This window comes from Allobosea sp. RIT-PG3_2, from assembly GCF_057321085.1.
In genome coordinates, this window is sequence record NZ_JBXWCA010000007.1 from 113,830 (window position 1) to 229,172 (window position 115,343).

Annotated in this window: 94 protein-coding genes and 4 pseudogenes (1 of these 98 running past the window's edge); 39 read left to right on the plus strand and 59 right to left on the minus strand. The window is 62.3% G+C overall.

The features are described 5' to 3' along the window. Positions 1–159: 159 nt before the first annotated feature. The 3 genes and pseudogenes from AC2FAN_RS19870 to AC2FAN_RS19880 all read right to left on the minus strand — a co-directional run bounded on the left by AC2FAN_RS19870 (position 160) and on the right by AC2FAN_RS19880 (position 2,898). A pseudogene (locus tag AC2FAN_RS19870) lies at positions 160–1,124 on the minus strand (IS481 family transposase). A gap of 145 nt (positions 1,125–1,269) precedes the next feature. Beyond that, positions 1,270–1,947 carry an SMC-Scp complex subunit ScpB gene (gene scpB / locus AC2FAN_RS19875; RefSeq protein WP_485176001.1) on the minus strand — a complete coding sequence of 226 codons (678 nt, stop codon included), beginning with the start codon at positions 1,945–1,947 and terminating at the stop codon, positions 1,270–1,272. A 3-nt stretch (positions 1,948–1,950) separates the two neighbouring features. Next, complete coding sequence (locus AC2FAN_RS19880; protein WP_485176002.1) at positions 1,951–2,898, minus strand: DUF1403 family protein; 948 nt, start codon at positions 2,896–2,898, stop codon at positions 1,951–1,953. A gap of 304 nt (positions 2,899–3,202) precedes the next feature. On the opposite strand from AC2FAN_RS19880, the gene AC2FAN_RS19885 reads away from it, so the two are divergent. The 3 genes from AC2FAN_RS19885 to AC2FAN_RS19895 are packed head-to-tail and all read left to right on the plus strand — an operon-like array spanning position 3,203 to position 4,928. Next, positions 3,203–3,445, plus strand: coding sequence for a type II toxin-antitoxin system VapB family antitoxin (locus tag AC2FAN_RS19885; RefSeq protein ID WP_485176003.1), 243 nt, complete (start codon positions 3,203–3,205; stop codon positions 3,443–3,445). After that, positions 3,445–3,843 (plus strand): type II toxin-antitoxin system VapC family toxin, encoded by a 399-nt coding sequence (locus AC2FAN_RS19890; protein WP_485176004.1) that lies wholly within the window; start codon positions 3,445–3,447, stop codon positions 3,841–3,843. Before AC2FAN_RS19885 ends, AC2FAN_RS19890 begins: the two co-directional genes overlap by 1 nt. 2 nt (positions 3,844–3,845) lie before the next feature. Beyond that, positions 3,846–4,928 carry a tyrosine-type recombinase/integrase gene (locus AC2FAN_RS19895; RefSeq protein ID WP_485176005.1) on the plus strand — a complete coding sequence of 361 codons (1,083 nt, stop codon included), beginning with the start codon at positions 3,846–3,848 and terminating at the stop codon, positions 4,926–4,928. A gap of 774 nt (positions 4,929–5,702) precedes the next feature. On the opposite strand, the gene AC2FAN_RS19900 is transcribed toward AC2FAN_RS19895, so the two are convergent. The 8 genes from AC2FAN_RS19900 to AC2FAN_RS19935 form a co-directional block, all read right to left on the minus strand. Continuing rightward, positions 5,703–6,176, minus strand: coding sequence for a Ros/MucR family transcriptional regulator (locus tag AC2FAN_RS19900; protein WP_485176006.1), 474 nt, complete (start codon positions 6,174–6,176; stop codon positions 5,703–5,705). Positions 6,177–6,290: 114 nt separating this feature from the next. Continuing rightward, positions 6,291–6,563: an HU family DNA-binding protein gene (locus tag AC2FAN_RS19905; RefSeq protein ID WP_485176007.1), complete on the minus strand. Its 273-nt coding sequence runs from the start codon at positions 6,561–6,563 to the stop codon at positions 6,291–6,293. Between the two features lie 116 nt (positions 6,564–6,679). Beyond that, the gene (locus AC2FAN_RS19910) at positions 6,680–6,943 is read right to left on the minus strand and encodes a WGR domain-containing protein (protein WP_485176008.1); all 264 of its coding nucleotides are present in this window, start codon (positions 6,941–6,943) and stop codon (positions 6,680–6,682) included. A 129-nt stretch (positions 6,944–7,072) separates the two neighbouring features. Next, a complete protein-coding gene (locus AC2FAN_RS19915) occupies positions 7,073–7,279 on the minus strand; it encodes a hypothetical protein (RefSeq protein WP_485176009.1) in 207 nt (68 codons plus the stop codon). 113 nt (positions 7,280–7,392) lie between these two features. Continuing rightward, positions 7,393–8,622, minus strand: a complete 1,230-nt coding sequence (gene repC, locus AC2FAN_RS19920; protein ID WP_485176010.1) for a plasmid replication protein RepC — start codon at positions 8,620–8,622, stop codon at positions 7,393–7,395. 269 nt (positions 8,623–8,891) lie between these two features. Beyond that, a complete protein-coding gene (gene repB, locus AC2FAN_RS19925) occupies positions 8,892–9,929 on the minus strand; it encodes a plasmid partitioning protein RepB (protein ID WP_485176011.1) in 1,038 nt (345 codons plus the stop codon). Continuing rightward, a complete protein-coding gene (gene repA / locus AC2FAN_RS19930) occupies positions 9,929–11,143 on the minus strand; it encodes a plasmid partitioning protein RepA (protein ID WP_485176012.1) in 1,215 nt (404 codons plus the stop codon). The genes repB and repA overlap by 1 nt, the downstream gene beginning before the upstream one ends. 409 nt (positions 11,144–11,552) lie before the next feature. Then, positions 11,553–11,765 (minus strand): helix-turn-helix domain-containing protein, encoded by a 213-nt coding sequence (locus AC2FAN_RS19935; protein WP_485176013.1) that lies wholly within the window; start codon positions 11,763–11,765, stop codon positions 11,553–11,555. Between the two features lie 570 nt (positions 11,766–12,335). Between AC2FAN_RS19935 and AC2FAN_RS19940 the strand changes: the two genes are divergently transcribed. From AC2FAN_RS19940 to AC2FAN_RS19960, 5 genes are all read left to right on the plus strand, one after another. Further along, the gene (locus AC2FAN_RS19940) at positions 12,336–12,983 is read left to right on the plus strand and encodes an HAD family hydrolase (RefSeq protein ID WP_485176014.1); all 648 of its coding nucleotides are present in this window, start codon (positions 12,336–12,338) and stop codon (positions 12,981–12,983) included. Positions 12,984–13,091: 108 nt separating this feature from the next. Continuing rightward, entirely contained in the window at positions 13,092–14,609 is a 1,518-nt protein-coding gene (locus tag AC2FAN_RS19945) for an HAD-IA family hydrolase (RefSeq protein ID WP_485176015.1), read from the plus strand. After that, on the plus strand, positions 14,594–15,385 hold the full coding sequence (locus AC2FAN_RS19950) for a metallophosphoesterase (protein ID WP_485176016.1): 792 nt from the start codon (positions 14,594–14,596) through the stop codon (positions 15,383–15,385). The genes AC2FAN_RS19945 and AC2FAN_RS19950 overlap by 16 nt, the downstream gene beginning before the upstream one ends. A gap of 7 nt (positions 15,386–15,392) precedes the next feature. Further along, a complete protein-coding gene (locus tag AC2FAN_RS19955) occupies positions 15,393–15,788 on the plus strand; it encodes a hypothetical protein (protein ID WP_485176017.1) in 396 nt (131 codons plus the stop codon). 68 nt (positions 15,789–15,856) lie between these two features. Then, positions 15,857–16,150 carry a hypothetical protein gene (locus AC2FAN_RS19960; protein WP_485176018.1) on the plus strand — a complete coding sequence of 98 codons (294 nt, stop codon included), beginning with the start codon at positions 15,857–15,859 and terminating at the stop codon, positions 16,148–16,150. Between the two features lie 201 nt (positions 16,151–16,351). Here AC2FAN_RS19960 and AC2FAN_RS19965 read toward each other — a convergent pair whose 3' ends face one another. From AC2FAN_RS19965 to AC2FAN_RS19975, 3 genes are all read right to left on the minus strand, one after another. Further along, positions 16,352–16,645 carry a helix-turn-helix domain-containing protein gene (locus tag AC2FAN_RS19965; protein WP_485176019.1) on the minus strand — a complete coding sequence of 98 codons (294 nt, stop codon included), beginning with the start codon at positions 16,643–16,645 and terminating at the stop codon, positions 16,352–16,354. Between the two features lie 9 nt (positions 16,646–16,654). Further along, the gene (locus AC2FAN_RS19970) at positions 16,655–16,930 is read right to left on the minus strand and encodes a type II toxin-antitoxin system RelE/ParE family toxin (protein WP_485176020.1); all 276 of its coding nucleotides are present in this window, start codon (positions 16,928–16,930) and stop codon (positions 16,655–16,657) included. A gap of 67 nt (positions 16,931–16,997) precedes the next feature. Further along, entirely contained in the window at positions 16,998–17,222 is a 225-nt protein-coding gene (locus tag AC2FAN_RS19975; RefSeq protein WP_485176021.1) for a hypothetical protein, read from the minus strand. A gap of 1,463 nt (positions 17,223–18,685) precedes the next feature. Here AC2FAN_RS19975 and AC2FAN_RS19980 point away from each other — a divergent pair. The 4 genes from AC2FAN_RS19980 to poxB all read left to right on the plus strand — a co-directional run bounded on the left by AC2FAN_RS19980 (position 18,686) and on the right by poxB (position 25,827). Beyond that, positions 18,686–20,242, plus strand: a complete 1,557-nt coding sequence (locus AC2FAN_RS19980) for a hypothetical protein (RefSeq protein WP_485176022.1) — start codon at positions 18,686–18,688, stop codon at positions 20,240–20,242. Between the two features lie 71 nt (positions 20,243–20,313). Then, complete coding sequence (locus tag AC2FAN_RS19985) at positions 20,314–22,500, plus strand: DEAD/DEAH box helicase (protein ID WP_485176023.1); 2,187 nt, start codon at positions 20,314–20,316, stop codon at positions 22,498–22,500. Between the two features lie 118 nt (positions 22,501–22,618). Continuing rightward, positions 22,619–23,608, plus strand: coding sequence for a 3'-5' exonuclease (locus tag AC2FAN_RS19990; protein WP_485176024.1), 990 nt, complete (start codon positions 22,619–22,621; stop codon positions 23,606–23,608). 482 nt (positions 23,609–24,090) lie between these two features. Next, positions 24,091–25,827 carry a ubiquinone-dependent pyruvate dehydrogenase gene (gene poxB / locus AC2FAN_RS19995; RefSeq protein WP_485176025.1) on the plus strand — a complete coding sequence of 579 codons (1,737 nt, stop codon included), beginning with the start codon at positions 24,091–24,093 and terminating at the stop codon, positions 25,825–25,827. Positions 25,828–25,956: 129 nt separating this feature from the next. On the opposite strand, the pseudogene AC2FAN_RS20000 reads toward poxB, so the two are convergent. The 5 genes and pseudogenes from AC2FAN_RS20000 to AC2FAN_RS20020 all read right to left on the minus strand — a co-directional run bounded on the left by AC2FAN_RS20000 (position 25,957) and on the right by AC2FAN_RS20020 (position 30,985). Further along, positions 25,957–26,798: pseudogene (locus tag AC2FAN_RS20000) on the minus strand (alpha/beta fold hydrolase). A 180-nt stretch (positions 26,799–26,978) separates the two neighbouring features. Continuing rightward, positions 26,979–27,353 carry a response regulator transcription factor gene (locus tag AC2FAN_RS20005; protein WP_485176026.1) on the minus strand — a complete coding sequence of 125 codons (375 nt, stop codon included), beginning with the start codon at positions 27,351–27,353 and terminating at the stop codon, positions 26,979–26,981. 117 nt (positions 27,354–27,470) lie between these two features. After that, on the minus strand, positions 27,471–28,106 hold the full coding sequence (locus AC2FAN_RS20010) for a response regulator transcription factor (protein WP_485176027.1): 636 nt from the start codon (positions 28,104–28,106) through the stop codon (positions 27,471–27,473). Between the two features lie 14 nt (positions 28,107–28,120). Further along, positions 28,121–30,004, minus strand: a complete 1,884-nt coding sequence (locus AC2FAN_RS20015; RefSeq protein ID WP_485176028.1) for a PAS domain-containing sensor histidine kinase — start codon at positions 30,002–30,004, stop codon at positions 28,121–28,123. A 189-nt stretch (positions 30,005–30,193) separates the two neighbouring features. Further along, positions 30,194–30,985 carry a sensor histidine kinase gene (locus tag AC2FAN_RS20020; RefSeq protein ID WP_485176029.1) on the minus strand — a complete coding sequence of 264 codons (792 nt, stop codon included), beginning with the start codon at positions 30,983–30,985 and terminating at the stop codon, positions 30,194–30,196. 276 nt (positions 30,986–31,261) lie between these two features. Between AC2FAN_RS20020 and AC2FAN_RS20025 the strand changes: the two genes are divergently transcribed. Genes AC2FAN_RS20025 through AC2FAN_RS20040 form a run of 4 tightly spaced genes read left to right on the plus strand, consistent with a single transcriptional unit; the run spans position 31,262 to position 33,976 of the window. After that, on the plus strand, positions 31,262–31,780 hold the full coding sequence (locus AC2FAN_RS20025) for a Dps family protein (RefSeq protein ID WP_485176030.1): 519 nt from the start codon (positions 31,262–31,264) through the stop codon (positions 31,778–31,780). 32 nt (positions 31,781–31,812) lie between these two features. Continuing rightward, the gene (locus AC2FAN_RS20030; protein ID WP_485176031.1) at positions 31,813–32,322 is read left to right on the plus strand and encodes a redoxin domain-containing protein; all 510 of its coding nucleotides are present in this window, start codon (positions 31,813–31,815) and stop codon (positions 32,320–32,322) included. Then, positions 32,319–32,861, plus strand: coding sequence for a DsbA family protein (locus AC2FAN_RS20035; protein ID WP_485176032.1), 543 nt, complete (start codon positions 32,319–32,321; stop codon positions 32,859–32,861). The genes AC2FAN_RS20030 and AC2FAN_RS20035 overlap by 4 nt, the downstream gene beginning before the upstream one ends. A 53-nt stretch (positions 32,862–32,914) precedes the next feature. Next, complete coding sequence (locus tag AC2FAN_RS20040; protein ID WP_485176033.1) at positions 32,915–33,976, plus strand: cupin domain-containing protein; 1,062 nt, start codon at positions 32,915–32,917, stop codon at positions 33,974–33,976. A gap of 143 nt (positions 33,977–34,119) precedes the next feature. Here AC2FAN_RS20040 and AC2FAN_RS20045 read toward each other — a convergent pair whose 3' ends face one another. From AC2FAN_RS20045 to AC2FAN_RS20055, 3 genes are all read right to left on the minus strand, one after another. Next, the gene (locus tag AC2FAN_RS20045) at positions 34,120–35,082 is read right to left on the minus strand and encodes a quinone oxidoreductase family protein (protein WP_485176034.1); all 963 of its coding nucleotides are present in this window, start codon (positions 35,080–35,082) and stop codon (positions 34,120–34,122) included. Between the two features lie 54 nt (positions 35,083–35,136). Continuing rightward, positions 35,137–35,667: a TetR/AcrR family transcriptional regulator gene (locus AC2FAN_RS20050; protein WP_485176035.1), complete on the minus strand. Its 531-nt coding sequence runs from the start codon at positions 35,665–35,667 to the stop codon at positions 35,137–35,139. A 72-nt stretch (positions 35,668–35,739) separates the two neighbouring features. Continuing rightward, entirely contained in the window at positions 35,740–36,336 is a 597-nt protein-coding gene (locus AC2FAN_RS20055; protein ID WP_485176036.1) for a TetR/AcrR family transcriptional regulator, read from the minus strand. 136 nt (positions 36,337–36,472) lie between these two features. Between AC2FAN_RS20055 and AC2FAN_RS20060 the strand changes: the two genes are divergently transcribed. Next, positions 36,473–38,101: an ABC-F family ATP-binding cassette domain-containing protein gene (locus tag AC2FAN_RS20060; protein ID WP_485176037.1), complete on the plus strand. Its 1,629-nt coding sequence runs from the start codon at positions 36,473–36,475 to the stop codon at positions 38,099–38,101. Continuing rightward, positions 38,098–39,384 carry an MFS transporter gene (locus AC2FAN_RS20065; protein WP_485176038.1) on the plus strand — a complete coding sequence of 429 codons (1,287 nt, stop codon included), beginning with the start codon at positions 38,098–38,100 and terminating at the stop codon, positions 39,382–39,384. Before AC2FAN_RS20060 ends, AC2FAN_RS20065 begins: the two co-directional genes overlap by 4 nt. On the opposite strand, the gene AC2FAN_RS20070 is transcribed toward AC2FAN_RS20065, so the two are convergent. After that, the gene (locus AC2FAN_RS20070) at positions 39,373–39,831 is read right to left on the minus strand and encodes a DUF1348 family protein (protein ID WP_485176039.1); all 459 of its coding nucleotides are present in this window, start codon (positions 39,829–39,831) and stop codon (positions 39,373–39,375) included. The genes AC2FAN_RS20065 and AC2FAN_RS20070 overlap by 12 nt on opposite strands. Before the next feature lie 257 nt (positions 39,832–40,088). On the opposite strand from AC2FAN_RS20070, the gene AC2FAN_RS20075 reads away from it, so the two are divergent. Both AC2FAN_RS20075 and AC2FAN_RS20080 read left to right on the plus strand, forming a co-directional pair. Beyond that, positions 40,089–41,132 carry an alpha/beta fold hydrolase gene (locus tag AC2FAN_RS20075; RefSeq protein WP_485176040.1) on the plus strand — a complete coding sequence of 348 codons (1,044 nt, stop codon included), beginning with the start codon at positions 40,089–40,091 and terminating at the stop codon, positions 41,130–41,132. Between the two features lie 57 nt (positions 41,133–41,189). Further along, the gene (locus AC2FAN_RS20080) at positions 41,190–41,723 is read left to right on the plus strand and encodes a cytochrome P460 family protein (RefSeq protein ID WP_485176041.1); all 534 of its coding nucleotides are present in this window, start codon (positions 41,190–41,192) and stop codon (positions 41,721–41,723) included. Between the two features lie 235 nt (positions 41,724–41,958). Here the strand turns inward: AC2FAN_RS20080 and AC2FAN_RS20085 are convergent, their stop codons facing one another. The 3 genes from AC2FAN_RS20085 to AC2FAN_RS20095 are packed head-to-tail and all read right to left on the minus strand — an operon-like array spanning position 41,959 to position 44,473. Then, positions 41,959–42,735, minus strand: a complete 777-nt coding sequence (locus AC2FAN_RS20085; RefSeq protein ID WP_485176042.1) for an alpha/beta fold hydrolase — start codon at positions 42,733–42,735, stop codon at positions 41,959–41,961. A 23-nt stretch (positions 42,736–42,758) separates the two neighbouring features. Continuing rightward, positions 42,759–43,172, minus strand: coding sequence for an organic hydroperoxide resistance protein (locus AC2FAN_RS20090; protein ID WP_485176043.1), 414 nt, complete (start codon positions 43,170–43,172; stop codon positions 42,759–42,761). A 26-nt stretch (positions 43,173–43,198) separates the two neighbouring features. Next, positions 43,199–44,473 (minus strand): epoxide hydrolase family protein, encoded by a 1,275-nt coding sequence (locus tag AC2FAN_RS20095; RefSeq protein ID WP_485176044.1) that lies wholly within the window; start codon positions 44,471–44,473, stop codon positions 43,199–43,201. A gap of 262 nt (positions 44,474–44,735) precedes the next feature. Between AC2FAN_RS20095 and AC2FAN_RS20100 the strand changes: the two genes are divergently transcribed. The 3 genes from AC2FAN_RS20100 (at position 44,736) to AC2FAN_RS20110 (ending at position 50,575) form a co-directional block, all read left to right on the plus strand. Then, a complete protein-coding gene (locus AC2FAN_RS20100; RefSeq protein ID WP_485176045.1) occupies positions 44,736–45,854 on the plus strand; it encodes a redoxin domain-containing protein in 1,119 nt (372 codons plus the stop codon). Between the two features lie 294 nt (positions 45,855–46,148). Then, entirely contained in the window at positions 46,149–48,947 is a 2,799-nt protein-coding gene (locus AC2FAN_RS20105; RefSeq protein WP_485176046.1) for an ATP-binding protein, read from the plus strand. Between the two features lie 209 nt (positions 48,948–49,156). Continuing rightward, positions 49,157–50,575 (plus strand): aldehyde dehydrogenase family protein, encoded by a 1,419-nt coding sequence (locus AC2FAN_RS20110; RefSeq protein ID WP_485176047.1) that lies wholly within the window; start codon positions 49,157–49,159, stop codon positions 50,573–50,575. A 394-nt stretch (positions 50,576–50,969) separates the two neighbouring features. On the opposite strand, the gene AC2FAN_RS20115 is transcribed toward AC2FAN_RS20110, so the two are convergent. The 10 genes from AC2FAN_RS20115 to AC2FAN_RS20160 all read right to left on the minus strand — a co-directional run bounded on the left by AC2FAN_RS20115 (position 50,970) and on the right by AC2FAN_RS20160 (position 60,555). Continuing rightward, positions 50,970–52,133, minus strand: a complete 1,164-nt coding sequence (locus tag AC2FAN_RS20115; RefSeq protein ID WP_485176048.1) for an MFS transporter — start codon at positions 52,131–52,133, stop codon at positions 50,970–50,972. Between the two features lie 49 nt (positions 52,134–52,182). Continuing rightward, a complete protein-coding gene (locus AC2FAN_RS20120; RefSeq protein WP_485176049.1) occupies positions 52,183–52,596 on the minus strand; it encodes a Zn-ribbon domain-containing OB-fold protein in 414 nt (137 codons plus the stop codon). Continuing rightward, positions 52,593–53,741, minus strand: a complete 1,149-nt coding sequence (locus tag AC2FAN_RS20125) for a thiolase family protein (protein WP_485176050.1) — start codon at positions 53,739–53,741, stop codon at positions 52,593–52,595. The genes AC2FAN_RS20120 and AC2FAN_RS20125 overlap by 4 nt, the downstream gene beginning before the upstream one ends. A 7-nt stretch (positions 53,742–53,748) precedes the next feature. After that, positions 53,749–54,963, minus strand: coding sequence for a CaiB/BaiF CoA transferase family protein (locus tag AC2FAN_RS20130; RefSeq protein ID WP_485176051.1), 1,215 nt, complete (start codon positions 54,961–54,963; stop codon positions 53,749–53,751). Positions 54,964–55,006: 43 nt separating this feature from the next. Then, complete coding sequence (locus tag AC2FAN_RS20135; RefSeq protein WP_485176052.1) at positions 55,007–55,816, minus strand: ABC transporter permease; 810 nt, start codon at positions 55,814–55,816, stop codon at positions 55,007–55,009. Beyond that, positions 55,816–56,667 (minus strand): ABC transporter permease, encoded by an 852-nt coding sequence (locus AC2FAN_RS20140; protein WP_485176053.1) that lies wholly within the window; start codon positions 56,665–56,667, stop codon positions 55,816–55,818. Before AC2FAN_RS20140 ends, AC2FAN_RS20135 begins: the two co-directional genes overlap by 1 nt. Before the next feature lie 37 nt (positions 56,668–56,704). Further along, a complete protein-coding gene (locus AC2FAN_RS20145; protein ID WP_485176054.1) occupies positions 56,705–57,769 on the minus strand; it encodes an ABC transporter ATP-binding protein in 1,065 nt (354 codons plus the stop codon). Between the two features lie 28 nt (positions 57,770–57,797). Then, positions 57,798–58,121 carry a DUF4387 domain-containing protein gene (locus tag AC2FAN_RS20150; RefSeq protein ID WP_485176055.1) on the minus strand — a complete coding sequence of 108 codons (324 nt, stop codon included), beginning with the start codon at positions 58,119–58,121 and terminating at the stop codon, positions 57,798–57,800. 1 nt (position 58,122) lies between these two features. Further along, positions 58,123–59,466, minus strand: coding sequence for an acyclic terpene utilization AtuA family protein (locus AC2FAN_RS20155; protein ID WP_485176056.1), 1,344 nt, complete (start codon positions 59,464–59,466; stop codon positions 58,123–58,125). 156 nt (positions 59,467–59,622) lie between these two features. After that, complete coding sequence (locus AC2FAN_RS20160) at positions 59,623–60,555, minus strand: LysR family transcriptional regulator (protein ID WP_485176057.1); 933 nt, start codon at positions 60,553–60,555, stop codon at positions 59,623–59,625. Between the two features lie 104 nt (positions 60,556–60,659). Between AC2FAN_RS20160 and AC2FAN_RS20165 the strand changes: the two genes are divergently transcribed. Further along, positions 60,660–61,715: an ABC transporter substrate-binding protein gene (locus AC2FAN_RS20165; protein WP_485176058.1), complete on the plus strand. Its 1,056-nt coding sequence runs from the start codon at positions 60,660–60,662 to the stop codon at positions 61,713–61,715. Positions 61,716–62,178: 463 nt separating this feature from the next. Here AC2FAN_RS20165 and AC2FAN_RS20170 read toward each other — a convergent pair whose 3' ends face one another. From AC2FAN_RS20170 to AC2FAN_RS20185, 4 genes are all read right to left on the minus strand, one after another. Then, the gene (locus AC2FAN_RS20170; protein WP_485176059.1) at positions 62,179–62,691 is read right to left on the minus strand and encodes a hypothetical protein; all 513 of its coding nucleotides are present in this window, start codon (positions 62,689–62,691) and stop codon (positions 62,179–62,181) included. Between the two features lie 14 nt (positions 62,692–62,705). Next, positions 62,706–64,514, minus strand: a complete 1,809-nt coding sequence (locus AC2FAN_RS20175; protein WP_485176060.1) for a hypothetical protein — start codon at positions 64,512–64,514, stop codon at positions 62,706–62,708. Further along, on the minus strand, positions 64,511–66,013 hold the full coding sequence (locus AC2FAN_RS20180; protein ID WP_485176061.1) for a hypothetical protein: 1,503 nt from the start codon (positions 66,011–66,013) through the stop codon (positions 64,511–64,513). The genes AC2FAN_RS20175 and AC2FAN_RS20180 overlap by 4 nt, the downstream gene beginning before the upstream one ends. A gap of 141 nt (positions 66,014–66,154) precedes the next feature. Continuing rightward, complete coding sequence (locus AC2FAN_RS20185) at positions 66,155–66,409, minus strand: hypothetical protein (protein ID WP_485176062.1); 255 nt, start codon at positions 66,407–66,409, stop codon at positions 66,155–66,157. Positions 66,410–66,563: 154 nt separating this feature from the next. Between AC2FAN_RS20185 and AC2FAN_RS20190 the strand changes: the two genes are divergently transcribed. The 9 genes and pseudogenes from AC2FAN_RS20190 (at position 66,564) to AC2FAN_RS20230 (ending at position 85,279) form a co-directional block, all read left to right on the plus strand. After that, complete coding sequence (locus AC2FAN_RS20190) at positions 66,564–72,794, plus strand: DUF3320 domain-containing protein (protein WP_485176063.1); 6,231 nt, start codon at positions 66,564–66,566, stop codon at positions 72,792–72,794. A 177-nt stretch (positions 72,795–72,971) separates the two neighbouring features. Beyond that, complete coding sequence (locus AC2FAN_RS20195) at positions 72,972–75,629, plus strand: PD-(D/E)XK nuclease family protein (RefSeq protein WP_485176064.1); 2,658 nt, start codon at positions 72,972–72,974, stop codon at positions 75,627–75,629. Next, positions 75,629–78,985, plus strand: a complete 3,357-nt coding sequence (locus AC2FAN_RS20200; RefSeq protein WP_485176065.1) for a UvrD-helicase domain-containing protein — start codon at positions 75,629–75,631, stop codon at positions 78,983–78,985. Before AC2FAN_RS20195 ends, AC2FAN_RS20200 begins: the two co-directional genes overlap by 1 nt. 452 nt (positions 78,986–79,437) lie before the next feature. After that, positions 79,438–79,852 (plus strand): annotated as a pseudogene (locus AC2FAN_RS20205) (transposase); the annotation flags it as partial. 204 nt (positions 79,853–80,056) lie between these two features. Further along, a complete protein-coding gene (locus AC2FAN_RS20210; protein ID WP_485176066.1) occupies positions 80,057–81,349 on the plus strand; it encodes an ISNCY family transposase in 1,293 nt (430 codons plus the stop codon). 487 nt (positions 81,350–81,836) lie between these two features. Then, on the plus strand, positions 81,837–82,322 hold the full coding sequence (parS, locus tag AC2FAN_RS20215) for a type II RES/Xre toxin-antitoxin system antitoxin (protein ID WP_485176067.1): 486 nt from the start codon (positions 81,837–81,839) through the stop codon (positions 82,320–82,322). After that, positions 82,319–82,816 carry an RES family NAD+ phosphorylase gene (locus AC2FAN_RS20220; protein WP_485176068.1) on the plus strand — a complete coding sequence of 166 codons (498 nt, stop codon included), beginning with the start codon at positions 82,319–82,321 and terminating at the stop codon, positions 82,814–82,816. Before parS ends, AC2FAN_RS20220 begins: the two co-directional genes overlap by 4 nt. A 384-nt stretch (positions 82,817–83,200) precedes the next feature. Then, positions 83,201–83,905: a PAQR family membrane homeostasis protein TrhA gene (gene trhA / locus AC2FAN_RS20225; protein ID WP_485176069.1), complete on the plus strand. Its 705-nt coding sequence runs from the start codon at positions 83,201–83,203 to the stop codon at positions 83,903–83,905. A gap of 1,125 nt (positions 83,906–85,030) precedes the next feature. Continuing rightward, the gene (locus tag AC2FAN_RS20230; protein WP_265055239.1) at positions 85,031–85,279 is read left to right on the plus strand and encodes a hypothetical protein; all 249 of its coding nucleotides are present in this window, start codon (positions 85,031–85,033) and stop codon (positions 85,277–85,279) included. 34 nt (positions 85,280–85,313) lie between these two features. Here the strand turns inward: AC2FAN_RS20230 and htpG are convergent, their stop codons facing one another. After that, on the minus strand, positions 85,314–87,194 hold the full coding sequence (gene htpG, locus AC2FAN_RS20235; protein WP_485176070.1) for a molecular chaperone HtpG: 1,881 nt from the start codon (positions 87,192–87,194) through the stop codon (positions 85,314–85,316). 210 nt (positions 87,195–87,404) lie between these two features. Here htpG and AC2FAN_RS20240 point away from each other — a divergent pair, with 210 nt between their 5' ends. Further along, positions 87,405–87,671, plus strand: a complete 267-nt coding sequence (locus AC2FAN_RS20240) for a hypothetical protein (protein WP_485176071.1) — start codon at positions 87,405–87,407, stop codon at positions 87,669–87,671. A gap of 16 nt (positions 87,672–87,687) precedes the next feature. Here the strand turns inward: AC2FAN_RS20240 and AC2FAN_RS20245 are convergent, their stop codons facing one another. Beyond that, positions 87,688–88,443: a DUF72 domain-containing protein gene (locus AC2FAN_RS20245; RefSeq protein ID WP_476807956.1), complete on the minus strand. Its 756-nt coding sequence runs from the start codon at positions 88,441–88,443 to the stop codon at positions 87,688–87,690. Between the two features lie 410 nt (positions 88,444–88,853). Here AC2FAN_RS20245 and AC2FAN_RS20250 point away from each other — a divergent pair, with 410 nt between their 5' ends. Both AC2FAN_RS20250 and AC2FAN_RS20255 read left to right on the plus strand, forming a co-directional pair. Further along, positions 88,854–89,087, plus strand: a complete 234-nt coding sequence (locus AC2FAN_RS20250) for a hypothetical protein (RefSeq protein WP_485176072.1) — start codon at positions 88,854–88,856, stop codon at positions 89,085–89,087. 29 nt (positions 89,088–89,116) lie between these two features. Next, entirely contained in the window at positions 89,117–89,326 is a 210-nt protein-coding gene (locus AC2FAN_RS20255; protein WP_265055243.1) for a hypothetical protein, read from the plus strand. Between the two features lie 121 nt (positions 89,327–89,447). Here the strand turns inward: AC2FAN_RS20255 and AC2FAN_RS20260 are convergent. The 7 genes and pseudogenes from AC2FAN_RS20260 to AC2FAN_RS20290 form a co-directional block, all read right to left on the minus strand. Beyond that, a pseudogene (locus AC2FAN_RS20260) lies at positions 89,448–90,262 on the minus strand (transposase). 162 nt (positions 90,263–90,424) lie between these two features. Beyond that, positions 90,425–90,826: an MOSC domain-containing protein gene (locus AC2FAN_RS20265; RefSeq protein WP_442865080.1), complete on the minus strand. Its 402-nt coding sequence runs from the start codon at positions 90,824–90,826 to the stop codon at positions 90,425–90,427. A gap of 575 nt (positions 90,827–91,401) precedes the next feature. Continuing rightward, a complete protein-coding gene (locus AC2FAN_RS20270; protein ID WP_265055244.1) occupies positions 91,402–91,722 on the minus strand; it encodes a hypothetical protein in 321 nt (106 codons plus the stop codon). A 1,244-nt stretch (positions 91,723–92,966) separates the two neighbouring features. Then, on the minus strand, positions 92,967–93,407 hold the full coding sequence (locus AC2FAN_RS20275) for a Ros/MucR family transcriptional regulator (protein ID WP_265055245.1): 441 nt from the start codon (positions 93,405–93,407) through the stop codon (positions 92,967–92,969). Between the two features lie 794 nt (positions 93,408–94,201). Next, the gene (locus AC2FAN_RS20280; RefSeq protein WP_485176073.1) at positions 94,202–94,498 is read right to left on the minus strand and encodes a SemiSWEET family sugar transporter; all 297 of its coding nucleotides are present in this window, start codon (positions 94,496–94,498) and stop codon (positions 94,202–94,204) included. Positions 94,499–95,996: 1,498 nt separating this feature from the next. Further along, on the minus strand, positions 95,997–96,509 hold the full coding sequence (locus AC2FAN_RS20285; protein WP_485176074.1) for an autotransporter domain-containing protein: 513 nt from the start codon (positions 96,507–96,509) through the stop codon (positions 95,997–95,999). Between the two features lie 224 nt (positions 96,510–96,733). Beyond that, positions 96,734–96,940 carry a DUF982 domain-containing protein gene (locus tag AC2FAN_RS20290; RefSeq protein ID WP_265055247.1) on the minus strand — a complete coding sequence of 69 codons (207 nt, stop codon included), beginning with the start codon at positions 96,938–96,940 and terminating at the stop codon, positions 96,734–96,736. A 25-nt stretch (positions 96,941–96,965) separates the two neighbouring features. Between AC2FAN_RS20290 and AC2FAN_RS20295 the strand changes: the two genes are divergently transcribed. After that, the gene (locus tag AC2FAN_RS20295; RefSeq protein ID WP_485176075.1) at positions 96,966–97,223 is read left to right on the plus strand and encodes a hypothetical protein; all 258 of its coding nucleotides are present in this window, start codon (positions 96,966–96,968) and stop codon (positions 97,221–97,223) included. Between the two features lie 90 nt (positions 97,224–97,313). Here the strand turns inward: AC2FAN_RS20295 and AC2FAN_RS20300 are convergent, their stop codons facing one another. From AC2FAN_RS20300 to AC2FAN_RS20330, 7 genes are all read right to left on the minus strand, one after another. Further along, positions 97,314–97,856 carry a hypothetical protein gene (locus AC2FAN_RS20300; protein ID WP_485176076.1) on the minus strand — a complete coding sequence of 181 codons (543 nt, stop codon included), beginning with the start codon at positions 97,854–97,856 and terminating at the stop codon, positions 97,314–97,316. A gap of 37 nt (positions 97,857–97,893) precedes the next feature. Continuing rightward, the gene (locus tag AC2FAN_RS20305) at positions 97,894–98,190 is read right to left on the minus strand and encodes a PepSY domain-containing protein (protein WP_265055250.1); all 297 of its coding nucleotides are present in this window, start codon (positions 98,188–98,190) and stop codon (positions 97,894–97,896) included. 646 nt (positions 98,191–98,836) lie between these two features. Beyond that, a complete protein-coding gene (locus tag AC2FAN_RS20310; protein WP_485176077.1) occupies positions 98,837–99,208 on the minus strand; it encodes a hypothetical protein in 372 nt (123 codons plus the stop codon). A gap of 462 nt (positions 99,209–99,670) precedes the next feature. Then, the gene (locus tag AC2FAN_RS20315; RefSeq protein ID WP_265055252.1) at positions 99,671–100,219 is read right to left on the minus strand and encodes a CinA family protein; all 549 of its coding nucleotides are present in this window, start codon (positions 100,217–100,219) and stop codon (positions 99,671–99,673) included. A 387-nt stretch (positions 100,220–100,606) separates the two neighbouring features. Then, positions 100,607–101,101 carry a YciE/YciF ferroxidase family protein gene (locus AC2FAN_RS20320; RefSeq protein WP_265055253.1) on the minus strand — a complete coding sequence of 165 codons (495 nt, stop codon included), beginning with the start codon at positions 101,099–101,101 and terminating at the stop codon, positions 100,607–100,609. Between the two features lie 787 nt (positions 101,102–101,888). After that, positions 101,889–102,680, minus strand: a complete 792-nt coding sequence (locus tag AC2FAN_RS20325; protein WP_265055254.1) for a metallophosphoesterase — start codon at positions 102,678–102,680, stop codon at positions 101,889–101,891. A gap of 293 nt (positions 102,681–102,973) precedes the next feature. Next, entirely contained in the window at positions 102,974–104,068 is a 1,095-nt protein-coding gene (locus tag AC2FAN_RS20330; RefSeq protein ID WP_485176078.1) for an HAD-IA family hydrolase, read from the minus strand. A 379-nt stretch (positions 104,069–104,447) separates the two neighbouring features. Between AC2FAN_RS20330 and AC2FAN_RS20335 the strand changes: the two genes are divergently transcribed. Both AC2FAN_RS20335 and AC2FAN_RS20340 read left to right on the plus strand, forming a co-directional pair. Further along, positions 104,448–105,236, plus strand: coding sequence for a L,D-transpeptidase (locus AC2FAN_RS20335; protein WP_485176079.1), 789 nt, complete (start codon positions 104,448–104,450; stop codon positions 105,234–105,236). A 69-nt stretch (positions 105,237–105,305) separates the two neighbouring features. Continuing rightward, complete coding sequence (locus tag AC2FAN_RS20340; RefSeq protein WP_485176080.1) at positions 105,306–106,211, plus strand: hypothetical protein; 906 nt, start codon at positions 105,306–105,308, stop codon at positions 106,209–106,211. 698 nt (positions 106,212–106,909) lie between these two features. On the opposite strand, the gene AC2FAN_RS20345 is transcribed toward AC2FAN_RS20340, so the two are convergent. From AC2FAN_RS20345 to AC2FAN_RS20355, 3 genes are all read right to left on the minus strand, one after another. Then, positions 106,910–108,586, minus strand: a complete 1,677-nt coding sequence (locus AC2FAN_RS20345; protein ID WP_265055261.1) for a response regulator — start codon at positions 108,584–108,586, stop codon at positions 106,910–106,912. A 10-nt stretch (positions 108,587–108,596) separates the two neighbouring features. Further along, positions 108,597–114,011 (minus strand): HAMP domain-containing protein, encoded by a 5,415-nt coding sequence (locus AC2FAN_RS20350; protein WP_485176081.1) that lies wholly within the window; start codon positions 114,009–114,011, stop codon positions 108,597–108,599. A 1,135-nt stretch (positions 114,012–115,146) separates the two neighbouring features. Next, on the minus strand, positions 115,147–115,343 hold the end of the coding sequence (locus AC2FAN_RS20355; RefSeq protein ID WP_485176082.1) for a M20/M25/M40 family metallo-hydrolase. Its footprint extends 1,456 nt past the window's final position; only the last 197 of its 1,653 coding nucleotides appear in the window; its start codon lies beyond the right edge, outside the window; it ends in the stop codon at positions 115,147–115,149.

Here is a 115,343-nt window from a genome sequence, read left to right on the forward strand (position 1 = left end):
GACTTGGGCTTTCACGCGGTCCGGGTTCAGTCTTGTCAGAGGTGCGGTGGGCTAACTCCGGCTGCTCTGCATCGACAAACTGAACAGCCCGGAAGCGGACCTCCCCGGAATCGGTTATGGGCCACTTTCGCCCTTCGGCTTGTCCCTAAAGAACGCTTCCTAGGTGTTTAGTCCCGCATTTGGTGGATTGGATCGAGGGTGAATCGTTCCGGCTCTGAAGTCCAGCGCTTGCAGATGAACTCGTAGGGCGTGAGGCCTTTGAGGGTCTTCAGGCGCCGGCCGAAATTGTAAGCTGAGACGAAGTCCTGGAGGTGACGATCGAGCTGGTCGTGGCTGTCGTAGTGATAGCGTTTGACGGTCGCGTCTTTGATCGTCCGGTTCATTCGCTCGACCTGCCCATTGGTCCAGGGATGGTTGATCTTGGTGAAGCGGTGCTCGATGCCATTCTCGCGGCAGCGCATCGCGAACATGTGGGTGATGTAACGGGCCGTGGGACCGTTGGCGTAGCGCGGCGGGAAGCGGAATTGGATGCCGTTGTCGGTCAGGATCGTATGGACCCTGTAGGGAACGGCTGCGATCAGGGCGACGAGGAAAGCTGAGGCCGTCACCCGGTTGGCGCTCTCCACCAGTTGCACGAAGGCGAATTTGCTCGTCCGATCGATCGCGACAAACAGATAGAGCTTTCCTTCGGCGGTCTGGACCTCGGCGATGTCGATGTGGAAGAAGCCGATCGGATAGGACTTGAACCGCTTCTTCGGCTCCTTGTCGCCCTCGATCTCCGGTAGCCGGCTGATGCCGTGCCGTTGCAGGCAGCGATGCAACGACGAACGGGTCAGATGCGGGATCGTGGCCTGAAGCGCGTAGAGGCAGTCATCCAAAGGCAGCAGGGTATGTCGTCGAAAGGCGACGATGATCGCCTCTTCCTCGGCTGACAGAACCGTCGAAGCCGGCTGCTGCGGGCCCGTCGGCAGATCAGCCACCGAGGCCCGCTTCTTCCACTTCGCGACGGTCTTCTGGTTGATGCCGTAGCGCTTTGCCAGAGCCCTCAGGCTCGCTTGACTATGCTGTATCGCTCGACGGATCGCCTCCGTCGTTGTGGCGCTCCCGTGCAGAACCTGGCCCATAGTGCCTCCTTCCATCCGATGGAAAAGATCGCACCATCAAAACCTGGGATCAAACAGCCTATTTTAAGTGCTCCTGCGCATCAATGGCGTACGTCTCCGCAGATCAGCTTCAAACCCTCTGATCGCCCAGCCAACGAAGCCCGCTTCACGAGTCTTCGCTGAGGGGATCGGCGGGTGGCAGAGCGGAGTCTATCGAGATGGGGATGTCGCCGGTTAGCAAGCGCTCCTTGCTGAGCAGGCCGGCATCCTCGAGCTTCTCGAAATCCGGTAGATCGCGCAGCGTCTCAAACCCGAATTCCGAGAGGAAGGCCGGCGTCGTCACGTAGGTGTAGGGTGCGCCCGGCTGCGGGCTGCGCGGGCCAGCGGTGAGAAAGCCGAGCTTGCGCAGATGGCCGATCGTGTCGCGGCTGACCTCCTTGCCAAAGACGGCGCCGAGCTCCGCGCGAGTGATCGGCTGGAAGTAGCCAATGCAGAGCAGCACCAGGCTCTCGGACTGCGACAGGGCTTTGCTGTCGGCCCCGCCAAGCCCGGTCGCGGTCCGGATCGCGGCGGCATAGCTCTTCTTTGTGCGATGCTGCCAGCCGCCAGCGACAGAGACGAGTTCGTAAGGGCGCCCACTCAATTCGTCACGGATGTCGGCGATCAACAGATCGATGCTGCAGTCCCGGCCCACAACACGCACCAGGGTTTCGCGGCCAACGGGCTTGGGGGAAGCGAAGATCACAGCCTCAACCCGCCCCATCCATTCGCGCCAGCGCATCTCGGGCGGAATATCCGCGAGCTCCGCGTCGAACAGCTCCTCCGCCTGGGTGGGTTTTGCCATCCCTCACAACCCGTAGAGACGGAAAGTGGCGCGGCCGGATAGCTCGCGCACGGCGTCGAGATTGGTCAGCCGCTCGAACAAGCGGCGTGAACCCCAGCGCGTTAGGCTTTTCGTCTGCAGCGTGCCAGCCACGGCGTCCTCATCGAACAGCAACTGGATGACCTCCCCTGCTCCCTTGGCCCGCAGCTTTGGCGCAACGGCGGTGAGACGTGCGGCCCTAGGCGCAATCTCATCGGCGAGCCGGCAGGCCTCGGCGGCCGCGAGCGCCAACGCGACACAGACGGCGCGCTCGAAGCCGTCTTCCCCTGGCCTGATACGACTGCGATCGCCTGTGCTCCGAAAGGCGGGACCCCGGGCGTGTTTGACGAAGAGCGGGACAGCAACGGCCCAGCGCATCCGTCGCGCCAAGACCTGATCGGCCAGCCACCAGCCGAGCAGATGCGCGTCCGGCCGAATACGCTGGACCTCCGCAGCCGCAGCGGCCGCAAGGAGAGGCGCTGGGCGCATGGATCGCGTCAGATTGTCGAGGCGCTCGGGCAAGGCGGCGAGATCGTTGCTCCAGGCCAGTCCGAGCAATCTAACGGCAGAACGCAGCCCATCAGTGTTTATCTGTGGATCGCGCTCGGCCAGGCGCCTCCAAGCGGCGAGCAGGTTTCCGGCTGGTCCGGGATCGCCGTCGGCGCGCAGAAGCCAGGCGTCGCGAAGCGCGCCCTCGCCTTCCGTCCGCCCGACCAAGGACGCGGCCGCAGCGGCGCATTGGAGTGCGAGCCTCTGGCGCCAGGCTCCTGCCCAGGGCGGAGCGGCTCGCACCAGTTGATCCAGCGAATTCAAGGCGGCGCCCGCGATAAAGGCCGCCTCAGCCGGGTCGGCAATCGCCCCGCGCGGCACGGCCCAAGCCGGCACGCTGGCGCCTGCAGCAGACGGAGTTGCGCTTAATGCGGGTGACGACATGACCCCGAGCATAATTGCGCGTGCGGATATTGCCACTAAATTCGGTCACAAGCGCACAGCTCGTCGCCATCAAGGTAGGTCCGATAATGTTGCATTATCGGTCTTATTATGGGACACAACCGTATGGGCTGATTTGGCGCTCCAAAATACGATCGACGGCCATTGGCCGGGCTCCCGGCCGCCAAATCGGCCCCTAGGAAATGCCGATTTCCCGTCTGGGAACGCTTCAACGGCATATTTGTCATGATGACAGCATCATGACGTATGGATACAGTTATCCATACGCAGTCGAAGGGAGACGCCGGTGACTCTGCAAATTCGCGATGACCGCGCGCGCGAGCTCGCTCAGAAACTCGCACAGAAGCGCAAAGTGACAATGACGGAAGCTGTCATTCAAGCCCTCGAAGGCGAGCTTCAACGTGAAAGTCAAAAAGAGCCCCTCGCAACACGGCTGGCCCGGATTGCTGCCGACTTGGCAGACCAGGCTGGACCCAATCGGCGCACGCCAACGAAAGACGAGATCGATGCCCTCTGGGGCCATTCTTGATGTTCATCGATACGTCGGTGATCGTCGCATTGCTCGCTAGTGAGCCGGATGCTGGCCAGTTTGCGAGCCGCATTGCGGACGCCAAGACCCGGTTCACCTCAGGGCTGGTCATCCTGGAAGCCTCGATGCGTCTCTCGACGATGCTCGATCTCGATCCCGTTCTTGTCGAGACAAAGATCCAGGCTTTGCTCGATGAAGCCGCCATATCGGTTGTCCCGATCAACGCCGGTATCGCCAAAAGGTCTGTGGCCGCCTTTGCGCGTTTCGGTAAGGGGCGTGGCCACCCGGCCCAGCTGAATCTGGCGGATTGCATGTCCTATGCCTGCGCCCAGGCCTACCGTGTGCCCTTGCTGTTCAAGGGCAATGACTTCTCGCAGACCGATATTCAGGTGGCCTGACCGTGACACAGCCAGACGGTCCGTCTCGCGGCGACCAGAAACTGCCCTCCCCTCCCCTGCCGGTCCCTGGCGACGCGCGTCCAGAACCTTCCCTCGTCCCCGCCCATCTCGAAGGCCTCGCTGATCGCGCGCGCGGCTATGTCGATGCCGCCACCTCGGCCAATACGCGCCGGGCCTACGCGTCGGACTGGAGCCAGTTTCAGGCCTGGTGCCGGCGCCAGAATGTTTCCGCCCTTCCGCCTGATCCGCAGATCGTGGGCCTCTACATCGCAGCTCTGGCGTCTGGAGCAACAACGCCAAACCGCAAGCCCTCTTCCGTCAGCACGATTGAGCGTCGGCTCTCAGCGTTGGCCTGGAATTATGCGCAGCGCGGACAGCTTCTCGATCGCAAGGATCGCCATATCGCCACGGTGATGGCTGGCATCCGCAACAGCCATGGCCGCCCGCCCGTGCAGAAGGAAGCGGTGCTGCCGGAGGATGTCATCGCCATGCTCGAGACGCTTGATCGTGGCACACTACGTGGCCTGCGCGACCGCGCCATGCTGCTGCTCGGCTTTGCGGGAGGCCTGCGGCGCTCGGAAATCGTCGCCCTGGACGCGGGTCCCAAGCAGAGTGAAGACGGTCGTGGCTGGGTCGAGATCCTCGACAAGGGCATGCTGGTCACGGTCAAGGCCAAGACCGGCTGGCGCGAGGTCGAGATCGGCCGCGGTTCATCCGACGCGACTTGCCCCGTGGTGGCCGTGCAGACCTGGCTCAAACTCGCCAGGATCGCCCACGGCCCGCTGTTCCGGCGCGTGACCGACCAGGGCCTCGATGTCGGGCCGAACCGCCTGGGCGACCGCGAGGTGGCGCGCCTGGTCAAGCGTACGGTCCTGAAGGCGGGTGTCCGTGCCGAACTCACGCAAGCCGAGCGCGCCTTGAAGTTTTCCGGACATTCTCTGCGCGCGGGCCTTGCCTCCTCGGCTGAGGTCGAGGAGCGCTATGTCCAGAAGCAACTTGGGCATGCCAGCGCCGAGATGACCCGCCGCTACCAGCGCCGCCGCGATCGCTTCCGGGTCAATCTCACCAAGGCGGCCGGACTATAGGGTTTTTGGCCCATAGACGACACTGGGAACGTCCTTGAGAGGGTAGCGCTATTGGCTACCCTTATGAGCGCAATCGGCTGCTCAGCGGGGAACTGGCAGCCGATTGCATTTCTCACCAGAAGAGCTCGCAGAAGGTCGAGCAACGTGACGTTACGGCAGCGTGATTAACGAAAGGTTGAGCTGTTACTCATGGAAGGCCGATGCCGGCCAAAATGACAGCAATGGGTGTTGCCCATCAGGCCTCCGGCCTGATCAATCGAACTTCCGCAATGGGCGGCCGCACATGGACGTTCCCCCGACCAATGGGGAACGGCTCTTTTAAGGCGGCGCGCCAATTTCCACTCCTGGCGCTCGACCGATGCCGGGGCCATTTGACGAATGCCGCCGGGCTCTAGCGCTGACCTGCGACCCTCAGAGAGGCCCGCGAACCCAGCGTCGGGCGGCTCGGTGGCTGAATGCTGGCATCGGCGACCTTCAAGGTCGCCAGAACGCAGGGACGGACATATGCCCGCAGATCCCGGCGCCAATCCTCGGTCATCAGCTCCCACCGCAGTTGGTGCTGGCGGCGAACAGAGTCGTGAAGCGCCTTCGCCGCCGCCTCGACCGCACGCTCAATTCGATCGCTACTCACCAAACGCCCCGGATCTACTTCGCCCCAGGACACATGCTAAGCATATTTTCAGCAGAGTGGAATGTCGCAATTCGGCGCGGGCACGGCTTTCCCGCAGAATCAAGATCGCGGCGGCTGTCGCCCCGCGATCTTGTCGTGGGTAATCAGGCCGGGACTTTTGCGCGTACCGCTTTCGCGCGCGGCGCCGACTTCTTCTCAACTTGGACCGCCACAGCAGCCTTTCGCCCGAGCCCCATCGACTTGGCGAGAGCCGAGCGCGCCTCGGCATAGTGTGGTGCCACCATCGGGTAGTCGGCCGGCAAACCCCACTTCGTGCGATACTGCTCGGGCGTCAGTCCGTAGGCGGTGTTCAGGTGACGCTTCAGGGATTTGAACTTCTTGCCATCTTCCAGGCAGATGATCGCGTCTGGCGTCACCGACTTGCGGATCGGGACAGCGGGAACGAGCACGGCGGGGGCAGGAGGTGGCGGCTCACCGCCCAGCTTGGCCAGCGCAGAATAAGTGCTGGAAATCAGGCCGACGAGCTCTGACGCTGGAACATTGTTATGCGCGACATAGGATGAAACGACTGAAGTCGTCAGTTCGAGAAGCCCGGAATTGTTTTCGTTCTCGGACATTCTGCTCTCCTGTTTGACGGAGCTTTGTGAATTATTGCCTCCACAGCAGAGCTATCAGCCGCATGGTGCAAGAAACGCCCCTTGCAGCTCTCCACCGCACTGCAATCGTCAAGGTCAGGCCACGGCCTCAGCGAGATCCTTGGCGGCCTTGAACTTGACGACTGTCTTCGCCGGCACCTCGATCACTGCACCAGTCGAGGGATTGCGCGCCTGACGTGCTTCGCGCTTGGCCGCCGAGAGCTTGCCGACGCCGCCGAGGGTGATGTCGCCGCCGTTCTTCAGGGTCGTCGAGACGGTCGCGGCAAGAGAGGTAAGGATCGCGGTGACATCGGCCTTGGTCTTGCCAGTGCCCTCGGCGATCGCCGCAATGAGTTCGTTCTTGGTCATCAATATCTCGCTGAATCAGGGAAGAACAGCATCCCGATTAGCCGAACTGGCTCAAAGGGCAAGCCTTTAGCGGCTCTCTGACGCGCTGATCCATCCCCCTCCCCTACTGTATTCCGTCAGGGCAGTCGGTAGCCACGTTGAGATTTTCGCCTCAGCCAGACATCGAGGGCTTCAGCGGCGGTGGTATAGTCCGCATGCAGATCGAGCCGACGTCGGCCCTGAGCACCGATCCGCCCCCACTCCCTGACGAGCGCGGCATCACCGAAGAGCGTCGGCTCGATCGCCAGGACATAAAAGCGCGCCATGTTCCGCGCCTCGTCGCGACGCTCGAGCACGAGCATCTGCAGTTTGCCGGGGTCGGTTTCGCGGGCGCTGTCCATGCAGACAGTCTCGCGTGCCTGGCCCAGGCCGGTCCAACGCAAAGCCTGAATCAATCGGGACGCATCGATTCACAACGCTGATGGGAGTGGACCGGCTTTCATTGAACACGCCATCGCGTGCGGACGACTTTAGAGACCCGACTGTGCCCGGAATCCCTCCACCGTCGCCGCACTCACGAGTTCGGCCTGTCCGATCAGGACGCCGTTCCGCATCACCGAGCAGGAGGTGACCCCCGGCCGGGATTGAAGCTCACGATAGCGCTGCAGCGCGTCGGTCGCACTCGTCGCGCCCTGGTTGATCTTCCCGCCGCGAATGACGGCCTTAATCTTGAACAAGGTGATTCCTTCAAACGTGAATTGGGATGGGACGACGCCTCGATAGTGAAAACACGCGGCGACGAACAGGGCCTTCTGTCGAACCGAGGACAGATCCCCGGTGTGTTTTCCGATCAGGCTCGCTGCTTGTCGCGCTTTCGGCTGTTGATCAACGCCATCAGCATCGGCCCCAGCGAGAATTCGCCGGCTTCCGCCTTCCTGGTCAGGCCGCGCAGATAGCCACCTGCACTGCTGATCGCATCACTTCGCTGCAGGATCGCTGCCACCACGATTGCGGCATCGCCCTCGCCCATGGCTCTTTGAGCCTCGAACCAGGCACTCGGGCTGATCCCCAACATGGGTCTCACGACCGCAGCCGCAGCCTGGAGGTCGCGCCAGTTCGAAATCCCACCTCGGACGTAGTCGATGATGTCCGGACAAGCCTCAAGCACCATACCGAGCGGATAGGACCGGTCTGGCAACCTCCCGACTTCCGGAGCGAATTCGACGACCTCCCCCCTGCTCTCTCGGGGTGCAGGTTCAAGATCAGTAAGGGAGTCTGGTTTTGAATTCTGTATGTGGCGCTCAGAATGAGACTCTGTGCCGCTCAGATTTTGAGATTTAATGTGTGTTTCCAACAGCGTGAGGACTTCGTCGGCCAGCAGCGAAAGTTCCTCCGCGATAGGCTCCAAAGCCTCCCGTGCGGCCGTGCGCGGAATCCGGCTTGCGATGCTGCGATAGAGCTCGTGCACCTCCATCCAGTCCGCCGGGCCTGCTCCGCCTTGCCGGGTCCGGACCCCCTCCTCCATCCCCGTTGCGATCATCTTGCAGATGTCACGGCGGCAGATCGTGATTTGCTCGCGTACGAGCCTGAGCGCTCGCGCCTCAGCGAGCACCTCTTCCGCGAGTGTCTCGAACTCCTCGGCCCGGACCACCAATGGGGCCAGGTCGAACCCGAAGGCGAACTCGATGTCCCCGTCCCTGTCCTTCCGGGCATAGCGCTTGCCGTTGGGGCTATCGCGACGGATGACCAGCCCGCAATCGACCAGGACAGCCAGGTGGCGCCGGAGCGTCGCCGGCGACATGCCATGGGCGCGCAGGCAGAGCTGCTGATTGGACGGAAAAACGACCAGTCCCTCGCCCGTCAGAACGGTTTCTGGGTGAAACGTCAGCAGTGCATCCAGAACGGCCAATGCGCGCTCAGTTACACCGAGGCGTGTTTTCGCCGTGCAGATGGCCCGGAAGACGTTCCATTTGTGGACCGCCTTCTCAGGCGGGCGTTCTTTCGCGTTCATCTGGCTTGCGACATGCGCAAGCGTCAGTGTTCGCCGCCCAAAGGGCGTCGTCGAGATGTGGCTAACCACGTTTCTTCACCAATCGTTAGGCAAAAGAAGTCCGCCCGCCAGGACGGCGGCGAATCTCAATGAGACTCTTGACGGCGATTCGGGGAAGTGCGATTCTCAAGCTACCACACGAGAGAAGGGCTTCCGGGGCACCGCCTTGGGGGCCTTTTTCTTTTGCGAGTTAGGGTCGCTCACCAGCCTCTTCTGAGCCTTAGCTCAGCAAACGCGGTGAAATTTGGATCTACCTCACTCCTCCTTGGTTGCATCTTGTCAGCTGACAAGATTCTCGCTCAGCGCTCGCCACGGGACGCTTCGAAGCGCTTAATCAGTTCCGGCAATTCTTGCTTGAAGAACGCCTTGAACTCGATGGCTGCCTTAGCGTCGACCTTGAGCCGTATCTCGCGCTCGCCAAACACCGCCTTCCCGACACTGCGGCCACCTTCTGCCGCCATTTCGAGATTGAGTGCCTCAGCCGATCTGCTTGTGTTGACCAAAGAACCAAGAACGATCTGGAACCGCACGTCTGAGGGCTCAGCAAGAACCTTGTCAGCTGACAAGGTTTTCCAAGCGGTCGCGGCCTTCGCCGGATCTGCGACCAATGCGGTCGCCAACTCAATCCACCGCGGGCGCCCAATCTTGGGGGCGCGCCCGATTGCGATGATCATGTCGCTCGGAACTGCTCTCCAAACAGAACGCATCCTCGCCAGCTCTGGGTCATCGATTGAAAGCGCGCCGCGAATGTCGCGAGCACGAATGCCCGCCCCTTCCATTTGGCGAGCAAAGACTGCCTTCTCAATCCAGCTCAAATCCTGCCGGCTCGCGTTCTCGAGCCCCTGTGAGACAACAAGATCTGTATCAGTTAGTTGCCGAACCAGGGCTTTGACAGGAATGCCAAGTTCCTGCGCAGCGCGCACGCGCCGATGGCCATAAATGACCTGATAGCGCCCCGCGGTATCTGGATGCGGCCGGACCTGCACAGGAACACGCTGGCCATCTTCAGCGATCGACCTCTTGAAATCATCAAAAGCTGCCGAGCCATCGTCAGGCAAACGATCCGGGAACGGCGAGGGATCGATCAGCTCCGGGGCGAGCTCGGCCAGACCGGCAGTGCCGGCATCGACGATCGCCTGAAGGCGATCTCTCTCCTCCCGAATATCCGACAATGTCCGCTGCGTTGCTCCAATCACCCCCGCAGGAACACGCGGGATTGTCGGATGCGCGGGCGCCGGGCTTGTTTCGGGGGGCTTCTCGTCGGCCTCAAGTTCAGACGCTGTGAGGGACATGGCGCCAAAGCTTGAAACAATGGAACGGCGGGCAGGCTTCTTCATCATCCCCGCCCCCAGCTTTCGTTGATCAGATCGACGATGCCCTCGTTGACCGCATCAAACGACTCCCGCGCGCGCTTGAACGCCTCGCGACCGATCTCGCCGGGCTCCAACTCGTAGATGCTTCGCTTCGCAAGCCCTGCAGCCTCGACGGCAGTGCTTTCGACCGCGGCCGGCATTAGGACATCATCGGGGAACAACATCCGCAGCATCGCGACAATTTCGGTCTGCGGCTTGTCGTACGGATTATGGCGGGTCACGAGGTACCGGAAAAAATCCTGCCTCATCGAGGCGCGCTCTTGAGAGATGACGTCGATCAGGTCGCCCATCATCAGAAGGAATTGACCCATCGAGGCAACATCCAGCATCGCTGGATGAATGGTCACGACCATGCCAGTCGAGGCGTAAATGGCGCCCAGCGTCAGATAGCCCAGCGAAGGAGGCGTATCGAGAATGACGACGTCGTAGTCGTCTTCCACCTCGCGGATCGCGAGTCCGAGGCGCTCGAAGAAGAGGGTATCTGCCTTCCTAGCCTGCGCTAGCATACGAGGCGTCTCGTACTCGAACTCCATGACCTCAAGATTCCCTGGGATCAGATCGACCCCCGGAAAGTAGGTCTTCCGGATCACTTCTCGGAGTGGCCGACGCTCTTCGTCGTATCGTAGCGCAGCCCAGACCGTTTCGTTGGCCGCGACATCCATCTCGGGCTGTGCCCCGAACATTGCCGACAGCGACGCCTGCGGATCCAGGTCGATGGCAAGGACACGGAAGCCTTGGAGGGCCAAATAGTGAGCAAGGTGGACGCTTGTCGTCGTTTTGGCCGAACCGCCCTTGAAATTCGCTACCGCCAGGATCTGGAGGTGTTCACCAACTCGTCTATGCGGGAGAAATCGCAAAGCGTCGGTAGGCTTTTGGGCGGCGAAGAGCTGCCGGAGCTCATTGACCTGCGCAAGCGTATAAGCTCGATGATTGTTCTCTAGGCGCGCGGGGAGGGGGCCCTTACCTTCGTTGGACATCAACTTCAGCGTCGAGTCGGGAATCGACGTGAGCCTGGAAACCTCATTGGTGAGGAAATGACGAAGGCTCTTTTGGGCGTGCGGCGGATACATCCGTTCCCGCAATGCATTTAGCTGTTGAGACAGCACCCGAGCATGCCTCCAGACGCGCTCAGAGGGAGAGAGCGGCTGTACGGTTTTTTGTGCCAGGGCTTCCGGCATTGGCGTAACATTTCCTCATTGGCGGGCAAGGGCCGATTTATCGACCTTTATCCGACAAGCTACGCCATGATTCTGCGCGTTGGTCCAGCGATTTAAGCTTAATGAAATGTTACCGACCGAGGAACGGCTCGGATCGACGGGAGGTTCAGTCGAACCACGTCAGAGCACTGCTCCGTGTTTTCCAACCCTCACCACGGAACCAAATCATTGATCTTGAAGGGGGGTAGGGGAGGGACCTCCACCGTGGAGCGCCCACCCTACGCGGCCTTGCCGTGTCGGAAATCTCAGGGGTCGATCGCTCGTACCCCTGCGTGAACCTATGGCTGAACCTCTTCGGTGACACTCTGCTCCATGATGAGCAACAGACTCGAAGTGTCTCACAGGCAAGAGTGTCGTGTCAGTTTCCGAACTATTCGCCCAGTTTTAGAAGGTCGGCGGGCGTTACGCGCAATTCTCTCGCCAACTTGGCGAGCACATCCACGCTCGCAGCGTACTGGCGACGTTCAAGCGCGCTAATGTAAGTGCGATCCAGCCCCGCTCGATGCGCGAGCTCCTCCTGCGACAAACCGGCTAACCGCCGGTATCGCCTCATGTTGGTCGCCAGGACCTCTCGGACTTCCATCCGGTTGACAGGTCGGCAATGTAGAGTATTCCTCCACGGAGTATACTCTACAGAATCAGTTCACCGGCCGTTTTTGAGGCGTACCGGTAATCGAGCCAACCTTCCGATTGTCACGCCAGGGCCGGATGGCGTTTAGGAGAACCACATTGGAAGAGGTTCCCGTCGAAGAACGAACACGTTCAAGCGGCGCGAGCATGCGCACGTTCTCCACTATCGCCAGGCGCTGGGAGCTTCCACGGCAATGCCAGCAGTTATTACTCGGATGCAGAGCGAGCGAACTAAAGCGCTGGAGGCGAATTGCTGAACAGTGTGAGCGCGCCCCGCTCGTCCTAAATGCCGATACCCTATGGCGAATGTCGGCGGTCCCAGGGGCCTTCTCTGATCTGAGGCAGTTTCAAACCCTGGCCGAAGCCGAACGGGCCTGTTTGCACCGCCCTGTCGATTGATTCCCCTTTGACGGCCGCGCACCAATCGAACTGTTGAGCGACTCGCTGTCAGCATTCGCCAAATGAAGCTGGTCAAAATTTCGAAGAATATACGGACAACAATATCATTGGGATGTGAGTTATCATGGCCAAGATCCGTGCAATTTGCTTTGACCTATTCGGCGCCGTTCTGGAAGTCGCTGACAAGCGACAGCCATATCGGAAGCTCATCGACAACGAGTACGATGCCCTCGCCGTGCGCGCACTGACACACCCTTTGGGTATACGAGCGCTTTTTCAGCACCTCAATACAACGCCCAGTGAGGAAGCGATCCTGCAGTGGGAAGCCGATCTAGAGGCTGAGTGCGCCTCGCTCCGGCTGCGACCGCGGATGAAATCCATCTGGGCAACGCTCGAGCGTGCGCAGGTCCAAATCGGCGTGTGCTCGAATGTGGCCCTTCCCTATGCACAACCGATCTTAGACGCACTGCCATCCAAGCCAGACGCCCTGGTGCTATCCTATCGGGTCGGAATGATGAAGCCCCACAAGGAGATCTATGAGCTGGTGGCCTCCCGGCTCGACCTGCGACTTTCGCAAATTCTTTTCGTGGGGAATCACATTGACGGAGATCTGACGGTCGCCGTGGCAGCAGGCGCCCATGCCATGCCAGTCCGCGAGTTCGAAACCTCTTTTTCCTCCTGGCCTTCGATCTACGCGCCCAAGCAGATCTTCAAACTGTTTGGGCGCATTGCCGATGCGAAGAACGCCTTGGGCCTCCGAGCCCCTGCATGATCGGACTCACATCTTTTCACTGGAATCACATGTGCCTGCCGGTGAGCACGAGTGCTCCAAGATCCGGCACTTTCGCGCGCCCACCGGTTATTGAAGGGACATTGATCGATGCGGCAGCCCGAGCGCAGTTCTTTTGAGGCAATTTTCCTCGCCCCCAGCCTCGACGAGCGCATTCGCGTAAGCATGCCGGTGGTCCGTACGTTTCTCAGTATCGCGGAGCGCTTAGGGCTACCCGATAGCGACCGGCTCGCGCTTCTGCAGTGCGATGCACGACAGTACGCAGATTGGTCGCGCGCCGCGCGGTCAAACCAGCCGCTTGCTCTTGAGGCGGCCGTTCTCGTGCGGCTTTCTGCGATCCTGGGCGTGTTTGCAGAACTTCAGCAGCTCTTCGCCTCAGTAGATCGAGAGCGAGATTGGTTGATCAATGCCAACAAGGCGGCTCCGTTCGCGGGGAGGGCGCCACTCGATCTCCTGTGCGGAACGCTCGAGGATCAGATCGCTGTTCGCCGCTACGCCGAAAACATGCGGATCGGCGTGGTGCCTCCGAATGAAATCGACCGCAATGTCACGCCGGAGGCGGGCTATCGCATCATCTGGGAAGGTGCTGTTCCGCAAATCCAGGCCGTGTGCTTCGACGGTTTCGGAACGCTCGTTGAAATCGGCGACAAGCGCCGACCGTTCAAAGCGCTGCTAGGCGACGCACCGTCATCGGCGGCCGTGGCCAAGGTGCTAACCACTCCGGCCAGTCTGCGGGATCTCGCTCGCCACCTTGCGATCGCCCTCGGCGAAACCAGGCTGGCCCTGCTCGAGGAGGACGTTGCCGCAGAATGCAATTCGACGCGATTGCGGCCCGGGATCGAGGCCATCTGGGAAACCCTGCAGCGTCTCGGATTGAAGGTCGCGGTCTGCTCAAACCTCGCCATGCAATATGGGGATGCGCTGGTCGGCTGCTTGCCCAAGGCACCGGATGCGCTCGTCCTGTCCTTCGAGGCCGGCCTGATGAAGCCGCAGGCCGAGATCTACCGGCTGGTCTGCACGAGACTCGGCCTCGAGCCAAACCAGGTTCTGTTTGTAGGCGACAACCCTGAGGCTGACGTGCATGGCCCTCAGGCGGCCGGCCTATTCGGCATGCACATCGATGCGTTCGAGTCCGAGCTTGCCAACAGGGCCGATCCCGCTACGCCCGGAGCGATCGCGGAGCTGTTCAAGCGGGTAGGGGACTTGGGACCGCAAGAGCGGTGGCATCTCTCGCACTCCCCGGAGCAGGCGCTCGACGCCGCCCTGGGCACTGTCAACGCCAGCACGCGATTGGGATACGAGCGAGACGAACTGCTGCACGTCCTGCGCTCCCCGAACGAGGTCATGCAGGGGCACGATCCCGTTTTGAAGCTTTTGCTCGGCGCGTTCTTCGATGAAGCGAGTGAGGCGCTCCTGATCCGGGTTGCGGAAGGATCGGAATTCACCTGGGCAGGCCTCTCGCAAGCCGTGCAGGCAGGACTTCAACCTGGGCACCCGAAACGGGCCTGGATCGTGGCCCGCGCCAACAGGTCCGCCGCGCCGCCTCGCTGGCGCGAGCCACATCGTCGCCAATCACTTAAAAGGAGAAGGCCATGCGCCTGCTCGTGATCTCCGACGTGCATCTTGAATTCGGCCCATTCCAGCTTTCTGAGCCGATGCCGGAGTTCGATGTTGCCGTCTTTGCAGGTGACATGCACAAGCCGATCGCCGCTGCGCTCAATTGGATGGCGGATCAGCGTGAGGCGGGGCCGCTCGGGGGCCGAGAGATCGTCTACGTCGCTGGCAATCACGAGTTCTACAAAAGTGAGATGAAGGGCAACTTGGCCGCGGGGGCAGAGCAAGCCGAAGCGGCGGGAATCCATCTGCTGCACCGCCGAACGATAATTCTCGGGGATGTTCGCTTCATCGGATGCACGCTTTGGACAGACTATCGCCTGCTCGGAACGCCAAAGCCCTCAATGGTCTTCGCTGGGCAGGAGCTCAACGATCACCGCCTCATTCGGTATCGGGAGGAGGGCGGTCATTATAGCCGCTTCATGCCCTGGCATGCTGCAGCCGAGCATCGGCTCGATGTCGCATTTATCCGCACCGAACTCGCCAAGCCGCATGAGGGGCCAACCGTTGTGGTCACGCATCATGCGCCGCATCCGCAATCGGTCCAGCCGAGGCATCAGGGCAGCGCGCTGTCGCCGGCCTTCGTTTCGGATCTCAGTGCCCTGATCGAAGACTACCAGCCCGAGCTCTGGATCCACGGTCACGATCACGGCTCCCATGACTACATGGTCGGCCGCACGCGGGTTCTCGCCAATCAAGCCGGCTACCCGAATGTCCACGGAGATCGCGAAAATCCATGGTTCCATCCCAGCTTGGTTGTCGAGGTTTGATCACAAGATGAGCGGATACGACCTGCTCTTTTCCGAGATGTCTTTGCCGGACACCGGGCTCGGTCCGGAGGCCCTGTTTTTCACTCGCGCCTTCGACGGCGTTTTCAGCGATGTCTATCGGATCACAGCAGATGGGAACCTCTTCGGTCCCTTCGAGGAGGCCCCTCGGTCCGCAAGCCGGACCGATCAGCCGACTCATGGTGCTGCTGCTACCAGATATCCAGCGCAAGGCCCCCCTCTGGCTTGGAATGGGGACATTGAGTTCTGGAACGAGGGGCATCCGCGGCAAGTGTTCTTCGCTTGTTTCGTCGATGGGCGCTGCGTCCGAATCCTGCCGGAGAATGACTATCGCGTGCTCATGGAGAAGGCACGGCGCTGGGCGCTTCTGTCATCCTCAAAGTGATGTGAAAAAGCACCCGTACGCGTGCCGCTCGCAAGCAAGGGGAGGGGAGGCGCGAGATCGATTCAGTTGTGTCGCAGCTCGTCGATGATGCGGCCGACGTCGAAGTTCAGGTTCATGGCGAGAACGGTCTCGCAGGCGTCGGCGCGGTCGAGGGCGATGTTGCGGATGCTCGTGAGCGCAGCGATCGTCGTTATCGGCTTCGTCCTTTTTGGGGTTTCGTACCCATAAGGGTCTGCCCAAAAATTCGGAGGATCGATGGTTCGGCTGCACAGGCAGCCGCGGTTCTTGAAGAGGCTCGGCCCTACGCGTATATTGCCGGAGTGGCCGACGGGCGCGTCAACGCCCGCCGACCCTTTCGCTAGAATCTCAGAAATGCGATCCGGACTGAGACTTGCCAGCCCGTCCGGGTCTTTCTCACCGTAACCGTGACGCTAAGCGGCAATAGCCAAATATCATCACATTGTAGGCGCTTGCCCTAGGATGGTCCGGCGACGACGTCGTGATGTGGATCTCGCCGGCGCCGCAGGGGCAAGCAATTCGCTCGGTCGTATCGGTCCCCATATTCAGACCAGCTCGATCCGCACCTTACGGCCGACGATTTCCGCGGCACGCTGCAGAGTCGAAAGCGTCACGTTGCCATCCGTCGGGTCGAGCAGCCGCCCGACCTGGCTACGGCTCGTGCCCATGCGCTCCGCCATGCTCTTGCGGGAAATCTTCCCGGCCTTCATGGCCTGGTCGAGTTCCCATGCGAGCACTTCCTTGATGGCGACAGCCTCGAACGTTTCGAGCTTGCCTTCTTCCGCAAGAAAGTCGTCGAGGGTTGTCAGTTCATCCGTGGTGCGCCGTTCGATAGCCATAACTGCCTCCTATCCTGTAAATTCTTTCAACCGCTTGCGTGCGAGCGCCAGCTCGTCGGGAGGGGTTTTTTGGGTCTTTTTGATGAAGCCCGACAGCGCCAGAATCTTGCCGTCGTGCAGGCCGAACAAGACCCTGGCGATCCGCCCTTGCGGCAGGGACGTTCGCACTTCCCACAGCCCGTCTTTCATTGGCCGACATAGCGGCATTCCCACCGGCCAGCGAAATTGCACACGCATCAGGTCTTGCCCGATCAGATTGCGATCCTCGACATCGAGGGCGCGCAACCAGTCCCGGACAATCTCTGCGCCCGCGGCTGTCCGATAGAAGACCACCGGAATCCGACGGGGCACCTCAGTAGCCATAGTGCACCATATACAGTTCATGAACCATATAATGTTCACCCATGCAAGGAAAATTGGGCGAGTCCTGCGCCTGCCGGCAGGCAACCAGTATGGGGAGGACCACGTCGGGATATACGGGGCAGGGCTTCGCGACGATTGTGCCGAGGACGTGCACTTTCATGGTCGAAGGATTGGCGAGGATCTGCCGCGCCTCATCGATTTTCGCGGCGCTCACGAGCTTGAAAACGAACTCGTGCAGGTCGCTATTGGGTCACTCCAGCAGGTTCGGAACTGACCGGACCTTTCGGCCCGGCCAGCCCCGACAGGAAATTCGCGCTGCTTCGGCGGCCGCTTCTGCGGGCGAGAGGGATGGCTCGCGTAGCGGTGCAGGCAGCCATGTCGTTTCGCTCATGGCCTTTGCCACGTAGCGAGCCGCATGGCCATGTGGTCCAAAATGCGGGGCCTACAGGGCATAGAAATTCCGGGTCCCGCAAGCGCCTGCACAACGAACATCCGCATCGCCGAGAATGAAGGGCGCATGGCAAAACGCGGGAGCGAGCCGAGCGCATATCTGAAATATGCTGCCGCGGAACCCAGGCTTGTTTCCTTGCGATGCGTCCTTCGTTCGAGACCGCAAAATCGCCTTGCCATCGCGGCCCGGCCCGGACACGGCACTGAACTCTCAGCCCTCGCCAAGCAAAGCCGGGCTGCCTGATGGTGTTATCGCGGCAAGGGGAGGGCGGTGCCGTTAATTCGGCTTTGCGGGCCTCTGGTTCGGGAATGGTCAAGAGCCCTCGCAAGATGCTTGCGAAAAACTGCGGTATTGAGCCTGTTTCCCGCCATAGCGTGTTCGCGCCAGAGCCTGGCCAGTGCGAAGGGCACGTGCACGACCCTGACGCCGCTGAGAAGCCTTCTGGGCAAAGCCAGCCCCATCGGTGCTACGCCCCTAGCCGCTGATGGTGAATGCCCAATCAGGCGGCCTCCCAAGCCCGGCGCGAGCACGCCGCTACGGTCACCGACGAGACAGGTCGATCATGCCGCCGATGGCGGCCAACGAGACCCCCCGCAACACTGCGACCATCAGCGAACTCCGCACGCGACCGGCAGCGCAAAAAAATAGGCTCAATACCTCAGTTTTTGTGCGTCGGCCGCCCGCTTCAAAAAATAGGCTCAATACCGCAGTTTTTGTGCACGCGACTGCGTAGCCAAAATAGGCTCAATACCGCAGATGTGACGCACCCCGTTTCCGAGCGCCAACAAGCGCCTCAAAATCGCACGCAGATGGCCAACCTTGCCGGTGGATTGCGTCATTTGAGGCAGGCCCAGTTCGCAGTGGCTCGCCGCAAGAACGAAACGGCTCTGGAAATCCGTGCGGGCAATGAGGCTCCGCATACCCAACAATCACGCACGGCCCAGGCAATGCGACGAACGCGGTAGGATATACCCTTCACTCCGTTTGCAGATCCGGTCGATGAACCTCGAGCGCGGATTGCTTGAAGTGAGGCGCTTAAACACCCTCAATTTCATCAATCGGAAGTCTGCGCGGAAGCAGCCCTTGATACCTCGAGCGATTGCGCCTTATTGCGCACGAAAATAGGTCAGTCACATTGAACTCTTGATCATCGAAGGCGTGGTCTGCTAAAATTGGTTTGCGTATAAGTTTACGTATTATTGTCGCAATACTGTCTTGGATTTCGGATGCCGGCATTTCGGTACATTTGGGGCGTCGAACGCCCGAAGGACAAAATACGTCGTCATACAATCAACATAACGGTCGCAGCCCCCACGGCCCGCGCTGAAGCAGAACAGGAGTTCGAAGAGGCCCGCCGGAGCTATCAAACACGCCTTGCGCGGATTGATGCCGACGTTCGCGCTGAAGAGCGGCAATTGGAAATCGTGAGCCTCTCAACACCGAGGGGACGTTACGACCATAAGGTCGCGCTTGAGGTGGCTGCCCGGTTCGGCCTGCTCGACGAACAGAACCCCGAAAAGCGTGGTCCCGGGCGGCCTCCAAAGTATGGGCCCGACGATCCGCGGCCGCGTCGCCCTAGTCGCGCCAAGACGCGCGCTGGGCGCCTGCGAGCAAGGGCGTTGCGCCTGAGGCAGGCAGCATCGTCGGCCGTTCTGCCTTCTCCGCCGCAATTGACCTCTGTCGTCGAAGCAGGAGCTCTGATTGAGGCAACCGGCGTCGCCCCTGCACCATCAGACGCAGCAACCCAGGCTGGTGACTGTGTCGATTGCCCGGTTAGCACTGAGCTGCAGTGCGATCCCGCAGGTGAAAGCTCCCCGCCGGCCGAACCTCTCTGCCCCGATCCGGCAGCGGTGGCGGCGATTCACCGTAACCTGGCTGTAAGGGCTCTCCGGCAGATCGCGGACAATCCGTCCGCCTTGACCCGTCAGGCTCAGTCGTTGCGCAGCTCCTATTTGCACGCGCATCTGCAGCAGCATCACGTGATTCGCCACTGGCAGCGCGGCCAGGACGGAGCGAGAATGCACGATTACGACTTCAGCGATCCGTTCGACGAGACAAAGGTCAAGCCTGAGGTGCGTAGCGCGTGCAAGGGCTATGGCCTATCGCGGCACAAACCCACCTTTGACGAAGACAATCCCGATCGCGGTATGTCGCTTGCCGATCTCGATGCCTGGGTGAAAACTGTGCTGTTCAACGGCGTCGATTATCCCGAAGCTGATTATGAAGAATACCTGAACCGCTATCGCGATGCTCGCAGCTTTTACTTCAGTCAACGGCGTTATTTAGAGCGGTTTATCAATGCGGAACGACTGCGCTTCGAAGTCTGGCCCTATGTCGAGCGGCGCCTTCGCTCGGTGGAATGGTATGCAATGCTTGCGTCTCGCGGCGACGTCGATAGCGATACCGCCCGAGCCTTGTCTGCCTATGACGACTTTCGCCTGATCGGCCGGCTGGATCTCGAAGCTCAAGCGGTCTTCCGAAAAATCGTTGACGCGATGACGTGGTTCGAAGGGTATTCCCCGAGCGAATTGCGCGAATGGGCGCAGGGCGAAATGCACAATCCGATGTGCCGCGTGCATCAGGGGTTTCCCGCTTGGGCGTTCCCGAATGCTCTTCGAGCAGCCTTTGCCGACGGCTTTATCGTGGACCCCACGCCGTCGCTCGATTACCGGATCCCATCAACACAAGAGTTGATCGAATTTGTCAATGAGGACGAAGAATTGTTGATCGAAACCCAGTTATCGCTGATGCAAATCGACTATGATGAAGTTTCACTACGATAGTAATATACAACGATTTTCCATATTATAAAATAATATATTGTATCCCGAGATTATAACAGAGTCATGCGCTTATGAGTGAAGATTTTTGCTTTGATTCCATTACCAAATTCCGTGATCATCTGACCGACGAACTTGCCCGAGATGCCTTGTTTGAGCTTCCTTCGCCAGATAGTGTCCAGGGCATCACACTTGGTGGGACAGCGCGCGACGTGCGTGACGCCTTGTCCCATGCAGTCGCCGTGCCGCTAGGCATAGGGGCCATGTCGATTGCGCCAGAAAGTGCGATTGAAAACCTGCAATTGCTGGCCTCGATGGATATTTCCTTGATGAAGGAGCGGGGGTTTTCATCTCTGTACTGTGGCCTTGGCCTTATCGCCTGGGCTGACGATGCCGAGCACGAGAGCCGGTCCGCGCCACTCCTGCTGGTTCCTCTGAGAATTCATGGGCTCGGAACGAAGGAGCTTGCCGTTCAGCAGATCGGCAAGCCAATTCTGAATCAGCCGTTATTGAAGCGCATCGGCCTATTGCGATCTGCATTTCCAATTGATCCTCTTGGATTCCAGCCAAAGCGGTCCCACAAGAGTGTCCGAGGCTTTTCCGACAGAGCGGTAATCGGCCTTTTCAACTGGGTCGGACGCGCCCTGGCTGAGAACCTCGATCATTGCTTCAATAAATCAATTAGCCGCCCCCCGCTGGTTTCGATGATGCTCGGCCCCAGTACAGCGGCGCTTACATCCGAACGGTCGCGCCATCTTGAGCCCAAATGCCACCTCCCGTGCGACTCGGACCAGTTTGAGGCCGTGAGAGCCATCGCCGAGGGGAAAAGTCTCCTAGTTTACGGCCCACCCGGAACCGGGAAAACCCAAACGATTACCAATGTCATCGCCCACTTACTGGAAGCAAGAAAGCGCATCCTTTTGCTCTCGGATGCAGTGAACGCACTCGATCCGGTGCTCGCACGGCTTCAGTCCCTAGTCTCAGCCGAAATCCTTGACCTCCGAGCAGGCCGAAACAGCAGCTTTGCTGTCGATCACGGGACCTTTGAGGAGATTTATAACGAACTGGCCCGCAAGCCACTTTCAGAGCAACCCGAATTGGTTGTCACAACACCTGGTAGTCATCTCATGGTGGTTCCGCCGAGCTGGGCGTTCGATATGGTTATCTGTGACGAGGCATCGAGAACGAGGCTAGCCTACGCCCTCCCGGCACTCGCGGTTGGGCGCCAGGTCATGATCGTCGGGGATCACCAGCAATGTGGTCCGCCCCGAACGATCAAGCTGACAGAACAAGGCACGATCGCAGACAACGGCGACATCAGCCTCCTCGATGCCGCTCGATCTGCGAAGCTGCCCTCTATTAAGCTGTCGCGGCACTACCGTTCACTGCACCCCAGCTTGATCAACTTCTCAAACGAGCGGTTTTATGCCTGCAGCTTGAAGGCCGTTCCGTCCCCTTATTCTCGCGGACCGTACGGATGTGTACTACGCAGAATCGAGGGAGGGATGTTTAGTGCCGGCGCCAACAGCGTTGAAGCGTCTGAACTCGTCCGCCGCGTACTTCATCAGATCGATCAGTCGGACCGGCCGGTTGGCATTGTCGCCATGACCCATAAACAGTGCGCGCTGATCGCCAAGATGCTCAAGGCGGAGGCTCCCAACTATAAAGATCTGGTCACAGTCATGCATGCCAGCAACTGCCAAGGCGTGGAAAGAGACATCATGTATGTTTCGCTGACCTATGGATCGGACCGAAACGGGCTGCAGAAGCAGAATTTCGGTATTCTGAGCGACATGGATGGTGACCGGGTTCTTAATGTCTGCCTCACGAGAGCGAGGATACGAACAGAGGTCTTTTCCAGCATACAAACGACAAAATTAAATCCTGACGCTAGAAGCGCTATTGGATCGGTTGCCGATTTTCTAGTCAGTCATGACGAAATCGATAAAATTGACGTATTCTTGCCTACAGAGAGTGACTTTTCCCGATGGTTTGGCAGAAGCTACTTTTATTCAATCAAACAGTTTCAAAACATAATTATATTTACTCAAAAGCGTAATGAGAATCGAAAATACGCCGTTCAGATTACTGGAACGCAATCGATCTTGGATGACACATCGCAGCGTACTCAATTGGAGAATAATGGATGGAACGTGATTGATATAGATCGTAAAATTATAAATAATCAAGAATGGTACTCCGACTCACGCTTTAGCGAGATGATAGACGATCTTAATTTTATGAAACGAAGTCACACATGATCTCAGCGAGAATATCCAATTTAGTTTCTATCATGCGATAGATATTAATATCTGGTGCAAGCTAGGCTACTCTAAGTTTGAGGTGCAGCTCGCGAATGAAGGCGGCTAAGATCACCGCATGAAAGTGGCATCCACCCAGATCGACCTGTTCGATGGCGCACCCGGCTATCGCCAGACACCTCGCCCGGCCCCTAGAAAACGCCGACTGGATACCGCTTTTCCTCCCCCGGGCGATGATGAAGAGGCCGCCCGACGGCTGGAGCAGACAGGGCTTTTCAAGGTCCTGCGAAAGCTCGTGCCCCGTCCAATCGTTCCGCGTGCGCTTAGCTCCTACCCAAAGCTCGCGGTGCTGGTGGATACCGAAACGACAGGCCTGCACCATAGCCGGGACGAGATTATTGAGATCGGCGCCGTGAGTTTCACCTACGACGACGATGGCGTGATCGGGGATGTCGTCGGAGTTTATAGCGGCTTGCGCCAACCGTCGGCGCCGATCCCAGCGGAAATCACCCGGCTGACCGGCATTACGGACCAGATGGTCGCCGGTCATGACATCGACATCCCTGCGCTCGATGCGCTCCTCGAGCCGGCGGATCTCGTCATCGCCCACAATGCTGCGTTCGACCGTCCGTTCTGCGAGGGGCTTTCACCAGCCTTCGCTTTGAAGGCCTGGGCATGCTCCGTCACGGAGATCCGGTGGGCGGACCTGGGCTTCGAAGGCAACAAGCTTGGATACCTTGTCGGTCAGTCCGGCCTATTTCATGAAGGTCATCGCGCAACGGATGACTGCCATGCCCTCTTGGAAGTCCTGGCTAGGCCAGCTGGGCCGATCGGGGCGCTACCGTTCTCAGAGCTATTGCAATCGAGTGCTCGGAGCAGAGTTCGCATCTACGCTCAGAGCGCACCCTTCGATATGAAAGACCACCTGAAGGCAAGAGGCTACCGCTGGTCGGACGGGAGTGACGGAAGGCCGCGAGCATGGTGGGTCGAGATCGACGAGCAGCTCTATGAAGACGAGCTCCGTTACCTCCGTACTGACATCTACTGCTGGGAGGACGCCGAGCCACTGACGCAACGGCTGACGGCGCTTGATCGATTTCGGGCGTGATCGGTTGAGCCTCGAAGGAGCCAACGTCGTCCGTGCGCCATAAGCGGAAGTTCGACCCTCGCCAGGAAGCAGACATTGCAGCGAGGTTGGAATGTTTGTGGCCCAGCTTGGACTGTAGCTTTGGAAGACTAATGCCAGCCGCTTCGGGGCGAGCAGACAGTGACAACACTAGGATAGCTTTAGTGTCTTCGGCACCTCATACACCGGTATGAATTGTGCGGACTTCAATCACGAGCGATGCTCCAGCTGCGGCTGTCGTTTGAGACCAAATGTCCGCCGCTTTTCCGGAGTGTGTCTTGCTCTGCCCCCTTGTGCAGGACGCAAATGGCCGCCGCATCGATGATGCGGCGGCTTCTCGCTGATTGATCATCACCCCGTCCGGCTGGGAAGCGATGCCGTGGAACGCCTGGTATGGGCGGATCGCTCCCCCACCTGCGTGAAAGACGGCTTCACGCTTTGCCGCCTGCGAAGGAGAACCCGCTATGTCGAAGCGAAATGTCGCAGATCTGATCGTCGAAACGTTAGGCTGCGCCGGTGTCGGGCGAATCTATGGCGTCGTCGGCGACAGTTTGAACGGACTGACCGAAGCATTGCGACAGGCAGGCATGATCGAATGGGTTCACGTGCGGCACGAAGAGGTCGCGGCTTTTGCCGCCGCCGGTGAATCCCAGCTGACCGGTGGGCTCGCGGTCTGCGCCGGGTCCTGCGGCCCGGGCAATCTTCACCTGATCAATGGCCTCTATGACGCACAGCGCAGTCGCACCCCGGTGCTGGCCATCGCCGCGCAAATTCCCTCGGCGGAGATTGGCGGCGGCTACTTTCAGGAGACGCATCCGCAGAACCTGTTTCGCGAATGCAGCGTCTATTGCGAGACCGTCTCCGACCCCAGCCAGATGCCCTACGTGCTGGAGAATGCGATACGGGCTGCGGTTGGCGAACGTGGCGTCGCCGTCGTCGTGATCCCGGGCGACATCGCACTGAAGGAGGCGCCCGAGCGCGCCATTGCGCCGGCCCCGGGCCTGCTGCCCCCGCAACCGGTCATCAGCCCCGCCGCCGCCCAGGTCGAATCCCTGGCCGGCCTGCTCAACAACGCAAGGCGGGTGACGCTGTTCTGCGGCCGCGGCTGCGCTCATGCGCATGGCCAGTTGATAGAGCTGGCGGACATGCTGAAAGCGCCCATCGTGCACGCGCTGGGCGGGAAGGAGCATGTCGAATACGACAACCCCTACGATGTTGGAATGACCGGCTTCATCGGATTTTCCTCCGGCTACGCAGCGATGCATGCGTGCGATCTGCTGCTGATGCTGGGCACCGACTTTCCCTACAAGCAATTCTTCCCCAGCGACGTCACCATCGCGCAAGTCGATATCCGGGCAAGCCAGCTCGGGCGCCGGTGCAAACTCGACCTCGGCATCGTCGGCGATGTAGCCGCAACCCTTGATGCATTGCTGCCGCATCTCACGGAAAAGCAGGACCGGAGGCATCTGGCCGACAGCCTCGCTCACTACCAGCGTTCGCGCGAGGACCTGGATGCGCTGGCGCGCGGAACGCCGGGACGCAAGCCGGTTCACCCCCAATATCTGGCGAAGATCGTAAGTGACGAGGCCGCACAGGACGCGGTCTTCACGTTTGACGTTGGTACGCCGACGATCTGGGCCGCCCGCTATCTGCGGATGAACGGCAAGCGCCGATTGGTCGGCTCCCTCGTCCACGGATCGATGGCGAATGCCATGCCACAAGCGATCGGCATCCAGGCTGCCCAACCTGGCCGACAGGTCATCTCGCTCTCGGGAGATGGCGGCTTCACGATGTTGATGGGCGATCTCATCACGCTCAAGCAGCAGAAGCTGCCTGTGAAAGTCGTCATCTTCAACAATGGAACGCTCGGCTTCGTAGCGCTGGAGATGAAGGCTGCCGGCTTTGTCGAACTGGGGACCAATCTAGAGAACCCGGACTTTGCCGCAATGGCGCGCGCCATGGGCATTCACGGCGTGCGGGTGGAGGATCCGGGTGACCTGCCGGGCGCGGTCGCAGACATCTTCCGTCACGACGGGCCGGCCGTCCTCGATGTGGTAACCGCCACCCAGGAGCTCTCGATGCCGCCGACGATTTCGCTCGAGCAGGCCAAGGGCTTCGGTCTGTGGGCGCTGCGGGCTGTCATGAGCGGGCGCGGCGACGAAGTGCTGGACCTCGCGAAACAGAACCTGCTGCCGCGCTGAAGCTCTCGGAGAGCTTGCGCTCGTTGAGCGAGGCATTTCCGGTATCCGGCGCGGCGGAGCATTCGCGATAAGCGAGGGCGGAGATAGCCGCCCTCGCTCGACCATGCCTGGCAGAGCGCAACAGCGCGCTCAGCCCTTGATGAAGGCGAGCAGGTCCGGATTGATGACGTCGGCATGTGTCGTCAGCATGCCGTGCGGGTAGCCCACGTAAACCTTCAGCGTGCCGTTCTTCAGCAGCTTGACGGACTTCAGCGCCGCGTCGGCGATCGGCACGATCTGGTCGTCGTCGCCATGCATGACCAGCGTCGGCACGGTGATCGCCTTCAGGTCGTCGGTCTGGTCGGTCTCGGAGAAGGCCCTGATGCCATCGTAATGGGCCTTGGCCGAGCCGATCATGCCTGGCGCCACCAGTTCTGGATCACGCCGGGATAGACCGTCACACCATCTCGATTGAAGCCGTAGAACGGCCCGCTGGGTACGTCGAGGAAGAACTGGGCGCGATTGCCGGCGAGTGCCTTGCGAAAGCCGTCGAAGACCTCGATCGGCAAACCTTCCTGGTTGGCCGCCGTCTTGAGCATCAGCGGCGGCACCGCGGAGACGAGTACGGCCTTGGCGACGCGGCCCGCCGGCTGCCCGTGCCTGGCAACATAGCGAGCGACTTCGCCGCCGCCGGTGGAGTGACCGATATGAACGGCATGGCGCAGGTCGAGATGCTCGACCACGGCGGAAGCGTCTGCCGCATAGCTGTCCATGTCGTGGCCGTCGCCGACCTGGGCAGAACGGCCATGGCCGCGCCGGTCATGCGCAACCACGCGATATCCCTACTGCAGGAAGAACAGCATCTGGGCGTCCCAGTCGTCCGACGAGAGCGGCCAGCCATGGTGGAACATGATGGGTTGGCCGTCCCTGGGGCCCCAGTCTTTGAAGAAGATATCGACGCCGTCCTTAGTCTTCACAAAGCTGCTGGTCATTTGAATGGTCTCCTGCGGGGGGGGGCGCGCGAGCGTCCGAAGCCGAGAAGCCGGCGACGATGACGCTGGCCCGCCGTTGTCTCCGTGAGTGGGCTGACGAAGAAAAGGTAGGCGAACGGGTATCGCCCCAGAATCCTACGCTCGGTTCGCCGCTTCATACTTTGGTGTGCGGCGTACCACTCAGCTGCGCCGCGACAGAGCCGCCTCGAGCTGGCTTGCGATCGTGTCGGGTTCGGCAGGCTTCTCGAGAAACGCGCACGCACCGGCGGCCATCACCCGGCTGCGCGTTGTTTCCGACGGGAAGGCTGTCATGAAGATCATCGGAAAGCGTCGCCCCGCCGCGATAAGCTGTGCCTGCAGCTCATCGCCCGTCATCTCAGGCATCTGGATATCGGTGATCATGCAATCGGGATCACCGCTATCGCAATCCTCGAGGAACTCTAGCGCCGAGCCATAGCTATGGGCATCATATCCCAGCGAGCGGATCAGGCTTGAGAGCGAGCTGCGAACGCCATCGTCGTCATCGACGATCGCGATGGTTGGGGGGTGCTGCATGTCTCTACGTTTCTGGGTAACGGCGACGCGCCAAAGGGAAGGCCTGCGCGTGTCTTGCCACCGTTATGGCTGATCGCCGACGATCCGAACATCATACGCAGGTTTGCGGTCGAGCATTCACTGGCGCCGAATGCCCAACGCCTCGCCCATGCGAACGAGATCCGCCAGCGTGCGCACTCCCATCTTGCGCATGACGTTGCCGCGATGGATCTTCACCGTGATCTCACTCAGGCCGAGGACGCCGGCGACCTGCTTGTTCATCAGCCCTGAGACGACATGCGTCATGACCTCCCGCTCGCGCGGCGTCAGGTTTTGGTAGGCGCCACGAAGATCGCCCAAAGCCGCCGCGGCGCTCCGCCGCTGCTTGTCGCGCTCGATCGCAGCCATAACGGCGTCGAGCATCTCCTGGTCACGGAAGGGCTTGGCCAGGAAGTCTACGGCCCCTGCCTTCATCGCGCGGACGGTCATTGGAATGTCCCCATGGCCGGTCATGAAAACGACCGGAAGGGCGATGCCCTTCTCTGCGAGATGGCCTTGGAAATCGAGGCCGCTGATACCCGGCAAGCGCACATCGAGAACGATGCAGCCGGGAACATCGGGAAGCGGCCCCTCCAGCAACTCGGCCGGGGCGCCGAAAAGGCGCGTCGAGAGGCCGACGGAACGGAACAGGCTGCCAAGCGAAGCGCGCACCGCCGGGTCGTCATCGACGATGACGACGAGAGGTAGCCCCGAGGTTGTCGGCGCTGCTTTCATGGAGCCCACTCGGTTCATGAGGGCGATCCACTATGTTGCGGAACGGGAAGGGTCAGGCGAAAAGCCGCTCCACCAGATGACGGGCTCTCTGCCGCGAGCCTGCCGCCATGAGCCTCGATGGTCGTTCGGCAGATCGCAAGGCCCATCCCCATGCCCTCAGGCTTGGTCGTAAAAAAGGGATCGAAGAGGCGTTCGAAGTTCTGCGGCGCGATTCCCGGGCCGGTATCCTGCACCGCGATCTCGATTATCAGTGGCGAGGGCTGGGCTGCGGTAATCGTCAGCACCCGCGCTCCGCCGTGCTCGGTCATTGCCTGACCGGCGTTGACCATCAGGTTTACGACGACCTGCTGGAGTTGAATTCGATCCCCGAGGATCGGCGAAATGCCTGCATCGACATTCAGGCGCAGTTCCACATCCGCGCGGGCCAGCTCGCGCTGCACGAGTTGGCTCGCCTCCTCGATGAGCGCAGGCACCTCGACGATGCTGGATCGGGGCGCAGCCTTCGTCAGGAAGGCCCTGATCCGCTTGACGATCTCGCTCGCTCTACGGCCTTCCGAAACGACGCGTTGCAGAGCCGTATCGACCTCGTGCAGGTCGGGCTGGCTGCGATGCAGCCAGCGCAGAGCCGCTTCTCCGCTGGTCACCACGGCCATCAGCGGCTGGTTGACCTCATGCGCGATCGACGCCGTAAATTCGCCCAGCGTCGCCACGCGCGCTGCATGCGCAAGCTCGGTCTGGGCTTGCAGCAGGGCGTCCTGAGCTTTCCGGCGTTCCGTCACATCGACGACGAAGACCAGGACATTGCCGTCGACATCATCGACTGTGGGGAAGGTTATGGCGAAGATCACCGGCACGCGGCGTCCATCGATCCCGATGATCTCCGTCTCGCCTTCGTGGAAGCTTTCACGCTGCGCGAAAGCAACGAGCGCGGCTGCGAAGGTCTGGTCGCCTTCGCTCAACACATCGTCGACCGACCGGTGAACATCATCTCCGCGGTCCGCCCCGGCCATGGCGAGGAAAGCCGGGTTCACGTCAACGATCCGGGCGAGCTTGCGCGCCTTCAACAGAAAAGCAGGATGGTTGGCCAGGTAGCTCGACAGCGACGGCCCGTCTGCGATCCCAAGTTCGTCGAGTTCAGCGCGGATCGCAGCCCAATCCTCCTGGATGACCCCGATCCGGCTGGCATCGAACATGCGCCGATAGCGCCGTTCGCTTTGAACCAGTGCGAGATGAGCGGCTTCGCGCTCGGAGACGTCCGTATTGGTCTCCAGGACCCCGGCGACGAGGCCCCTGGCATCACGCTCGAGCGCCCAGCGGCTCTCGACGACAATGCGCCCGCCGGACTTGGTACGATGCACCAGCTTGCCGTCCCAACGGCCGGTTTCGCGCAAGGTGCGTTCGACGGCTTCGCGCGGCAGCACGTACTCCGTCGCCAGAAGCTCGTCGGCGATCTGCCCCACGGCTTCCGCCGGCGACCAGCCATAGGTCTCCTCCGCCGCACGGTTCCAGAAGCTGATGCGGCCCTCGGGATCGCGCACAAAGATCATGTCATGCGACAGGTCGAGCAGGCGCGCCTGTGCAGCAAGGGTGGCGGTGCCTGCCTGGTTCTTAAGCGCGAGAAAAGTCGCGATCGTCATGGCCGCCAGGCTAACCAGCGCGCGAAGCGTTGGCGCGCCCACCGCGTGCAAACCATGTGTGTCGATATAGGCCGCGACCGTCAGGACCAGGCTCGCCATCGCCGCCGCGAGGATGTCCGCCCGCCGGCCAGTGCCCGCTGCCAGCAGAACAACGAGCACGTAGAGAACCGCGACTGCCCCCTCCAAGGGCGAGAGCGTGTCGAACAGGAAAATGGAGAGCGCCAGCAGGGCCGCCGCAGCTCGAAACGCGGTCGCGCTCATGATCGAAATGGAATCAAATGACCCTCCTGATCGCTCTGCGGCGGGGTGGGAGAAGAGGTTTCGATCGGGAAATGGTTTGGAACGCACAGCGGATGATCGACTCCGGCCGCGGCGTGCGGCCATGCGAACGATAGATCGTCCGAGCCGCTTTCGAGCGCCAGTGGCCGTCATCTCCTGTAGAAAAAATAATCACAGCCGCAAAATCCGATCAGTTCGCCCGGTTCGGACAAAGTCGGCATCGATGACCGGCGGCGTTTCCACCCCCGCGCACGGCACCTCGATCGAGAATGTCGAGCTTTCATTCTCTGCGGATCGTACTGAAATAGGATGGCGGAGCAGGTCGGCTGTCTGCCGGACGATGGTCAGGCCGAGCCCGAGGCCGTCATCCCGGCCGGAAGCGCTTCCGCGCTCGAACGCATCGAAGATCCGCGACAGATACGCAGCAGGGATTCCGTCTCCGTTGTCGTCGACATTGACCCGAATCCGATCGCCATATCGCTGGCAGTGAACCGACACATGTCCGCGTGGCCCGGCATGCCGGATCGCATTCCCCACGAGATTTCGCAGGATCGTCTTCAGCATCCGCGGATCTGTCGTGACATAGCCGATGTGGTTATCGATCGTAAGCACGGTGCCGCAGGCATCGGTATAGATGCGCCAATCCGCTTCTACCTCGGCCAGGAGCTCGCCCAGGTGAACCGACCTCAGCCGGACTGAGGTCACCCCGTCGCGTTGCGAGAGCCGGGCGATGTCGTCGAGTTCGACGTTGAGGCGCTTCATTGCATCGAGCGCAACCTTCAGTCGCTTTGCGGTCGGGGCGGAGACATCTCCACGAATAGCCATCGCGAGCGACAGCATTGCGACCTGGATGGGCTGCTTGAGATCGTGACCGGCAACCGCCATCAGACGCGCCATCTCCTGTCGCGAACGCTCGGCGGTGACCTGAATTGCCTCACCGGGCCCTGAGATCGGGATCTGCATGCTCGTATTCTCCCCCGGTAGCTGAAAGCGGGCGCGTTTCTCCGCCGGGCTACTCTGGTGAATACGCGCGGTAATGAAATCATACAGTGGTTTAGGTTTCGGCCCGGCAGGTTGCGTCGGACTGCCCGACCATAAACTCAGGTATGAGGTCGGCATGCCTTCGTTCGATTCAGCGGCCGGTCGGCGCAGCCTAGGCTCTGGTCGTCGGGTTTGAAGAAGCCCGGCGGAGGAGCCCTCCCAATGCGGCTCCCTCTCAGCCCGAACCGGAGAGCCGTCATGAACGATCTGTCTCGTCATCCTATCCGCGACGCCGCGCTGCGCACGCCAACCGACCTCGGCACGAACGCTAGCACCGACATCGCCGCTGCATTGACCGGCGTCCTCGCCGACATGTTCGCGCTCTATCTGAAGACCAAGAATTTCCACTGGCACATGTCGGGCTCGCATTTCCGCGATTACCACCTGATGCTGGATGAGCAGGGCGAACAGATCTTCACGACGACCGACGCTCTCGCTGAACGTGCCCGAAAGGTCGGTGGCACGACGCTGCGCTCGATCGGCCATATCGCACGAATCCAGCGGCTACCCGACAATGATGCGGACTATGTCACGCCGGAAGACATGCTCGCGGAGCTGGCTGACGACAACCGTCGCCTGACTGGGTTTCTGCGATCGGCCCACGGGGTCTGCGAGAACCATGGCGATGTCGCCTCGACCAGCCTGATCGAAGTCTGGATCGACGAATCCGAGCGCCGGAGCTGGTTCCTCTACGAAACCACCCGTCAGAGCCGCTGAGTGTCGTGAGGGACCGGATCGGAGACCTGTTCATGTCGGATCACCATTCTGGCCGAGCTTTGCCCGCCGGCACCGCTGCCCCGGACTTCAGCTTGCCGGCGACGCCGGACCAGCAGGTCTCCCTTGCCGACCTGCGGGGCAGGCCGGCAATCCTGGCATTCTATCCTGCCGACTGGAGTCCCGTCTGCGGTGACCAGATGGCGCTCTACAACGAAATCCTGCCCGAGTATCAGCGGGCCGGCGCGCAGCTGGTCGGCATCTCGGTCGACGGCGTCTGGTGCCACGCGGCCTTTGCCCAGCAGCGGAAGCTGCATTTCCCCCTGCTGGCCGACTTCCAGCCCAAGGGCACCGTTGCCCGCAAATACGGCGTCTATCGAGAGAGCGAGGGCATCTCGGAACGAGCTCTTTTCGTCATAGACGGGGCCGGCATCATCCGCTGGAGCTTCGTCGCGCCGCTCGGAATCAATCCGGGCGCGGACGGGATTTTCGCGGCGCTGGACAAGCTCGACGCATCGGCGGCTGCGGAAGGAGGCCTTGCATGACCGGCCTTTCCATCCCCGTCAGCAGCCGCGATCATGCGCAGGGGAAGCCGTTGGCTCCCGTCACGCTGGTCGAATATGGCGACTATGAATGCCCGTATTGCGGCGAGGCCTATCCGATCATTCGGGCGGTGCAGCGCAGGCTGGGCGATGATCTGCGCTTCGTCTTCCGGAACTTTCCAATCTCAGAGCTTCATCCGCATGCCTTCCGCGCAGCACAATTCGCGGAGGCTGCGGCCAGCAGCGGACGGTTCTGGGAAGCACACGACCTGCTATACGAGCATCAGTCAGCCCTGAGCGCCGACGAGCTGCTTGCTTACGGCCAAAGTTTGGGGCTCGACGGCACCGTCATCGCAGCAGGCTTCGACGGTCGTTTCGATCCGAAGATCCGGGCGGACTTTCTCGGCGGCATCCGCAGCGGCGTCAACGGCACCCCCAGCCTCTTCATCAACGGACCGCGCTACGATGGTCCGCGCGATGTCGAAAGCCTCGTCACGGCGCTCAGGACGGCCGCCCAGGTCGCGGACCAGCATCACCGCTAACTCCGTCAGGCGGAGACGCCTGCCGACGCCCATCCTTTCGAATGGAGCAAGCCATGTCACGACCGAAGCTCTCTTTCAGGTATCAGCTCGAACGGGCCAAGCCCCGCGTTGGGGCGGGAGGAGTGACCCGGGGTGCGTCGGTGCGTCAGTTTCCGGCGAGTATCGGCATCGCCGGCGTCTCCATGCGGCTTGCTCCCGGCTCGATGAGGGAGCTGCACTGGCACGCCAACGCCGCCGAATGGGCCTATGTCGTCTCCGGCCGCTGCCGCACGACGATCCTGCACCCCGACGGCTCCTCCGCGACCGACAGCTTCGGCCCCGGTGATTTCTGGTATTTCCCGCGCGGCTGGGGTCACTCGATCCAGGGGCTCGGCCCCGGCGAATGCCACTTCATCCTGATCTTCGACAATGGCGACTTCTCCGAGGATCACACCTTCAGCATCACCGACTGGCTCGCCCGCACGCCGGCCGGGGTTCTCTCGCAAAATCTCGGCCTCAGCCCTGCAGAAATCGCGCAATTGCCAAGCGGCGAAGCTTATTTCGTGCAGGGGCCGGCGCCGGACGACGCCTCGATCGATGCCGATCCACGCCTGCGGCCAGAGCTGACGACGGCCCATCGCTATCCGCTGATGGCGCAGCAACCGAGGCGCGTCCCGGGCGGTGCCACGCAGCGGACAGTCACGGTCGAGGAGTTTCCGATCTCGACCAGCATGGCCGGGTCGCTGCTCGAAATCGAGCCGGGCGCGATGAGGGAGCTGCACTGGCATCCGAACGCCGACGAGTGGCAGTACTACATCGAGGGCAGCGCCGAGATGTCGATCTTTCTGGCCGAGGGCCAGGTCGTGACCGAGCATTTCGATGCCGGCGACGTCGGCTACGCTCCGATGGGCGCGGGGCACTACATTCGCAACACCGGCACCACGCTGCTTCGCGTCCTGATCGGCTTCAACAATGGGCATTACGAGGCGAACGACCTCTCGTCCTGGCTCGCCTCCAACCCCGTCGATGTCCTCGCCGCCAATCTTGGCCTTCCGCGCCAAGCTGCGGAGCAGCTGAGGCACCGGCCGCATTTCGCGATCCCCGGAAAGCAGCCGCCAGCAAGCTCAGCCGCTTGACCGGGCGCGCGGGACTTGCCGCGGCGGGGCTGCCCTTTTCTCCCTGGCGCTCCCGCGCGCGTTCACCGCCCCTGCCGCCATTGCACCTGATGGGGGCGCGGGGACAGGGCGAAAGGCGACGGCATAGCCCGACCACGCCGACGTCAGGGGATCAGCAGCAGCTTGCCTGTCGTTACGCGGCGTTCCATCGCGGAGTGCACCCTATCGACCTCGGACAGCGCGAAACTGGTGGCCGGAGCCAGATTCAATTGCCCATCGCGCACCCATTCGAACAGTCGCAATGTGCGGGCGCGCAGCAGCTCGGGCGTATGGATGTGGTCGAAGAAGACGGCATATCCCAGCTTGATGCTCTTGGGCAGCGACATGATCGGCACTGCAGTCCCAGAGCCCAGGACAGGGCCGAACCAACAGAAGATGCCCGAGCGGCGCAGCGAAGCCAGCGAACCTTCGAAGGTCGCAGGTCCCGATCCGTCGAAGACCACATGAACGCCTTCGCCGCCCGAGAGCCGGACGACCTCCTCCGCAAAGGCCCCCTCGGCATCGACGATCACATGATCTGCGCCGGCAGCCTTCGCCGCTGCGACCTTGGTTTCGCTCGACACCCTTCCGATAACCGTCCCGCCGCGCATCTTGATGATCTGGCTGAGGAGCTGGCCGACGCCGCCGGCCGCGGCATGCACCAGGGCGATGTCTCCCTCCTGCACCGGATAGAAGTCGGTGGCAAAATGACTGGCTGTAAGGCCCTGCATCATCAGCGAGGCTGCCGTCCGATCGTCGATGAAATCCGGGATCGGCACGAAGGAAGCGGCGGGTCCGACGACGCGCTCGGCGTAGCTGCCCGGGACATAGACCCAAGCAACGCGCTGGCCGACGGCAAGACCCGTCACGCCTTCGCCGAGTTCGGCAATTCTGCCGGCTCCTTCGACCCCCATCACATGCGGGAGGGGCACCTCGATCATCCCGCGACGAATACCGATATCCATAAAGTTGACCCCGCTTGCGGCCACATCGACCGCGATTTCTCCGGGGCCGGGCTTTGCGTCAGGGCGTTCGACGATCCTCATGACATCGGGTCCGCCAAAGGCGATCATGACAGCGGCTTTCATTTTGCGCTCCTCTTATTGGAATGACCATTCCAGAATTCAGCAAAAAAAGGGGGCCTATTTCAGCGCCCGCATAGTCAATTCGGCGATGGCTGCAACATGCTCGCGGCTCGCGCCCGATCGCGCTGCGATACGCATGCTTGCAATTGCGCTCAGAAGAAATCTCGCGAGTTGTTCGATTCCGGGTCCGGAGGCGACGTCACCTTGAGCTTCCGCTCGCTTCAGCGCTTCCATGACGGCCTCGTAGAGGTATCTGCCGAATGTTTCGCGAATTTCCACCAGGTCCACCCGGGAGCAGCCGAACTCAACGATCGACCCGATCCCGAGGCAACCCAGCGAGGCTTCGCTGACCACACGGTCCAGCATGGCGCGGATCGCGTCGATTCCTCGATCGCTGCTGGCGAGCATGTCGCGATGCGCTCGGGTCTCGATCTCGCAATATTGGGTGAGGGCCGCGCGGTACAGCCCCCATTTGTCCCCGAACGTGTCGTAGATGCTCTGCCTGCCGATGCCCATCGCGTCGACGAGCATCCGTGCGGACGTCGCCTCATAGCCGTGCTCCCGGAACACGGCCACGGCCGCGCCCACGGCCTTCTCGACATCGAATTCTTTCGCCCTGCCCATACCCCACAAATAGAATATTTGACCGAACGTTCAAGATCAATCTTGCCAGCGCCCCTGCGGCACGGCGGCCATAGTGAAAACCTGCCACCGCCGCACGAACGCGCGCTCGACCGCGGCGGCACTCGCGAAATTCCCCGACCACTTCAGCCTGTTGGCCTCGCCATCGAGCAGATCGATCAGAATTTCACTGGCTTCTTCGACGGTTCCTACGGTCCAGCCGGAACGCGGCGTGGCTGCTTCGATCGCCCGGCGTAACGTTTCGAGGGACGTCGCCGCCCACACCATGAGCTTTTGCCGCAAATGCGACGATGACGCTGCCTCCAGCATGACGGCAGAGTACAAGGCCGAATAGCTCGGCGAAGATGAGAAGCCGAAATACGCGCGGGCTACCGCTTGCAACGCCTCGACAGGATCTCCGGACGTTGCGGCGGCATCGAGCATATGTCGCTTGAAGCGCTCGACATCCCGGTCGACGACGGCTTCGAGCAATGCCAGCTTGCTGGCAAAGCGGCTGTAGATCGTATGCTTCGACCACTTCAGCGTATCCGCGATCTCGTCAATCGACGCGCCAGCATATCCGCGTGCGCAGAACAGCGCCCTGGCATGGTCCAGAAGGGCCTCGGTCTTCGCCACCGCCTGCGCCTTCGTCGGTCTGCCGGCCCCTCTCCGCGAATTCACAATCCCCGCCCCAAAAGCCCCGCGGTTGCATCACCACCGACTTCTATATAATAGCACGGAACAGTACTATTATATAGAAGTCTCGGCATAAATGGTCTCGATTTGCGCATCCGGGCTGAGCTTGACGGCACCTGACGGGCGCTCCCTCCTGACGGGGCTGGATCTTCAGCTTGGCCGAGAGAGGGTCGGGCTGGTTGGCCGCAATGGCATTGGCAAGACAACGCTGCTCCAGCTTCTCGCCGGCAAACGCAACGGTGCGGGCGGCGGCGTGGCGATCGACGGCCGTGTCTGCCTCGTGCGGCAAGACGTGCAGGTCGCGGCCGAGGCGACGATCGCCGATGTCTTCGAGGCCAAAGACGCTCTCGCGGTGTTGCAGCGGGCAGAGCTCGGGCTGGCAAGCGTCGAGGAACTTGGCGAGGCTGATTGGACGCTCGAGGAGCGAATGCGGCAGGCTCTCGCCCAGGTCCAGCTGGAGGCCGATGCGTCGACCTTGATGCGCACCCTGTCCGGCGGTCAGCAGACACGGGCCAGGCTGGCTGCAGCCATTTTCCAGCGACCCGATTTCCTGCTCCTGGATGAGCCGACCAACAATCTCGACCGCGAAGGGCGGGCGGCCCTTCTCAGCTTTATCGATCAGTGGACCAAGGGACTCGTCGCCGTGAGCCATGATCGCGCGTTGCTGGACAAAATGGACGCGATCATCGAGCTCACCACGATCGGGGCTGCCCGTTATGGCGGCAACTGGAGCCAGTTCACGGGGCGCAAGGCCGTCGAGCTCGCAGCTGCCGAGCACGAGCTCGTCGATGCGCAGAAGAGACGCGAGAACCTGGAGCGAAAGGCCCAGCGCGCGAACGAGCGCAAGGCCAGGCGGGATGCCTCGGGATCGCGCAAGGCGGCCCGTGGCGACATGCCGGCCCTCCTGATCGGAGCGCGCAAGAATGCGGCCGAAGCCAGCGGCGGCAGCGGCGCTCGCCTCAGCGAGAAGCGTTCGGTTCAGGCTGCGGACGCAGTCGCTGCCGCGCAGGCGAAGGTGGAGGTACTTCAGCGGCTCTCGATCGCCTTGCCCCCGGCCGGGCTGCATGCCGATCGGCGGGTGCTCGAGCTGCTGGCCGTCTCCGCGGGATACGAACGGGAACGTCCCCTCCTGGAGAACCTCGAACTCACGATGGTCGGGCCGGAACGGGTCGCCCTCGCCGGGCGCAACGGCATCGGCAAGAGCACCATCCTGAAGGTGATCGCGGGCACTCTTGCCCCGCTCGCCGGTCAAGTCCGCATTGGCGTGTCGACGGCCGTGGTCGATCAGCATATGTCCTTCCTGGACCCCGCGCGATCGATCCTCGACAACTTCCGCCGCCTGAACCCCGATGCCGACGACAACATGTGCAGAGCAGCTCTCGCCGGCTTCCTGTTTCGCGCCGATGCCGCCTTGCAGACCGTCGGTACCCTGAGCGGGGGGCAGATGCTGAGGGCGGGTCTCGCCTGTCGCATGTGCGGTCCGCGACCGCCGCAACTGCTCGTTCTTGACGAGCCCACCAACCATCTCGACCTCGAGTCCATAACCGCCGTCGAAGCGGCGCTGGCAGGCTATGACGGCGCCTTGCTGGTCGTCAGCCACGATGAGGCCTTCCTGCGCAACATCTCCATCCAGCGCATCGTCGACCTCGATGCGATGACGGCCGATCGGAGAGGCGTCGGGAATGGCGCGGAGACACCGCGATGATACGACCTCTCTGGTACCGATCCCTCGACGGAACGGGACGCAGGGCGTTCTGGAGCTCCTATGCGGGCTTCACCATCGATGCGATGAACGTACAGCTTTACGCCTTCATCCTGCCGACGCTCATCGCCCTGTGGGGGCTCACGCCCTCGGGCGCCGGGGTGCTGGCTTCGGCGGCCCTGATTTCCGGTGCTCTCGGAGGCTGGCTCGCAGGTTCGCTGTCCGACCGCATCGGCCGGATCAGGGTCCTCCGCGGCACGATCATATGGGTGGCTGCATCGACGCTGCTGTGCGGCCTCGCGCGCGACTATGACGAGCTTCTTCTCGCGCGGCTGATCCAGGGGATCGGCTTCGGCGCGGAATGGGCTGTCGGCGTCGTGTTCATGAGCGAAATCGCTCCCTCCGCCACGCGCGGCCGCGTCCTCGGCACGTTGCAGAGCGCCTGGGCTGTCGGCTGGGGCCTGGCCGCAGCGACGGTGGCTGTCGCCGTTGCCTGTCTGCCACCTGAAATCGGCTGGCGGGTCGTCTTTTTCGTCGCTCTCATCCCGGCTGTGGCGCTTCTCCTGGTCCGGAACACCATGCAGGATTCACCCGCTTTGACGGCGGCGCGACAACGGCAGAGCTGGCACAGGATCTTCTCGCGAGGCATGTGGCCCAGCACCGTGAAGGGCAGCATGCTCGCAACAGGCATGCACGGCGGATATTGGGCCATCGCGACGTGGTGGCCGACCATGCTGCGCGTCGAACGGGGGCTGACGGCCGCGGAAACCGGCGTTCATACCGCCGCATTGATCGGAGGCTCCCTCCTGGGATATGCGCTCGGCGCCTGGCTGACCGATTACGTGGGACGGCGCCTGACCTTGGGGTCTTTCGCGTCGGCCGGCATCATCACCGTTCTGGCAGCCACGCAGTTTCAGCTTTCGACGCATGCGCTGCTGGCACTCACCCCCGTATTGGGGCTGTTCGCGCTCGGAATCTACAGCACGGTCGGCCCCGTACTGACCGAGCTCTACCCGACGCCCCTGCGCGGATCGGGCTTGGGGTTTTGCTACAATGTCGGGCGCGGCCTCGCCGGGATCACGCCCATCGCAGTGGGAACCAGCATCGGCGCCCTCGGCTTCAGCCAGGCAATCGGCCTCTATGTCGCTGCTTCCTACACGATGGTGCTTATCGCCGTGGCCCGGCTGCGAGAAACGCGCGGCATCGATCTGCTGACTGGCGATGGCGAGCAAAGCCAGGACACGGAGCGAGCCGTGATCCTCGACGCGGCCCGATCAGAAGCCTAGTTCGGACAGAGACGGATGGTCCTGGGGCCGGGGACCTTCGGCCCAGCGCAGCATGCGATCGCTTTCCCGGATTTCCTGCTCATTGGCCGATGTGAAGCGACGGGCGATAAGGCCGGACTCGCTGAACTCCATCTCCTCGCTGCCATGCACCCTGAGCCACGTGCCGCTGTCATTGCGAAACTCGGCGGCGAAGCGAAGCGACAATCGCCTGCCGGTTTCCGCCCAGGGCTCCAGGATCACCCGGCGGTCCATTTCGCGCCTGAGCTGACGCTCGATAAAGAGCCGGATCTGCTCGCGACCCCACAGAAAATCAACGCGATTGCGCCATTGGCAATCGATCGTGCTGCTCCGGACGAGCCTGTCGGAATTACTTGTGTTCCACGCGGTTTCGGCGTCGCGGACCCGCTGCAGCATGGCCGGACTCAATCGCAACATTTTGACGTCCATAGAATCTTCGTGTCGGGCGCTCCTCCCGACTTCGAGACGATCTCGAAGTCGTCAGCGCTCGTCGCCTCTATGATGGCGAGTTCCCGGCGCTCCTCCAGTTAGCTCCTGTTAGTTCCTCCGAGCCCGATTTCGACCGCGCGCCGTGGAAAAGGAGGGCCCGCGCGTCGCTCGCAGGGCATCACAGCGATTAACAGGCGCGTGCGCGGGGATGAGCGTAGCTGTTTGCCGTTACCCCAGCCTTGCAATGGAGAGAAATCATGAATGGACAGCTGGATATCGCCGGCCCTCAACGCCGTGAATTTGTGCGCCTGGCGGCGGCAGCGGCGGCGACGGTCGTCGCCGGCGGCGCCTACGCCCAGACATCGAGCTCGCATCCCGAGCCGTCGCGCCCGGTCGGCTCGCTCGGGCCGATCAGGCAGGTGGACGCGGGCGTGCTCAACATCGGCTATGCCGAGATCGGGCCGGCCTCCGGAGCCCCCGTGCTGCTGTTCCACGGGTGGCCCTACGACATTCATGCGTATGACGAGGTTGCCCCGCGGCTTGCGGCCAAAGGCTATCGCGTGATCATCCCGCATCTGCGTGGCCACGGCTCGACCGTCTTCCGTTCCACATCGACCCCGCGCAATGCTCAGCAGGCTGCGCTGGCCGCCGACGCGATCGAGCTGATGGATGCGCTTGGCATCAGAAAGGCGATCGTGGCCGGTTTCGACTGGGGCGCACGGACCGCCGACATCGTCGCGGTTCAGTGGCCGGAACGCTGCAAGGCCCTCGTCTCCGTCAGCGGTTATCTGATCGGCAGCCAGGCGGCCAACGTCAAGCCGCTGCCGCCCGAGGCGGAGCTGCAGTGGTGGTACCAGTTCTACTTCGCCACGGAGCGGGGCAAGGCCGGCTATGCCGCCAATACCGACGCCTTCAACCGACTGATCTGGCAGCTGGCCTCGCCAAAGTGGAAATTCGACTCGGCCACCTTCGCGCGTACGGCGGCGTCCTTCGTGAACGCCGATCACGTTGCCATCGTCATCCATAACTATCGCTGGAGGCTTGGTCTTGCGGAGGGCGAGAGCAAGTACGACGAGCTCGAGGCCAAGCTGGCCTTGGCCCCTCCGGTTACGATCCCGACGATCACCATGGAGGGCGATGCGAACGGCGCCCCTCATCCCGATCCTTCGGCCTATCGGGCGAAGTTCACAGGCGCCTACGAGCACCGGCTCGTCACTGGCGGCATTGGCCACAACCTGCCGCAGGAAGCGCCGGCCGCCTTCGCGCAGGCCGTGCTCGATGTCGACAAGCTGGCGGGATGAGCAACTGGCGCGCGCGGCCACTGACGCGCGCGTCTCGTCCGCTCTCAGGAGGATGCCATGAAGAAAACGATCGCCTGCGCGCTTGCCATCGTCACCGTTTCGGCAGGCCTTGCAGCCTATGTTTCTGCCCAGTCTCCTGATGACCAGGGGGCGCCGATCTATGGGGTCAAGCTTCCGGAAGGATACCGGGACTGGAAGCTCATCAGCGTCGCCCAGGAGAACGGGCAGAACAACGACATCCGCGCCATTCTCGGCAACGATGTCGCAATCAAGGCTTATCGGGAAAATATGCGGCCTTTCCCGGACGGTGCGGTCATCGCCCGGCTGGCATGGCGATATGAGTCGTCGCCGCGCAACGACGCCGTGTTTCCGTCTCCGCAATCATTCGTGGCGGGTCTGCCGACGAATGTGCAGGTCAGCGTGAAGGATTCCAAGCGCTACGCCGCGACCGCCGGCTGGGGCTACGGACAGTTCGAGAACGGCTTGCCGACGAAGAACCCCGCCGTGGTTCAGTCGTGCTTCGCCTGCCATTCAAAGCTCCAGAAGCTCGAAGCCAACGCAGACTACGTTTTCACCGGTTACTCGCCTTGACTTGCGGGTGGGGCTTCGGCCCCCGCGGCGCAAGTCGCCCAGTGACGCATCGGGCCGGTCCGCAAAGCTCGCGGTCCGGCCCGATGCGTTGGCGGGTCTGTATGGCGCTGGCGCTGCAGACGGCCTTTGCCTTCGCTGTTGCAACGAAGCTCCAAACGGTAGCGGCCGGCTACGTGACAGCGTAGCCGGCCGCAAATTCAAACCCGGGGCTCGCAACCCCGCTGAGCCGATCCGCTTACCGCGCGTTCGCCGCGCTCTCGATCAACCCGGCAACGGCGGGAGCATGCGAGACCATCACGACATGGGACGCCCCCTTGATTTCCACGGTTTTGCGCGATTTTGCGCGCTCGGCCATGAAGCTCAACGCGGCGGGTGGGATGTTCCTGTCTTTCGAACCATAGATGAACCACGACGGCACGCTCTTCCAGGCCGGGACTGTGGAGGCTTCCGAAAGGGCGGCTTGCGCGATCGGCCGCTGGCCGGCGGCCATGAGGCGCGCCTGTGCGACCGGCACGTCCGCCGCGAATTGCGCGGGAAAGCGCGGCTGCTGGATGTAGAGGTCGTTTCCGCCCGAGGTCAGTTTGACAGGTGGCGAGAGCGCCTCGCCGAGGGTGCTTCCCGGGAACTTCCCGGTCAATCCGATCGCGGTCTCGCCGGCCTCGGGCGCGAAGGCGGCAACGTAGACGAGCGCCTTGACGTTCGCCTGCCCCTCCGCCGCCTCGCTGATCACCGAGCCGCCATAGGAGTGCCCCACGAGAACGACCGGGCCCTCGACGCTCTTCACGACATCCGCGACGGCATTGGCATCCGCACGGACGCCGCGCAGCGGGTTCGCGGCGGCGACGACCTTATAGCCATCCCGTTCGAGGATGGCGATCACGCCGTTCCAGCTCGACGAGTCGGCAAACGCGCCGTGGACGAGCACAATAGTCGGCTTGGCCGGTTGTGCCTGCACGACAGGCGCGATCAGCTGGGCTGCGAGCAGCAGCCCGCCGGCGATAAGCTTGTTCATGTCGATCTCCTTTGAATGGCTGCTCAGACGAGGGCGACGACGGCGTCGATATTGCCCTTGATCGCTTTCGAATACGGGCAGGTCCGGTGCGCCGCCTCGATGACCTGGCGGGCAATCTCGGGGTCGACACCGGGGACGCTGACATTCAGGCGCGCGGCGAGCGAGTAGCCGTCATCGCCGTGTCGGAGCTCGACCTCGGCATCGATGGCAACCTCCGCCGGAAGGGTCACGCCCTTCGCCCGGGCGGCGATCGCCATCGCTCCCTCGAAGCAGGCGGACCAGCCGGCAGCGAAGAGCTGCTCGGGATTGGTGCCCTCGCCTCGGCCGCCGGGCGGCGCAAGCTTGACGTCGAGGCGGCCATCGGCGCTGCGGGCGCTGCCTTCGCGGCCACCGACGACATGGACATTGGCGGTGTAGAGGGTCCTGGTATCCGACATCGTATTTTCCTTCATGGGGTTGGAAGTCACCGGAAGGGGTGGAACGCGGCACGCACTTCTTCCGCGAAAATCTGCGGCTGCTCCCAGGCGGCGAAATGGCCGCCATTGCTCGCCTCGTTGAAGTAAATGAGGCTCTTGTAGCAGCGCTCCGCCCAGCTCTTCGGCGCACGGAATATCTCGCCGGGAAACACGCTGACGGCGACCGGCAAGTCGATCAGGCCGCGCGCGTTGAAGTTGTTGGAATGATCTTCCCAATAGATCCGGGCGGCCGAGGCGCCGGAGCCGGTCAGCCAGTAGAGAGCGATGTCGTCGATGATCTCGTCACGGGTGAGGACGCGCTCGGGATGGCCGCCGCTATAGGTCCACTGGGCGATCTTCTCATACATCCAGGCAGCCATGCCGACCGGGGAATCGACAAGCGAATAGCCCATGGTCTGGGGCCGGGTGTTCATCATCGCCGCATAGGCGGAATTGTCGCGGTAGAACGCCTCCAGCTGGTCGAACGCCGCGCGCTCCTTCGGGGACAGGCTGGCGGGAGCCGGATCGCCGGCCGCCAGGGTCCTGGCGATATCGGCGGGCACCACAGCAGGCATGTTCAGGTGCACGGCGAGCAGCCCCGGCACATGCTGCAGCGCCATGCGCTGGGAGATCACAGAGCCGCAATCGCCGCCCTGGCTCACATAGCTGTCATAGCCCAGGCGACGCATCAGGACCGACCAGGCGCGTCCGATATGGTCCGATCCCCAGCCAAGGCTGGTCGGCTTCGCCGAGAAGCCGAAGCCAGGGATCGAGGGAATGACCACATGGAAAGCGTCGTCGGCGACCCCGCCATGCGCCGTCGGATTGGTCAGCGGATCGATGACCTTCAGGAATTCAAGCACCGATCCCGGCCAGCCATGCGTCAGGATCATCGGCAGCGCGTTCTCGTGGCGCGAACGAACATGGATGAAGTGGATGTCCAGCCCGTCGATCTCGGTCAGGAACATCGGCAGCGCATTCAGCTTCGCCTCGACCTTGCGCCAGTCGTAATCGGTTGCCCAATACTGCAGCAGCGGCTCGATGGTCTGGCGACGCACGCCCTGGCTGTCGTCCGGCGCAGGCTCGGCATCGGCCCACCGCGTCTCGGCGACGCGACGCTTCATTGCCGAGATGTCGGCCTCCGGAATGGCGATCCGGAATGGCCGGACCGCAGTCTCGGCGAGCGCCTGGGCATTTGCGAGCGAGGGAACGGCGGTCACGGCCCCGGCAAGCACCGCACCCGCAAGAAACCGGCGGCGCGACGTCGAGATATCTTCAAGCACTTGCCTTCTCCTCAATCGGGAACCCGAACTGCACGGACCGAGAGTAGAGAAGCGGCAGCGCGACGCTCGTTAGGTTCGATGATGAGGCGTTAGCGTGTGGCGAAACGCTCGACAGGGTGGAGAAGGCGCGTTTCCCATGCTTCCGCCGACAGCTCGCGCTATCACGAACTAACAGGACGCATCGTCTCCTAACGTGAAGCACCCGGACGCAGCCGCCAGACTTCGAGGCGAGACACACCCGCTCCGTAAAAGGTTGGCGACGATGGCCCAGACCCACGCAATCGGATTTGTGACCGCCGCTCTTCTGGCGGCCGGCGCCGCGACGGCCGTTGGCCTGACGGGCGCCCTGAGCGGTCCGGGTCTGGGGGCCGGCCCGTTCAGCCTTGGTGCTGCCGTCGCCGCCGCTCCGGCCGGCGCCACATCGAGCCCGCTGCTCGCGCTGGAAGATGCGAAGCCTTGGCTGACGACCGTTCCCGGCGGCCCGCAGTCGCTGCGCGGCAAGGTCGTTGTCGTCAATTTCTGGACGTATTCATGCATCAACTCGCTGCGCGCGCTGCCCTATCTGCGTTCGTGGAGCGAGCGATATGCGAGCAAGGGGCTCGTCGTGGTTGGCGTTCATGCCCCCGAATTCCAGTTCGAGCATGATGCTGCGAGAGTGCGGCTTGCCTCGACGCAACTCGGCGTCGCCTATCCGAACCTTCAGGACAACAACTATTCGGTCTGGCGGAGCTTCGCCAATGAAGGCTGGCCTGGCTTCTATTTCATCGACGCCCATGGCCGCATGCGCGGCTACCGCATCGGCGAAGGGCAATATGCGGAATCGGAGCAGTTCCTCCGCAGCCTTTTGGCCGAGGCCGGCCAGGACCTGTCCGGAATTCCCGTGGTCCCGGTCAGTGGCAGCGGCATAGAAGCGGAGGCTGACTGGGCAGACCTTGGATCGCCGGAAAGCTATCTGGGATACGGCAAGGCCAGCGGCTTTGCATCGCCGGAAGCTGTCAGCCGAAATTCATCGCGGGGCTACACCGCTGCCTCCCCGCTCCCGCTCAATCGCTGGGACCTCAAGGGAGAATGGACGGTCGGACGCGAGTTCGCGACGCTCGACAGTGACGGCGGCGTCATCCGGTTCCGCCACCACGCGCGGGACGCACATCTCGTCATGGGCGGCGCGGACGATGGCAAGCCGATCCGTTATCGCGTTACCCTCGACGGAAACGCGCCGGGCGAGAATCACGGCGTGGATGTCGACGCGGATGGCTGGGGCGTAATCAGGGAGGGGCGGCTTTATCAACTAGTCCGGCAATCGGCCGACATTGCCGATCGCACGATTTCCATAGAGTTTTCGCGTTCGGGCGCCCGCGCTTATGTGTTCACATTCGGCTGAGCCCGTCAGGCGGCAGAGGTCCGGCTTTTTATTGAATGATAGTTCCAGAATAAGGCCGCCCGTGCTAGACACCTGCCATGACAGGCGCTCGATTGATCACAGGAAGCTTGTGCGGCTTTGCTCGCGTGCCAGGAGCGCGGTCGATGCCGGCCCGCCGGCTCACCGATGTCTCCTTTCGAAGGGCGGCAGGCGCCCGGTTCGCATGGAACGTTTCAGCGATTGGCTTCGCGCTTCGCCATGATGCCTCACTATCTTCTCTCATGCGCGTCGATCAGGTCCGGAGACGAGGCGATCGTGGCTGAAACAGGCAACCGGCAAACTGGCCAGCGCCGTGCTTTCGGCCCCTTTTGCCTCTCTCCGACGGAACGCCTGCTGACCCGGGACGGCAAGGCCGTCGATATTGGCGGGCGGTCCTTCGACCTGCTCGTGGTCCTGACGGAACAGCCCGGACGGGTTCTATCGAAGCGGGAGCTGCTCAAGCGCGTTTGGTCGGATGTAGTCGTTGAGGACGGAAGCCTCCGGTTTCATATGGCGGGTTTGCGCAGGCTCCTGGGCGATGGCGAGCACGGGGCTCGATACATCGCCACACAGGTCGGCGTCGGCTACGCCTTCGTGGCCCCAGTGCAGCAGAGTGGCCCTTCGGTCTGCGAGACTGCACCGCCGTCCATTCCAGGTGAGGGCGAAGATGCCGGTAGGCCTCCGGCTGGCACGACCAATCTGCCGCCCCGTCTGCCGCGCCTGATCGGGCGAGAGCGCGACATCCGGCTCCTCATGGAACGCGTGGCGGATACGCCCCTCTTTACGATCGTCGGATCGGCGGGTGTCGGCAAGACGTCGCTTGCCGTGGAAATCGGGCATCAGCTGGCGGTCGCTTTCGAAGGACGGGTCGCCTTCGTCGATTTCAGCATGCTCGAAAATCCGACCGTCGTTCCTTCCATGATCGCCGGGGCGATGGGCATCGCGGTCCAGAGCGAGGACCCTCTCGCGGTTATTCTCGGCCATATCCGCGATCAAAGTTTCCTGCTGCTGCTCGACAATTGCGAGCACGTCATCGAGCCCGCCGCCAATATCGTCGAGCGGATCGTCGAGCTGGCGCCCAATACCCGCGTGCTCGCCACGTCACGTGAACCGTTGCGCGTGCGCGGCGAACATATTCACCGTCTCGACGCCCTCGCTTACCCCGAGAATTCAGCAGATCTGACGCTCGAGCAGCTTTTGGAGTTCCCCGCGGTCCAGCTCTTCTGCGAGCGGGCCGCCGCCGCAGACAGTTCGCTGGATGTCGACGAAGAATCCGCGCGCTTGATTGGCGGTATGTGCCACCGGCTCGACGGGATGGCGCTGCCGATCGAGCTCGCCGCCGTCCGCGTCGCGACCCACGGCATCTCGGCGACGGCTCGCCAGTTGGGCGAACGATTCAGCCTTGGCTGGCCTGGCCGAAGAACGGCACGACCGCGTCAACAGACGCTTCAGGCCACGCTGGACTGGAGCTACGATCTGCTGTCCGAAACGGAAAAGATCGTTCTGGAGCGCCTCGCGATCTTTGTGGGGCCCTTCTCGATAGACGCGGCGCTCGATGTTGCCGCAGACCCTGAAATCGGAGCCAACGAGGTGGCGGTCGCACTCGACGAGCTCACCTCGAAATCGCTCATCTCCCCCAATCGATCGCGCGACTCCGGAACCTACCGGCTCCTCGAAATGACACGCGCTTATGCGCGAGAAAAACTCCACGCGCGCGGACGTGATCAATACGTCGCCGCCGCGCGCCGCCATGCCAGCTATTTTCTCCGCGAGCTGGAGGCGATCGCCCGGCAGGACGAGGATTTGCTTCAGGATCCCCAGCCCCTGCGGCTCCAACTTGGCAACATCAGAAGCGCGCTGGATTGGTGCTTCAGCAGAACCGGAGATATCAAGATCGGGGTTCGCCTGGCGGCAGCGAGTGCGCCCGTCTTTCAGAACCTGTCTCACTTGCTGGAATGCCGCACCTGGTGCGCCCGCGCACTGTCCGATCTGGAGGACTCGCAGCGCGGCGCCGCAACCGAGTTGGAACTCCAGACCTCTCTCGGCATCTCGCTCATGTTCACGCGTGGGAATAGCGCCGCTGCAGGTAACGCGCTCACGCGCGCCCTTGATGTCGCGACTCACCTGGAAGACCACTGGAGTCAGCTGAGAGCGCTTGGCGGCCTGCACATCTTCCACGAACGGATCGGCGAATATTCGACTGCCATGTCGCATGCCCGGCGCGCCGTCGAGGTGGCCGAGACGATCGGAGAGCCAGAGGCAATCGGTATTGCCTATTCCCTGTCGGGCATCTCCCATCATCTGGCCGGCGGCCAAGTCAGGGCCCGCCGTGAGCTTGAACTCGCGCTGGAGAAGAGTCCGCCTTCGCAGCGCAGCCGCACGATTCGATACGGTTTCGACCACCGCAATCGGAGCGCTATCGCACTGGCGCGCGCATTATGGCTGACGGGACACCCGGAACGGGCCGGGGCGATGGCACGACAGACCGTGCGCGAGGCGGCGCAGCTCGACCATCCGGTGACCCACTGCATTGCCTTGATCTGGTCGCTCGATGTCTACCTCTGGATGGATGACCTGGACGCCGCGCAAGAGGCTCTGGATGCCTTCGCGGAGTGCGCTCGCCTCAACGCGTTCGGGCCCTATGTCGCTGCGGCCGGAGGGTTTCGCGGCGCGCTGGCTATCCAGCGCGGGGCGGCCGGTGAAGCCGTTGGCGCGATTGAGGAAAGCCTGTCCCGTCTCCGGGCCCTTCGCTATGAGCTACTGACCACGTCCTTCTCCCTCGCGCTGGCACGCGGCCTGATGCAGGGTTCTCGTTACCCCGAAGCTCGCGAGTTGATCGAAGCGACGATCGCTCGATGCCAGGGCAATGGCGAGCTGTGCGCATTGCCTGAGCAACTCCGCGTGAAGGCCGAGATCGTCGAACGTGCCGACGGCGATGTTGGCAGCTGCGCGGCCCTTCTGCACGTAGCTCTCGATCTTGCTCGAAAGCAGGGTTCGCGCAGCTGGGAGAGCCGGATCGCTCGTGATCTCGATGGCCTGGCCGCAGGAAATCTCCCCGCCGGCGAGTTGCCGTAGTTTGCCGGCGTATCCGCCGGCTGTCGCGTCCAGGGAGCCCCTCCACAGCTGACAGGCTCTAGCAGAGGCTAACGCGCAATTCCGCCCGGAAATGGACAGACTTGGGTTCCGAGACGGCTGTGGCGAGAGCAGCCGAAGGGTCATCCATCCTTCGCTGCCGGCTGGTTGCGTTGCCCAGTGCGCCTGGCAAACGACACGAGGACACCCAGATGCGCAAGTACGATCAGGCCTATATCGGCGGAGCCTTCCGGAGCACCGTGGGGCGCGAGGAGATGCCTCTCTTCAACCCGGCGACCGAAGAGCAATCCGGCATTCTCGTGCTGGCAAATGCCGAAGATGCCCGGCTTGCCGTCGAAAGCGCGAGCCGCGCCTTGCCGGGGTGGTCGGCATCGCGCCGGGAAGAGCGCATCGACCTGCTCAACGCGATGGCTGATGCGGTGGAGGCGCGCGCGGAGGAGCTGACCGAGGCGACGGTCGTCGAATATGGCGGGCCGATTGCACAGGCGCGCTGGCGCGCCGGCCTTGCCGCCACCAACTTCCGCATCGCGGCGAACCTGCTCAAGGACTTCACCTTCATCCGGCGCATCAACGGAACCGAAGTCGTTGCGCAAGCCGCCGGAGTGGCACTGCACATCGTGCCTTGGAACAGCGTCTACAACGCGATCAGCGTCAAGATGGCCGGCGCGCTGGCGGCAGGTTGCCCGGTCGTGGTCAAACCGAGCGAATTCAGCCCGTGGCAGGTCGATCTCTTCACGCAATGTCTCCATGCGGCCGGTGCGCCGGCTGGCGTAATCAACATCGTGACGGGGCTTGGCAGCGAGGTCGGCACCGCGCTGACCGCAAATCCCGACGTGCGCAAAATCTCGTTCACGGGCTCGACCGCCGTCGGCAAGACGATCCTGCAGGGGAGCGCGAAATGGATGCAGCGGGTCACCCTGGAATTGGGCGGGAAGGCGCCCACCATCGTCATGGACGATGCGGATCTCGCTGAAGCGGCACGCCAAGCCCTTGCCATTGGCCTCGCCAATAATGGTCAAGCCTGCATCGCGGGCACGCGAATCCTCGTGCGGCGCGATCAGTTGGACGAATTCCGTCAAGCGATCCCCGAGGCCGCGCGAACGGTCGTGCAAGGCGATCCCGGCGATCCGCGGACGACCCTCGGCCCCCTGGTCAATCGTCGGCAGTTCGAACGGGTCCTGAAGTATATTTTGCAGGGCGTTGCCGAGGGCGCGCGCGCCATTGTCGGAGGCGAGGGGCGACCTGAGGGCCTCGACCGTGGATACTTTGTGCGTCCGACCGTGTTCGCCGACGTAACCAACGAGATGACGATTGCGCGCGAGGAAATCTTCGGTCCGGTGCTCTGCATCATAGCTTATCACGATGATGACGACGCAATCCGCATCGCCAACGACACTCCTTATGGTCTTCACGCCTACGTCCTCGGGAAGGATCTCCCGCGCGCGCGCGCCATCGCCGGCCGGCTCGATGCCGGGCGAGTGGCCATCAACGGGATGGCACATGAGCCGCTAGCGCCCTTCGGCGGCTTCAAGCAATCGGGCATTGGGCGCGAGTACAGCTCATATGGAATCGAGGATCACCTTGAGTTCAAAGCCATAATGGGAAGCTAGAATGAGCGCGGTTGAGGAGAAGCTTCGATTTCGGCGCGCTCATCAAGTTTGTTGTGCGCCGCCACCCCAAGGTGAAGCGATGGTGCTTGCCCATTGAAGGCAGACCGATCGTCGCCTAACGCTGTTTGGCACAACGCGGTTTTTAGGGCAGAGATATAAAGGCGGTTAGCACCTGTCGCGCCCGAAGCGATCCGCTTCCGATGCTAGAGGGCAACGTCGGCTTTGATGTGCGTCGCGAGGCGCACTGCGCCACAAGCGGACACTGGCTGGTTGCCCGGAAGCGGACATTGACACAGCTTGATAGCACTGGCTCGCTCTTTGACGGCCTTCGCATGGGGAGCTCTTGATTCTTGCATGCGCGCAGGGCCATCAATGCTGACGAGTCATTTGGAGTTCAAAGACGCCGCGGCAGATGTCGACAGAGGACGGCACCGGCCAGCAGCGTCACGCCCGCGACCAGGAACACCGACGGCAATGGCAAGGCGAGCAGCAACAGGGCGAAGGCGCCGGCGACCACGATCTGCGAGACGTCGCGATAGGTCGTGAAGATCGGGGTCATCCTCGTCCGCTGGTGAGCACGGACAGCGCGCAGAAACGTCACGTTGCCCATCCCATCGATGGCGCTCATCGCCAATGCGGAGGCCAGCAGCATCGCCGCCGCCGCATGAGCGCTGTGGAAAACAAGCCCGGTGGCGAGGATCGAGAAACTGCCGCAGATCGTGTAGCTGGCCATGAGCACCTGCCGCGTCCCGACACGGCGGGCCACGCGCCCCCACAGGGGCGAGAGCAGCAGAAACGCCGAGCCGAGCGAGACCAGCGCACCTCCGGCGCTGGCACCGAGATCGTAGCGGATCGCGAAGATGGGGACATAGACCATGTACATCGCCCACCAGCCCGCGCGGATCGCCGTCAGCAGCCAGGCGAGGCGTAGCCGCGGTTGTCTCCAGAAGGCGACGATGTCCGTGGCCTTGGTCACGACGGCCACGGTCGGCTCGAGACCGGGCGGGCGCGCCTGCCCCCTCAGCAGCAGCGGCGCCGAGAGGGCGGCCGCGGCGCTGATGGCCAGGGGAAGAACCGGCGCAAAGCTCTGTGCCAGCGCGATGCCGAGCCATGGCCCGGCGGCGTAGCTCAGCCCGGCGAGGAAGATCCGCAATGGCTCGAATGTCGCGAGCGCGCGCCGTGGCACGCGCTGCATCACGTAGAGGCTCATCACGTTCTCGAAGGTGAGGACCATGACGACGTGGAGGATCAGGCCGAACAGCAGCCCGGGAGCGGAATCGGACGAAAGAACGAGCGCCGATGCGGCGCCGCTCAGCGCCGCGCCGATCAAGACCGTCTCGCGCCCCAACCGCGTCAGCAGCCCCGGCAACGCGACGCTGAGGGCGACGCCGAAGAGGCTGGCGACGAAGTAGAGCTCGCTGACCTGCTGCGCGCTGCCGAGGGCCTGATAGGCGATCACGGGGATAAGCGTGATCACCATAGTGCGCGCCAGCACCGTCGTCGCGTAGATCGCGGCGAGACCCCATTCCGTTGTCGATCGGGAGCTCGCCGTTTCCATGGCCTCGGTTCAGCCTTCCTCGTCGTCGTGATGGAGCCCTGCGTCCGCTTCAGGCCGCGAGGCGGAAGGCCGGCAGTGGGTAGCGACGCGCCTCGTCGGGCGGCAGCAATTCGAGTCTGGCCCCAGTCCTGATCGTCGTCGCATCGGCTCCGATGATGCGCCCGAGCAGGCTCGCGCCTTCGTCCAGCGCGATCTCGGCGAGAATGATCGGCACCTCTTCATTGAAGGAGGGGTGGTTGGGCCGGGTGATCAGCGAGAACGAGACGATCTGCCCGCGGCCCGACACTTCCGTCCAGATCAGGTCGGCGGACCCGGTATAGGGGCAAATCGGGCGGGGATAGAAGAATAGCGGACCGCCGTCGCGGCTCTGCTGGAGCAGCAGCTTGCCCTCGCGCCAGCCGGCCAGGAAAGGGGCGTTGTCCTCGTCTTCGTGAGGCTGCGGATAGGCAATCTCGGCGCTCATTGAACGGACTCCAGAACGATGCTGCTGGCGGAAAGCCCATGGCCGTACCCGACCATGCCGTAACCGGCGACGAGGCCGCGCCTGGCGTTGGCGACCTGGCGGTCGCCGGCCTCCCCGCGCAATTGCCGCACCGCCTCGGTGACGCTGAGCAGGCCGCCGGCGATGCCCGCCTGGCCGATGGAGAGCTGGCCGCCGCCGGTGTTGAGCGGCAGGCTGCCGTCCCATGAGAAGCTGTTGGCGGCAAGGAAGGCGCTGACCTCGCCCTTATTGCAGAAGCCGAGATCTTCGAGCTGGATCGCGACCATGATCGGGTAGTCGTCGTAGAGCTGGACGAAGTCCATCTCCTTCGGCCCGAAGCCTGCCTTGTCGTAGAGCTTGCCGGCGAAGGTCTCCCAGCCGCCGCGCAGCGGGGCGATCTCCATCGGCGGATGGTTGTGGCGCTCGAAGCCCGACAGGATGCGCACGGCCTTGCCCGCCGGAGCCCGGTCGAGCGTGGTGACGACCACCGCCTCGGCGCCGGCGCAGGGCAGCACGCAGTCGTAGAGGCAGATCGGATCGGCGATGACGCGCGCGTTCATGTAGTCGTCGATCGTCATCGGCCCGCGCAGCAGGGCCTGTTCGTTGCGCTGGGCGCTGCGGCGCTGGTCGACCGAGATTCGGCCCAGATCCTCGCGCCGCGTGCCGTAGGTCTCCATATGCTTGCGCTGGATGATGCCGAACAGGCCGTTGGCGCCGCCGAAGCCGAGCGGCGTGCCGTAATTGCGCAGGCCGCGGCTGAAATTGTCCATCAGCTTGAAATGGCCGCCGACATCGTAGTTGTCGCCGGCGATGCAGAGCACGGTGGTGGCCTGGCCGCTTTCGATCGCGTGCTTGGCATTGATGATGCTGGCGACGGGGCCGGCGCTGCCGGCGGTGCCGAGATAGGCCCAGGAGACCGAGATGCCGAGCTGTTCGGCCGCCGTGACGGTGTTGTCCGGCGGCAGCTCGAACGAGCAGATCGCCAGCCCGTCGACATCGGCGAAGGTCAGGCCGGCGGAGTCGAGCGCCTTGCGCCCGGCCTCGGCGAGAAACGAGAACAGCGAGCGCGTGGTCCGCTTCTCATAGGCTGTGTGGCCGTAGCCGGAGATTCCGATGCTGCTTGTCATGACCGCCTCAGATGATGTGGTTGCGCCGCAGCTCTTCGATCTCGCCCGGGGAGAGCCCGAGCCAGTTGCCGAAGACCTCGTCGTTCGATGCGCCGGGATCGCGACCCGCCCAGCGTATGTCGCCGGGCGTCTCGCTCAGCTTCGGCACGGGAGCGGGCATGCGCATCGGGCCGAGCGTCTCGTCGACGAGCGTCCGCACGGCTTGGCGCGCTGCGACATGGGCGTCGCCGAGCACGTCGGCGATGTCGTTGATCTTGCCCGCCACGACCTTGTTGGCGACGAGCTTGTCGAGGGCGAGCGCCGTCGGCTGGGTCTTGAGCCAGGCCGCGACCTCGCCGTCGATCACGTCGCGATGCTCGACGCGGGCCGCCATCGTCGCAAAACGGGGATCGGCCTTGAGGTCAGGCCGCCCCATCGCGTCGACGAGGCCTTCGTAGATGCGCTGCGAGCCGCAGCTGATCGCGATCGCGCCGCCGTCGGCGGTAGCATAGACGTTGCGCGGAACGTCCTCCTCCATCTGGTTGCCGAGCAAGGGCTTCTTCTGACCGGTCTGGTCGTAGCGGACGATGACGGACTCGATGATGCGCAGCAGCGGCTCATAGAGCGCAACATCGACGACCTGGCCGCGACCGGTGCTCTCGCGCCGATGGATCGCCGCCAGAGCGCCGAAGGCGCCGAAGATTCCGGCGAGATAGTCGCCCATCGGAAAGGCCGACACGGTCGGTCCCCTGTCGGCATGGCCGGTGAAGGAGGCGAGGCCCGAGAAGGCCTCCGCGATCGTGGCATATCCGCCCTGTTCGCGATTCGGGCCGGTCTGGCCCCAGCCGCTGACCCGGACCCAGACGATCCTCGGGAACTGCTTCGAGAGCTCTGCGGGATCGAAACCCCAGCGTTCCAGCGTGCCCGGCCGGAAGTTCTCGATCACGATGTCGCTCTCGCCGATCAGTTTCAGCGCGAGGTCGCGTGCCTCGGGGCGCGAGATGTCGAGCGTGATGACGTGCTTGTTGCGCGCCATCGTCTTCCACCAGAGCGCGACGTCGTCCTTGTGCGGCGGCCATTCGCGCAGCGCGTCGGGCTTGCCGGGCTTCTCGACCTTGATGACGCGGGCGCCGAAATCGCCCAGCATCGAGCCGACGAACGGGCCGGCCAGCATCGAGCCGAGTTCGAGCACCTTGAGGTCGGACAGGGCTCCTTCAGGCGTAGTTCGGGCGTGCGTTTCCATGACGGCTCTCTTGTCGTAGGGGAAGGGGTGCGGCTTCCGCCGCCTATTTCGAGGGTGTCGCGACCCGGTCTATGCCGACGAAGATGTCGAGCAGGACTACCGCTACGATCGCGACATAGATCGTCGCAGCCGAGATCGCCGCGACCATCGGGTCGATGGCGTACTGGACATAGTTGAAGAGCTTCACGGGGATCGGCATCAGCGACGCCGTGGCGTTGAAGATGCTGAGTTCGACATTGATCCAGGAGATGATCAACGCGAACAGGGCGCCCGCGACCAGCCCGGGCTTGATGATCGGCAGCGTCACCAGGAAGAAGGTCGAGAAGGCGGAGGCGCCGAGATCGAGGCTCGCTTCTTCCAGCGTCTGGTCGAAGCGGGCGAGCGAGGCCAGCACCGTGCGCAGGATATAGGGCACGACGATCACGACATGGCCGACCAGCAGCGCCGTATAGCTGCGGGCGAAACCCACCATGCTGGCATATTGAAGCAGGGCGGCGCCGATCACGATGGTCGGCAGGATCAGAGGCGCGAGGAAGATCGTGTTGACGATCTTCATGCCGGGCAGAGCGCTGCGCGTGATGGCGAGCGCGGTCGGGATGCCGATCAGGATTGCGATGGCGGTCGAGCCGAAGGCGATCGAGGCGCTGAGCCCGATCGACTCCAGATACGAGGTGTCGGCGAGAAACTGCTGGTACCAGCGCCAGGTGAAGCCGACCGGCGGGAATGTCAGGTACTCCGTCTCGGTAAAGGACACCGCGACGATGATGGCGAGCGGCAGCGTCAGGAAGGCGAGGCCGGCCCAGACCGAGGCCAGCAGCGCCCAACGGCCGAGACGTTCTGGAAACGTCATCATCAGCGCACCGCCTGGCGGCCCGCGGGCTGCCGCTCGATGAAGAAGAGATACAATGCGATCAGGACGAGCGTGACGACCAGCAGCCCGACCGCGAGTGCGGCGCCGAAGTTGAAGTCGAAGAGCGAGCCGTATTGCTCGAAGATCGACATCGCCATCACCACGGTGCGACCGCCGCTCATGATGCTCGGCACCACATAGGCGCTCACCGCCAGGGTGAAGACGATCAGCGAGCCGGCGACCACGCCCGGCAGGCTGAGCGGGAACGTGACCTTGGCGAAGGTGACGAAGCGGCTCGCACCGAGGTCGAGCGAGGCCTCGACCAGGGACTTGTCGATGGTCTGGAGCACGCCGGCGATGGTCAGGACCATGAACGGCACCAGGATGTAGGTGAGACCGATGATGATGCTGAGCTCGGTGAACAGGATCGGGACCGGCCGGTCGGTCAGGCCGAGCGCCATCAGCGTTGTGTTCACGAGCCCCTGCCGGCCGAGCAGGATCATCCAGCCGAAGGAGCGGACGATGTTGCTGGTGAACAGCGGCATGATCACGAGGATGTAGCAGATGCGCCGCATGGCGCGGCTCTGCGCCACGTTCACGATGTAATATGCGATCGGATAGCCGATCAGGAAGGAGACCAGCGTCGCCAGCAGCGACAGCTTGAAGGTCACGTAGAGGATGCCCGGATAGTAGCTGTCTCCGAGGATGCGGGCATAGTTCGCCAGGCTCCACGCGCCTTCCTTGGTCTGGAAGCTCGCCACCACGACCACAAAGAACGGCACAAGGAAGAATGCCGCCATGAAGGCGAGCGGCACGCCCAGCAGCAGCGCGGCCCAGAGGTTGCGGATCCTCATCGCGCGGCCTCCCGCGCTATGCGACTGGCCGGGGCGCTCATCGGGTCAGCACCCGGCCGCTGTCGCGATGCCAAGCGAGCACCACCTCGTCGCCGACGCCGATCGGGGCCTCGCCGGAAAGCGCGGTCTGCTGTGCGACGATCTCGCGGCCGTCGGCCGCGGTCGCGTAGATCCTGAGGATGCCGCCGGCGAAGACGATGTCCTTGACCCGGGCGGCGACGGACACATGGTCCTCAGGAACCTCCGGCCCGCGCCGCACGGAAACCGCCTCCGGCCGCAGCAGATAGGTCACCGCGGCATCGGGAGCGGACTGATGGCTGGCCGGGATCGACAGCGTGCCGACGACGAGGGAGCCATCCTTGGCGACCGTGGCCTCGAGCAGATTGGCGTCGCCGATGAAGTCGGCGACATAGCGCTCGGTCGGGGCGTGATAGATGTCGCGGCCGGAGCCGATCTGGGCGATGCGGCCGGCATCCATCACTGCGATCCGGTCGGCCATGACCAGGGCCTCCTCCTGATCGTGGGTGACGAAGATGAAGGTGATGCCGAGCTTCTGCTGCAGGGCCTTGAGCTCGATCTGCATCTGCTTGCGCAGCTTGAGATCGAGGGCTCCCAGCGGCTCGTCGAGCAGCAGCACCTTGGGCCGGTTGGCGATGGCCCGCGCCAGGGCGACGCGCTGCTGCTGGCCACCTGACAACTGCGAGGGAAAGCGCTCGGCGAACTGTGCCATGCCCACGGTCGCGAGGCATTCCTCGACGATCGAGGTCACCTCGCGGGCCGGCCTGCCGGCGCGGCGCGGGCCGAACGCGACGTTCTGCGCGACGGTCAGATGCGGGAACAACGCGTAGTTCTGGAAGACGGTATTGACCGGGCGGCGGTTGGGCGGCAGCCGCTTCATCGAGCGGCCGTCGATCAGGATGTCGCCCTCGCTGAACTCGACGAAGCCGGCGATGGCCCGCAGCAAGGTTGTCTTGCCGCAGCCGCTGGGACCGAGCAAAGCCAGGAACTCGCCTTCGGCGACATCCAGCGAGATGTCGTTCAGCACGACGTGGTCGCCGTAGCGCTTCCGGAGGTGTTCGACCCTGATATAGCCGCTGTTCATGGGATGTCCGGGCCGTTGCTCTGTGTCGTCAGGAGACTGGGATGGACATGTTCATCAGCGGCACGTGCTGCTGGCAGCCATACATGTCGCCTTCGCCGGAGGAGCCCTGGGCGCGGGGCCGCTTGATGGTGATCTTGATGGCGTTGGCCATGTCGATCTCGAAGAAGGACGAGATCTCCGAGACCGAAAGCCCGTAGGCCTTCGCGACCGACTCGGGCGTGATCGCGCCGGACGAGCGGATCAGCTCGTAGTTCTTCTTCTCCTTGCACAGGATGTCGAAGGTGATCCGGTAGGGGCCGGCATTCTTGCTGCGGACGATGTCCGCGATCTCGCGCAGGGGACGGGCGGCCATCTCAGAGATCCTCGAGGGTGATGGGGAAGAGTTCGGTCGGCGAATTCACCTTCATCAGGTGATACGCACTGAACTCGTAGACGGGGCCGACGTCGAGATCGGAGGGCGAATAGGGGAAGGCGAGATTGCCCGAGGGATTGATGATGCCCTCGTAGTGATGGTGCAGCATGGCCCCGCTGATCTGGTGGCAGGCGGCATGGGCCATTTCCTGCGACGCGGCCGTTACCTCGATCACGAGCCCCACCTCGCGCTGCAGGCCCTTGTCCTGCTCCAGCTCCTTCATGACGCCGTCGCGGCCATAGACGTGGAAGCGAACCGAGATCGGCTCCGGCGCGAAATAGGCGAGCGCCTTGGCCTCGAGCTGCTCCAGGATACTGTCGAGCGCTGCGATAGTCGTGGGGCAGCGAATGCCGGCGATCGAGATCGAGCGATAGCCGGCAAGCCGCGCGCCCTCGAGCTTGACGTAGTAGTCCTCGGTCTCGGTCAGCTTGGCGCCCCGAACGCGGACCTGCCGATCGCCGAGCTGCTCGAAGGAGCAGCCCGTCAGATCGATCTCGTGGCCCGGCCCGCCCTGCTTAAACGGGTTTTCGCGCTCGTACAGCGAATGGGCCGAGACCGATTTCACCGAGGCACGCCGCTTGCTGCTGCCGGGCTCGAGGACGAAGCTGTCCTCGTGCACGGTGCCTAGCATCACGTCCATCGCGAAGGGCTCGGCCGAAAAGGCGCCGCATTCGAGGATCTTGCCCATGTGGATGGCGAGCGCCGGATCGGCCCCCTTCCAGATCGGGAAGGCGGCGATCACCGAGTCGTCGCAGGCACGGCCGGCGATGATGACATCGGCGCCCGCTTCGAGCGCCTCGCAGATCGGCTCGTGACCCATCTGGGCGACGAGCGTCACGGTCTGGTCGAGCGCCTCCTGCGTCAGCTCGTGGCCGGCTTCGAAGTCCACGACCTCATTTGCGGCGACGGCGCGCTTGGCCCGCTCGACGGGAATGTCGGAGCGGATGGTGGCGAGCTTGAGCTTGAGCCCGGTCTCGCTGGCGATCTGGCGGACGAGCGCCGCCGTCCGGTCGACCTGCACGCCCGAGCCCGCGCCGCCGACGCTGCCGACGATGACCGGGATGCCGGCCTCGCGCCCGGCCTTGATCAGGGCGGCGAGCTCACGCTTGATGCTGCGATCGGAGACGAGCGGCTTGCCCGAGCCGAGGTAATGCGGGCCGGGATCCGTCGAGCCGGCATCGACCGCGATCACCGCCGGCTTGAGCGACATGCCGCGTGCCAGGGCTTCGTCGCCGAAGCCGTATCCCAGCGTTCCGGTCGGTGTGAGCACGGTGATGGCAGTCATCTGACCCTCTTTGGATCGACCTCGGCGCGGCGGCTGTGCCGGCGGCGCGATGGGTCGTTCTTTCGCCAGTTATAGAGGCGGAGGCAGCCGGCGAGGGTCAAATCGCTTCTGTCGCGTCAGAGATAACCTGCAGATATGATCTTGCGAAACACTCCGCTATGCGCCCGGTCGGGCCTCGTCGCCGATCGCCCGGGCCATGCTCGCCAGCTTGTCGACAAGGCTGCTGCGGGCGTGTTCGATCAGGGCCTTTGTGCCCAGCGACGGCTCGCGGAAGCTCGGCGTGATCACCCAGATGTTGAAGTCCACCACGGGGCGAAACGGACGCACGACCAGCTGGTCGCTGTGGAAGCCCTCGGTGCTGAACGGATCGACGATCGAGACCCCAACCCCCGAGGCGGCGAAGGAACAGCAGGCCTCGGTGAGTTGGACCTTGATGACGATGTTGCGTTCCGATCGCGTCTCCGCGAAGACCTGGTCGATCTGGAGCTGGGCGCGATCCTCGTCGACCATACCGACAAAGCGTTCGCCATGGAGATCCGAGGCATGGATGACCTCGCGCGAGGCGAGAGGATGGTTTGGCGCCATCACGCACACCGCCCTCATCGAGCAGAGCTTGTCGAAGCGGACACCCGCGCGGTCGGGTGCGAACATGCCGAAGCCGACATCGAAACCCTGCGTCGCGACAGCTTCGACCAGCAGCCAGGAGTTGCGGCTCGACATCTCGATGCGCAGGCCGGGCTTGTTGCTCAGGAAGCCGGCCAGCACCGGCGGAAGGACGCGGGTGCCGAGCGAAGGATAGGAGACGAGATTGATCTCGCCATAGTCGAAGTCGCGGATGGCGCGCGCCCGGGCGGCAACCGAATCGACGCTGAGGAACACCCGCTCGACCTCGGCATGCAGCATCTGGCCCTCGGCCGTCGGCACGACGCCGTTCCTCTGCCGATGGAAGAGGGAGAAGCCGCAGCGCCGCTCCAACAGGAAGATCATCTTGCTGACCGCTGGCTGCGACAGGCCGAGCTTTTCGGCAGCGCGAGTGAAGCTGCCGAGCTCCATGATCGTCTTGAACGCTTCAAGTTGTCGGATGTTCATAGCCAAAAGTTATCTCAGGGCTCCCGATTTCAATTTGATGGCGCGCGCCCGCCGCTGCCTCAATAGCGGGTCAGGGGAAATATTAAAAATTGGAAGGACATCTCATGCCAATCCTCAAGCGCAAGCTGCTCACCGGCGCAGGGCTTCTGGCGGTGCTCGCAGGCACGCCGGCGATCTCGCAGGCCCAGGAGTCGATCACCGTCGCGACCTATGGCGGCGAATGGGGCGCGGCGATGCAGGCCTGCATCATCGACCCGTTCACCAAGGAGACCGGCATCCGCGTCGTGCCTGAGCCGGGCGTGTCCGGCGTCACGCTGAACAAGCTTCGCCAGCAGAAGGACGCGCCGACGCTCGACGCGGTCTGGATCGATGGCGGCGTTTCCGAAATCACGGCGGCCGACGGATTGCTCGCGCCGATCGATCCCGCGAAGGTTCCGGCTGTCTCGGGCATGATCCCGGAGGGCGTTTACAAGGGCGCGGACGGCAAGATCTTCGCGCTGAGCACCGGCTTCTATTCGCTGGGGCTGGCCTACAACTCGCGTGACATCAAGCAGGCGCCCGTTTCCTGGCTCGACCTGTGGAAGCCGGAATTCGCCGGCGCCGTGACCTTCCCGAGCCCGTCCAACGCGATGGGCGTGCCGTTCATCGTGCATCTCGCAGGTCTCGCAGGCGGCAGCGTCGACAACGTTACCCCCGCTTTCGAGCGGCTGAAGCAGCTCAAGGTCTCGGCCTATTTCGACACCGCGGGCGCGGGCACCAACCTCTTCCAGAGCGGCGAGGTCATCGTCGGCGCGCATTACGCCAGCTCGGCCTACGCGATGCGCGACCAGAAGCTGCCGATCGGTTTCGTCGTGCCGAAGGAGGGTGCCATCGGCGGCGACATCCGCCTGCACCTCGTGGCCAACGGTAAGAAGCTGGCCACCGCCGAGAAGTTCGCGAACTATGCCGTCGGCACGGGGCCCGCGAAATGCATGGCGGAGCGGATCTATGTCGGACCCGCGACCAGCGGCGTCGAGCTTTCCGACAATGCCAAGCAGCGCATGCCCTGGGGCGTCGATGGCTCGATCAAGAGCCTCGCCCTGCCGGACTGGAACAAGATCAACGCCAATCGCGCGGCCATCATCGAGGCCTTCAACAAGACCGTCGTAGCAAAAAAATAAGCGCTCGCTTCTCTCTCCCAGCTACCGCTCGGCCGAAATTTCGAAGCGAAGCGGTAGCTGGGATTTAGTGACCCATGAGTTCGGTTCGCGCCAGGTGCGGACATTGAAGCTCTGCCGGAAAGCGGACGTTAGCGGAACTGGCTAAAGGCACGCGTTCGACCCTAGGGGACGCCACCTGCTTAGGCAGGCAACGACCTCTTAAATCACGTTGCCGCGCTCAGCCGCGTCGTCGCGCACGGTCACCCGTCGCGACGTAGCCGGGGCGCGGCACATGTCGCTGCCGCAGGTTGCTGCCGTCCTCGATAGTGATCGCACACTATTGGGAAATGGATGGAACAAGGATGCCTCGCCGTCGATCGCGCGACCGGCAGGGCCTGGATTCTCGACGTCGCGGATGTCGTCCGTTTGCTCGAGCGTCGCGCGGCGAACGCAGCGGCGGAGCGTCGGCGAGATCCCGGATCTGTTACGAACGCAGTCCAAGCCGGGTGCCGAAGGTGTCGTCCAGGTAGGATTTCATCATCAGCATCGTTTCGGACTCCGTCTCGTCCGGCGTGAGGCTGAGGACCTTCACGACCTCGATCCGGGCCTTCCTGACGAAGACGACGAAGCCCCGGTGACGGGGCACCCGGTCCAGCAAGGCCTCCATCGCATTGAGTGTCCACAGGACCGTTGCCCAGCACTCAAGGAAGTCGACCGGCATCGCGGTGTATTCCTTGGCGATCATCAACCGGGTGACCGGCGGCCGCGCTCCGCAGAAGAAGGCGGAGATCACGCGCAATGCCATCCTGGGCCATCCGTGCTCCTCCGACGTCGCATCAAGGCCGCGCGGCAGCTCGCCATGACGCGTCTTGTAGAGCAGAAACAACAGCCAGTACCGCACGCGCAGGACGTCGGTAGGCACCAAGGCATCGGCCTTCGCGATCGTGGTTGCGTATTTGAGGATCAAGCGGGCGTACTGCTTCGGGTCGACGGTCACCCTTTCCCGCGCGTCTATCTCCTGCCGGGGTGCCTTGGGGTTCGCCTTGGGTGGATCAGGGACGTCATCGTCACCCGATGGTTCGTCGTCATCACCGTCCGGGCCAAGCGGGTCGCCTTCAGGGGCAGGCGCTTCTTTCCGACAAGCAGGTTCAGGAAGCTGCGAATGCTATCGGCGTGCGTCCCGGCCAGCGTGGAGTCGAGGTGCCGCTCCTTCCGCAGGTCCGGCGATCGCCACTCCATAAATTCCTCATAGGAGAGCGACCGCACCTCATCCTCGACTTCATCCTTCTTCCGGTCTTGAGAACTGGGCGTAGACTTGGGTGGAATGGGGTGATCGTTGAAGTCGGCCCGGGCGAGCTGGTCGAAGGCCTCGTGCATCCATAGCTCGAAATCACCTCCCTGCTCGAAGATAGCAACCGCGCGTGCCACGGACCCGGTCGCCACCTCTCGCCTATGCCGACGCAGGAGGGAGCGATGCGAGACATGGGCACGGTTGGAGGTCCAGTCGTCCCGATGGACCCTGGCAAAGCTGACCAACTCCGGCTTTTCGAGCGTCAGGCGGAAGGACCGACGCGAGACAGGTTCTCCAGAAAGCTCGAAGGGCAGGCTTGTGAGCAATGTCGCCTGGGGGTCGAGCAGCGTTATGGATCCTGTCCCGCTGAACCCGTCCGGGATCGTCCACCTCAACATGTTACCATCGACCTCGAAGGCTCCGGCCTTGCGCGCCTCGATGTCCAACATCGGGATCGGAGGGGTGGGCGGCTTTCTAGGGACTGCGTCAGGGTCGATGGCAGCCGCAAGGAGGCAGTCGGTCAGCTTGAGTGCCTCGACCGCGCGTTCCCGGGGTAACCTGCGGTAGATGCAGGCTTCGGAATTGTTTCCCGCTTGGGTGCCGCGACCGAGCGCGGCCGTCGTGCAGTTGGTACTCCCCACCAATACGTGATCATGGCTCGCCGTCGAGGCGATCACGAACTTCGCGTGTTTGAAGCGACCCTTTACCTGGTGTGGGAAGGCCTGGAATTCCACGATGGCGGGAGGTGCTACCCCGGCCGGGAATTCATGGCCTTCTTCGTCCAGCAGGACGATCGCGGTCGAAGGCTGCAATCCATCGACGAGGGCCGATAGGGCAGCGAGATTACCGTCCCAATAGGGGCTGGCGACGACCAGCCGCTCGACGGGTTCGCCGCCGACGAGGTCGATGAAACGACTTCCGATGCCCGGCCCTGTGTCCCGGGGAAGAAAACCGATGACGGTTCCATCCTCGAGTTGCTGGACGCCAGTCGACGCGTCGGCACCGATCAGCCACGGGGCGCGCTGGAGGGCCCACTTGCAGGCGTCGTTGGCCCCACCGGCGTTCCGGGAAACCAGCCCGGACACGAAGTGCCAGGCGGCCCGAACGATCTCGCGCTCGGGGCTGGGTTCATCCCGGCATTCCAATTCGACGACAGCCTCGGCATTGCCAGCGATCCCGGCAGCCGAAACGTTGGCGGAGCCGACGAAGAGTCTTCCCGCCTTTCTACCGATCTGCAGGACGATCTTGGGGTGGAAGAGGCCGTTCGTGACCGGAGGGGAGTAGAGGTCGTATTCCCGGCCGAGCTTGGCGGGCAGCCGTGATCCGTCGGACAATGACATCGATGCCATTCGCTCGTCGGCGATCAGGAGGAGGTTGGTTGCTCCGCTCTCCTTGAGTTTCGGAAGCATCAACTCCTCGAAGGCGGTGAACTCAATCGAGAACGTCGTGGCAAAGGCGCTATGGAGGGGGCGCGAGCCGTCGCCGCGGCGAGCCATGCGGTCGGGATATCTCACGAGGTCGTCCTTCAAGAGGCCGCCTCGAGCACGGCGTTGCCCTGCGCCGTCGGACCGTCCTCATCGATCAGCCCGATATCGACGAGGAATTGGACCGCCGGCGTGAGGCGAGGTGTCGTTGGGGCCGGGCCATAGCTAGCGCGCTTGATCAGCCGACCGTCATTCATCTCGAAGAGGAAGGTGTAATCGCCCTGCCGCCGCAGTTTCTGCACCGCGACCCAGGTATGACGAAGGACCACTCGCTCGACGACATAGGACCCCATGAGCTCGGCCACCCTCCTGTCGGAACGCTGACCGATCCATTCAAGCTCTTTGACGATCGACCTGGCACCGCCTCGAACCATCAGATCGCGGAGCACCACTTCCTGCAATCGATCCTTGGCCCGAATTCGATTGTCCAGGGCGGCGATCAGTTGGATTGTTCGCCACGCCTTCTTGCCTGCCGTGTCCTTGCGGCCGATGAGCTCGCTCCAGGCTCCTGGGTAGTCGAAGCCATCGGGGTCGAACGTCGATAGGAATTCGGACCACCCCTTGGCGGCCGCTTCTGGATTCATCGCGATCAATTCTGAGCGGACCTCTTCCTTGATCTCGGCATGCGTTCGGCCGGGATCGATCGTGAGATCTACGGCCCATTCAAGGAGAGATGCCGCCGCGATCTGGAAAAGGTCCTGGCAGTGGTATGCCTCCCAGCGCAGGCGCTGCCCCTCCAGTTTCTCATCATCGAACGCGGGCTGATTGAACAGATGCCAGCGTATGCCGTTCGGGTCGGGTCTCTTCTTGAATGCCTTGGCCGCCTTCAAGACCAGTCGAAGCGACGCAGAACGGTTGGCGTCGCCGGCGGTTGAGGCAGATGCTGGGAACAGGTGCGCCTCGTAGACCTTTTGCTCGGAGGAGGTCGCCGGGATTCGCGAGGGGATGATCACGGCAAGGCGAGAGAGATCGTCGCGGCTGACCTGGGACGTGATGATGGAATGCTGCAGAAGCTGTTCGACCTGCTCCCCGATCGAGGTCGCGAAGGCATCGGCCGCTGCCTTACCCTCGACCTTGGTCGCGCGCTGGATCCCGTGATCGCCCAACACGAACAAGCCCATCTCGACCATTTGCGAATAATAGGCCGCTCCAAAGACGCCGAGGGCCTGATCAAGATACTTCTCTTCCGCCGTGGTCGAGGCCGCCTCAGTGAAGTCGATGACCTCCTCTCCTAGGTTTAGCCTTCGTACAGCCCAGTCGATGCCGCCGACGCCGACTTGTCCCCTCGCGTGAGCGCAGACAAGCGCATAGAGGGCCTCGGCCCGTCGCACCCAGGACTGCCATGCTGCGAACTCGTTCGTGGCACCTGTCCGCGCGTAGGCATGGCTCACCCAGCAGAAGAAGCCGAAGTACCGCATCCGCAGTGTGACGTTGCTGATGCCGGGCAGCAGCGACTGGTAGAGGGACACGCCCGCATTCTGTAAGCCGAGTGGATCCAATCCACGTTTGTCGGCGCGTTCCGTCCACTGCGGCTCTGCGTTCACTCGGTCATCCCGGTCGGCTGCTCTCGTGACCGTTCGTCTGAACTGCCACGATAGATACGAGGGCATGGAGATTGAAGCGCGAATGAAATCAAGCTCGAACTCGTGTGATGCCCTTCGGACTCTTGTGACAACCAGGCTCGATCAGGAGCCGATGCCGTCCTCGGCAACGTTGGCATCTTCATCGTCTTCGAAATCAGAATCGACCACCATCTGCTCTGACGCGAAAGCGGACACCAGGTTTGAGACGCCGAGGTTAGAGGACGTCGATCGGCAGCGACGTGTCGGCAGATTAAATATGCGACTCGACCAATTGCTTGGATCAGGCTCGGATCGGTCAGCGGCACGAGCGACCAGACCGGCCGCCGTTTTGAACGCCACATCGCGAAAGCGCTCCAACATCCTCCGAAAGTTGCAGTGAATTTCCCGTGATTCTTGAGGCTGCTGACCAAGATCGTACTCGATACGATCTGCCCAATATGTATGCTGATAGCGCGGCAGTCGATATTGCCCTCCCAATTACAATCACAAGCTGCAAGCGCGCGTTCTCAAAATGGCAAGCCAGACCACCGATCGACTGCAAAAACTGTACGAAGGGTTGCGCGAGCGGTTGCTCGACATGTCTCTCCGCAACCCCTTGCTCAGCTACAAGCACCGGCCCGCGTCGAAGAAGCAGCTCCAGATCGTCGACGAGGTTCCGGAGGCCGTCTACGATCTGCTGACGGGCGGTACGAGCCTCGAGGTCCAGCCCCTGCCGGAACCGGATGATATCCCGCAAGATGAGCGGGAAGAGGATTTCGTTTCAGCGCTGGAGCACGCCAAGGTCTCGGACCTCGAATACCTCACCAAGATCGAGGCCCTCGAAAGCCAGGGCCGGGACGATGAGATCGAACTGGCCCGCGCCGAGCGCGATTTGCGCGACAAGGTCCGCCAGCAACTTGGCCTTCGTCCCCGCCCGACGAAAAGCACGATCAATCCTTCGGAACACGCCAAATCATTGGGGATCGATCCGTCGATCGAGCTGCAGCCGACAGCGGCCAAGGACTCCCATTCCGACAAGAAGCTCCAATCCCTCAAATGGCCGGAGAATCTTGAAAGCGTTCTGGAACGCATTGCCGACGATGCCCGCCTGGCCGAGCAGGAGACCGGGCTCTCCACGCTCTTCATGGTCTTCGGCTTCCTGGAATGGTGCGAGAAGGAGGGCAGCAAGAAACTCTTCGCGCCCCTCATGCTGCTCCCGGTCAAACTGGAGAAGCGGAAAGGCGCCAGGGGCAAGATCATCTTCTCGCTTTCCGCGATGGCGGAGTCGGCCGAGTCCAATCTCAGCCTTCAAACCAAGGTACAACGGGAGTTCGCACGGCAGATCCCCGACCTCGAAACCAGCGAGGATGAAGCCGGTTCGGTCGAAGCCTATTTCGCAAAGGTCTCGGAAGCGATCGAGGGACTGAAGGGTTGGCATGTCAGGCGCTGGCTCACGCTCGGGCATTTCGCCTTTGGCCGCTTCGCGATGTACGCGGATCTGGCGCCGGGCAATTGGGCTTCTCATCCGGTCACGGACTCGTTGGTCGGCTCGATTGTCAGCGGCACCGAACTCTCCGGCGATGCAGGGAGCTCGCTGTTCACGCCGCCCGAGGATTATCCGATCGACGAGCCGGACATCGAAAAGCTGGCTCCGATCCTGATCCACGACGCCGATGCCTCCCAGCACAGCGCCCTCGTCGATGCGATGAAGTCGAAGAACCTGGTGATCCAGGGCCCGCCGGGAACGGGAAAATCGCAGACAATCACCAACATCATCGCCAACGTCTTGGCGGCCGATAAGACCGTCCTTTTCCTCGCGGAGAAGCAGGCAGCGCTGGAGGTAGTGAAGCGGCGCCTGGTCAAGGCCGGTCTCGGTGACTTCTGCCTGGAGTTGCATTCCGACAAAGCGACTCCTCGCCTCGTCGTCGAGAGCCTCAAGCAACGCATGGCGCTCGGCCTCGGCCGCAAAAATTCTGCGAGCACATCCTGGGACCCGACCTGGGGCGAAAACCGTCGGGAAATCGCCTCCTATGTGAATGCGCTGCACGCACCCGAGGACGATGGCCAGACCCCGTTTGACCTAATCTGGCGATCCTTGCGCGCTCGCAGTCAGGTTGGTCCGGCCATCCACGAGATGCGGTCGGTCGCGCTGCCCGACACCCTGCTCGCCGGCGGCCACGCGTACGAGGCGGCGCTGGGTTCGATCTCGCTCTATGGCGACCTGGCCACGCGCTTCGCAGCAACCTACGCGCTGCCCCAACTATCTCCGTGGAGCAGGCTGACCTTCGACCACGATCGCCGCCCGAATACGGCAATGCTGGTCGAGGATCTCGCACAACTGAATCGTTTGGCCGATGAGATCATTACGACGGCCGCACAGGTTAAGGCGCTTGGGCCAAACAGTTTCGAGGACCTCGCGCGGCTCGTGGAGCTCGATGAGCATCTGGCCCATGACGTGCCGGACGACGCCCTGATCGACGCCCTGCGCAATCTGGAGCCCGCGGCTGTCACCGATCTCATCGCCATCCGGCAGCAGCGCTGGAATCTGGAAGCGCAGCTCGCTGGTCGCGAGTGGTCCGCCGACATCACCGCCCGAGAGAAGAATCAGATGCTTGCTCTGGAGGCCGTTGCCGGCCTCGCAGGACTGACTACCATGCAACCTGGCGAGCTTTTCGACTGGGCGGCCGAGCACGCGACCGCCGCGGAAGCGATCTGCAAGGCGTTCGACAAGCTCGCTCCTGCCATCGAAATCCTCGGCGACCCGGAAAGCATGCCCTCCTGCTCGCCGCCGGCGATCATGCTCGCCGCCAAGACCGCAAGCATGCTCGACCAAGGCACGAGAGGCTGGTTCGCCTGGCTTGCGAGCACACCCGCAGAAGCACTGCGCGCTGCCAAGACCGAATGGTCGGATGTCATGGCCGAGGAAGCCCGCTGGCGCGGACGCTTTCCTGCGAGCATGAGCGCATGGCCTACGCGCGACGAGTTGCTGACGGCAGCGGACATTGCGGCCAAGGGGTCCTTTGGTCGCCTGGTCGGCTCGCTGACCGGCGACAGCAAAATCCTGGCGGCGATCCTGCAAAGGATCGGGATTACACCCGGCGTCCGCGTACCGCCCGAGGACCTCAGAGGTCTCGGACAGCATGTCCAGGCCATCTCGGCCTTCCTCAATAATCGCGCGCATCAGCAACTTTTCGGCTCGCTCTGGGATGGGCTTGAAACGCCGATCGAGCGGATTGCCGCTGTCGATGACGGCCGAACAGCCGCCCTTGCCAAAGTCGAGGAAGTCCCCGGCGGCAAGGCGATCGCCGAGCGTGTCCGCAATCTCGATGCCGCCGATCTGATGGCGCTCGGCCAAGAGTTCGAACGCTGCCGCGCCGCGCTCGCCGAGATCGGCGACCATAAGAACCTGCTCGATGAGCAGTCCGTCGCCAACAAAATCGGTTCGCTCAGAACATCCAGTATTTCGGCTACGACAATCCTGGAATTGTATCCCGACCAGGAGCTGGACCGGTTCGACTGCAGTGTCGAGGATCTGGCTGCCGCCGTGCGGTTGCGCTCCCAGTTGAGCGATGTCGAGGCACGCCTCGCCGCACATCCTCTGAAGGACAAAGCCGACCAGCTGGCCTCAACCACTGCCAGGATCGAGCTGTCCCAACAGGCGTTTGCCTGGATCGAATCCGTCCGATCGCATGTGCCGCCCTCCGCCGCCCTGGAAGCACTGACATCGATCGGTGCAGCCAAGGTCCGGCATGAACTGCGATTGGCGGCACCTCAGCTTGGCAGCGGGTTGGAAAAGCTCAAGCAGCGAACTGCCGACTTAGCGACAAACCACGGCGTTGCCGGACTCGTCACGACAACTCCTGAGGGTCTCATCGACCAGCTTCAAAACCTGATCCCCCGCCGGGACGAGCTAAGCGATTACCTCGCCCTGCACGACCAGCGCCTGGATCTTGCGCGAGGCGGACTGGATCCACTGCTGACCAAAGCCGAGGAGCTGGACGTGGCGCCAGCCCAGCTCGGCGAGCTGTTCTCGGGGCTCGTCGCCCAGAAACGCGCTGACACGGCCAAACAGGCCAGCGCTGCCCTCAACCGAGCTGCGGGCTATCGCATTGAAGCGCGTCGCGAGAACTTCGCAGAGCGGGACCGGCGCAAGCTCGACACCGACAGACGTCGCGTCAAAGACAACCTCCTCGTCCGCATGCCGCCGGCGGGCAACCGCTATGGAAGCCGGAAGACGTGGACCGAGATGGAATTGCTGAGCAACGAGTTCGGCAAGGAAAAGAGGTTCGTGCCCGTCCGCGACATCATGCAGCGCGCAGGACGGGCCGTTCAGGCACTGGCGCCGTGCTTTATGATGTCGCCACTCTCGCTGGCGAAATTTCTGCCGGCTCGTGGGCTGAGCTTCGATGTCCTGGTCATCGACGAGGCATCCCAGATGCGCCCGGAGGATGCGCTCGGGGGTCTTCTTCGAGCCAAGCAGCTCATCGTGGTTGGCGATCAGAAGCAGCTGCCGCCCACCGACTTTTTCGCAAGGTCCGGCGAGCCCGTCCCCGTTGCCGACGATGAGGGTGACTTCGAGGATCTCGACGATGAGTCGATCCTGGAAGCCTGCCAGAAAACGTTTCGCGAGACCCGCCTGCTGCGCTGGCACTATCGCAGCCGCTGCGAAAGCCTGATCAGCTTCTCGAACCGCGAGTTCTACAAGAGCGAACTGATCTCCTTCCCGATGGCGAAGCCGGGCTCTTTCTCGGTCGACCTCATCCGCGTGAACGGCCATTATCAGGCGCGTCGCAACCAGGCCGAGGCGCTCGCCATCTCGGAGGAAGCCATCCTGTTCATGCGGCACCATGCCGAGGACCCGGTCGAGACCATTCCCACCCTCGGCATCGTCGCGGTCAACAGCGACCAGCGTGACCTGATCTTCGAGGAAATCCGCCGGCTCGGCGCCGACGACCCATACGTTGAACTCTATCGCGAGAAGGTCGCCGAACGCGGCGAGCAGCTCTTCGTCAAGAACCTGGAGAACGTCCAGGGCGATGAGCGCGACTTCATCCTGATCTCGATGACATACGGCCCCAAGCCGGGCGCCGCGGTCGTGGCACAGCGCTTTGGCCCGATTAACGGCAAGCAGGGCCATCGGCGGTTGAACGTCCTCTTCAGCCGCGCCCGCATGCGCATCGGGCTCTTCACCTCCTTCGGCTCCGTCGACATCAAACCTCAGGAGACGAGCTCCGAGGGCGTGCACATTCTCAAGCGCTACTTGGAATATGCCGAAACGCGCGGCCAGACGGCAGGCAGCACGCTAGGTCCAAATCCCGATTCCGACTTCGAGGTGGAGGTCGCCGATCGCTTGCGAACGAAGGGCTTCGAGGTCGACTATCAGATCGGCGTTTCCGGGTTCAAAATCGACCTAGGCATCCGGCACCCGGATCATCCCGAGCGATATCTCGCGGGCGTCGAGTGCGATGGCGCCGCCTATCATTCCAGCAAGAGCGCCCGCGATCGCGATCGCCTGCGCGAGGAGGTTTTGTCCGGTCTTGGATGGCGCCTGCTGCGGGTGTGGTCGACCGATTGGTTCGACAATGCAGACCTTCAGACACAGCGCCTCGTTGACCGCCTCGAGGAACTGCGCCGGGCGCCGGTGGTATACGACGATGGCTACCGCTTTTCGGCGCTGCAGGATCCGGCCGCAGCACCGCAGCCAATCGCGGAAGAGGATGCCCCCGATAACCGCACGGAAGCGGCTGCATGCGAGCCCGAGCTTGCCGTGGCCGTCGAAGCCCCGACCGAACCGCCGGTCGAGAAGCCGTCTGCTCTTGCTGGAAGCGGAAAGCTGAACGCGGTCGAACTCCACGCCGCCCTGCGTGAGTTCCGCGAGACCGTCATCGCACTCCAGACGCAGGATTGGGAGCTCCAGCGATCCATTCTTCGCGAAGGAATGATTGAAGCAATCGTCTCGACCAGGCTCGATGATCCAGATGATTGGTACCGGAAGATCCCACCTTTCCAAAGGCAATCGACCAATCCTGCGGAGCGAAAACACTATCTCGATGCCATCTGCGAGATCGTCTCGCGCCTCGACACAGAAGCGCGTCCGCCAAAGCCACAACCGAAGCCCGAGTTTTCGCTGACGGCGCCGCCTGCGCCCAGCGCCGCGAAACAGGGACTGCTGTTCGGGGGCGGGCAGCCGATCGTGGTGCCGCAGGAAAATCGAGCTGCGTCGAAGCCGCCCGCGTCGTCAGCCGTCTACCGGATCGCCGATGTTTCAGAAAGCGGCGTCAAACCCGTCGCCATCCGCTTCTATGATAACGGCTACCTGCCCGAGCTGAGCCGGATGATTGCTCATGTCGTGGCGACGGAAGGCCCGCTCTATCTCGACCAGCTGGTGACCCGGATCGCGCGCGCTCACGGTTACCAGCGTAATGGCGCAGCGATCGTCGAAAGGGTGACACGTGCCATCGACAACCGCTTCCCGCGCACGAAGGACGACGAGCGCGAGCTGATCTGGCCTGCCGGCACTGTGCCAACATCGATCCAGGCTTTCCGAAGAGCGTCCAGCGACGAGCGCGATCACGGCGACATTCCATTGATCGAGCTGGCAAGCTTGGCACTTCCGCATCTGCGGGTGGGCAGAATGTCCGATGAAGACATTCTGGAGCACATGCGCGACCGTTTCGGCTTGGCTCGGCTGCGCGAAGCGACGCGAGTTCGCTTCATTGCGGCTATAGGGGTCGCGCGCGCACGACTAGAGGAAACGTCATAAGGGACGGTCGTTTGATGCAGTACTCTAGCACGCAGCCGACCATTCACATCGTGAGCGTGTACGATCCAAGCTGTTGGATAGATCGGTAGTATTTTGATCAGCGATCCTGACATCTGCTGACATGCAACTGCTAGAAACTTGCTGCGTAAGCTGGCAAAAAGCGGGGGCGTTTCAAGCATGAGAAGGACGATCATCACGCACGGACAGCTCGCAAGCAGGGCTCTGCGAGTGGAGTTGGCGAAGCAGGGCCAATTTGGCGTGCTGGTGACGACATTCGAGGCCGTCGCAGCGCGGCTCGCCGGTGGCTTCACGCGACCGATCGATCAGGACACGCTGCGCAACGCGCTCCAGAAGGCTTTGCCTGTCACAGATCTCGGCGAGCTCGATGCGATCAAGGGGTTGCCGGGCATGGTTGGCGCCGGCGCGACCACCCTGCATAAGATCTGGCGGGCTGGTATCGATCTCGAAGCCCGTGCGGGTCAGCCGCGAATTGACGCGATCGGCGCGTTGCAGGCGGCTGTTCTCGAAGAATTGCCGGTCGGAATGCTGCCTCCCGGAGCGATCGTCGAGCGAGCCAGGAAGCAGCTACCTCAGGCGGCAAAGATCCTCGGGCCCGTCCAGGTGCGTGGCCTCACCGACATGTCGCCGTGCTGGCGCCCTCTCCTTCTGGAGCTCGCCGAGCATGTCGAGGTCCGCTGGATCGCCGGTCCCCGGCATGTGCCGGATTGGCTTGCTGGCAGCCGCGTGATCGTCGAGAGCTCGCCGAGCCTCAGCCCGAACCTGAGGGCGATCAGCGCTTCCACCGCTTTGCATGAAGCGATCGAGGCGCTGCGCTGGGCGCGCGAGCTGATCGCATCGGGGCGTGCGAAGCCGTCGGAGATCGCGATCGCGGCCGCAAGCCCTGGCGACTATGACGACCACTTCCTCACGCTGCGCGCCGACGCCAATCACGACCTGAAGTTCGTCCACGGGACAAGCGCGCTCGCAAGCCATGATGGTCAGGCTGCGGCGGCGCTCGCTGAAATCCTCGTTCGCGGCATCACGCATTCCCGCATGCGCCGGCTGGCATCGCTCTGTCGCGGTTGCGGCCTTTTCGAGCCGCTTCCAGAAGGCTGGCTCCGTGTCATCCCCGAGGACGCGCCGATGGCTACGTCTGCCTCCTGGCAGCGGCGGTTCGCCAATCTGACGGCCGCAAGCTGGCCGGACGAGGTCGACCATACCGGAGAGCTGCGACGCCTGGTGGAAACGATCACCGGTTCTCTCGATGATGCCGATGAGATCGGGCGAGCCGTGTTACCGCCGACCGCGCTCACGATCTGGCGCCGAGGTGTTGAGGCCGGCCCCGTTGTGGCCTTGCCGCTCAACCTTGATGGCCTTCGGAGCCTCGACGACAGCATGGATGCACCGTCGTCTGTCGCCTGGATGCCGGCGTCGGCGCTCGCCGCGGCTCCTCGCCCGTTCGTCCGGCTGCTCGGGCTGACGTCGCGCGGATGGCCTCGGATGGGAAGCGACGATCGGCTTCTGCCCGATCACGTCGTCCCGACCAGCGAGCTCTCGCCGCTTTCCATCGGTGTCGCCGACCGCCGGGACTTCGAGACGATCGTCGCGACCACGGAGAAGGAGCTTGTGCTCTCCAGGCCGCGTCGTGACGGTGAAGGGCGCCTGCTCGGCAAGAGCCCTCTCCTGCAGGGCCGCACGACGGACGAGACCTATCTGCAGCGCAACGACGTGCCGGCCCATGCCATGAGCGAGGTCGACCGTATCACCGCGCGGTCTACGGAATTCCGTCTGACGCCGCTGGCACGCTCCGCGGAAGGCTGCTGGATCGATTGGTTCCGGGAGGAGGTGACCGCCCATGACGGCCTGATCCGTGCGCACCATCCGATGGTCGACGGGCTGCTCGACAGGATGCAATCGGCGACAAGCCTCAAGCGACTGCTGCGCGATCCGCTCGGCTTCGTCTGGCGCTACGGTTTCGGCTGGAAGACCCCTCGCGTCGGGATCGATCCGCTCACGCTCGACAACCGTGAGTTCGGCGAGATCCTGCATGGTGTCCTCGAAAAGGCTGTCGTCGACCTCGAGGCGGAGGGCGGCTTGATCACAGCCGATAGCGCGTCCGTCCAGGCTGCGATCGATCGCGCTCTGGAGAGCACCAGGCATCGGTTCGAGGCAGAGCGCGCCGTCCCGCCGGCGGCCATCTGGACGCGTACCCTCGCAGAGGTGCGTGGACTGGCGGTTGCGATCGTCCGGCCTGAGAACGAGGTTCCGCTTCCCGAGCAGCGCAGCTTTGCGGAAGTGCCGTTCTCTCGCGAGGACGTCGATGCCTCGATCGCGCTGCCGTGGGATCCGACTGAGGCTGTCACCGTGCCGCTCGCGGGGTTCCGGATCACGGGCGCCATCGACAGACTCAACATCTCCGGGGACGGCACGAAGGTCCGGGTCAACGATTATAAGACCGGCCGGCCACCGAGATCGGCGGATGAATACGTTCTCGACGGCGGAAAGGAGATCCAGCGCGCGCTCTATGCCTTCGCTGTGAAGCAGCTGCTCGGATCGCATATCGAGGTTGAGGCAGCCCTGAACTTCCCGCGTCACGGCCGAAGCCTGCCGCTGGCGAACGCCGACGAGGTTCTGGAGCAGCTGTCCATTTTCCTCGCCGCAGCGCGTTCGAACCTTCAGGGCGGGCGCGCCCTGCCCGGTCCGGACACCGCGATCGCCTACAACGACCTTCGCTTCGCCCTGCCGGCGAATGCCGCGAAGTCCTGGTTCAACCGAAAGCGGGCTCCGGCCATGCTGGCGCTCGATGATGCGGCCGCCATCTGGGAGGTCAAGTGATGAACGCCCCTGTTCGCATTCTGTCGGATCAGCCGCAGCGTTTGGCCGCCATGACGGAGCATGATCGCTCGCTTCTGATCGAGGCCGGTGCCGGCTCCGGAAAGACGGCCGTCATGGCAGGCCGGGTGACCATGCTGCTGGCCGAGGGCGAGATGCCGAAACGCATCGCGGCGGTGACCTTTACCGAACTCGCCGCGAGCGAGTTGCTGGCGCGTGTGCGGCTGTTCGTCGAGCGTCTCGTGTCGGGCGATGTGCCGGTCGAGCTGCAGCTCGCGCTGCCCCATGGGCCGTCGGAGGTTCAGCTCGGTCACCTCCGGAGCGCGCTCGACACGATCGACGAGCTGGTGTGCTCGACAATCCATGGCTTCGCGCAAAAGCTGATCAGCCCATACCCGGCCGAGGCGAACATCGATCCGGGCGCGGGTGTCGCGGATAGAAACGACGCCGAGCTTGCGTTCGTGGATCTGCGCGACGCCTGGATCCGCGAGCGGCTTGGCGAACGCGGAAGCGAGCTTCTGCTCGAGCTCGTAGGTATCGACCCTGGCGAGACCGTTGCATCGATCAATCGTGTCTCGGACGCAATGCGTCAGCGTCGCGATGTGCTGGCGCCGCCGGTTCGGCCGTTGGTCGATCTCGTCGATGGCTTCGTCTCGGCCGTTTCCGGATTCCGCAGCTTCATCGGCGGCCTTTCCGTGTGCGACGAGGACACTCCGCTCTGGGTTGCTGATCTGGAAGACATGGGCAACCAGGCGGCAGCAGCGCGCGGCGTCGCCGGCGCGCGGGCTATCGCCCTCCTGATCTGCATCGAGCCTTCGGACCGGGTTGCGACCAAGTCTGGTTCGCTGAGGGCCTATCAGAGGAAAACGGGCTGGAAGAACGCCGCCAAGGTTGGTGGTCTGTCCGTCTCCGAAGGCGATCGGCTTTCGATGGAGGCAGCCTCTCATTACGCAGCCTGCAAGGATGCCTGGGGTGCGCTTGTCGTCGGCGTCGGGGCCCACCTCCTCGCGGCCTTGATGCAGGAGGTGTGCCCCCTGCTCCAGCGCTTCCGTGACTACAAGCGCGAGGCGGCCCTGCTCGATTTCGACGACCTGATCTACGCCGCTCGCGATCTGTTGCGCGATCACGAGCCGGTTCGGATGGCGTTGTCGCAGCGCTACCGCCGCGTCCTCGTCGACGAATTCCAGGACACCGATCCGCTGCAGGCCGAGATTTTCTGGCGTCTGTGCGGAGAGGCCCTGACGCCGGAGACGCCGTGGCAGCAGCGAGTGCTGCGGCCGGGCGCTCTCTTCCTCGTCGGCGATCCCAAGCAGGCGATCTATCGCTTTCGCGGCGCCGATGTGCGCGCATATGTCGAGGCTCGCGAAGCTATCGCTGCGCAGTCGATCGAAGACGTTCTCTCGATCGCGACCAACTTCCGGTCCTGCAGGTCGATCCTGGAGTTCGTGAACGGCCGCTTCGAGACGCCTCTTTCCGTCGAAAACGATCAACCAGGCTTCACCTCGCTCGATCATTTCCACGATGACGTCGGCAGCCACCCTTGCGTGACCGCGCTCGAAGTCTGGGTCGACGAAGACGCCAACGCCGACGCCATCCGTAACGCGGAAGCCGAGGCCGTCGCCGAGACCTGCGCGAGGATGATCGGGAGCGCCGAGGTTGCCGATCATCGGACTGGCGAGAGGCGCCTTTGCCGCGCCGGCGATATCGCGCTGCTCGCACCGACTGGGACCGATCTCTGGCGCTATGAAGAGGCGCTGGAGCGCTACGGCATTCCAGTGGCCACTCAGGCCGGCAAGGGGTTCTTCTGGCGCCAGGAGATTCAGGACCTGATTGCGATCACCCGCGTGCTGGCGGACAGCCGCGACACGCTCGCCTTTGGCGCTCTGATGCGGGGGCCAGCAGTCGGACTGACCGAGGAGGAACTGCTCGACATCGGCTTCGCCTTGCCTGATCGCGAGAGCGGCCATGGGAAGGAGCGCTTCTCCCTGCGCACCGAGCCCGAGCTCGTCACTCACGCGGTCGCCAGGGACGTCCTGGAGCGCCTGCAGGGCCTCTGGCGCCGGAGCAACGCTACCACGCCCTACGATCTGCTCTCGCAGGCCGTGGCGGAGCTCCGCATCCGTCCGACGCTGCTCGCCCGCCACCAGGGCCAGGCCGAGCGTGCGCTCGCCAATGTCGATCTCTATCTCGGAATGTCCCGCAGCTACGCCGCTCGCGGCCTCAGGGCATTCGCAGAGGCGATGACGGCTGCCTGGGAGGATGAAGAGCGCGCTGGTGAGGGTCGGCCCGATGCGCAGGAGCAATCGGTCTCGCTGATCACCATGCACTCGTCCAAGGGGCTGGAGTGGCCGGTGGTGATTCCGGTGAACACCTCTACCGGTCTCAAGGAAGGCGTCTCCACCATCATCAGTCGCGAGACAGGGCAGCTCTACACGAAGGTCTTCGGGATCGCGCCCGATGGCTTCGCCGAGGCCGCTGGTGACGAGAAGGCTGAGATCTCCCGCGAACGCGTCCGCCTCTGGTACGTCGCCGCAACCCGGGCCCGTGAGCTCCTGATCGTGCCGCGCCCGTCGTCGGGCGTCGCCGGCGGTAGCTGGCTCGGCGTCATCGACCTCGCGCTGAGCGATCTGCCGGCTCTCGACCTGTCGGCCTACGAACCAGTGCTGCCGGCGTCGGCTGCGCCACGCGCGAACCAGCAGACCCGCGAGCTCTTCGCAACGGAAGCGTCCCGGATCGTAGAGGCCACCCGCAGCCTCCATTGGAAGTCGCCTTCCCGACACGAGGATGCCGACAAGCCGGAGGCGATCGATGAGGTCCCAGTCGTTGTCACCGCCACCGAAGAGGTCGAAGCCGGTGCAGCTGCGCCGGCGATCCAGGGTGGGCGCGTCCGCGGCCTGGTGATGCACAAGCTCGCGGAGGAGATCCTGACGGGCGAGGTCGCCGAAGAGGCCGCAGCGCTGGGAGCTCGGGCCCGCGAGCTCCTCGCCGAGCTTGGGACCAGCGAGGCTGAGAGCGTCGCCGACGGCCTCGTCGCCTCGGAGGTGGCGGGAGCAATCCTGCGAGCCTTCCAGCTGCCAGAGGTGCTCGCGGTCAGGGGGCGCCTGATTCCTGAATGCCATGTCTATGCCTTCGCGAGCGACGGCAACGCGGACACGGTCACCTACGGAATCGCCGATGCGATTGCCTTCGACGGCGCGAAGCCGACGCTTGTGATCGACTGGAAGAGCGACGTGACGCCGGATGCGGCTACCATCCTCGCCTACCGCGGTCAGGTCGGCGATTACCTGAAGGCGACTGGCGTTCCCGTGGGGCTGATCGTCTTCCCAACGACGGGCCGTGTTGAGCAAGTGGAAATTTGAGACGGATGTTTCATCGCTAACGCCACTGATCTCGCGGTCAGCATCGATAGCAAACACTTCCGATCAAGACCTGTTCGGTAGAAAGGAGGATCCTGAAATGCTGCGTCGACTAATCAGAGTGATGAGAGGCTTTCTAAGCCATAGTTATAAAACGCTTAGAGGTTTACGGAGCAAAGCCCGCCTCGGAATTCGTCGTCGCCCGCAGCGGTGGACTGGAGCGTGCGCTCGATTCCGCGTGCGAATTTAGCTGGAACGACGCGACCCAGTTGGACACCTTGTCATCCTCGGACGCGCCTAAAATTTAAGGCAGAGATAACCTGCAGCAGTGGTCATCGGATGGTGTTGGCGAAGCACCGAATAAAGGCAGACGGGCGGGTAATTCCGAGCTTAGTGTGAATAGCCCCTAGCTTCGTGGACGCCTTCTTCCCTAATTTTGAGGCAAGGACGCCATGATGGGGCCCGGTCATTTTACGGACGATTTCAAGCGTGAAGCGGTCGCGCAGATCACCGAACGGGGCTACCCCGTTGCAGATATGTCGACGCGGCTCGGCGTGAGCCAGCACTCGCTCTATGCCTGGAAGCGAAAGTTCTCGAAGCCACCGCGTTCGCCCGGCGTTGACCAGGCCGCGGAGATCCGCCGCCTGAAGGGGGGAACTGGCGCGGGTCACCGAGGAGCGCGACATCCAAAAAAGCCAACGCGTATTTCGCCAAGGATGCAAAGTGAGATACGCGTTTGTGGCCGAGCATCGCCGCCAGTTCCCGGTACGGGCGATTTGTCGCTGCCTGCGCATCCAGCCCAGCGGTTTCTATGCCGTGCTGAAGAACCCGTTGAGCCGGAGAGCTCTGGAGGATGCTCGCCACATTGAGCCACGCAGCTAGGATGCCGGACAGCGGACGCTCCAGACGTCAGCTATGGGCCAACTTTGCGCCTTGGAGCTACCCGATTGGGCGACGGCAAGGTTCCATAATTTAGATTATGCGAATCAGCGCTGTAGGCGCAAAGTTAAAATGTCTCATCGTGGCAAACTAGGAATGTCACACTCCCCTCGGCATTGAGCGTGGGAGTCTGGCATGGGCTGGGTCGAGATGAGCGAGAGAGAGCTTCGCCGCGCCGAGGTGCTGGCATCGGTTATGGCGGGCCGATTGACGGTGACAGCGGCGGCCGAGGTGATGGGCGTCACGCGCCGCCAGGCCCACCGGCTGGTGCTTCGGTTCGCGGATGATGGTGCAGCCGGCCTTCGCCATCATGCCCGTGGACGACCTTCCAATCGTTTGTTGGGGCCGCATGTTCGCCAGATGGCAATCGCCTATGTCGCTGAGAACTATCGCGATTTTGGTCCGACCTTCGCGAGCCAGATGCTCCTGGAACGGCACGGCCTGAGCGTTTCCCGGGAGACGCTGCGCAAATGGATGAGTGAGGAAGGCCTCTGGCTTTCGCGCAAGCAGCGGCGCCAGTTTCATCAGCCTCGCATCCGCCGCGAACATTTCGGCGAGCTGGTCCAGATCGACGGCAGTGAGCACCGCTGGTTCGAGGATCGCGGCCCGCAATGCACCCTGCTCGTCTTCATCGATGATGCGACGAGCCGGCTGATGCACCTGCAGTTCGTCACGACGGAGTCGACCTTCGACTATTTTGCAGCGACGCAGAGCTATCTGCAGCGTCACGGCAAGCCGGTCGCCTTCTACTCGGACAAGCACGCGACGTTTCGGGTCAACAAGGTCGGTGCGACCGGCGGCAATGGCATGACCCAGTTCGGCCGGGCGCTGGATCAGCTGAACATCGACATCATCTGCGCCAATGTCCCGCAGGCCAAAGGCCGGGTCGAGCGGGCCAATGGCACGCTTCAGGACCGGCTGGTGAAGGAACTGCGGCTCGAAGGCATCTCCTCGATCGAGGCTGGCAACGCCTTCCTGCCGGGCTTCATCGAGGATTTCAACCGACGCTTCGCCCAGGAGCCTTTCAACGAAAAGGATCTGCACCGCCCGCTCGCCGGCGACGAGGATCTCGACGAGGCCTTTGCCTGGCAGGAGGAGCGGACAGTCTCGCAGAGCCTGACGCTTCAATACGACAAGATGCTGTTCATCCTCGAGCCGACGCCGGTAACCCGTTCCCTCGCCCGCCAGCGCGTGACGATCTACGATTATCCGGATGGCCGGCTTGAGATCCGGCACCAGGGCCTCAACCTGCCCTATCGAACCTTCGACAAGCTGCAGCAGGTCGATCAGGCCGCGGTCGTCGAGAACAAGGGGCTAGGGCCGGCGCTGGCCTACATCGCCGAGCGCCAGAAGGAACTCAACACGTCACGCAGCGGTCGTGCCCCAAGACGACAGGGGCAGGGAAGGAGCATATTCAAGGCGGGCTAGCTAACCGTCTATCCTGCGGCACAGAACCCCTGCCCGCTTGACCGCTTGCAGACGCGACGCAGCGCGGCCGAGCAACCCGGACTAGCTCCGCCGCGCTGCTTGAGTTTTCCCGAAGAACCAACTCAGACGACATCGAAGTATTCATCTAGCGACATTTCTAACGAGTACAAGAATAGACTTGTCTATTAAGTTCTGACAGCGGCTCACCGGCTAACGGCGGCCTTGAGGAAATCAGCTCTATCCGAGTCAAATTCGCTTTGCCCGAGTCTAACTGCGTTTAGAAATAGCCGGCACTGCCGGCCTTGGAACCGCTCGGGGCGGCGCCTATCCAACTCTCGTAGCATGATCCATCCATGTTCAAATTGCCGTTCCCACTTCGTGATAGGCAGAGCTTAACGCGGGCGCCGGCAGACATTCCGGAAACGAGGGCTTGAAACGCAACGCGTCAATTGTCACATAATTCAATGACAGTTGACGGGAGGGCACCATGGCAGTTGCGGCCGAGAAGATCACGACACCGGTAGCCGGTGGCACCTTGCACAGGGTGATGGAGCTCCTGGGCGGGCCCACGGTGGTCGCTTGGCGGGTCACCAACCCTCTAGATGCGCACGAGATGCTGCTGCGAGGCTTGCCCCCGTCAGCACTCGATCACCTCGTAGCCAAGCTCATCGTCATCCAGAAGGCTGAGTCCCTGGAAAAGGCCTTCGGCATGAGCCTGCGAACCTATCAGAGGCGGAAGGATGCTCCCCAGAGGCCGCTAAGCCAGGAGCAGAGCGGTCGCGCGTGGAAGTTTGCCGAGATCCTGTCAAAGGCAACGAGCGTGTTTGGCTCCCAAGAGGAGGCCGAACAGTGGCTGGAGCGACCCGCTATCGGCCTCGACCAGCGGCGCCCGATCGACCTTCTGGCGACCCCCGCCGGCGTCGAGCTGGTTGAGGACTACCTGACCCGCCTCGAATATGGTGTGTACGCGTGACACCACTGCCCAGCGTTCTTGGAGGTGCCGAGCTCGTAGCTTGGCGCCTAGATCACGCCACCTTCGCAGCCACTTGGGATAGCGGAGAGGGCGCTTATCGGGTCGGTGGACGTTGGAACAGCGCAGGCGTCCGGGCAGTCTACTGCGCGCTCGATCCCGCGACGGCCATTCTCGAAGTCGCCGTCCATAAGGGATTTCGCGTGCTCGATACAGTTCCCCACGTCTTGACCGCGGCGGTCATCGCGGATGTCGAAGCGGTCAAAATCGTCACGCCGGATCAGGTCCCGAACCCCAATTGGCTGCGCCCTGGCATTCCAAGTGCCGGCCAGCAGGCCTTTGGCCACGATCTGTTGCGCCAGCACGGATTCATCGTCGTGCCCAGCGTGGTCTCGACCCATAGTTGGAATGTCGTATTCTTGGCGGCCACACGCGGCTACGAGGCCAAAGCTCAAGAGCCATTTGCACTGGATTCTCGACTGCACCCGCCAGTCTGATTAAAATGATCACAACGGGGGCACCGAAGCCCTCCGAATTCCCGGCATCCTAGCGGCCTTCCTGTTCACCGTGGCCGTTTTGGGCTTCAGGGCGTCGAGCATGAAACACGGCTTAGGTTAATCAAGCGGCTTTGACGGACTTACTCTTCGACCCCGACTATGAGGGATGCTGATCAGCACTCTCCCCTTGCCCGCCAACACAGAGATCACCAGAATGCCCTTGAACGATTGGCGTCCTGCGTAGACGCGTGGCATTCTGACCGTTGACAATTTCCGCGCCAGCTTCGATTGCCGCGGCATAGGGTGCCTTATGACCCAGCTGTTTTGGCAGGCATCTGATGCTGCGGCACGGGCTGACATTGGGATGACACGGCCTCCCGGTAGATGCCAAACCAACTCCACCAGCCCAGCACGTTAGGAAGCGCTGTGAACGTTCCAGTCGTTGGACGCTTCGCCTTCAGGCGCGCCGAGCTCTGGGCTGACGGCGTGATCCATGTCCTCGGCGTTGCCCTAGGACTTGGAGCCGTCGGAGCTTTGATCATCCAGGTCGCGAACTGCGCGCCGCTTTTCGACTTGATTCCAGTTTTGATCTACGGTGCTGCACTGCTCGCCGCTCTCATCGTTTCGGCCACCTACAACATGTGGCCGATCTCGCCGCGCAAGTGGTTCATCAGGCGTTTCGACCATTCGGCTATCTACGTCCTCATCGCCGGCACCTACACCCCGTTCCTGATGAAACTGAGCGGGAGCATTTTCGCACAGGCTCTCCTCGGCATCGTATGGCTCGCCGCCGCTGCCGGCGTGGCGATCAAAGTGGGTTTGCCCGGCCGGTTCGACCGCCTGTCGATCGCGCTCTATCTCCTGATCGGGTGGAGTGGGCTCCTGATCTGGAAAAGCGTGAGTCTTCTGCCTGAGGGCACCCTCTGGTTGATCGTCGCGGGCGGCCTTCTATACTCGATCGGTGTCATTTTCCACATTTGGGAGAGCCTGCCGTTTCAGAATGCGATCTGGCACGGCTTCGTTCTTGCGGCTTCAGGCTGCTTTTATGGGGCCGTGTTTCGGGCGTATGCTATAGTGCCGGCTGCATGAGCTGCGGCGGTCCTCCTCCCGAAAGTCTTCGAGGATCACGCGAAGCTCCTCGCGCGCGTCCGCAAGGCCCAGGTCTGCGATTTGCGGAGGTTCCACCAGAGGCCGCTCTGTCTACAAGCAAAAGCAGATTGTCGGTATGAGTAGCCCGGCAAGATGGTGGGCATCACGGGCAAACCTGCTGTTTGTCCTGTTCGCGGTCGGTTTGGGAACCTGCAAGAGATCAATGAAGTTCACGCTGCCCATCGCTTCGCCGACCCAATAGGTCGGCCCACCGGCCACGGTGGTGAACCCGAGAGTCTGGATAACTATGCCGACTTCCTCGAGGCGATCTCCCACCCGGCGACCGTTCACGGCATGCTAGCGGACTATCGTACGGGCTGAGCGTCGATGCCGACCATGATCGAGACGATCGAGACAATGGGCGCAAGATCGCCTGCCCGGCCCTTGCGCTGTGGTCGGAAAAGGACGACCTGCTGGATCACGACGGAGATGTGGTTGCAGTCTGGCAGAAGTGGGCTGTAAGGGTCCGCGGGGCGTCAATTCCAAGTCGTCACTATATGGCGGAAGACGCGCCGGAGGAGCTTGCCGCGGCGCTGCTTGGCTTTTTCGAAGGTGAGCTTTGACGATCCTTTGGCGGCGCGGCGGTCATTCTCCCAGCTAAAGTGGGGCTATCGCCGCAACTCGGCTCGGTTGTGCCGACCTACCGAAGCATCTTGCATTCCCCACGACCTCGAGGCCTTCGGATCACGATCTCGACACCCACAGCCCGAGACAAGGCCTTATCCCACGAAACCGGACGGTCGCTACTTCGTGTCGCCGGCAGATTCTGGATCGGCCAGTCTGAAGAGGGACGTCATCAGCTTGTCGCTGAACTCATGGATGGTCGCCCCTCTTTCAAATATGCCGAGTGTGGCCACGGCGATGTCAAAGCCGCTCGCGCTCGCATCGGTTCCGCAAAGGGAACTCTCGGTGAGCGCGGGCCAGTCTGGTGGGCGGACGGGCACCCGACCTCAATCGCAATCTCGTGAAGAACACGGCGTATGCTCAGTGGTCTTTTGCGAATGGAAACGCGGGAAAGGCAGGGGTAACGTGGCACGATGGGCACACGAGAAAAAGGAGGGCGACATGCAGCAATCTGCCGTCGCCGTGACAACGCGTGTTGGACTGAAAGGCGCTTTTGATGTCGATCTGCCGCTCAACGCAGCAACGTTGAACGAGCACCTCTATGATATCGGGATATGGCTTATCGAGCGCCATATCCCACATCAAGCTCGCATTCTCTGGGAGCCGCTGGAGAAGCGGATCCGTGTCAGCTTTTACGACCCGGACGAGGCCGGAGCCTTTAGGAAACGCTTCGGAGCAACGCTTCACTGAAGAAGGCCAGCGGCCAAGTGTGCTTGCGTTTTCCTTAGGTCTTTCCAAGGCTTCTTGCGACCACGCGGCTCAGCCGCTCGGCGAACCCACGGGCATTGGTGGGACGTTCGCCGTCCAGCACGCGAGCGGTGTCGAGGAGAAGGTGAGCCACATCTGCACGCAAGTCGGCTTCTCTGACTGTCGCGAGGGTAGCGACCATCGCATGGTGGGGATTGACCTCAAGTATCGGCTTTGCCGCGCTGTCAATGCGGCCTGCGGCACTGAGTAGGCGTTCGAACTGGCGATCTGGACCGTTATCGGATGCCACCAGGCAGACCGCGCTGTCGGTCAGCCGGTCGGAGGTCCGGACGTCGGCGACTTGGTCGGCCAAGATCTCCTTCATCGACGCTAGCAGCGATACGATCTCATCGCGGGTATCGCTTGATCGAAGCGAGGCCCCATCGAGCAAGGCGATGCGTGCCAGATCCGCCGCCCCTTGCGTCACGGACTTGAACGGCTTGCCCTCAAAATCCGGTGCGGCCGACGCCCAGAAGCTGTCGACATGGTCGGAAAGCAGCAGCACTTCGATCCCGCGCGCCCTGAAGCCTTCGAGCTGCGGCGAGGTCGCGATCCTGAGAGCATCGTCACCAGCGATGTAGTAGATCGCCGTCTGGTTCTCTTTGAGCGCGCCAACATAGTCCTTGAGGCTGCGCAAACCTTCGCCGGAGGCCGTTGTCCGGAAGCGGGCCAGACCAAGCAGCTGGGCTCGACGCTCGTAGTCCTCGTAAAGCCCTTCCTTGATGACGGCGCCGAAGTTCTCCCAGATTTTTGCGAAGGCTTCAGCATCCTGTTCCGCGAGCTTCGTCAGGTCGGTCAGCACACGGTTGGTGACGCCCTTCTTGATCGCAGCGAGCAGCGGGCTGTCCTGAATCATCTCGCGGGAGACATTGAGCGGCATGTCGGCGGTATCGAGGATGCCGCGGACGAAGCGAAGATAGCGCGGCATCAGCTCGGCTTCGTCGGTAATGAAGACTCGCTTCACATAGAGCTTGATCCGCCCCTTCCGGTCGGCGTCGAAAAGGTCGAACGGCCGGGCGCCCGGAACGAATGTGAGCGCGGTGTACTCGTGAAGGCCTTCTGCGCGAAAATGGATCGTGGCGGCCGGATCGTCATACTGCCCGGCGACGCTCCGATAAAAATCAGCGTATTCGTCCTTCGAGATCTGGCTCTTTGGCTTGGTCCATAGCGCGGCGCCGTCTGCCAGCGTGGTCGCCTCCGCTCCAGGCTTCTCGGTCAGCGCGATGGGCACCGGGACATGGCCGGACTGCTCCTTGACGATGCGCTCCAGTGTCCAGCGCTCGGCATAGGTCTTCGCGTCGTCCAACAAGTGGAGAGTGACCCGCGTGCCACGCGCCGGCGCCTCCTCCAGGGCAACGGGTGCTATTGTGAACTCGCCTTTGCCGTCCGACTCCCACGCCCAGGCCTCACTGCTGCCGGCGCGACGACTGACGACCTGAACCTCGCCTGCGACCATGAAGGCCGAATAGAAGCCGACGCCGAACTGTCCGATGAGCTGGGCGCCTTCCTTGCCCTCGGCCGCGGCAACGCGATCCATAAAGCTGCGTGTGCCCGAACGCGCGATGGTGCCGAGGGCCTCTATCATCTCGTCCCGGCTCATGCCGATGCCATTATCGGCGATGACCAACTTGCCCGCCTCCGCATCTGCAGAAAGGGTGATCGCGAGCTTTGGCTCTTCGCGGAGCAGGTCGGGATGAGCGATCGCCTCGTACCGCAATTTCTCGCAAGCGTCGGCCGCGTTGGAGATCAGTTCCCGCAGGAACACGTCCCGGTCGGAATAGACCGAGTGCACCATCATATGCAGGAGGCGGGAAACGTCGGCTTCGAAGCTTCGGTGCTCGGTGGTGGTTGCGGTCATTAGTTAGTATCCAGAGAGGTCGTCGATCATGTTGGCCGAATTTAGGGATCGTCCTTCAACTGCGAAAGTACCCGTCTACTGGATGTTACAACGGGACCGCTCATGAGAGCGGCTCTGTGCCTTGCCGGTACCGGTTCAAGCCCGGATGGCCCCGTTCTGCTCGGCCAGTTCGCGATGTGAGTGAAGCGGCCGGCCGAGAATACTGATTAGGTGCTCGACATCCCCGCCGTTCGGATCGCCCGCCTCGTTGAAGAAGGCGTCGATCCGATTCAGTACGTGTTTGGCGACGCTCGACGACTTTCCGAGCCAAATTGGGATGCCGACCAGAAAGATGTTGCACGCATCCTACGCCTGAGCACCGGCCAGTCGTCGCCATCGCCCTCATCCGAAGAGACGCCCGGATGCCCTTCATCTGCATCACCCCGTACCCGCAGCGCGATCGCAGGCCAGTCAGGTGCGCAGTGCGCCGCAGAGTGATGGCTAGGCCAGTCGCTTAGAAAGGTTCGCTCCCGATAATCTTTTTGAGCGCGAGCGCGTCGCCAGCGGCTGCGTATGACGTCGTATTGTCAAAAATGCACCAAGCCATCGATCCCGCGGTTGCGATCATCCGGTTGGCAACCAACTTCAATCGATCTCGCGAATACGACGACCGGTAGATCTCGGGTGAACCGTGCAGACGAATGTAAGTGAGACCTTTCCATCCACCCGGCTCGTCTGCTTCCACAGCTGGCGGCGGATCGGCTGCGACTCTCGAAATCCTGTATTCTCTCAAGAGATCTTCTGCCTCCGCTCCGAACCATGACGCATGTCGGGGCTCCAATACAATATCCACGTCTCGAGGGCGCCGGAAAGCGGACAAGAAGCGATCGGCGTCACTGGAAATGAATGTTCGCTTTGGAGGCAGCTGGATCAATACCGGCCCCAGCTTGATGCCCAGGCCGTCCAATTCCGCGAAAAATGCCTCGAGGTCGGACGATATGTCGAGCCAATCGGAATGTGTCACCCACCTCGGCGCTTTCACGGAAAACCGGAATTGGTCTGGCACTGACGTGGCCCATCGCTCGTATGTCGATCTGCGATGGTGCCGGTAGAACGACGAATTGATCTCGGCAGTTGAGAAGACGGTGGCATACCTTTCTAAATGGCTTCCTTCGGCCGGGAAGTTCGGAGCGTGGATTTTGGGGATGGCCCAACCAGCCGTACCGATGAACAATCGACTTTTGAGCGGAATGCCGCTTTGAGATCGCATGATCAACTCGCGGGTCGAAGACTAATGAATAACTCCACAACGCAATGTGGCACGAAGTTCGCCTGAGCCCCTTGACGTTAATCGGATTGCCGAGATGCGCATAATCAGTGTTTGAGGCTCTCGGGAAGGGGCCGCACCCGCTTTTAGAGCAGCGCGAGGCAGGGCTCCACGCGCTCGGGTGGGTTCGACGAAAAGATCGCGCTCGACCTTGCGCCGCTGCGTCACCGGACCTCTGACGACCCCCGCCGCCGGCCCGGCTCTGAGAATCCGACGCGCACACATTGAACACAACCCACGCAACGAACTGAGTCGCCAACGAGCGTCGGAATGATTCGTTCCGTTGCGGAACCCCGCTTGGGGGACATAGGTTGAAGGCCATCAGTTGGTTGCGTGACGGTGTCGCCATGGCCATGTTGCACACACCCATCTTCCCCGTCCCGCCGCCCTCGGCGACGCGTCGCGAGCGTTATCGGGAGACTTGCCAGGACGCCGACGGCAAGCGCTATACGGTCATCGTCTGGCAGGACAGACCAGGCGTTCCGGGCGTCTCCTATTCCCTGGAAGATGGAACGCCGGTTCACTACGAAGACGAGTGCTATTTCGCGACACCGTCCGGGAAGATGCTAACCCGGTGCGACGACTAACCGCGATTCCCACTATCCCCGTGAGAGCCATGCCTGAGAAGCCTACGGTTGAAGTCCCTGTTGTCAAACCGACGAGAATCGAAGTGAGCAGTGACCCCCGCGGTGACGCCACCGTTCATTTCGAGACGGTCGGCAATGCTGATATTCTCCTGGTGTTATCGATGACGGCGCTCGTCGCCCTGGAAGCAATGCTTGCAAAAGCCAGCCAGGAGCAGGCGAAGCATCAGCCGGTTCAATAAGGCGGTGCGCCAACCGACGCGGTGCGACGACTGAACCATGGTGAGAAATTGCACGAGAGCGGATTCCGTCTTCCGCTGACGTGGCGGGGCGAGCACGAGAACGATCTAGAGCATTTTCACGTTATTCCGGCTCATACCCGGCAGCGCTGAAGTAGTTTTTGCATTCGTCGGGAGTGAATGCGTCGAGGATTATTCCGATGGTTCGCCAGAGGCCTTCGACAGTTTGCTCGGCGGCTTTTCGCAGGAGCGCCTTGAGCTTGGCGAAGGCGTTCTCGATTGGGTTGAAGTCGGGACTGTAGGGCGGCAGGAAGACGAGCGTGGCTCCGGTTTCCTCGATGGCCTGGCGCACGGCGTCGCCCTTGTGGGCGGGCAGATTGTCCATGATGACAATGTCGCCTGGTGCCAGCGTCGGGCGAGAACCTGGCTTGCATAGGCCAGGAAGGCCTCGCGGTTCATTGGGCCGTCGAGCACCATTGGCGTGGTCATGCCGGTGAGTCGCTGGCCGGCCACGCAGTCGCGCCATCTTCGTGCGGGCGCCGGTCTCGTCGATGAAGATCAGACGGGCCGGGTCGAGATCGGGTTGGCTGTCGAACCAGGCTTCGCGCCTCTCGCCGATGTCGGGGCGGTCTTGCTCGGCCGCGTGCGCGGTCTTTTTTTGACGGTCAGGCCACGCTGATCGAGGAACTTCCAGAGCGTGCCGATGGCGGCCTTCAGGCCGTGCTCCTCGAGCAGCTTCGCCTGCATTTCGGCCAGCGTGATGTCGCAGTCGGCGTCGATCAGGCCTTGCAGATACGCTCCATGCGGATAGAGCTTGGAGCGCTGCGGCTGACCCTGCTGCCGTGCCGTGCGCTCTCCGGTTTCCCGCGCCCGGCGCGCCCAGACGATCGCCGTCGCGATGCCGATCCTGAACCGATCGGCCGCATGGCGGGCAGGCAGCCCCGCCTCGTTCGCAAATCACCAACATGGGCCGAGCGCGATGCGGGTAGGGGCGAGTCCAGCCGTTTCTGGCTCCCGCAAGGGCAGGCCGGGCACGATGTCAGGCTCGTGACCGGCCAGGAACCCGAAAAGCGGCTGTCGATCTTGACGGTCGTGGCGTTGTCAGTCGCCAGGCAAGAGCGGTGAAAGGGCGTCGCCCAAGTTGACAGTTCCGGCGTGGATGACGCGTGCCGTGATGCCTCCGAGGCCGCGGACCGCATTGTATCCACCCACCCCGAGGATCTCTTCCATTCGAGAGCAGGGATGGCACTCTCCTGTCGTCTCGAGAATGGCGGAACCGATCCAGAAGCGCTTCTCCTTCAACGCGACGAGGTTGATGCCTTGGGTAACTACGTTACGCCTCAGATCGGATGGCAGCACGTTCGAGCGCCCCAGGTGGCTAGCGATCGCCGCAAGGTGTTCAGCTTGGATCAAAGTTACCTGGCGGCTGCCGGCGACACGAGCATAACGGTCGCCTATCACGCCACCTGCAAGGTCGAAGTCTGCAGTCTCGACCGGGAGCATGGGCTCTCGGCGGCGTGGCCGGATGCCTAGCCAGACAACCTGTCCTGATCTAACCGGTGCCTTCAAGAGCTTGGCAAGCGGCGACGAAGGATCAAAGCGCACATTTGAGTCCAATCAACTCTATCGGGCGGTCAAACGCTGGAAGACATCCCTTGCTAAGTCAAACACCCGTTCACGAAGTTCGGGACGAGTTGCAAGCATCCATCCAGCTGCGCCGGCCAGGATCAATCTGATCATATCGAACCTCTTCAAATGGCGCCCTGCGGCGCTCCCTTGGGAGCTTGAAACGCTCCTCAAGCGCATTGGTTCTCGTTCCAAGGTGGCGCTTTGGTTCGCCAGGCAAGTTCACAAGGGCATCTTTGAAATGCACGACAAACTCGACTGCAAGGCCGCGACCGCAAAACTAGCCGGCGTGGACGGATCTGAGCGCCGGCCCAGCCGACGCTGGTGTGATCACGAGACGGCAAACGGCACACACAATGATGTGTGCCGAGGTGCCGCTCTCCATAACGGGAATTCGAACGAAGAACTTCCCCAAGGCGCCGCCCCGTTCGGAGCGGCGCCTAATGCTTAGATCACCAGCGCGGGCCGTAGCCATACGGCGGTGGCGGGCGGCGGTAGCCCGGGTGCGGGCCGTAGTAGCGGGGGCCGGGACCATAGCCGCGACCGTATCCAGGTCCGCGGCCGTAGCCACCCCCGCGGTACTGGTCGCGACGCTGCTGCCGCATCGTCTCCTCCATGATCATGTGTCGACGCTGCGACGCGGCGGATTGGGTGAACTCAGCCGGCGCTTTGTCGAGATGCTCCGCAAGAGACTGCGGCACAGCTTCCGACGCCATGGCTGCGGCGGTCAGGCCGCCAAAGGCTACGGCGGCGGCGATGAGTAGGTTTCTCATAACGGTCTCCTTCAGTTGGCAGCACTGAAGACCATCACGGGTCAACGGGGGGTGAACAGCGATGACAGGGTTACGTTCATCTGGTGGGTAGAGTCAGAGTCTATCGGAACCACCGAACTGGTAGGATATTCGACCGCGAGTGCAATTACAGTTTTTCGGCGTCATCCGCGCGCGATCGCGCGCGAGAGACTGCCGAACTGAGCGGTCCCTTGCGACGAAACTGGACAATATTCGATGGGGTCGGAGCGAACTGCATTTCAACAAGATCGACGAGAAGGGCTTCGATTGCCTTACGCAGTTGCCGTTCTCGCTCGGTCCGCCCGGGCACGCTGAAAAATGCGCTCAGCAGATGAACGCTGCACTCGTCATAGTTCGGAATGGAACATGCTCTGTTGCGCTTCAACGACATTGGCCCCACGCGGTACACATTGTTTCAGATTGGGCCGGCATAGGCGTAGCAACTGAGGAAAGCGCAAAACTCGAGCCGACGACTTATCAAAAGACATGATCAGGGTGGGCGTGGATAATCTCTGTAGTGCGCCACAGCACGCGCAACTATCAGCCCGACATTTGAATTTGTTTCGGGACACGCAATTAATGTGGCAGTAGTTGCAAGAGTACGAGGTTTAACGCGACACTTGGAAGCTCCCTACGAAGCCAACTACTAGCTATTGGCTGAAGGCTACGGTGCCTCGGCTAATCCACGGGGAGGCGACTCGGCGGATCCCTTCTAAGTCCCCGACAACCGCTCGGTCCCATTTGGTTACATTCCCGCGTACCCACTCTGAGGACAACTAATGCTGAAGCCGCGAGATCGCCAGGGGGCGAAGGCACGCCTGCTAGGGCGCGATAAACGACAAAGTCAGGTTTTCTGCACGAAAACGAACCGCTCGTCGACGTTGATCTGGGTGATCTTCCCAAGTGGCTCTTGGACACCACTGAAGTGGTAAGATTGTGGAAGGCTTGGGAGGCTGCGCGATAGCATTCGTGGCTTTGCTAAAGCCACCCGGCATAACACCGTTTGCTGCCAGTGTATCCGGGCGAATGATGGCTGGCGGACCTTGGCGTAAACGCGATGCACCCATGCGCCAGTGTCTGGGCTCAATGGCAACGCCGGGGACAATCGATGCTTCCCCTTGAGCCCGATCCCGCAGATGAGTTCTTCGAATGAACGAATCGCCGGCTGCGGCAAATCGCTACACCGCACTCGGCCAGCACCCGCTGTGTAGGAGGTAGCTGAATATTCAGGCTGTGGCCTTTGACCGACCCCGCTTCTCAGGCGTGGCCTGCACCTTACGACCCAAGCCCATTTTCTTGGCGAGGTGCGAGCGCGTCTCGGCATAGGCGGGCGCGACCATCGGATAGTCTAATGGCAGATTCCACTTAGCTCTGTACTGCTCTGGCGTCATATCGAAAGCAGTACGAAGGTGGCGCCTCAGCGACCTGAATTTCTTTCCGTCCTCAAGGCAGATTAGCCAATCGGCCGTGATCGACTTCTTGATTGATACCGCTGGCGCTGCTTTCTCTCCGGGAGCCGGCGCGGGAGCCTGTCCAAGGCCCGCCAGCGCTGCATGCGTGCTGGCGATCAGCGCGGGCAGATCGGCCTGTATCACACTGTTATGCGACACAAATGCCGACACGATTCCGGCAACCAACTCGACCACTTCCAGATCGTTTTCTGACATTTTTTCTCTCTTTGAGAATGAAGTCGATGGCAATCAGTTTAGTGATCCTGAGAATCTCGACAAGGTATTTTTATGCCAGAGATATTGAAGGACTGAGCCTCTTACTTGAAGTGCAAGGTACTAAACTCGGAAATCAATTAAACCGCCAGAACGCGGCTGCCTATCGCAGTTTCCAGCAGATAGAAGCCCGCGGTAGCCAAATGGAAAGGCACGGCGCTTCGAGTGAGGTGGGGGCAAGCGCGTGGCGGGCCTGTTAGCGGGCCTCGCTTTTGGCTCCGCTCTAACAATATCCACAAGATCACGGATGACTACATCAAGATCATAATACTTGTGGCGCTGGTGTCAGAGGTAAGGCGGGTGTCCGTGATCAGCTATTCGCCAGCGCTCAGCGCAACGCCGCGTCTTGATGCCTTGGCCCGACTTGTACGGTCGCGTTTCGGTCGCCGCGCCGCGCGAGGCCGCTGCTGTCGATATCAAGGAAGCTGGTAGCGACCTAGCAAGCACGCCGCCCCGATAAAGTCTCCGGAAACCTTCTTCTGGGCATCCAGGTCGGCGCGACGATCCTAACACAACCTTGCGGGTGCTACCCAGACGAACAAGCAGGCGCTGCAGCGCATGAATCGAATTCACCAAAGGTGTGGGTGAATCGACGCGGCCCGAAACGACTTAGAAGCTCACCGGTGCGATGGAGGTCACACGCGTAGTGTCAGGCGGCTCATTACAGAGCGCAAAGAACTGGGCGGCTGGCGGATTTCGCGGAGATGGTGGACCCAATCGGGTCCGAGCCAAGCGGCTCAGGCGTTCGGGTCGAGGGTGTCAGCCACCGCGTCTCTCTTGGCTCGCGGAAGCGCTGTCATAGCAAGAATGAAGGCCGAGAGGAGTAAACACACGCTATTTGTGACGATGAGAGGCCATTTTCCTAAGCCAATACCGTAAGCCGTCCAGAGAGCGAAGCCGGTTACAGTAAAGCAATAGGTCGTGGGCGAGTTTGCGCGCGTGTCACGACTTTTCACGATGCGCCAAGCTTGCGGGACGAAGCTGATCATGGAGCACAATGCTGCTAGTGAGCCTACAACAGCGATCCAGTTCATCTGGAATCGGCCCGACGTGGATTTGCCCTGCCGTTTCTGAACCTCTCCAGCCTGGAACGGCGGATCCTAAACCGGATCAGCAGCGCCCCTAGGCTGATAATCCCTGCAAGACCAGCCCCCGCCCCCATCAGAAACCGCCCGGAGTACGGATTCGGGTATGGGGGATGGCTATATGGGGAACTTGCCGATGAGGCGCGTCCACGGGGCCGGCCGCTGATGAGATACGCGATTACTCCGCAGCCAATCGCGACAGCAAAGAGCGCCGCAGCGACGATAAGGCTGGCCGTCACAAGTCCAAATCGAAGCGCTAGTACCGCGTGGCCTGCATCAATCGCATAGCCCAGCGCAAAAATGGTAATGAGTAGCGCTCCGATTATTAGCCCGTAGCTGAGCGCAGCGCGCTTGATTGCCGCCGTGGCTTGGGCGGTGACGTAGGCCAGCAACGCGCCCATAACTTACCGAGCCGCCCAGAAGCCCAAGAGGACGCCTGCCGCCGCGGCCCAGCTCAGCGCCCGCAACGGCCGAGCCTGGATTTCATCGATGAGCAGCTGTTCGAATTCACTGACGCCCTCCGAGGTTGCCTCCATGACTTCGTCCGTTACTTCGACCGCTTGGCGTTGTCTGCGAGTGACGGGTTTGTCGGCACCCCGAGATCTAGCCCTGGAGTCATCTGCCATGACGGGGTCTCCTAACGTTATTCGCCGCACAGCGGCGCTGGGCGAGCGGCAGCTTTGAAGGCAACTAGGCAGCGGGCCCGCTGTTCCGAGCCCGAACGGAATATCGGGCGCAATTGGTGCACGCCGGATCATCGAAAACTGCCGGATCGCGGGGGGGCCCGCGCCAGGGACGTTGTGTGAACTAACCGAGCGCCTATCTCGTTGTGAGCGCGGAATCCTCGGATGCCTGCCCCCTCCGGTTGGACCGTTGCCGCGGATGTAGCGGCCGCACCGAGAAGGGCTACTCAAGCTTATCGAAGTCCCTTAGATCCCGCATTCATGTGCCTTCGGGGCGCGCCTACGCCAGACCGTGCTCTCGCGCCTCGTCGATTCGCATGTGCCGATCAATGCTCCGCGCCGTCCGGGCCTCGCGGCGCTCAGTTTCTTTTCGTTGCGGATAACGGCAGAGTGATGCCAGTTGCCGACATGCGAAGGCCGCTGGAAGGCAGACCTGAGCCAAGTGCATGTTCGGTAGACTAAGCGAACACAAGATCGGTATGCCGGCTCTGCAACTTCAGAAGCATTCTGATCTGAGCGCTTCCGCCCAGGGTCTTGTGTTGGCGGAAAGCTCGCTTTCGAGGCGGACGCCAATGGTGACCCCCTCACCGAGTCTGGGATCGAGCCCGGCCGCGAGCAGAGCGGCGTTGGTGGCGGGCCTCGTGCCTTGTGTCACGGAGCTCGCTCCGGGCAGCACCACGATCAGGCCTGCGGTGATCTCAGCCTCCCGCTGGAAGTAATGCGCCCAGGAGGCGCGCGAAGGCGGTAAGCGGCACGCCTCCGATCTAAGCCTCTGCATCGAGTTGGGCGCCGAGCCCGGAGCGGCTCGTCGTGGTGCTGCTGCGGCGATTAAAAGAGCAGCTGCGTTTGCGCCGAAGCCCGCGCTCGTTGAAGGCCGGGCTGAGGACGGTCACCGCATGCCGTGCCGCCAACGGTGAGAGCGTGAACCCGCCCGAACTGGCGAGCTTTGCGCTGGCCTGGGTCCGCCCGCTCCAGGCCGCGGTGACATAAGAGGACAGCAAGGTGTTACCGAGCTCCGGAACGGCGCGGCTTACATCATTGTCCAGCCGGTCATAGCTGCCCGCCGCCGCCAGATTAATAGGACCGAGCCTAGTCATACCATAGACGCCGGCCTGGAATACGCCGCTGTCGACCCTGCCGAGCCGCCACTGAGCGATGCGCGCGCCTTCCCGCCTGAGACGGCTAGGCCGTCCACTGGGTCGTCGTCGAGTCGCAGATCCGAGCCGATGCGGACCGAGCCGTCCATACGTCCCGCAGAGCCGTAGGCTGCGCTCCACAGCGAAAAGCGGGCCAGTGCGGTTCGCTAGCAATCAAATTGAGAACCTCATAAGCCGACCGCGGCAGTTCGATCCCACGCGACGGTACACCTCCATGATTAGGGACATGATGCCAAGGCACTCTCCACGGACCAGTTGAGAGAGAGCACGTTGATAGCTGATTGGTTTTGTTCCGCGCCGCGCTTAATGGCCCCGCCAGCTCCGGCTGGCGGGGCCTTTTCGTTTCAGGCGGTGCCGTGCGATCCTGTCCGGCGGCTGGTTGCAAACGCGGTCACGTCCGGCGCCAGAATGTCGTTCTCCTCAGCCCAGGAGGCGAAGACCCCTTTCGCAGTCTCGGGCTCAATCTCGTCGCGGACCGCCGCCAAGCAGGCCCTCAATGCGAAGGCGTGGACAGCGTCTCTCTGGCTCTTCGGCCAATCCGCCAGAAACATGTAGGCCTCCATCGCCGACGAGACGGTGGTCGACCTGGCCCGCGCGCAAGCCGCGCTTGATGCAGCCTGGTCCGAGATTCGATCGACCATCCCCGATCCGTTTGACGAGCAAGAGCGGACCAAGCTGGCGTATATCGTCGCAAGCTTGGTAGCGATTGCCGAGGATGAAGATGAGCTGACGCTACGGGCGATCGAGCAATATCGACGCTCGCTCGTTGCCTTAGGTTTTGCAGCGGCGGAACTCCGCTGCTCCTATCGCGTGGCAGCGCGCGATCGCTGCTAGGCCGGAATCTCCCAGTTGCAAACGCGAGCCAGTGTTCGCAGAAAGGCCCCGGGGAGAACCCCGGGGCCCACGGTAAGATCGACGTTAGCGTTAGATGGCGGCCTGGCCGCGCAGATAAGGGTCAGCGTTCTCGTCGAAGCGGGTCCATCCCTCCTGGCGATATTGGGCCATGCGAGCATCTCGATCGATCGGCGTCGCGCCATCGAGGATGGCTTCCACCGTCGCCTCCTGCTCCGGCTGGGCCCGGACGGAGACCACGGAGCCGCCGCGACGGACAGTCTCCGCGTAATAGTTGGCCTCCTCCTCGTCATGGCCTTCCTTCACGAATGAGCCGACCAGACCGCCTGCGGCAGCGCCAGCGACCGCACCGGCGGCAGTCGCGGCGAGCCAGCCAGCGGCGACGACGGGGCCGACACCCGGAATGGCAAGCAGGCCCAGGCCCGCAAGCAAACCAGCTGCACCTCCCACGCCCGCGCCAATACCGGCGCCCTCGGCGGCATTCGTCTCATCAGTCTCGCCGTTATGGCCGACGAAGCTGATGTTACTGCTCGAAATGCCGGCGCCTTCAAGCTGCTCGACGACAGAGCTAGCCGTTGCGTAATTATCGTAGGATCGGGTGATCGTGCGGGTCATGTCTGTCTCTCCAAAGGTGTTATGCGAGCGGCATTGATCAATTGCGGGTTATGTTGCCGCGGTAATCGACCGAGACGTTGACTTGTGCGCCGGCGTTAGTGGCTGTACCTTTCCAGACGCCATTATCGTCCTTCTTCAGGCCGGTAACGTTAGTGTAGCCATTGGCTTCAAGGCGGCTCTTGGCTTGGCCTTCAGTGAAACTATTGGCTCCCGGAAGCGGAGCGTTCGCATCGGCCGGTGCAGGAGCGGGGGCTGGTGAGGTGGTGGACGTCTGCGCCATAGCGCCGAAGGAGGCTGCGGTACCGATAAAGGACGCGAGTATCAGCTTTTTCATGAGTCTTCTCCGAGGCAGGGCGGCTTGGCCGCGATGCCCTGGAAAACGGCGTTCTGCCTCATTTAGTTCCATTCCAACCCACGAATGCGTAAGCGGAACAGAGCGGGTTTTTACCCGTTATGCGACATTCAATCTTGCCATCTGGAGACCCACAGCAACAGAACCAAAAGCCCTCAACGGCCTGTTCTATCGACGAGCGGCTTAAGGACGTCTATTGGACTGAGAAGCAGCTATCCAATTCTTCCGAGATAGAGAAGTCGGCCAAATCTTTCGAGCTGCAATATAGATGCCGAACAATTTGCCACGCCCACTTCGACGGAGGCATGAATTAAGTGGGCGTGGGTGTTGCTTGATACAGCGTCGCGACGTCAGAGCGCTGCCGCATGTTGCGCATGACGCTGCGCCTTTGCCATGGCGCCAGGCCGTTTTGATCGGCGACGCTCGCTGTCGGGATGCGGCTGAGGGCTGGCGTCGACCCCCGCCATCGGGGCGAATCCGTTCGAGGAGACTGGCCGGAAGCTTAGCGTGGCGCGCCTGCCCGTTGGCCAGCGCTCGGTTGCTATGAGAACTCCCCCTTAGGCCGATGCCTGTCGAAGCACGGCCACCGGCAGCGCGTTCAATACGTCCTGGACCTGAATGCAGTGACCTACAATCGATCGAGGCCTCTATGAAGCTCCCGCCATCGGCCGTTTTTGGCTAGGCAGGGTAGCGTCGCCATTTCGGTGCAATCACCCGTTGGGCTGAAACGAGTAACAAGCACGAGCAGGGCCTCACCCCCCAATACACGCTTGAAAGCGAGGTAGGCGTCCCTGTCCTCTCCATCAAGCGCGATAGGCCGATACTCGCCGCCAGCAAACAGCTGCGGCGACTCGGCGCGCTCCTTCAACAATGTACGGACGATCCGCTGCTTGACGCGCCCGTCCGCCCACGTTTTCAGCAGTTCGTGGAGCGAAGCGCTGGTCCCGAGAGCCGCTTCCGCAAGGTTGTAGTCAACCGGCCGACGATTGTCGGGGCTCAACGAGCGAGAGATCCCAGAACTCGGTTCCTTGGTAAAAGTCCGATACGCCTGGTACGGTGAGCTTGAGCAGGGGGCGGACCAGGTTCTTGAACATGCCCCGTCGTGCCAGCTCACCCGCAGGGGCCGAAAGCGTTGAATGAAGGCGCTGCCCGGCTTCAATGCTTCGAAGATCAGCTCCTTTGCCGCCCTCTCATAGCTTTCATTCGGATTGACCCAGCTGGTCCGGCGCTTTGCTTCGCGCAGCGCCTTCAGCCGGGATCGGGCAACTGTATTGCGTTTGGAAAGAAAGCCGTACGGTGACTCATATAGCCCATATGGCTTTGCCGATCTCCCTTCGCAATCAACCAGGCGATATGCGGCCGTTTGACGAACGCTGACGCTAATCTATGAGATCCAAGAGCATTCCCTTCCGGCTCTCTCAGTCGCGACGCACTTCGTAGATAACCAGTACAGCAGTGCAGCCTAAAATATCGTAGCCACGCTTTCGTCCCCTAGTTTCTGCAACGCCAATGCAAGTGTCACTGCCACTGCCATCTGATTCAGTGCTGGCGACACCAAGTGGCCAAACTCACAATGAAGGCTATGCGTTGAGTGTGCCGTTGCGCAGGCCATGATGACACGGCCGATCGGGTTACCGTCCTCATCTGGGGTATCACCCGTAACGCCGGTGACGGATAGCGAAATTGTGCCGGGGCCTCGTAATAGCGCCCCATCCGCCATGGCGTGAGCGACCAGGCGATGAACAGCGGTATGGGTCGTTAGCAGATCGGCTGAAACCCCGAGCATTTTCGTTTTAGCTTGCTTTGTGTAGGTCAGAAAACCGCCATCGAACGCGATAGAGGCGCCGACGCACCCGGATAGCGTCTGCCCGAGTAATCCCGCAGTGCATGACTCCGCCGTAACGATGCGCTCATGCCGAGCGAGGCAAATCGAGATCAAGCGCTCCGCTAGTGTTCGAGCGCTTTCGAGTTTAGCTAAATTCAGTCGATCGATGCTGATTCTATCGGACATGGCGATAATCCGCGGCTGCCCAACTCGGTGTCAGGCGCATTTAGGCTGAGGGTTGCCACGCGCCTTCGATTCCCGCGCGCAAAACTCCTTCGTATCTTTTCGAGCCGGCTCTCGTCCAACTCCTCCAAATCCAGGAGCTCTTCTCTGGCCCCTCTAGCTTCCAGATCAGCTCGTCAAGCTTGACTTGCGTCGCAGCGGTGCCGCGTTTTGGCTGTTCTGGATAATGTACCGCCTCAACGAAGGTGATTGGTTTGCCTGTCCACCGCCTGCGCCATTCGAGCCCACAGGACATCATGCTGCCCTTGTGAACGATGAGCTCGTAACTCATAGCCATGACTGCTTCCATCAAGGAAAAGGCGCCGTGCTCTCGCGCGACGCCCGGTAGTGTCAGGCGGCCATTTTGTTTGTTGAGGAAATCCCAAGCTGAGACAGCAACTTGTCGGTCTTTGTCTCCTCGCTGAGTGTCTGGTCGAGCAAGGAGACGGCGTCTTTATGCCCAAGCTCCTTTGCCCAGGCCTTAAGCGTGCCGTAGCGCGCCATCTCGTAATGCTCGACAGCCTGCGCAGCCGCGACTAGGCCTGCATCAAGTGCCGGGCTGCCTTCAAACTCCTCGATGATGGCTCTGCCTTCCTCTATGATGCCGAGGATGGCGTCGCAGGTTTTGCCGCGCGGCGCCTTGCCAATAAGTTCGAACACCTCAGCTAGGCGTTCGACATGCCCTTCCGTCTCATCACGATGCGCCTCGAAAGCCTTTTTCAGTTCCGGCGACTGGGCCGCCTTCGCCATCTTTGGCAGCGCCTTCAAAATCTGTTTTTCGGCGTAATAGATGTCCTTGAGTGTATCGAGAAACAGGTCGGCGAGGTTCTTTTCTTGAGCGGCCATTTGGCGTCCTCCAGGTTGATGGTCGCCGTCAAACTGTCATGGCCCCAACGGGGTTCCCGCAAACCGGTCGTCACGAAAGAACATTGGTTCGACCGTCATTTTTAAATGACGAGCGCTTCAGACCAACCGCGCAACCGTGCTGCCCCATGACAGAGTCACCTGCTTGAATGGCCGACGGGCGGGGATCAGAAGGCCTGCTCTATTGTCCTGATCGAGGGCGCAACCGAGTTTTCAAACGACCTCAGCGCGCAGAAGATACCCCAGAACGTGCATGCTCCGTTTGTACCCTCGGGTCCACTGAATGTTTGTCCGCTGGTGATCGCCATGAACCCTCATCGATCAGAAAACCCCTAGAAATTAACGGCTATCGTGTATCGATTTCCGCTGCCCTCCGCTGCAGGTCGAAGCGCATCGCCTCAATCCGGCGGTCTTACTAGGGCCCGAGCTAGGGCCGAATGTCACGAGTTTTGGGGAAACTGAGCGCCAGGGCGGTTGCAGCCCTCGGCAAGCCTGGCCGTCATAGCGACGGTGGCGGCCGCGATAGAGGCGCGTTTGGCTCGCGTGACCAACTTCTGCTTCCCACCCGTCTCGGACCTTGGCAGGTCGCCATAGCGTGCGCCTTAGCGGATCCTTTGGGAGCAGGGGGTCCCAGGATTTGCAGTCCTTGCAACCTCCCCCTTCGAAATTTTAGATACAGGAGTTCACCGCTGGCGAACCTCGCCCGCTGATCACGACAGCGCCGGCATGTGACGTCACGCCTCAAGGCCGCAAATCATTTCGGATGGTTTCACACCTCGACGACACATGTCAGATTGAACCATGGATTCTCGCGATCGCCATTGCGATTGGGATAGCCGGCCTGATTAGCCAGGACGCGCGTGCGACCGACCTTGTAGTCATGTGACCCATGATCATGGCCGTGGACCCAGAGCTCCGGCTGATGCTCCTCGATAAGGGCACTGAGGTCAGAAACAAAGGCGGGCGACAAAGCGCTCCCCTGGTGCCTCGGCTGGACTGATTGCGGATGCGGCGCATGGTGAGTGACTACTACGGTTTGTCCATCATGCGGCTTAGCGAGTTCGCCGCGGATGAACGCAAGGTCGAGGCGATGTTCAGCCGCAGCGTGCCAGGGCATGAAGCGGCTGTAATGACCACTTTCCTCTCGATAGCGAATGAGATGGTGATCGTTCAGCTCTTGCCCGGCGAAAATCATCGACGGCTTAGGCGTCCCAAGAAGGCGGTAGTCGGTCCAGAGGGTGCAGCCGATGAAGCGCACCTGCCCGATTACAACGGTCCGGCGATGCAAAAGGTGGATGCCGACCTTGCCTGCGAGTTCGCCCCCGGCCGCCAGGTTGCCCTTCATCTCGCTCTTGTAGAACTCGTGATTGCCGGCGACGTAGACGATTTCCCGGCCATGGAACGGACCGGCTTCCCGCTGTTCCACCATCCACTCGAGCGCAGCACTGATTGGCTTGTGCACATCGCCGGCGAAGACTGCGACATCAAACTCAGGCATCGGTTCGGCCAATGCAAACGGGCCGAATTCCAAATGAAGATCGGAAATCACCAAAAGCCGCATCCTGCCCTTCCTCATTAGTTTGCTTCAGCCACCCAAGCCTAAGAGCGCCACGCGATGCACTTGGACGCAGCAAGCTACGTTTTGCAGCGTCCACACGCGCTCGAACGCTTTATTTATGCAGTCTGAAATGTTCCATGTAGCGTCCGCACGCGTTCTAAAGCTACATTGACGCTGTCTAAAGCGTGAAAACGATTTAACGAGACAGTCTGAAATCTTTCTTACAGCGTCATAAAGCATCCGAACTCTTTATAACGCGTTAGATTGCATCATAGAGCGCGCACGTGCACGCACGTTCAAGCACGGCGCGGTGTAGCCGCAGCACGTTCTAGGAGCTCGATGACAGGTTTCGGCGCTTCCGGCGCTGCGCCCTCAGTAAATCCAGACTCGAACTCGTCGATGTGCATCGCGAACAGTCCAGTATTTCGCGGGCCGATCACGTCTGCATCGATGCTGTCACCGACGAAAAGTACCTGATGCGGCTCCAAATTAAGCCGCTGGCAAACCAGCTGATAAATCTCGACCTGAGGTTTCATCATGCCGACCTCAAACGAGAGAACGGCCGCATCCGGGGCGCTAGGCAGGCAGCCGAGCAAAGCGGCTCCATATGGCGCGGCGAGATTCGAGCAGACGCCTATTTTCAATCCGAGCTCGCCCAACCTGCGCCAGATGGCCTCAATTTCCGGCCGTAACCGTGTCGAAGCGGTTTCCGCCGATAAGTCCGCCTCAAGCTCGATAAGGCGCTCCTCGTCAGGAACAGTTGCGAGGTCCCGGGCAAGATCGCGTAGGCTCATCGGAGTGGTGAGCGCCTGGGTCACCGCCGCCGATGCACTGGCATGCCCGAGGAGCGCTCTGAACGGCCGTCGCTTATCGCCAATTTCGACGAGCGTTCCGAACCCATCGAAGCAGACAGCCCGGATCTGCGGACGATCGTCTGCCCAGATCAGATCTTCATCTGTGTATTTTGTGAAGTTCTTGTCGATCGCATTAGGCGCTACGCCCCCACCCCATCTGATAGCCGCGACCTCACCCCGCACAGCAAGTTGATCGTCGAGCGTCCCTCTCAGGAGATCGATGGGAGCTCGCCCCTGGTAAGGCGCAGCCATGTTGGTGGAGCGCAGCCAATCTCTTTCTTTTTGCGGAGATCCGTAAAGCTGCTGCGCATCCTTAAAGACACCGAGGAGTGCAGAGATACGCAGGAGAACAGGCGTTTCGAGAACGAGCGGACCATTCGACCGCGCAGCGGTCGACCATTCCCCATATTGCCTCGCATCGCACTGCAGAAGCGCGAGCCGGTCGGCCGAGGACAATTCCCAGCGGTCCGCGAGATTCAAGAACGTGCGGAGCCCCGGCGCGCTAACGCGAGCACGTTCCTCAGGTGGCTTTTCCATCAACGTGCTCCCAGCGTCAGTAGTGGAACCAGTATAGCTGATTTGCGGACCTTCAGTTCGCTTGGTGACCTTCGTGCTCTCATAGCCAGATCCCAGAGTGCTACCGTGTGGTGATGCCCGGGAGGGGAGCACACGGGCTTCCGGAATTGCCGGGGAATAGCGCGCACTTGGCGGGGAACAAAGAGCGCATGGTACGTTAGGTGAATTTGCCGATCAATTTCAGCGTGTTGCAGCCGCTCGCCGCGCCGTGCCAGCGTCCTCACCCGCACCGAACCCCCAGCCAAAATTTCTGTAGTCCGCCGAATGGAAAGCGGAAGGCAATTGGAGCAAACTTAGATAAATCAGTATCTTATTTGAAGTTTGCCTCGCTCTCCGCCAAGTGCGCGCTATTCCCAATGGCGACAATTACCGGAAAGCCGTCGGTCAGTTCCGCCGCCGCGAAAACCTCGGAAACGGCGAAACGATTGACGCAGCAACTTGGCGAGCGCTCAAAGGGGACGTCAGCACGAATATCGTCTCGGACTACTTCGTAACGAAGGAGGATATCAAAGCCCGGTTATCCCGGCGCATTCCTCATGACTATGCTCGTCAGGCCCGAATGAATCGGCTCGGCTACAGGAACGCGCAGGAGATGTTCGCCGAACGCTTTCATATGAGCGAGGGCCTTCTCAGGATGCTCAACCCACGAAAAGATTATCTGAAGTGCGAGGAAACGTTGCACGTCGTCTCAGTCGGACGAAGCCTTCCTTCCAATGAGGCACGAACGGTGGAGGCCGACAAGACAAATGGTATGGTTCGCGCGTTGGATGCGACGGGAAAAGTCATCGCGATGCACCCAGCGACTATCGGGAGCGAGGAGACACCCTCGCCCGAGGGCGAATATCAGGTGGTGAGGGTCGTTAAGAACGCGACCTATCACTACGACCCGATCAAGAATTTCCAGCAGGGGAGTAACAAGCGCCGCTTGGTGCTTCCGAAAGGTCCCAACAACCCGGTCGGGACGGTGTGGATCGAGCTGTCGAAGCCGACATTCGGCATTCACGGCACGCCGGAACCTTCGAGGATCAGCAAGGCGTCATCGCATGGCTGTGTCCGGCTTACGAATTGGGACGCAGAAGAACTGGCCCAAACCGTCAGGCCCGGCACGACCGTGCGGTTCATCGAATAGCTCTCATCCCGGCTTTTGCCAACTTGGCCGGGCCGGAGCCATCGTCGGGGGCTGCGGGACGATAGGCCGATGGCTGCGCGCGAGCACAATGACATCCAAATCCGTGACGATGAAGAAGGTCCGGGCGCCATCGTGTCCTTCCCGTTCGACGCCGCAGCCGTGGAGCGCTTTCGGCGGGCCTTTCCGCGAGCACGCTGGAGCGAGCACTTGGCGGCTTGGCGGCTGCCCGGAACGACGGCGATGCGTCGCGCGGAACGGTGGTTCGCTCGCGAACTCCCGCGTGCTTTCGCCCCAGCCGACGAGCGCGGCCGCGATTCCTTCTCGTTCGAGCCGATCGTTAGTCCCTATTTGCAGGCCGCCGATGAGATGATCGTGCGCACACCGTTCTCGCGAACGATTGTCGACGAGTTGCGCGCTGTGCCATGGGCCTGGTGGAACGGCGAGGACAAGGCTTGGCAGGTTCCATATCGGTCGGTTGACGAGCTTCGCAGGAGATGGCCCGCGATCGAAGCTGCCGCGCAACGCAGCGAGCCAGAAGCACGAAGGCAGCGACGGGAGGCAGCGAGATCCGCGCCTGACTACGAGGAGGCGAAGGCCACGGCAGCCGAGCGGCGCCGCCGCCGCTATCCCGTTCCTGCAACTGAACTTCCGCCGCCGGACCGAGTGCTGATGTCCCATGAGGGACCGCTCGTCGTCCTTGAAGTGACAGGGGAAATCGTGCCAGCGGAAACTGCCGCTCGGCATTACGCTTGGAGTTCCGAACTGTTCGACGATCTAGTCTGGGCGTTGTGGCGGCGTCCGACGCATGAAGAGCTTATCAGGGCGTGGCCTGCGCGACGCCCGACCACAACGAATGCCTTTCAACGCGGATGGTGGCAGCCGACAATCCAAGAATTGCGTGCCGCACGTAGGGCGGCGAGATCCGTAGAACGCGCTCGGGAAACCCGCAAAACCAGCCTCCCTACCAACGATTGATCATTGATCGATTGGCCCGTTCTTGTCCCGTTATCAGACGTGCTCGACTTAAAGGGGGAGAGAGCCGAGTCAACCAATGACGGTCGATGCCGTCGAACGACGTGATACTGATCGTTGCACAGCTCGTCGCTGGAACTGTCGCGTGCGCTGAAGTTGGTTGGATGCGCCACGAGCAGAGTCACCCAATTTCCCATGACGAGGGCATGCTGGCGCGTCGTGACGTGCTCACCGTGCCCGACTACCGCTCGAGAGAGCCAATCGTCTTACCCGTCCCGGGAAACACCGCGGTACACGAAATCCTCGACCACCGATCGCCGCCGCGTCGTGCAGATGGCGGTGGAAACCACGCTGCCGAACGGCGTTAGGCGTTACTCCCTGCGCGGGAAGCAGTCGGCGATAGCAACCAGCGGGACAGGCTCCAGCGAGCCCTTTCATCAGAAAGCTTCGGAGTGCCGCGCGCCAATCGCGCGCTCGGCGTTCGTCCTAAATTCGACCAACGCCGATAGCCCCACCGGAACGCGGCGCGGCGGCCTTCCAGGCGACCGGCCTGTCAGCGATCCGGGGCAATCACGCCGTGCTCGGGTCGCGCCGCCGGCGCCCCATCAAAGCCATGAGTATGGCACGATTGGGACTTCATTCAGCTCGGCCTTCGCGTCGGCCCGCACAAATAGCGCCGGCGCTGGCTTGGGGAAAGCTAATCAACCGGGCGGCGGACAGCGTTCAATGGCGGAGGTCAGCTGGCTTTGCGCGAACGGCTTACCCAGGCGCAGAAGATCCTCGAGGCCTTCATTATCCGGAATCTCGGCATAGCCCGAAGCCAGAATGATAGGCAGTTCCGGCCGAGAGGCCCGAATTCTTCGCGCCAGCTCTGCGCCGGTCATCCCAGGCATCGAATGATCCGTGATGACGAGGTCGATGCGCTCATTCTCCAACAACGCGTCCAAGGCCTTAGCGCCCGAGTTCACCTCGACGACCGTATGACCGAGATCCTCCAGCATTGCTGCCGTACCCATGCTCACCAACGGGTCGTCGTCGACCAGGAGAATGACGCGGGAAGCCGACGGCTGCTCCAGCGGGCGAGCCGCCTCTTCGGCCTTCGCAAGCGATGCGGACGTCTCAGCCTCACTTGCAACGGGTAGCCACAAAGTTGCGCTTGTCCCCATACCGACACGGCTCGACAGCGCCAGCATGCCTCCCGACTGTGCGGCCAAGCCTTTGATCATCGAGAGGCCGAGCCCCGTACCCTTGCCGGGCCCTTTGGTGGTGAAGAACGGGTCCGCTGCCTTCTGCAGAGTTAGCTCGTCCATGCCGGAACCGGTGTCGCTGACCCGGATGCAGACATAGGGTCCAGGCGCGAGTTCCGTTTGCGGATTGTCGGATGAGACGACCGAGGCTTCGGCGGTGATCGTTAGCTTACCTCCGTTCGGCATCGCGTCGCGCGCATTGACGACGAGATTGAGCAGGGCGAGTTCCAGTTGGTTGGCATCGACGAGCACTAAAGGCAGCGCCTTGGGCAACTCCCGGACGAACTCGATCCCAGGGCCGATCGCTCGTTGCAGCAAATCCCCCGTGCCGACCACGATGGCGGGAATGTCGATTGCCTGGGGCTTCAGCTCCTGGCGCCGTGCGAAGGCGAGCAGGCGCTGCGTCAGAGCAGCGCCTCGGTCGAGGGCCTGGATCGCATTGTTGAAGAGCTTGTCTATGCGCTCTTCATGCGGCAGCCGCTTTTGGAGCAGATGGAGGCTGCCGAGCGCCGCCATCAGGAGATTATTGAAATCGTGCGCGACGCCACCGGTGAGTTGCCCGATGGTGTCGAGCTTCTGAGCCTCGAACAATTGGGCCAGCGCTTCTTCCCGTTCGCGGGTGCGCTCTTCGATGCGGCTCTCCAATTGTTCGTTCAATGACTGCAGTTCCGCGGACGACGCTTCCAGCTGAGCGGTCCGCTCTGCCACGCGTCGTTCCAACTCGGTATTGAGGCGCTCGAGCTGCCGGTTCGTCCGGTAGAGCTCGGTGAAGACCTTGACCTTCGCACGCAGAACCTCCGGCACCACCGGCACGGAGACATAATCCACCGCGCCGGCTTCGTACCCGCGCAACCGGTCCGGCTCAGCCATCATCACCGCCGAGACGAAGATGATCGGAGTTTTCTGGAAACGAGGGTGCTCGCGGATCATCGCCACGAGTTCGAAGCCATCCTGATCCGGCATACAGACATCGACCAAGATGACGGCCATGTCGTTGCGGAGAAGATGTTCAAGAGCTTCGCGGCCGGAGTGCGCCTTGATCAGATTCTCGCCCAGCTGCCCGAGGATGACCTCATAGCTGAGCAGCTTCGCCGGTTGGTCATCGACCAGGAGAATGTTTACCGGATCCATGGGAGCCCCCTCAGCGATGCAGCCACATACGCAGGGCGGATAGCAATTGTTCCGTGTTCACCGGCTTGGCCAGATAATCGGACGCGCCGGCCTCCAGACATTTCTCGCGATCGCCCTTCATCGCCTTCGCGGTGAGGGCGATGATTGGCAGCCGGCGGAGGGCGGGATCGGCCCGGATGGCCTGCGTCGTCTCGTATCCGTCCATCCCGGGCATCATGATATCCATGAGCACGAGGGCAATGTCCGGCTCTTTCTTGATCGCTGCGATCGCCTCGCTGCCGGTCGTCGCCGTGATCACCCGCATGCCGCGGCGTTCGAGGATGCTGCTTAGCGCGAAGATATTGCGCGCATCGTCGTCGACGAGCAGCACGATCTTGCCGACAAGATCCGCGTCGGAGCTGTGCAGCTGCGCCAGCATCTCCTGCTGGGCGGCAGGTAGGTTCGACACGACCCGGTGTAGAAAGAGCGCCGTCTCGTCCAGCAGCCTTTCCGGAGACTCGACGCCCTTGACAACGACGCTGCGGGCGATCGTGTGAAGCTGCGTGTCCTCCTCCGGCGACAGTTCGCGCCCGGTGAAGACGACAACCGGCACGTCGCCGATCGCCGCGTCGTCACGGATATGCTCCAGCACCTCGAAGCCCGACATGTCGGGCAGTTTAAGATCGAGCACGACGCAGTCTGTCGCGCCCTCGCTGAGGATTTCGAGCGCTTTCGCGCCGGTATCGGCGCTGACGATGTCGATATCATCGTGGTCGAGCAGTCCGGTGACGGCCTGCCGCTCCCGCGCGTCGTCTTCGACCAGGAGGAGCTGCTTGCGACGCGGCTGGGCATAGTCCTTCAGCCGGGCGAGGGCGCGGCCGAGCCCCTCCGTCGTCGTCGGCTTGTTCATAAAGGCGAAAGCTCCACGCGCGAGACCATGCTGGCGATCCTCGTCGAGGGTGACGATCTGTACCGGAATGTGGCGTGTCGCGGGATCCTGTTTGAGTTGGCTCAGCACCGTCCAGCCCAACATATCTGGCAAGAAGACGTCGAGAGTGACCGCGGTTGGCCGGTATTGGCGCGCTAGCGTCAGTGCCTCCGAACCACGCATGGCGACGAGCACCTTGAAACCGTGGTTCCGGGCAAGGTCGATTAGCACGCTGGCATAGTGGGGATCGTCCTCGATGATGAGCAGAACTGAATCCCCGGGTACAATCCGATGACGATCATCCTGCAGCTGCTCCGCCGCGTTCTCGCCGAGCCGGCCCGCCGTCAATGCTGCGATCGATACTGCAGCCGTATCGGCGACGGTCGGGCGCATCGCGATCGGCGCCGCACCCACGAAGCTAGAGGGCAGGAACAGGGTGAAGATGCTGCCCGAGCCCGGCGTGCTGCGCAGCTGGATTTCGCCGCCCAGCAGGGTGGCCAACTCCCGGCTGATGGCCAGCCCTAGTCCCGTGCCGCCGTATTTCCGGCTGGTCGATGCATCGGCCTGCTGGAACGCTTCGAAGATGATCCGCTGCTTGTCGGTCGAGATGCCGATACCGCTATCTGAGACCTCGAATGCGATGACGGCGGGGGCGTGGCGCAGCGACGCATTGTCCGGGCTCCAGCCGCCGCTGACCGGAGAAACCTTGAGCGCGACGCTGCCCTTCTCGGTAAATTTGAAAGCATTGGAGAGAAGGTTCTTGAGGATCTGCTGCAGTCGCTTTGAATCGGTGATGAAGCTGCGGTCCAGGTCCGGCGACAACTCGACGGCGAAGGAGAGCCTGCGGTTTTCCGCTTCGTGACGGAACGAGCGCGTGATGATGTCGAGAAGGCTGGTGAAGAAGATTTCTTCGGCCTCGACCGAAACGGTTCCGGACTCGATCTTGGAGAGATCGAGGATGTCGCTGATCAGATTGAGCAGGTCGGTTCCTGCGGCATGAATGGTGCGAGCGAATTCGACTTGCTTGTCGGAGAGGTTGCGGTCCGGATTTTCACCGAGCTGCTGCCCAAGGATCAGGATCGAGTTGAGCGGCGTCCGTAGCTCATGCGACATGTTGGCGAGGAACTCAGATTTGTATTTGGAGGTTAGGGCCAGCTCGGTCGCCTTCTCTTCGAGCGCGCGCCTGGCCTGCTCGATCTCCTGGTTCTTGGCCTCCACCTCGACATTCCGCTCGGCGAGTTGCTGGGCCTTCTGTTCGAGCTGTTCGTTCGTCTGCTGAAGTTCGCGCTGCTGCGTCTGGAGCTCTCCGGCCAGTTGCTGCGACTGTTTCAAGAAGCTTTCGGTCTGCATCGTCGCTTCGATCGAGTTGAGCACGATGCCGATCGAGGTGGTGAGCTGGTCGAGGAAGGAGACTTGCAGCTCGCTGAAGCAGCTTGTGGTCGCGAGCTCCATGATGGCTTTCACTTGGCCCTCGGACAGGACCGGCAGGACGATGGCGCTGCGGGGCTGTGCCTTGAATACGCCCGAGCCGATTGGTAGGGTGGTAGGAGGCAGGTCCGTGACCAGGATCCGCCGTGCATCCTTGGCGCATTGGCCGATCAGTCCCTGGCCCATCTGGAGTCGTTCCGGATGGCCCTTAACCGGGTCGTCGGCATAGACCGAAAGCAGCCTCAGGCCGGCTGAGGTGCCCTCGGACTCGACCTGGTAGATGACCCCGTGTTGGGCGCCGACGAGCGGCGCTAGCTCCGAAAGGAGCATCTGGGCCACTGTCGAGACGTCGCGATGGCCCTGCAGCATGTTGGTAAAGCGCGCGAGATTGGTCTTTAGCCAGTCCTGGTCGGTGTTGCGCTCGGTGGTGAGGCGCAGATTGCCGATCATCGTGTTGATGTTGTCCTTGAGCTCGGCGACCTCGCCGCGAGCCTCGACCTGGATCGAGCGCGTCAGGTCTCCCTTCGTGACCGCCGTCGCGACCTCCGCGATGGCGCGCACCTGCGTCGTAAGATTCGCTGCCAGGAGATTGACGTTGCCGGTGAGGTCCTTCCAGGTGCCGGCTGTGCCCGGGACGTTCGCTTGGCCCCCCAGGCGCCCGTCCACGCCCACCTCGCGTGCGACAGTCGTGACCTGGTCAGCGAAGGTCGCAAGCGTATTCGTCATGTTGTTGATGGTCTCGGCGAGCGCCGCGACCTCGCCCTTGGAGGCGACTGTCAGATTTTGCTTGAGATCGCCATTGGCCACGGCAGTGACGACCTTGACGATACCGCGCACCTGTTCGGTGAGGTTGGCCGCCATGACGTTGACGGTATCGGTCAGATCCTTCCAGGTGCCGGCCACGCCGGGCACCTGTGCCTGGCCGCCGAGCTTGCCTTCGGTGCCGACCTCGCGCGCCACACGCGTCACCTCGCCGGCGAAGGCGTTGAGCTGATCGACCATCGTATTGATCGTGTTCTTCAGTTCGAGAATTTCGCCCTTCACGTCGACGGTGATCTTGCGGGAGAGATCACCGCGGGCAACCGCCGTCGTCACCTCCGCGATGTTGCGGACCTGCGTCGTCAGATTTGCGGCGAGCAGATTGACGTTGTCGGTCAGGTCCTTCCAGGTGCCGGCGACGCCGGGCACCACAGCCTGTCCGCCAAGGCGCCCATCGGTGCCCACCTCACGTGCCACGCGCGTGACCTCGCCGGCAAATGAGCGGAGCTGATCGACCATCGTGTTTAGCGTTTCCTTCAGCAGCAGGATCTCGCCGCGCACGTCGACCGTGATCTTGCGCGACAGATCGCCGTTCGCGATCGCCGTCGCGACCTCCGCGATGTTGCGCACCTGGGCCGTCAGATTGCCGGCCATCGAGTTGACGCTGTCGGTCAGGTCCTTCCAAGTGCCGGCGACGCCGGGCACCTGCGCCTGTCCGCCGAGCTTGCCTTCGGTACCGACCTCGCGAGCCACGCGCGTAACCTCGCCGGCGAAGGCGTTGAGCTGATCGACCATGGTGTTGATCGTGTTCTTCAGCTCGAGGATTTCGCCCTTCACGTCGACCGTGATCTTGCGGGAGAGGTCGCCGCGCGCGACTGCGGTGGTCACCTCCGCGATGTTGCGGACCTGCCCGGTCAGATTGGACGCCATCGAGTTCACGTTCTCGGTGAGATCCTTCCAGGTGCCGTCCGCGCCCGGCACGAGCGCCTGTCCTCCGAGCTTGCCTTCGGTGCCGACCTCGCGCGCCACTCGCGTCACCTCCGAGGCGAAGCGGTTGAGCTGATCCACCATCGTGTTGAGCGTTTCCTTCAGCTGGAGAATTTCGCCCTTCACGTCGACCGTGATCTTGCGTGACAGATCGCCATTCGCGATCGCGGTCGAAACCTCCGCGATGTTGCGAACCTGGGCCGTCAGGTTCGACGCCATAGAGTTCACGTTGTCGGTCAGGTCTTTCCAGGTGCCGGCGACGCCGGGCACGCGGGCCTGGCCGCCCAGCTTGCCATCGGTGCCGACTTCGCGAGCCACGCGCGTCACCTCGCCGGCGAAGCCGTTGAGCTGGTCGACCATCGTATTGATGGTCTCCTTCAGCTCGAGGATTTCGCCGGAAACATCGACAGTGATCTTGCGAGAGAGGTCGCCGCGCGCGACGGCCGTCGTGACTTGAGCGATGTTGCGAACCTGTGCGGTCAGGTTGCCGCACATCGCGTTGACGGAATCCGTGAGGTCCTTCCAAGTGCCGGCGACGCCGGGCACGATCGCTTGACCGCCGAGTTTGCCCTCCGTGCCCACCTCGCGCGCGACACGCGTCACTTCCGAGGCGAAGGAACGCAACTGATCGACCATCGTATTGATGGCTTCCTTCAGCTGCAGTATCTCTCCGCGGACATCGACGGTGATCTTCTTCGACAGGTCGCCATTGGCTACGGCTATAGTTACCTCGGCAAGATTGCGGACCTGGGCGGTCAGGTTCGATGCCATGGAGTTGACGCTCTCGGTCAGGTCCTTCCAGACGCCAGTCACTTCCCTGATTTGCGCCTGGCCGCCGAGCTTTCCGTCCGTCCCGACTTCGCGCGCCACGCGGGTCACTTCGGAGGTGAAGATGCTGAGCTGCTCGATCATGGTGTTGACGATGGTCGCCGAGCGGAGGAACTCGCCCTTTAGCGGGCGGCCGTCCACGTCGAGTGGGACCGGCTGCAGCAGATCACCCTTGGCGACTGCGGCGATGGTGCGCGTCATGGCGGCGGTCGGCCAGAGCAGATCGTCGATTAGCGTGTTGACGGAGTTTTCCATCTCCGCCCAGGCACCGTCCGACAGGCCGAGGCGAACTCGGGTGCGCGTCTTCCCCTCCTGGCCCACAATTTCCCCAACCTGTTCAAGCTGGCGCGCCATTCTTTCATTGGCACTGACAATGTCGTTGAAGGTGTCGGCGATCTTACCGGCAACGCCGCTTTGGTTGCTGCGCAGCCTGATTGAAAACTCGCCCCGACGGACCAGCTGGAGCGCTTCGAGCAGTTCCGCGAGATCGACGGCGGAGACATCGACGGCGGTCATCGAACCTAGACCGTTAGGCGCGGTTGCGATTGGGTTTCTTTGCGATGCCTTGTTGGACGAGCGATTCTTTGCGGCGGGACGGGCAGGCGTGTCCATGGACATAGCTCCGAATGGCGGCCTTGCTTAAGGGCAGGTTCAATTCGTCGAATGGCTGTCGTTCACGGGGAGGCGGCGATCACAACCCGCCGTCTCTTTTCCACAATGCTAAGCGATGCCGTGGCAACCAGGTCTGATTGTCCTTAGGCAGAAGTACCGCTGGGACGCGCGTTAATCCAAACGCAATTGACAGCGGGGGCGCGCCAGATTTCGGTCAATCCTAACGCGACGGTCGCTTCGGGCTCAATCGGGGCCGGCCCTATGCGAGGATGTCGGGCAAGTCGCGCGCGGCCCACGCTGCCCTATCGCGGCAGGCGCTGCGATATATCGGGGATGATGGGGCTTTGCATCCACTCGGCCAAAAGCGTTTTCATTTTAACCCCCTCGATTTGGCTTGCGCCGACACGCCAAACTCTGCGGGCCATTGAAAGTTCCGCGGCTACCGTTTCGAAGTTCGCCGGGCATTTACCATTATAAGCGCCTCTGATCTGCACCGTCGCCATTTAACTAAGCCGTTCGCGTTTGTTGATCGATGTGCCCTCGATGAGATCGTGCAGACGCACGTGACACGAAGGCGGCGCGGCGCCTGTTGAGGCCCATTGTCCAGAAGCAGGGCTGTGCCGTCGTCGGATAGCCACCGACAAGCTCGGCTCCGATGCCGCCGTCGCGCGGCAAGATCCTGCCGGCGATCGAGCATAGCGCAAAAGCGCCTCAACAGCCGCACTGAGAACTCACACCTGCCGCTGCGAAAGCCAATGGACGATGCGGGACCCGATCTCCGGGGAGCCTGCAACGCCTCGTCTCTGTCCTCTCCGCCGTCCGGAATCTGTTCGTCCCGCCGAGGTCTCGTCGCTCCGCCCTCGACAACCATCTGCGTCGTCCGCCCGCCATGGCGTACTGGAAGGCTGTCGCCGATGTCGCTTCTTGACCCGCTCTGCGCTCGAAACCAAGCGGAGATATATGGCTGAGGAGCGCACAGGAGTTAGCTCGGGCGCTCGATGGTTTTTCCGCGACCCCGAAAGTGTGTAACGAGGAGTAACTATCGCACAAATCGTTGGACGATCTCCCATAGGAACCTTGGTAGCTCCTCGAACGCATAGGGCGCGTTGACCCGCTCCAGCCTTTGATGAAATTCCCGTCCCCAAGGCCCAATGTTCACCACTGGGAACGACAGTACATCGTCCCTCGCTCTATCGACGAGTGACTCGACCGGCGTGTTGGCCGCGATCAATGCAC

What these genes read in the sequence shown, in the direction of transcription:
- scpB (WP_485176001.1), bottom strand. Translation starts at nt 1,947, where the DNA reads ATGGCAAAACCCACCCAGGCGGAGGAGCTGTTCGACGCGGAGCTCGCG.
- AC2FAN_RS20020 (WP_485176029.1), bottom strand. Translation starts at nt 30,985, where the DNA reads ATGCAGATCCCGATCTCAGGGCCCGGTGAGGCAATTCAGGTCACCGCC.
- AC2FAN_RS20275 (WP_265055245.1), bottom strand. Translation starts at nt 93,407, where the DNA reads ATGTCAGAAAACGATCTGGAAGTGGTCGAGTTGGTTGCCGGAATCGTG.
- AC2FAN_RS20005 (WP_485176026.1), bottom strand. Translation starts at nt 27,353, where the DNA reads ATGCAGCACCCCCCAACCATCGCGATCGTCGATGACGACGATGGCGTT.
- AC2FAN_RS19945 (WP_485176015.1), top strand. Translation starts at nt 13,092, where the DNA reads ATGCGGCAGCCCGAGCGCAGTTCTTTTGAGGCAATTTTCCTCGCCCCC.
- AC2FAN_RS20140 (WP_485176053.1), bottom strand. Translation starts at nt 56,667, where the DNA reads ATGAGGATCCGCAACCTCTGGGCCGCGCTGCTGCTGGGCGTGCCGCTC.
- AC2FAN_RS20290 (WP_265055247.1), bottom strand. Translation starts at nt 96,940, where the DNA reads ATGTTTCTGGCGGATTGGCCGAAGAGCCAGAGAGACGCTGTCCACGCC.
- AC2FAN_RS20010 (WP_485176027.1), bottom strand. Translation starts at nt 28,106, where the DNA reads ATGAAAGCAGCGCCGACAACCTCGGGGCTACCTCTCGTCGTCATCGTC.
- AC2FAN_RS20265 (WP_442865080.1), bottom strand. Translation starts at nt 90,826, where the DNA reads ATGCTCCCGGTCGAGACTGCAGACTTCGACCTTGCAGGTGGCGTGATA.
- AC2FAN_RS20325 (WP_265055254.1), bottom strand. Translation starts at nt 102,680, where the DNA reads ATGCGGCTTTTGGTGATTTCCGATCTTCATTTGGAATTCGGCCCGTTT.
- AC2FAN_RS20040 (WP_485176033.1), top strand. Translation starts at nt 32,915, where the DNA reads ATGTCACGACCGAAGCTCTCTTTCAGGTATCAGCTCGAACGGGCCAAG.
- AC2FAN_RS20195 (WP_485176064.1), top strand. Translation starts at nt 72,972, where the DNA reads ATGAGAAGGACGATCATCACGCACGGACAGCTCGCAAGCAGGGCTCTG.
- AC2FAN_RS20155 (WP_485176056.1), bottom strand. Translation starts at nt 59,466, where the DNA reads ATGACTGCCATCACCGTGCTCACACCGACCGGAACGCTGGGATACGGC.
- AC2FAN_RS20035 (WP_485176032.1), top strand. Translation starts at nt 32,319, where the DNA reads ATGACCGGCCTTTCCATCCCCGTCAGCAGCCGCGATCATGCGCAGGGG.
- parS (WP_485176067.1), top strand. Translation starts at nt 81,837, where the DNA reads ATGGCAGTTGCGGCCGAGAAGATCACGACACCGGTAGCCGGTGGCACC.
- AC2FAN_RS20115 (WP_485176048.1), bottom strand. Translation starts at nt 52,133, where the DNA reads ATGGAAACGGCGAGCTCCCGATCGACAACGGAATGGGGTCTCGCCGCG.
- AC2FAN_RS20250 (WP_485176072.1), top strand. Translation starts at nt 88,854, where the DNA reads ATGTTGCACACACCCATCTTCCCCGTCCCGCCGCCCTCGGCGACGCGT.
- AC2FAN_RS20060 (WP_485176037.1), top strand. Translation starts at nt 36,473, where the DNA reads ATGGTCTCGATTTGCGCATCCGGGCTGAGCTTGACGGCACCTGACGGG.
- AC2FAN_RS20320 (WP_265055253.1), bottom strand. Translation starts at nt 101,101, where the DNA reads ATGGCCGCTCAAGAAAAGAACCTCGCCGACCTGTTTCTCGATACACTC.
- AC2FAN_RS20065 (WP_485176038.1), top strand. Translation starts at nt 38,098, where the DNA reads ATGATACGACCTCTCTGGTACCGATCCCTCGACGGAACGGGACGCAGG.
- AC2FAN_RS19905 (WP_485176007.1), bottom strand. Translation starts at nt 6,563, where the DNA reads ATGACCAAGAACGAACTCATTGCGGCGATCGCCGAGGGCACTGGCAAG.
- AC2FAN_RS20130 (WP_485176051.1), bottom strand. Translation starts at nt 54,963, where the DNA reads ATGGAAACGCACGCCCGAACTACGCCTGAAGGAGCCCTGTCCGACCTC.
- AC2FAN_RS20100 (WP_485176045.1), top strand. Translation starts at nt 44,736, where the DNA reads ATGGCCCAGACCCACGCAATCGGATTTGTGACCGCCGCTCTTCTGGCG.
- AC2FAN_RS19935 (WP_485176013.1), bottom strand. Translation starts at nt 11,765, where the DNA reads ATGGAAGTCCGAGAGGTCCTGGCGACCAACATGAGGCGATACCGGCGG.
- AC2FAN_RS19990 (WP_485176024.1), top strand. Translation starts at nt 22,619, where the DNA reads ATGAAAGTGGCATCCACCCAGATCGACCTGTTCGATGGCGCACCCGGC.
- AC2FAN_RS20085 (WP_485176042.1), bottom strand. Translation starts at nt 42,735, where the DNA reads ATGAACAAGCTTATCGCCGGCGGGCTGCTGCTCGCAGCCCAGCTGATC.
- AC2FAN_RS20315 (WP_265055252.1), bottom strand. Translation starts at nt 100,219, where the DNA reads ATGTCCGATAGAATCAGCATCGATCGACTGAATTTAGCTAAACTCGAA.
- AC2FAN_RS20230 (WP_265055239.1), top strand. Translation starts at nt 85,031, where the DNA reads ATGCAGCAATCTGCCGTCGCCGTGACAACGCGTGTTGGACTGAAAGGC.
- AC2FAN_RS19940 (WP_485176014.1), top strand. Translation starts at nt 12,336, where the DNA reads ATGGCCAAGATCCGTGCAATTTGCTTTGACCTATTCGGCGCCGTTCTG.
- AC2FAN_RS20110 (WP_485176047.1), top strand. Translation starts at nt 49,157, where the DNA reads ATGCGCAAGTACGATCAGGCCTATATCGGCGGAGCCTTCCGGAGCACC.
- AC2FAN_RS20280 (WP_485176073.1), bottom strand. Translation starts at nt 94,498, where the DNA reads ATGAACTGGATCGCTGTTGTAGGCTCACTAGCAGCATTGTGCTCCATG.
- AC2FAN_RS19965 (WP_485176019.1), bottom strand. Translation starts at nt 16,645, where the DNA reads ATGGCTATCGAACGGCGCACCACGGATGAACTGACAACCCTCGACGAC.
- AC2FAN_RS19880 (WP_485176002.1), bottom strand. Translation starts at nt 2,898, where the DNA reads ATGTCGTCACCCGCATTAAGCGCAACTCCGTCTGCTGCAGGCGCCAGC.
- AC2FAN_RS19980 (WP_485176022.1), top strand. Translation starts at nt 18,686, where the DNA reads ATGCCGGCATTTCGGTACATTTGGGGCGTCGAACGCCCGAAGGACAAA.
- htpG (WP_485176070.1), bottom strand. Translation starts at nt 87,194, where the DNA reads ATGACCGCAACCACCACCGAGCACCGAAGCTTCGAAGCCGACGTTTCC.
- AC2FAN_RS20120 (WP_485176049.1), bottom strand. Translation starts at nt 52,596, where the DNA reads ATGAGCGCCGAGATTGCCTATCCGCAGCCTCACGAAGACGAGGACAAC.
- AC2FAN_RS20125 (WP_485176050.1), bottom strand. Translation starts at nt 53,741, where the DNA reads ATGACAAGCAGCATCGGAATCTCCGGCTACGGCCACACAGCCTATGAG.
- AC2FAN_RS20210 (WP_485176066.1), top strand. Translation starts at nt 80,057, where the DNA reads ATGGGCTGGGTCGAGATGAGCGAGAGAGAGCTTCGCCGCGCCGAGGTG.
- AC2FAN_RS20025 (WP_485176030.1), top strand. Translation starts at nt 31,262, where the DNA reads ATGAACGATCTGTCTCGTCATCCTATCCGCGACGCCGCGCTGCGCACG.
- AC2FAN_RS20090 (WP_485176043.1), bottom strand. Translation starts at nt 43,172, where the DNA reads ATGTCGGATACCAGGACCCTCTACACCGCCAATGTCCATGTCGTCGGT.
- AC2FAN_RS19985 (WP_485176023.1), top strand. Translation starts at nt 20,314, where the DNA reads ATGAGTGAAGATTTTTGCTTTGATTCCATTACCAAATTCCGTGATCAT.
- repB (WP_485176011.1), bottom strand. Translation starts at nt 9,929, where the DNA reads ATGAAGAAGCCTGCCCGCCGTTCCATTGTTTCAAGCTTTGGCGCCATG.
- AC2FAN_RS19900 (WP_485176006.1), bottom strand. Translation starts at nt 6,176, where the DNA reads ATGTCCGAGAACGAAAACAATTCCGGGCTTCTCGAACTGACGACTTCA.
- AC2FAN_RS20075 (WP_485176040.1), top strand. Translation starts at nt 40,089, where the DNA reads ATGAATGGACAGCTGGATATCGCCGGCCCTCAACGCCGTGAATTTGTG.
- AC2FAN_RS20340 (WP_485176080.1), top strand. Translation starts at nt 105,306, where the DNA reads ATGGCTGCGCGCGAGCACAATGACATCCAAATCCGTGACGATGAAGAA.
- AC2FAN_RS20255 (WP_265055243.1), top strand. Translation starts at nt 89,117, where the DNA reads ATGCCTGAGAAGCCTACGGTTGAAGTCCCTGTTGTCAAACCGACGAGA.
- AC2FAN_RS20305 (WP_265055250.1), bottom strand. Translation starts at nt 98,190, where the DNA reads ATGAAAAAGCTGATACTCGCGTCCTTTATCGGTACCGCAGCCTCCTTC.
- poxB (WP_485176025.1), top strand. Translation starts at nt 24,091, where the DNA reads ATGTCGAAGCGAAATGTCGCAGATCTGATCGTCGAAACGTTAGGCTGC.
- AC2FAN_RS19950 (WP_485176016.1), top strand. Translation starts at nt 14,594, where the DNA reads ATGCGCCTGCTCGTGATCTCCGACGTGCATCTTGAATTCGGCCCATTC.
- AC2FAN_RS20160 (WP_485176057.1), bottom strand. Translation starts at nt 60,555, where the DNA reads ATGAACATCCGACAACTTGAAGCGTTCAAGACGATCATGGAGCTCGGC.
- AC2FAN_RS20145 (WP_485176054.1), bottom strand. Translation starts at nt 57,769, where the DNA reads ATGAACAGCGGCTATATCAGGGTCGAACACCTCCGGAAGCGCTACGGC.
- AC2FAN_RS20330 (WP_485176078.1), bottom strand. Translation starts at nt 104,068, where the DNA reads ATGGAAAAGCCACCTGAGGAACGTGCTCGCGTTAGCGCGCCGGGGCTC.
- AC2FAN_RS20245 (WP_476807956.1), bottom strand. Translation starts at nt 88,443, where the DNA reads ATGCGATCTCAAAGCGGCATTCCGCTCAAAAGTCGATTGTTCATCGGT.
- AC2FAN_RS19955 (WP_485176017.1), top strand. Translation starts at nt 15,393, where the DNA reads ATGAGCGGATACGACCTGCTCTTTTCCGAGATGTCTTTGCCGGACACC.
- AC2FAN_RS20270 (WP_265055244.1), bottom strand. Translation starts at nt 91,722, where the DNA reads ATGAGAAACCTACTCATCGCCGCCGCCGTAGCCTTTGGCGGCCTGACC.
- AC2FAN_RS20165 (WP_485176058.1), top strand. Translation starts at nt 60,660, where the DNA reads ATGCCAATCCTCAAGCGCAAGCTGCTCACCGGCGCAGGGCTTCTGGCG.
- AC2FAN_RS20300 (WP_485176076.1), bottom strand. Translation starts at nt 97,856, where the DNA reads ATGACCCGCACGATCACCCGATCCTACGATAATTACGCAACGGCTAGC.
- AC2FAN_RS20135 (WP_485176052.1), bottom strand. Translation starts at nt 55,816, where the DNA reads ATGATGACGTTTCCAGAACGTCTCGGCCGTTGGGCGCTGCTGGCCTCG.
- AC2FAN_RS20200 (WP_485176065.1), top strand. Translation starts at nt 75,629, where the DNA reads ATGAACGCCCCTGTTCGCATTCTGTCGGATCAGCCGCAGCGTTTGGCC.
- AC2FAN_RS20070 (WP_485176039.1), bottom strand. Translation starts at nt 39,831, where the DNA reads ATGGACGTCAAAATGTTGCGATTGAGTCCGGCCATGCTGCAGCGGGTC.
- AC2FAN_RS20345 (WP_265055261.1), bottom strand. Translation starts at nt 108,586, where the DNA reads ATGGATCCGGTAAACATTCTCCTGGTCGATGACCAACCGGCGAAGCTG.
- AC2FAN_RS20015 (WP_485176028.1), bottom strand. Translation starts at nt 30,004, where the DNA reads ATGAGCGCGACCGCGTTTCGAGCTGCGGCGGCCCTGCTGGCGCTCTCC.
- repA (WP_485176012.1), bottom strand. Translation starts at nt 11,143, where the DNA reads ATGCCGGAAGCCCTGGCACAAAAAACCGTACAGCCGCTCTCTCCCTCT.
- AC2FAN_RS20150 (WP_485176055.1), bottom strand. Translation starts at nt 58,121, where the DNA reads ATGGCCGCCCGTCCCCTGCGCGAGATCGCGGACATCGTCCGCAGCAAG.
- AC2FAN_RS20030 (WP_485176031.1), top strand. Translation starts at nt 31,813, where the DNA reads ATGTCGGATCACCATTCTGGCCGAGCTTTGCCCGCCGGCACCGCTGCC.
- AC2FAN_RS19910 (WP_485176008.1), bottom strand. Translation starts at nt 6,943, where the DNA reads ATGGACAGCGCCCGCGAAACCGACCCCGGCAAACTGCAGATGCTCGTG.
- AC2FAN_RS20350 (WP_485176081.1), bottom strand. Translation starts at nt 114,011, where the DNA reads ATGACCGCCGTCGATGTCTCCGCCGTCGATCTCGCGGAACTGCTCGAA.
- AC2FAN_RS20190 (WP_485176063.1), top strand. Translation starts at nt 66,564, where the DNA reads ATGGCAAGCCAGACCACCGATCGACTGCAAAAACTGTACGAAGGGTTG.
- trhA (WP_485176069.1), top strand. Translation starts at nt 83,201, where the DNA reads ATGCCAAACCAACTCCACCAGCCCAGCACGTTAGGAAGCGCTGTGAAC.
- AC2FAN_RS20045 (WP_485176034.1), bottom strand. Translation starts at nt 35,082, where the DNA reads ATGAAAGCCGCTGTCATGATCGCCTTTGGCGGACCCGATGTCATGAGG.
- AC2FAN_RS19890 (WP_485176004.1), top strand. Translation starts at nt 3,445, where the DNA reads ATGTTCATCGATACGTCGGTGATCGTCGCATTGCTCGCTAGTGAGCCG.
- AC2FAN_RS20080 (WP_485176041.1), top strand. Translation starts at nt 41,190, where the DNA reads ATGAAGAAAACGATCGCCTGCGCGCTTGCCATCGTCACCGTTTCGGCA.